The 110,795-nt window shown below is 69.2% G+C and carries 110 protein-coding genes (2 of these 110 cut by a window edge); 70 read left to right on the top strand and 40 right to left on the bottom strand.

Translation table 11 applies throughout. The features are described 5' to 3' along the window. Window positions 1-1,632, top strand: the 3' portion of a protein-coding gene (locus P6166_RS01130) for a TonB-dependent siderophore receptor (protein ID WP_277762696.1). Its footprint begins 555 nt before the window's first position; only the last 1,632 of its 2,187 coding nucleotides appear in the window; its start codon lies off the left edge, out of view; the stop codon is at window positions 1,630-1,632. A gap of 75 nt (window positions 1,633-1,707) precedes the next feature. Here the strand turns inward: P6166_RS01130 and P6166_RS01125 are convergent, their stop codons facing one another. Together P6166_RS01125 and P6166_RS01120 are read right to left on the bottom strand one after the other, a co-directional pair. Further along, window positions 1,708-2,745 (bottom strand): patatin-like phospholipase family protein, encoded by a 1,038-nt coding sequence (locus P6166_RS01125; RefSeq protein WP_277762695.1) that lies wholly within the window; start codon window positions 2,743-2,745, stop codon window positions 1,708-1,710. 79 nt (window positions 2,746-2,824) lie between these two features. Beyond that, window positions 2,825-3,727: an AraC family transcriptional regulator gene (locus tag P6166_RS01120; RefSeq protein WP_277762694.1), complete on the bottom strand. Its 903-nt coding sequence runs from the start codon at window positions 3,725-3,727 to the stop codon at window positions 2,825-2,827. Between the two features lie 168 nt (window positions 3,728-3,895). Between P6166_RS01120 and P6166_RS01115 the strand changes: the two genes are divergently transcribed. From P6166_RS01115 to P6166_RS01100, 4 genes are read left to right on the top strand one after another with little or no spacing between them, the layout of a single operon-like run. After that, window positions 3,896-4,195 carry a hypothetical protein gene (locus P6166_RS01115; RefSeq protein ID WP_277762693.1) on the top strand — a complete coding sequence of 100 codons (300 nt, stop codon included), beginning with the start codon at window positions 3,896-3,898 and terminating at the stop codon, window positions 4,193-4,195. A 44-nt stretch (window positions 4,196-4,239) separates the two neighbouring features. After that, window positions 4,240-5,085 carry a DUF692 domain-containing protein gene (locus tag P6166_RS01110; protein WP_277762692.1) on the top strand — a complete coding sequence of 282 codons (846 nt, stop codon included), beginning with the start codon at window positions 4,240-4,242 and terminating at the stop codon, window positions 5,083-5,085. Next, window positions 5,082-5,870 carry a DNA-binding domain-containing protein gene (locus tag P6166_RS01105; protein ID WP_277762691.1) on the top strand — a complete coding sequence of 263 codons (789 nt, stop codon included), beginning with the start codon at window positions 5,082-5,084 and terminating at the stop codon, window positions 5,868-5,870. Before P6166_RS01110 ends, P6166_RS01105 begins: the two co-directional genes overlap by 4 nt. A gap of 9 nt (window positions 5,871-5,879) precedes the next feature. Continuing rightward, a complete protein-coding gene (locus P6166_RS01100; protein WP_277762690.1) occupies window positions 5,880-6,371 on the top strand; it encodes a DoxX family protein in 492 nt (163 codons plus the stop codon). A 35-nt stretch (window positions 6,372-6,406) separates the two neighbouring features. Here the strand turns inward: P6166_RS01100 and P6166_RS01095 are convergent, their stop codons facing one another. Then, complete coding sequence (locus tag P6166_RS01095) at window positions 6,407-7,411, bottom strand: TIGR00266 family protein (RefSeq protein ID WP_277762689.1); 1,005 nt, start codon at window positions 7,409-7,411, stop codon at window positions 6,407-6,409. Between the two features lie 214 nt (window positions 7,412-7,625). Here P6166_RS01095 and P6166_RS01090 point away from each other — a divergent pair, with 214 nt between their 5' ends. The 3 genes from P6166_RS01090 to P6166_RS01080 all read left to right on the top strand — a co-directional run bounded on the left by P6166_RS01090 (window position 7,626) and on the right by P6166_RS01080 (window position 12,480). Continuing rightward, the gene (locus P6166_RS01090; RefSeq protein ID WP_277762688.1) at window positions 7,626-9,923 is read left to right on the top strand and encodes a TonB-dependent receptor; all 2,298 of its coding nucleotides are present in this window, start codon (window positions 7,626-7,628) and stop codon (window positions 9,921-9,923) included. A gap of 188 nt (window positions 9,924-10,111) precedes the next feature. Then, entirely contained in the window at window positions 10,112-11,875 is a 1,764-nt protein-coding gene (locus tag P6166_RS01085) for a hypothetical protein (protein ID WP_277762687.1), read from the top strand. A gap of 11 nt (window positions 11,876-11,886) precedes the next feature. Next, window positions 11,887-12,480 (top strand): hypothetical protein, encoded by a 594-nt coding sequence (locus P6166_RS01080; protein ID WP_277762686.1) that lies wholly within the window; start codon window positions 11,887-11,889, stop codon window positions 12,478-12,480. 51 nt (window positions 12,481-12,531) lie between these two features. Here P6166_RS01080 and P6166_RS01075 read toward each other — a convergent pair whose 3' ends face one another. The 3 genes from P6166_RS01075 to P6166_RS01065 form a co-directional block, all read right to left on the bottom strand. Beyond that, entirely contained in the window at window positions 12,532-13,653 is a 1,122-nt protein-coding gene (locus P6166_RS01075; protein ID WP_277762685.1) for a glycoside hydrolase family 18 protein, read from the bottom strand. Next, window positions 13,650-14,489: a phosphatase PAP2 family protein gene (locus P6166_RS01070; protein ID WP_277762838.1), complete on the bottom strand. Its 840-nt coding sequence runs from the start codon at window positions 14,487-14,489 to the stop codon at window positions 13,650-13,652. Before P6166_RS01070 ends, P6166_RS01075 begins: the two co-directional genes overlap by 4 nt. Before the next feature lie 72 nt (window positions 14,490-14,561). Continuing rightward, a complete protein-coding gene (locus P6166_RS01065) occupies window positions 14,562-15,389 on the bottom strand; it encodes an ATP-binding cassette domain-containing protein (protein ID WP_277762684.1) in 828 nt (275 codons plus the stop codon). Between the two features lie 132 nt (window positions 15,390-15,521). Between P6166_RS01065 and P6166_RS01060 the strand changes: the two genes are divergently transcribed. Both P6166_RS01060 and P6166_RS01055 read left to right on the top strand, forming a co-directional pair. Next, complete coding sequence (locus P6166_RS01060) at window positions 15,522-16,727, top strand: fatty acid desaturase (RefSeq protein WP_277762683.1); 1,206 nt, start codon at window positions 15,522-15,524, stop codon at window positions 16,725-16,727. Next, window positions 16,724-17,104 (top strand): EF-hand domain-containing protein, encoded by a 381-nt coding sequence (locus tag P6166_RS01055; protein ID WP_277762682.1) that lies wholly within the window; start codon window positions 16,724-16,726, stop codon window positions 17,102-17,104. Before P6166_RS01060 ends, P6166_RS01055 begins: the two co-directional genes overlap by 4 nt. 114 nt (window positions 17,105-17,218) lie before the next feature. Here the strand turns inward: P6166_RS01055 and P6166_RS01050 are convergent, their stop codons facing one another. Continuing rightward, window positions 17,219-20,923, bottom strand: a complete 3,705-nt coding sequence (locus tag P6166_RS01050; RefSeq protein ID WP_277762681.1) for an indolepyruvate ferredoxin oxidoreductase family protein — start codon at window positions 20,921-20,923, stop codon at window positions 17,219-17,221. Window positions 20,924-21,110: 187 nt separating this feature from the next. On the opposite strand from P6166_RS01050, the gene P6166_RS01045 reads away from it, so the two are divergent. Both P6166_RS01045 and P6166_RS01040 read left to right on the top strand, forming a co-directional pair. Then, a complete protein-coding gene (locus tag P6166_RS01045; protein WP_277762837.1) occupies window positions 21,111-21,728 on the top strand; it encodes a tetratricopeptide repeat protein in 618 nt (205 codons plus the stop codon). Between the two features lie 133 nt (window positions 21,729-21,861). Next, window positions 21,862-22,776 (top strand): AEC family transporter, encoded by a 915-nt coding sequence (locus P6166_RS01040; RefSeq protein WP_277762680.1) that lies wholly within the window; start codon window positions 21,862-21,864, stop codon window positions 22,774-22,776. A 4-nt stretch (window positions 22,777-22,780) separates the two neighbouring features. On the opposite strand, the gene P6166_RS01035 is transcribed toward P6166_RS01040, so the two are convergent. After that, complete coding sequence (locus P6166_RS01035; RefSeq protein WP_277762679.1) at window positions 22,781-24,262, bottom strand: AAA family ATPase; 1,482 nt, start codon at window positions 24,260-24,262, stop codon at window positions 22,781-22,783. A gap of 122 nt (window positions 24,263-24,384) precedes the next feature. On the opposite strand from P6166_RS01035, the gene P6166_RS01030 reads away from it, so the two are divergent. From P6166_RS01030 to P6166_RS00990, 9 genes are all read left to right on the top strand, one after another. Continuing rightward, on the top strand, window positions 24,385-25,014 hold the full coding sequence (locus tag P6166_RS01030) for a ParA family protein (protein ID WP_277762678.1): 630 nt from the start codon (window positions 24,385-24,387) through the stop codon (window positions 25,012-25,014). A gap of 22 nt (window positions 25,015-25,036) precedes the next feature. Beyond that, on the top strand, window positions 25,037-25,513 hold the full coding sequence (locus P6166_RS01025) for a histidine phosphatase family protein (protein ID WP_277762677.1): 477 nt from the start codon (window positions 25,037-25,039) through the stop codon (window positions 25,511-25,513). Between the two features lie 95 nt (window positions 25,514-25,608). Further along, entirely contained in the window at window positions 25,609-26,127 is a 519-nt protein-coding gene (locus P6166_RS01020; RefSeq protein WP_277762836.1) for a YceI family protein, read from the top strand. 35 nt (window positions 26,128-26,162) lie between these two features. After that, the gene (locus P6166_RS01015; RefSeq protein ID WP_277762835.1) at window positions 26,163-28,112 is read left to right on the top strand and encodes a phospholipase D family protein; all 1,950 of its coding nucleotides are present in this window, start codon (window positions 26,163-26,165) and stop codon (window positions 28,110-28,112) included. Between the two features lie 19 nt (window positions 28,113-28,131). Further along, window positions 28,132-28,563, top strand: a complete 432-nt coding sequence (locus tag P6166_RS01010) for a hotdog fold thioesterase (RefSeq protein WP_277762676.1) — start codon at window positions 28,132-28,134, stop codon at window positions 28,561-28,563. 123 nt (window positions 28,564-28,686) lie between these two features. Next, window positions 28,687-29,490 carry a lysophospholipid acyltransferase family protein gene (locus P6166_RS01005; protein WP_277762675.1) on the top strand — a complete coding sequence of 268 codons (804 nt, stop codon included), beginning with the start codon at window positions 28,687-28,689 and terminating at the stop codon, window positions 29,488-29,490. A 71-nt stretch (window positions 29,491-29,561) separates the two neighbouring features. Continuing rightward, window positions 29,562-30,548 (top strand): alpha/beta fold hydrolase, encoded by a 987-nt coding sequence (locus P6166_RS01000; protein WP_277762674.1) that lies wholly within the window; start codon window positions 29,562-29,564, stop codon window positions 30,546-30,548. 58 nt (window positions 30,549-30,606) lie between these two features. After that, window positions 30,607-32,679, top strand: coding sequence for a tetratricopeptide repeat protein (locus P6166_RS00995; RefSeq protein ID WP_277762673.1), 2,073 nt, complete (start codon window positions 30,607-30,609; stop codon window positions 32,677-32,679). Window positions 32,680-32,707: 28 nt separating this feature from the next. Further along, the gene (locus P6166_RS00990; protein WP_277762672.1) at window positions 32,708-33,322 is read left to right on the top strand and encodes a YbhB/YbcL family Raf kinase inhibitor-like protein; all 615 of its coding nucleotides are present in this window, start codon (window positions 32,708-32,710) and stop codon (window positions 33,320-33,322) included. Between the two features lie 39 nt (window positions 33,323-33,361). Here the strand turns inward: P6166_RS00990 and P6166_RS00985 are convergent, their stop codons facing one another. Both P6166_RS00985 and P6166_RS00980 read right to left on the bottom strand, forming a co-directional pair. Further along, window positions 33,362-34,216 carry a DUF4377 domain-containing protein gene (locus P6166_RS00985; RefSeq protein WP_277762671.1) on the bottom strand — a complete coding sequence of 285 codons (855 nt, stop codon included), beginning with the start codon at window positions 34,214-34,216 and terminating at the stop codon, window positions 33,362-33,364. Between the two features lie 70 nt (window positions 34,217-34,286). Further along, entirely contained in the window at window positions 34,287-35,078 is a 792-nt protein-coding gene (locus P6166_RS00980) for an undecaprenyl-diphosphate phosphatase (protein WP_277762670.1), read from the bottom strand. A 219-nt stretch (window positions 35,079-35,297) separates the two neighbouring features. Here P6166_RS00980 and glnA point away from each other — a divergent pair, with 219 nt between their 5' ends. From glnA to P6166_RS00940, 8 genes are all read left to right on the top strand, one after another. Then, window positions 35,298-36,707: a type I glutamate--ammonia ligase gene (gene glnA / locus P6166_RS00975; RefSeq protein WP_277762669.1), complete on the top strand. Its 1,410-nt coding sequence runs from the start codon at window positions 35,298-35,300 to the stop codon at window positions 36,705-36,707. A gap of 332 nt (window positions 36,708-37,039) precedes the next feature. Next, window positions 37,040-37,378, top strand: coding sequence for a P-II family nitrogen regulator (locus P6166_RS00970; RefSeq protein ID WP_057644140.1), 339 nt, complete (start codon window positions 37,040-37,042; stop codon window positions 37,376-37,378). Window positions 37,379-37,395: 17 nt separating this feature from the next. Beyond that, a complete protein-coding gene (gene amt / locus P6166_RS00965) occupies window positions 37,396-38,868 on the top strand; it encodes an ammonium transporter (protein ID WP_277762668.1) in 1,473 nt (490 codons plus the stop codon). Between the two features lie 212 nt (window positions 38,869-39,080). After that, the gene (locus P6166_RS00960) at window positions 39,081-39,827 is read left to right on the top strand and encodes an N-acetylmuramoyl-L-alanine amidase (RefSeq protein WP_277762667.1); all 747 of its coding nucleotides are present in this window, start codon (window positions 39,081-39,083) and stop codon (window positions 39,825-39,827) included. A gap of 69 nt (window positions 39,828-39,896) precedes the next feature. Next, complete coding sequence (locus tag P6166_RS00955) at window positions 39,897-40,952, top strand: ATP-binding protein (RefSeq protein WP_277762666.1); 1,056 nt, start codon at window positions 39,897-39,899, stop codon at window positions 40,950-40,952. Continuing rightward, complete coding sequence (ntrC, locus tag P6166_RS00950) at window positions 40,945-42,366, top strand: nitrogen regulation protein NR(I) (protein ID WP_277762665.1); 1,422 nt, start codon at window positions 40,945-40,947, stop codon at window positions 42,364-42,366. Before P6166_RS00955 ends, ntrC begins: the two co-directional genes overlap by 8 nt. Window positions 42,367-42,436: 70 nt before the next feature. Further along, on the top strand, window positions 42,437-43,006 hold the full coding sequence (locus tag P6166_RS00945) for a superoxide dismutase family protein (protein WP_277762664.1): 570 nt from the start codon (window positions 42,437-42,439) through the stop codon (window positions 43,004-43,006). A 56-nt stretch (window positions 43,007-43,062) separates the two neighbouring features. Then, window positions 43,063-43,707 (top strand): superoxide dismutase family protein, encoded by a 645-nt coding sequence (locus P6166_RS00940; protein WP_277762663.1) that lies wholly within the window; start codon window positions 43,063-43,065, stop codon window positions 43,705-43,707. Between the two features lie 271 nt (window positions 43,708-43,978). Here P6166_RS00940 and P6166_RS00935 read toward each other — a convergent pair whose 3' ends face one another. Continuing rightward, window positions 43,979-44,863: a hypothetical protein gene (locus tag P6166_RS00935; RefSeq protein WP_277762662.1), complete on the bottom strand. Its 885-nt coding sequence runs from the start codon at window positions 44,861-44,863 to the stop codon at window positions 43,979-43,981. A gap of 106 nt (window positions 44,864-44,969) precedes the next feature. Here P6166_RS00935 and P6166_RS00930 point away from each other — a divergent pair, with 106 nt between their 5' ends. Beyond that, on the top strand, window positions 44,970-46,250 hold the full coding sequence (locus tag P6166_RS00930; RefSeq protein ID WP_277762661.1) for an acetyl-CoA C-acetyltransferase: 1,281 nt from the start codon (window positions 44,970-44,972) through the stop codon (window positions 46,248-46,250). A gap of 107 nt (window positions 46,251-46,357) precedes the next feature. Here P6166_RS00930 and P6166_RS00925 read toward each other — a convergent pair whose 3' ends face one another. From P6166_RS00925 to P6166_RS00915, 3 genes are all read right to left on the bottom strand, one after another. Continuing rightward, window positions 46,358-47,623, bottom strand: coding sequence for a heme biosynthesis HemY N-terminal domain-containing protein (locus tag P6166_RS00925; protein ID WP_345781844.1), 1,266 nt, complete (start codon window positions 47,621-47,623; stop codon window positions 46,358-46,360). Beyond that, the gene (locus P6166_RS00920; RefSeq protein WP_277762660.1) at window positions 47,620-48,588 is read right to left on the bottom strand and encodes a uroporphyrinogen-III C-methyltransferase; all 969 of its coding nucleotides are present in this window, start codon (window positions 48,586-48,588) and stop codon (window positions 47,620-47,622) included. Before P6166_RS00920 ends, P6166_RS00925 begins: the two co-directional genes overlap by 4 nt. Window positions 48,589-48,690: 102 nt before the next feature. Next, window positions 48,691-49,440, bottom strand: coding sequence for a uroporphyrinogen-III synthase (locus P6166_RS00915; protein ID WP_277762659.1), 750 nt, complete (start codon window positions 49,438-49,440; stop codon window positions 48,691-48,693). Window positions 49,441-49,483: 43 nt separating this feature from the next. Between P6166_RS00915 and P6166_RS00910 the strand changes: the two genes are divergently transcribed. From P6166_RS00910 to P6166_RS00890, 5 genes are all read left to right on the top strand, one after another. Then, window positions 49,484-49,954: a YiiD C-terminal domain-containing protein gene (locus tag P6166_RS00910; protein ID WP_277762658.1), complete on the top strand. Its 471-nt coding sequence runs from the start codon at window positions 49,484-49,486 to the stop codon at window positions 49,952-49,954. Window positions 49,955-49,986: 32 nt separating this feature from the next. Continuing rightward, on the top strand, window positions 49,987-50,412 hold the full coding sequence (locus tag P6166_RS00905; protein WP_277762657.1) for a hypothetical protein: 426 nt from the start codon (window positions 49,987-49,989) through the stop codon (window positions 50,410-50,412). Window positions 50,413-50,490: 78 nt separating this feature from the next. Then, the gene (locus tag P6166_RS00900) at window positions 50,491-50,928 is read left to right on the top strand and encodes a rhodanese-like domain-containing protein (protein ID WP_277762656.1); all 438 of its coding nucleotides are present in this window, start codon (window positions 50,491-50,493) and stop codon (window positions 50,926-50,928) included. A 96-nt stretch (window positions 50,929-51,024) separates the two neighbouring features. Next, window positions 51,025-51,540 (top strand): protein-export chaperone SecB, encoded by a 516-nt coding sequence (gene secB, locus P6166_RS00895; RefSeq protein ID WP_277762655.1) that lies wholly within the window; start codon window positions 51,025-51,027, stop codon window positions 51,538-51,540. A gap of 22 nt (window positions 51,541-51,562) precedes the next feature. Next, on the top strand, window positions 51,563-52,588 hold the full coding sequence (locus P6166_RS00890; protein ID WP_277762654.1) for an NAD(P)H-dependent glycerol-3-phosphate dehydrogenase: 1,026 nt from the start codon (window positions 51,563-51,565) through the stop codon (window positions 52,586-52,588). Window positions 52,589-52,812: 224 nt separating this feature from the next. Here P6166_RS00890 and P6166_RS00885 read toward each other — a convergent pair whose 3' ends face one another. From P6166_RS00885 to P6166_RS00870, 4 genes are all read right to left on the bottom strand, one after another. Continuing rightward, complete coding sequence (locus P6166_RS00885) at window positions 52,813-53,394, bottom strand: Ax21 family protein (protein WP_277762653.1); 582 nt, start codon at window positions 53,392-53,394, stop codon at window positions 52,813-52,815. Between the two features lie 269 nt (window positions 53,395-53,663). After that, window positions 53,664-54,221 (bottom strand): NADPH-dependent FMN reductase, encoded by a 558-nt coding sequence (locus P6166_RS00880; RefSeq protein WP_277762652.1) that lies wholly within the window; start codon window positions 54,219-54,221, stop codon window positions 53,664-53,666. 54 nt (window positions 54,222-54,275) lie between these two features. Next, a complete protein-coding gene (locus P6166_RS00875) occupies window positions 54,276-54,755 on the bottom strand; it encodes a tRNA (cytidine(34)-2'-O)-methyltransferase (protein ID WP_277762651.1) in 480 nt (159 codons plus the stop codon). A 49-nt stretch (window positions 54,756-54,804) separates the two neighbouring features. Further along, the gene (locus P6166_RS00870; protein WP_277762650.1) at window positions 54,805-55,269 is read right to left on the bottom strand and encodes a hypothetical protein; all 465 of its coding nucleotides are present in this window, start codon (window positions 55,267-55,269) and stop codon (window positions 54,805-54,807) included. A 408-nt stretch (window positions 55,270-55,677) separates the two neighbouring features. Between P6166_RS00870 and P6166_RS00865 the strand changes: the two genes are divergently transcribed. The 3 genes from P6166_RS00865 (at window position 55,678) to P6166_RS00855 (ending at window position 58,119) form a co-directional block, all read left to right on the top strand. Next, the gene (locus P6166_RS00865; protein WP_277762649.1) at window positions 55,678-55,998 is read left to right on the top strand and encodes a DUF4156 domain-containing protein; all 321 of its coding nucleotides are present in this window, start codon (window positions 55,678-55,680) and stop codon (window positions 55,996-55,998) included. A gap of 101 nt (window positions 55,999-56,099) precedes the next feature. Next, on the top strand, window positions 56,100-57,116 hold the full coding sequence (locus P6166_RS00860; RefSeq protein WP_130317005.1) for a 3-oxoacyl-ACP synthase III: 1,017 nt from the start codon (window positions 56,100-56,102) through the stop codon (window positions 57,114-57,116). A gap of 103 nt (window positions 57,117-57,219) precedes the next feature. Then, window positions 57,220-58,119: an alpha/beta fold hydrolase gene (locus P6166_RS00855; RefSeq protein ID WP_277762648.1), complete on the top strand. Its 900-nt coding sequence runs from the start codon at window positions 57,220-57,222 to the stop codon at window positions 58,117-58,119. 8 nt (window positions 58,120-58,127) lie between these two features. Here P6166_RS00855 and P6166_RS00850 read toward each other — a convergent pair whose 3' ends face one another. Continuing rightward, window positions 58,128-58,511 carry a YkgJ family cysteine cluster protein gene (locus P6166_RS00850; protein WP_277762647.1) on the bottom strand — a complete coding sequence of 128 codons (384 nt, stop codon included), beginning with the start codon at window positions 58,509-58,511 and terminating at the stop codon, window positions 58,128-58,130. 131 nt (window positions 58,512-58,642) lie between these two features. Between P6166_RS00850 and oleC the strand changes: the two genes are divergently transcribed. The 3 genes from oleC to P6166_RS00835 all read left to right on the top strand — a co-directional run bounded on the left by oleC (window position 58,643) and on the right by P6166_RS00835 (window position 61,524). Next, window positions 58,643-60,295, top strand: coding sequence for an olefin beta-lactone synthetase (gene oleC / locus P6166_RS00845; RefSeq protein WP_277762646.1), 1,653 nt, complete (start codon window positions 58,643-58,645; stop codon window positions 60,293-60,295). Then, window positions 60,292-61,302, top strand: a complete 1,011-nt coding sequence (oleD, locus tag P6166_RS00840) for a 2-alkyl-3-oxoalkanoate reductase (RefSeq protein ID WP_277762645.1) — start codon at window positions 60,292-60,294, stop codon at window positions 61,300-61,302. Before oleC ends, oleD begins: the two co-directional genes overlap by 4 nt. A gap of 63 nt (window positions 61,303-61,365) precedes the next feature. Continuing rightward, on the top strand, window positions 61,366-61,524 hold the full coding sequence (locus P6166_RS00835; RefSeq protein ID WP_130317010.1) for a DUF1328 domain-containing protein: 159 nt from the start codon (window positions 61,366-61,368) through the stop codon (window positions 61,522-61,524). A 57-nt stretch (window positions 61,525-61,581) separates the two neighbouring features. On the opposite strand, the gene ddlA is transcribed toward P6166_RS00835, so the two are convergent. Next, on the bottom strand, window positions 61,582-62,679 hold the full coding sequence (ddlA, locus tag P6166_RS00830; RefSeq protein WP_277762644.1) for a D-alanine--D-alanine ligase: 1,098 nt from the start codon (window positions 62,677-62,679) through the stop codon (window positions 61,582-61,584). A gap of 114 nt (window positions 62,680-62,793) precedes the next feature. On the opposite strand from ddlA, the gene P6166_RS00825 reads away from it, so the two are divergent. The 5 genes from P6166_RS00825 to P6166_RS00805 all read left to right on the top strand — a co-directional run bounded on the left by P6166_RS00825 (window position 62,794) and on the right by P6166_RS00805 (window position 67,325). Continuing rightward, window positions 62,794-63,435: an SCP2 sterol-binding domain-containing protein gene (locus P6166_RS00825; protein WP_277762643.1), complete on the top strand. Its 642-nt coding sequence runs from the start codon at window positions 62,794-62,796 to the stop codon at window positions 63,433-63,435. Then, complete coding sequence (gene ubiB / locus P6166_RS00820) at window positions 63,432-65,084, top strand: ubiquinone biosynthesis regulatory protein kinase UbiB (RefSeq protein ID WP_277762642.1); 1,653 nt, start codon at window positions 63,432-63,434, stop codon at window positions 65,082-65,084. The genes P6166_RS00825 and ubiB overlap by 4 nt, the downstream gene beginning before the upstream one ends. 4 nt (window positions 65,085-65,088) lie before the next feature. Further along, window positions 65,089-65,700, top strand: coding sequence for an O-methyltransferase (locus P6166_RS00815; RefSeq protein ID WP_277762641.1), 612 nt, complete (start codon window positions 65,089-65,091; stop codon window positions 65,698-65,700). A gap of 126 nt (window positions 65,701-65,826) precedes the next feature. Then, complete coding sequence (locus P6166_RS00810; protein ID WP_277762640.1) at window positions 65,827-66,231, top strand: GNAT family N-acetyltransferase; 405 nt, start codon at window positions 65,827-65,829, stop codon at window positions 66,229-66,231. After that, window positions 66,228-67,325, top strand: coding sequence for an MBL fold metallo-hydrolase (locus tag P6166_RS00805; RefSeq protein ID WP_277762639.1), 1,098 nt, complete (start codon window positions 66,228-66,230; stop codon window positions 67,323-67,325). The genes P6166_RS00810 and P6166_RS00805 overlap by 4 nt, the downstream gene beginning before the upstream one ends. Before the next feature lies 1 nt (window position 67,326). On the opposite strand, the gene P6166_RS00800 is transcribed toward P6166_RS00805, so the two are convergent. Further along, window positions 67,327-68,715 (bottom strand): ATP-binding protein, encoded by a 1,389-nt coding sequence (locus tag P6166_RS00800; protein WP_277762638.1) that lies wholly within the window; start codon window positions 68,713-68,715, stop codon window positions 67,327-67,329. Further along, window positions 68,715-69,371: a response regulator transcription factor gene (locus tag P6166_RS00795; RefSeq protein WP_277762637.1), complete on the bottom strand. Its 657-nt coding sequence runs from the start codon at window positions 69,369-69,371 to the stop codon at window positions 68,715-68,717. The genes P6166_RS00800 and P6166_RS00795 overlap by 1 nt, the downstream gene beginning before the upstream one ends. Window positions 69,372-69,506: 135 nt before the next feature. Between P6166_RS00795 and P6166_RS00790 the strand changes: the two genes are divergently transcribed. Further along, on the top strand, window positions 69,507-70,232 hold the full coding sequence (locus P6166_RS00790) for a pseudouridine synthase (RefSeq protein ID WP_277762834.1): 726 nt from the start codon (window positions 69,507-69,509) through the stop codon (window positions 70,230-70,232). A gap of 16 nt (window positions 70,233-70,248) precedes the next feature. On the opposite strand, the gene P6166_RS00785 is transcribed toward P6166_RS00790, so the two are convergent. Then, window positions 70,249-70,770, bottom strand: a complete 522-nt coding sequence (locus P6166_RS00785) for a DUF2059 domain-containing protein (RefSeq protein ID WP_277762833.1) — start codon at window positions 70,768-70,770, stop codon at window positions 70,249-70,251. Between the two features lie 138 nt (window positions 70,771-70,908). On the opposite strand from P6166_RS00785, the gene arfB reads away from it, so the two are divergent. The 4 genes from arfB (at window position 70,909) to dcp (ending at window position 75,233) form a co-directional block, all read left to right on the top strand. Continuing rightward, complete coding sequence (gene arfB, locus P6166_RS00780) at window positions 70,909-71,340, top strand: alternative ribosome rescue aminoacyl-tRNA hydrolase ArfB (RefSeq protein WP_130317019.1); 432 nt, start codon at window positions 70,909-70,911, stop codon at window positions 71,338-71,340. Window positions 71,341-71,385: 45 nt separating this feature from the next. Next, on the top strand, window positions 71,386-71,946 hold the full coding sequence (locus tag P6166_RS00775; protein WP_277762832.1) for a lysophospholipid acyltransferase family protein: 561 nt from the start codon (window positions 71,386-71,388) through the stop codon (window positions 71,944-71,946). 19 nt (window positions 71,947-71,965) lie between these two features. After that, on the top strand, window positions 71,966-72,979 hold the full coding sequence (locus tag P6166_RS00770) for an isoaspartyl peptidase/L-asparaginase (RefSeq protein WP_277762636.1): 1,014 nt from the start codon (window positions 71,966-71,968) through the stop codon (window positions 72,977-72,979). A gap of 100 nt (window positions 72,980-73,079) precedes the next feature. After that, window positions 73,080-75,233 carry a peptidyl-dipeptidase Dcp gene (gene dcp, locus P6166_RS00765; RefSeq protein WP_277762635.1) on the top strand — a complete coding sequence of 718 codons (2,154 nt, stop codon included), beginning with the start codon at window positions 73,080-73,082 and terminating at the stop codon, window positions 75,231-75,233. A 166-nt stretch (window positions 75,234-75,399) separates the two neighbouring features. On the opposite strand, the gene P6166_RS00760 is transcribed toward dcp, so the two are convergent. After that, window positions 75,400-76,203 (bottom strand): hypothetical protein, encoded by an 804-nt coding sequence (locus P6166_RS00760; protein WP_277762634.1) that lies wholly within the window; start codon window positions 76,201-76,203, stop codon window positions 75,400-75,402. Window positions 76,204-76,341: 138 nt separating this feature from the next. Continuing rightward, a complete protein-coding gene (locus tag P6166_RS00755) occupies window positions 76,342-77,310 on the bottom strand; it encodes a LysR family transcriptional regulator (RefSeq protein ID WP_277762633.1) in 969 nt (322 codons plus the stop codon). 109 nt (window positions 77,311-77,419) lie between these two features. Here P6166_RS00755 and aceB point away from each other — a divergent pair, with 109 nt between their 5' ends. The 4 genes from aceB to P6166_RS00735 all read left to right on the top strand — a co-directional run bounded on the left by aceB (window position 77,420) and on the right by P6166_RS00735 (window position 84,201). Then, on the top strand, window positions 77,420-79,051 hold the full coding sequence (aceB, locus tag P6166_RS00750) for a malate synthase A (RefSeq protein WP_277762632.1): 1,632 nt from the start codon (window positions 77,420-77,422) through the stop codon (window positions 79,049-79,051). A 55-nt stretch (window positions 79,052-79,106) separates the two neighbouring features. Next, window positions 79,107-80,399, top strand: coding sequence for an isocitrate lyase (gene aceA / locus P6166_RS00745; protein ID WP_277762631.1), 1,293 nt, complete (start codon window positions 79,107-79,109; stop codon window positions 80,397-80,399). A gap of 227 nt (window positions 80,400-80,626) precedes the next feature. Continuing rightward, the gene (locus P6166_RS00740; RefSeq protein WP_277762630.1) at window positions 80,627-81,664 is read left to right on the top strand and encodes a GGDEF domain-containing protein; all 1,038 of its coding nucleotides are present in this window, start codon (window positions 80,627-80,629) and stop codon (window positions 81,662-81,664) included. 26 nt (window positions 81,665-81,690) lie between these two features. Continuing rightward, on the top strand, window positions 81,691-84,201 hold the full coding sequence (locus P6166_RS00735; RefSeq protein WP_277762629.1) for a putative peptide modification system cyclase: 2,511 nt from the start codon (window positions 81,691-81,693) through the stop codon (window positions 84,199-84,201). A gap of 22 nt (window positions 84,202-84,223) precedes the next feature. Here P6166_RS00735 and P6166_RS00730 read toward each other — a convergent pair whose 3' ends face one another. Next, the gene (locus P6166_RS00730) at window positions 84,224-84,523 is read right to left on the bottom strand and encodes an NHLP-related RiPP peptide (RefSeq protein ID WP_277762628.1); all 300 of its coding nucleotides are present in this window, start codon (window positions 84,521-84,523) and stop codon (window positions 84,224-84,226) included. A 215-nt stretch (window positions 84,524-84,738) separates the two neighbouring features. Between P6166_RS00730 and P6166_RS00725 the strand changes: the two genes are divergently transcribed. Next, window positions 84,739-85,050 carry an NHLP-related RiPP peptide gene (locus P6166_RS00725; RefSeq protein WP_277762627.1) on the top strand — a complete coding sequence of 104 codons (312 nt, stop codon included), beginning with the start codon at window positions 84,739-84,741 and terminating at the stop codon, window positions 85,048-85,050. Window positions 85,051-85,116: 66 nt separating this feature from the next. Further along, on the top strand, window positions 85,117-86,304 hold the full coding sequence (locus tag P6166_RS00720; RefSeq protein ID WP_277762626.1) for a putative peptide maturation dehydrogenase: 1,188 nt from the start codon (window positions 85,117-85,119) through the stop codon (window positions 86,302-86,304). 23 nt (window positions 86,305-86,327) lie between these two features. Here the strand turns inward: P6166_RS00720 and P6166_RS00715 are convergent, their stop codons facing one another. From P6166_RS00715 to P6166_RS00705, 3 genes are all read right to left on the bottom strand, one after another. After that, window positions 86,328-88,307 (bottom strand): acetyl/propionyl/methylcrotonyl-CoA carboxylase subunit alpha, encoded by a 1,980-nt coding sequence (locus tag P6166_RS00715; RefSeq protein ID WP_277762625.1) that lies wholly within the window; start codon window positions 88,305-88,307, stop codon window positions 86,328-86,330. A gap of 18 nt (window positions 88,308-88,325) precedes the next feature. Continuing rightward, window positions 88,326-89,936 (bottom strand): carboxyl transferase domain-containing protein, encoded by a 1,611-nt coding sequence (locus P6166_RS00710; protein WP_277762624.1) that lies wholly within the window; start codon window positions 89,934-89,936, stop codon window positions 88,326-88,328. Between the two features lie 65 nt (window positions 89,937-90,001). After that, window positions 90,002-91,165, bottom strand: coding sequence for an isovaleryl-CoA dehydrogenase (locus tag P6166_RS00705; RefSeq protein ID WP_277762623.1), 1,164 nt, complete (start codon window positions 91,163-91,165; stop codon window positions 90,002-90,004). A gap of 115 nt (window positions 91,166-91,280) precedes the next feature. On the opposite strand from P6166_RS00705, the gene P6166_RS00700 reads away from it, so the two are divergent. Continuing rightward, on the top strand, window positions 91,281-91,895 hold the full coding sequence (locus tag P6166_RS00700) for a TetR/AcrR family transcriptional regulator (protein WP_277762622.1): 615 nt from the start codon (window positions 91,281-91,283) through the stop codon (window positions 91,893-91,895). Between the two features lie 7 nt (window positions 91,896-91,902). Here P6166_RS00700 and P6166_RS00695 read toward each other — a convergent pair whose 3' ends face one another. Genes P6166_RS00695 through P6166_RS00680 form a run of 4 tightly spaced genes read right to left on the bottom strand, consistent with a single transcriptional unit; the run spans window position 91,903 to window position 94,805 of the window. Further along, the gene (locus tag P6166_RS00695; RefSeq protein ID WP_277762621.1) at window positions 91,903-92,241 is read right to left on the bottom strand and encodes a DUF3325 domain-containing protein; all 339 of its coding nucleotides are present in this window, start codon (window positions 92,239-92,241) and stop codon (window positions 91,903-91,905) included. Beyond that, window positions 92,238-93,845, bottom strand: a complete 1,608-nt coding sequence (locus P6166_RS00690; RefSeq protein WP_277762620.1) for a PepSY-associated TM helix domain-containing protein — start codon at window positions 93,843-93,845, stop codon at window positions 92,238-92,240. The genes P6166_RS00695 and P6166_RS00690 overlap by 4 nt, the downstream gene beginning before the upstream one ends. Next, window positions 93,842-94,147, bottom strand: a complete 306-nt coding sequence (locus P6166_RS00685; protein ID WP_277762619.1) for a DUF3649 domain-containing protein — start codon at window positions 94,145-94,147, stop codon at window positions 93,842-93,844. The genes P6166_RS00690 and P6166_RS00685 overlap by 4 nt, the downstream gene beginning before the upstream one ends. A gap of 10 nt (window positions 94,148-94,157) precedes the next feature. After that, window positions 94,158-94,805, bottom strand: a complete 648-nt coding sequence (locus tag P6166_RS00680; RefSeq protein WP_277762618.1) for a DUF4198 domain-containing protein — start codon at window positions 94,803-94,805, stop codon at window positions 94,158-94,160. A 250-nt stretch (window positions 94,806-95,055) separates the two neighbouring features. Between P6166_RS00680 and P6166_RS00675 the strand changes: the two genes are divergently transcribed. Both P6166_RS00675 and P6166_RS00670 read left to right on the top strand, forming a co-directional pair. Further along, entirely contained in the window at window positions 95,056-95,574 is a 519-nt protein-coding gene (locus tag P6166_RS00675; RefSeq protein WP_277762617.1) for a c-type cytochrome, read from the top strand. Window positions 95,575-95,651: 77 nt separating this feature from the next. After that, entirely contained in the window at window positions 95,652-97,397 is a 1,746-nt protein-coding gene (locus P6166_RS00670; protein ID WP_277762616.1) for an ExeM/NucH family extracellular endonuclease, read from the top strand. 1 nt (window position 97,398) lies between these two features. On the opposite strand, the gene P6166_RS00665 is transcribed toward P6166_RS00670, so the two are convergent. Then, window positions 97,399-97,761: a MerC family mercury resistance protein gene (locus P6166_RS00665; RefSeq protein ID WP_277762615.1), complete on the bottom strand. Its 363-nt coding sequence runs from the start codon at window positions 97,759-97,761 to the stop codon at window positions 97,399-97,401. A gap of 96 nt (window positions 97,762-97,857) precedes the next feature. Continuing rightward, window positions 97,858-98,718, bottom strand: a complete 861-nt coding sequence (locus tag P6166_RS00660) for an EamA family transporter (protein ID WP_277762614.1) — start codon at window positions 98,716-98,718, stop codon at window positions 97,858-97,860. A gap of 64 nt (window positions 98,719-98,782) precedes the next feature. Here P6166_RS00660 and P6166_RS00655 point away from each other — a divergent pair, with 64 nt between their 5' ends. The 6 genes from P6166_RS00655 to P6166_RS00630 all read left to right on the top strand — a co-directional run bounded on the left by P6166_RS00655 (window position 98,783) and on the right by P6166_RS00630 (window position 102,735). Continuing rightward, entirely contained in the window at window positions 98,783-99,451 is a 669-nt protein-coding gene (locus P6166_RS00655; RefSeq protein WP_277762613.1) for an alpha/beta hydrolase, read from the top strand. Window positions 99,452-99,467: 16 nt separating this feature from the next. Beyond that, complete coding sequence (gene zapE / locus P6166_RS00650; protein ID WP_277762612.1) at window positions 99,468-100,562, top strand: cell division protein ZapE; 1,095 nt, start codon at window positions 99,468-99,470, stop codon at window positions 100,560-100,562. Between the two features lie 77 nt (window positions 100,563-100,639). Next, complete coding sequence (locus P6166_RS00645) at window positions 100,640-101,101, top strand: MarR family transcriptional regulator (RefSeq protein WP_277762611.1); 462 nt, start codon at window positions 100,640-100,642, stop codon at window positions 101,099-101,101. An 81-nt stretch (window positions 101,102-101,182) separates the two neighbouring features. Next, on the top strand, window positions 101,183-101,611 hold the full coding sequence (locus P6166_RS00640; protein WP_277762610.1) for an organic hydroperoxide resistance protein: 429 nt from the start codon (window positions 101,183-101,185) through the stop codon (window positions 101,609-101,611). Window positions 101,612-101,695: 84 nt separating this feature from the next. Beyond that, on the top strand, window positions 101,696-101,944 hold the full coding sequence (locus tag P6166_RS00635) for a MerR family transcriptional regulator (RefSeq protein ID WP_277762609.1): 249 nt from the start codon (window positions 101,696-101,698) through the stop codon (window positions 101,942-101,944). An 89-nt stretch (window positions 101,945-102,033) separates the two neighbouring features. Beyond that, on the top strand, window positions 102,034-102,735 hold the full coding sequence (locus P6166_RS00630; protein ID WP_277762608.1) for an alpha/beta fold hydrolase: 702 nt from the start codon (window positions 102,034-102,036) through the stop codon (window positions 102,733-102,735). A 6-nt stretch (window positions 102,736-102,741) separates the two neighbouring features. On the opposite strand, the gene P6166_RS00625 is transcribed toward P6166_RS00630, so the two are convergent. Beyond that, window positions 102,742-103,533: a DUF2884 family protein gene (locus tag P6166_RS00625; RefSeq protein WP_277762607.1), complete on the bottom strand. Its 792-nt coding sequence runs from the start codon at window positions 103,531-103,533 to the stop codon at window positions 102,742-102,744. A 165-nt stretch (window positions 103,534-103,698) separates the two neighbouring features. Here P6166_RS00625 and P6166_RS00620 point away from each other — a divergent pair, with 165 nt between their 5' ends. Continuing rightward, a complete protein-coding gene (locus P6166_RS00620; RefSeq protein WP_277762606.1) occupies window positions 103,699-104,097 on the top strand; it encodes a hypothetical protein in 399 nt (132 codons plus the stop codon). A 7-nt stretch (window positions 104,098-104,104) separates the two neighbouring features. Here P6166_RS00620 and P6166_RS00615 read toward each other — a convergent pair whose 3' ends face one another. The 3 genes from P6166_RS00615 to P6166_RS00605 form a co-directional block, all read right to left on the bottom strand. Beyond that, window positions 104,105-104,431 carry a hypothetical protein gene (locus tag P6166_RS00615; protein ID WP_277762605.1) on the bottom strand — a complete coding sequence of 109 codons (327 nt, stop codon included), beginning with the start codon at window positions 104,429-104,431 and terminating at the stop codon, window positions 104,105-104,107. A gap of 93 nt (window positions 104,432-104,524) precedes the next feature. Next, window positions 104,525-105,328 (bottom strand): 2,5-didehydrogluconate reductase DkgB, encoded by an 804-nt coding sequence (dkgB, locus tag P6166_RS00610; protein ID WP_277762604.1) that lies wholly within the window; start codon window positions 105,326-105,328, stop codon window positions 104,525-104,527. A gap of 88 nt (window positions 105,329-105,416) precedes the next feature. Continuing rightward, window positions 105,417-106,631 carry an MFS transporter gene (locus tag P6166_RS00605; protein WP_277762603.1) on the bottom strand — a complete coding sequence of 405 codons (1,215 nt, stop codon included), beginning with the start codon at window positions 106,629-106,631 and terminating at the stop codon, window positions 105,417-105,419. A 107-nt stretch (window positions 106,632-106,738) separates the two neighbouring features. Between P6166_RS00605 and P6166_RS00600 the strand changes: the two genes are divergently transcribed. Then, the gene (locus P6166_RS00600) at window positions 106,739-107,644 is read left to right on the top strand and encodes a LysR family transcriptional regulator (protein ID WP_277762602.1); all 906 of its coding nucleotides are present in this window, start codon (window positions 106,739-106,741) and stop codon (window positions 107,642-107,644) included. A gap of 12 nt (window positions 107,645-107,656) precedes the next feature. On the opposite strand, the gene P6166_RS00595 is transcribed toward P6166_RS00600, so the two are convergent. Further along, on the bottom strand, window positions 107,657-108,619 hold the full coding sequence (locus P6166_RS00595; RefSeq protein WP_277762601.1) for an aldo/keto reductase: 963 nt from the start codon (window positions 108,617-108,619) through the stop codon (window positions 107,657-107,659). 161 nt (window positions 108,620-108,780) lie between these two features. Between P6166_RS00595 and P6166_RS00590 the strand changes: the two genes are divergently transcribed. Both P6166_RS00590 and P6166_RS00585 read left to right on the top strand, forming a co-directional pair. After that, window positions 108,781-109,635 (top strand): methyltransferase, encoded by an 855-nt coding sequence (locus P6166_RS00590; RefSeq protein ID WP_277762600.1) that lies wholly within the window; start codon window positions 108,781-108,783, stop codon window positions 109,633-109,635. Between the two features lie 135 nt (window positions 109,636-109,770). Then, window positions 109,771-110,795: the 5' portion of a catalase family protein gene (locus P6166_RS00585; RefSeq protein ID WP_277762599.1), read on the top strand. 55 nt of this gene lie beyond the right edge of the window; only the first 1,025 of its 1,080 coding nucleotides appear in the window; its start codon is at window positions 109,771-109,773; its stop codon lies beyond the right edge, outside the window.

Here is a 110,795-nt window from a genome sequence, read left to right as displayed (position 1 = left end):
TGGGATTACCGCCGCATGCAGGCGGACGTCAACGCACCGCTGACGGCCGATGGCCGCTTCCGCGCGCGTGCGGTGGCCGCGTATGAGGATCGCGACTACTACTACGACCGCTACCACGAGCAGAAGTCCGCGGCGATGGCGGTGCTGGAAGGCGACCTTACCGATTCCACCACGCTGACCGTCGGCTACCAGATGCAGGACAACAACCCGGTCGGCTCGACCTGGGGCACGGTGCCGTTCTTCTTCAGCGACGGCAGCAACGCGGACCTGCCGCGCTCGACCAACATGGCCCCGAACTGGGCGCGCTGGCAGCGCAATACCCATACTGCCTATGCGCAATTGGAACAGCACTTCGGCGAGCACTGGAACCTGAAGGTCAACTACGCGCGCACCGAAGGCGACGTCACCAGCGTGCGCGTCTACGGTAGCGGCTTCCCGAACCGTGAGACCGGCAGCGGCATCTACCTGCAAACCGGCATCGGCCAGACCCACGATACGCGCGATGCCGTCGATGCCTACCTGAGTGGCAAGTTCACCGCGTTCGGCCGCGAGCATGACGTGGTCGTCGGTGGCAGCTGGCAGGACCTGGAAACCATCACCCCGACCGTTGTGACCACCTGGCCGTCCGATTGGACGACCTGCCCGCTCGGCCGCTGCTACTACATTCCGAACCTGTACGCGTGGGACGGCGACATCTCCGCGCCGACCTTCGCGCGCAACGGTGCCTGGCGCCAGGCGCGCACGACGCAGAGCGGCATCTATGCCTCCACGCGCCTGCGCCTGGCCGATCCGCTGTCGCTGATCGCCGGTGCGCGCCTGAGCAACTGGAGCACGCGCACCCACAACTTCAATACCGCCGGCAACTACACCACCACGACCGGCGCCTACAAGGTGAAGGACGAGGTCACGCCCTATGTCGGCCTGATGTACGACATCGTGCCGGACGTCTCGGTCTACGCCAGCTATACCGAGATCTTCAATCCGCAGAACTACAAGGACAAGAACGACAACCTGCTCGACCCGGTGCAGGGCAGTAACCGCGAGGTGGGCCTGAAGGCCGCCTTCCTCGACGGCCGCATCACCACCAACGCCGCGGTGTTCGAGGCCCGCCAGGACAACTACGCGATGCTCGACACCAGCGTGCCGCAGGGCTCGCTGCCGGACGGCAGCTCGGCGTATGTCGGCGTGGATGGCACCAAGAGCAAGGGTTGGGAAGCGGAGATTGGCGCCGATGTGCTGCCGGGCTGGCGCGTCAACGCCGGTTATACGCGCGCGAAGGTGACGCGCGCCTCCACCGACCTGATCTACGCGAACCTGCCGACCCACACCGTGCAGTTCTCCACCCAGTACACGCTGCCCGGTGCATGGGAGCGTCTGAGCCTGGGCGCGAACGTGATGTGGCAGAGCGAGGTGGAAGGTTTCAACATCCAGAACCCGGTCTACGGCCCGGTGACGGTGAAGCAGGACGCCTATGCGCTGGTGAGCATCAACGCGAACTACCGCATCACCGACCAGTGGACCGCCACGCTCGCCGTGCGCAATGCCTTCGACGAGAAGTACTGGGCGAACCTGGACTACAACAACTACGGCGAGCCGCGCTTCGTGGCCTTCACGCTGCGCTGGAAGTACTGAGCCGGTGCCCGCGTGGCGAGATCGCCGCGCGGGCGTTCCAGGGCTTCGCCGGAGCGGCCTGGCCCTCGACGCCGGTTACCGCGCCGGCGCGGCGCACGCTTCCTCGTTGCCGCGCAGCTTTTCCCAGCGCGAGCGCTTGTCCAGGCATGCCTGGCGCGCCTTCTCCGCGGCCTGCCGGGCTTCGCGCGCGGCCGCACTCGCGGCGGCCGCGCGCTGCTGTTGCAGCTGCGCGACCTTGGCGCGGATCTGCGGCATGGCCGCCATCGCGGCGCGCTCACCCTCGAGGATGGCGGCGTTGCGCTGGTTGAAATCCGCCGCGCCGATATCGTTGACCTTCGGGCGGATCACCACGTCCGCCCGCTTCAGCTCGGCCTCGCCCAGGCGCTGGCCCATGATGGAGATCGACTGGTTGACCGTACCCAGCAAATCGCCGGGGTTCTTGCCGCTGGCCTTGCTGGAAATATCCACCGCCACGACGAACTCGGCGCCCAGCTCGCGCGCCGCGTCGACCGGTACCGGGCTGACCACGCCGCCGTCGACGTAGTGGTACTGGCCGATGGTCACCGGTTCGAACACGCCGGGGATGCTGCTGGACGCGCGCACCGCCTGCCCCGCATTGCCGCGGACGAAGACCGTTCGCTCGCCATCCTCCAGCCGGGTGGCCACCGCGGCGAATGGCTTCTTCAGGCGTTCGATCGGCTTGTTGCCGAGTTGTTGGTTGACGTACTCCTGCAGCTTCTGCCCCTGGACGAGCCCGCCGGAGAACAGGCGCACGTCGCGGATGCTGGTCTGGTCCAGCGCCACGGCCTTCTCCTGCATCTGGAATGCGTCCATGCCGCTGGCGTAAAGCGCGCCGACGACACTGCCGGCGCTGGTGCCCGACACCACCACCGGCTCGAACCCATTGGCTTCCAGCATCTTGATCACGCCGATGTGCGCGAAGCCCTTGGCCGCGCCGCCGCCGAGCGCCACGCCGATGCGCACGGGCGGCATCGGGTGATCGGCAGTGGACGGCGGCACGCTGGCGGGCGGGGCCGAGCGCACGGACTGGCCGCTTCCGCAGCCGGCAAGCAGGGCGAGGAAGGCGAGCGGCAAGAGGCGTCGGGCGGTCATCGAACGGGCGCGGATTCGGGAAAGACGCGCAGCATACCGGTTGCCCGCGAAGGGGCGAGGGGGCCAGGCGGCGGCAGGTTCAGCCGGCGTCGTGCCCGCCGCGCACCTTGCCCGGGCCCACGCCCTCCAGCCGCTTGAAGAATCGCCTGAAGGCCGCCTCGCTGCTGTAGCCGAGCATCTCGGCCACCCGGGCGACCGAGAAACGGCGGTTGCGCAGCAGGCGGCGAGCCTCAGTGGCTCGCCAGTGCGCCAGGTATTGGATCGGCGGCATGCCCACCGTGGCGGTGAACAGCTCGGAGAACGCGGTGCGCGACATGCCAGCCAACTGCGCCATGGTAGCCAGCGTCCATTCCTGGCCCGGCTGGTGGTGTACCTCGGCCAGCACGCGCGACAGACGCGCGTCGGCCAGCGCCGCCAGCAGCCCCTGCGGTTGCGCGGCGCGGCGCACATACTCGCAGATGGCCATGGTGAACAGCGAATCGGCCAGCTTGTTCTGGATCAGGCGCCTGCCCCAGCCCCGGTCGCGGCTGGCGATGGCCAGCATCTCCGCCAGTTCGCGGAAACCGGCGCTGCTGTCGGCGGCGCGGATGACGAACCAGGTGGGCAACGCCTGAAAAATCGGGTTGTGGCTGCCGGTGATGAACTCCAGCTCGCCACAGAGCATCCAGGTATCCGGTGCGCGCGCGGCGTCTTCATCGCGCGGATTCGCCGAGGATTGCAGCTGGTGGCGGATGCCGCCGGGAAACACGATCAGGTCGCCCGCCTCCAGCGGCACCGGCGCGTCCATCGCCTCGCCGGCCACCCAGCACCGTCCTTCGGTGACGAGGTGGAACTGCCCGAAGCGGGTGGAAGGCTCTTCATCGAGCCACGTGCCGCAGTAGTGCACGTCGGCCATGATCTCCACGCGCATGCGATACGCGCCCAGCACCGTTTCGAGGACGGTGTCCGAAGGCGACGCGTGGTTGGACGGCGGCAGTTCCATGCGGCCGATGGTAGGTCAAAAGCATCCACCGGGCATGACGGCCGCCCGCCCGGACGATCGGTCATATCACCCGGACGCACGGCCACAGAAGCCCAGCCTGCGCTCGGGTGCAATGGCGACGCGCCTCCGCCCCGAGGCGCGCCCCTTTATCGATCACCGAGGTTCCAGATGAACGTGCAGAAGACTTTCTCCGGCCTGTCCGTGGCGGTGGCCGCCGCCGCCCTGTTTGCGGCCGCGCCCATGGCCCACGCCGCGCCGGCAGGCACCGCCAAGATCGGCCACTGTGTGGGCGTGAACGCCTGCAAGGGCCAGGGCGCATGCAAGAGCGCGGCGAATGCCTGCAAGGGCCAGAACGCTTGCAAGGGCCAGGGTTTCACCGAGGCGACCGCGCAGAAGTGCCAGGCCGACGGCGGCAAGTTCGAGATGCCCAAGGCCGACGGCAAGGCCGCGGCGAAGCAGGGCAGCTGATTCACTCAGGCCCGGCCCGCACGCGCGGGCCGGGGGAGGATCCCATGACCGCTGCATTGAAAGGCTTCGGCCTGGGCCTGCGTGCCCAGCATTACGACGCGCTGCTGGCCGGCCCGGTCGAGGTGGACTGGCTGGAGATCATCAGCGAGAACTACATGGTGCGCGGCGGCCGGCCGCTGTACATGCTCGATCGCATTGCCGAGCGCTACCCGCTGGTGATGCACGGCGTATCGCTGGATATCGGTGGGCGCGATCCGCTGGATCGCGACTACCTGCGCGCGCTGTCGGCCCTGGCGCGGCGAGTGCGCCCGCATCGCCTGTCCGACCACCTGTGCTGGACGCGGCACGAGGGCGTGCAGATGCACGACCTGCTGCCATTGCCGCAGAACGAGGACACCGTGCGCCACGTCGCCGCGCGCCTCCGCCAGGTGCAGGACGTGCTCGGCCAGCAATTTTTGCTGGAGAACGTGTCCAGCTATTTTCGCCATGTGGACGATACGCTCGACGAAGCGTCCTTCCTGGCGGCCATCGTGGCCGAGTCGGGATGCGGGCTCTTGCTCGACGTGAACAACGTCTACGTCAACGCGCACAATCACGGCTTCGACGCGCACGCGTTCCTTCGCCGCCTGCCGGCCGGTGCGGTGGCGCAGATCCACCTGGCGGGCCATGCCGAGGACGCACTGGGAAGCGGCCTGCTGGTGGATACCCACGATGCGCCGGTATGCGATGCCGTGTGGGCGCTCTATGCCGATGCGCTGCAGCGTTTCGGCGAGGTCCCGTCGATGATCGAGCGCGACGACGACATCCCGCCATTGGAGACGCTGGTGGCCGAGCTGGACATCGCGCGGCGCGTTTCCACTGCGGCCTTGCAAGCGGCGAGGGCGGCATGAACGCCGCCAGCCCCCAGGCGGCGATGCAGGCGTGGCTGCTGCACGCCGCGCCAGGCATGGCCGCGCGCATTGCCGGTGGGAGTGACGTGGACCGCGCGCATCGCCTGCGCATCTACGCCGATGCCTACCGCCTGCGCCTGCTTCAGGTGCTGGCCGAGGACTACCCGGTGCTGCGCAAGGCCGTTGGCGGCGACGCGTTCGACCGGCTGTGTACTGGCTACCTGTCCGCGCACCCTTCCCGCCATCCTTCGGTGCGATGGCTGGGTGCCGGCCTGCCGGACTGGTTGCATGGCGCCGGCCAGCCCGAAGCCCGCGTGGCACTGGCGCGTTTCGAATGGGCGCAAGGCGAGCTGTTCGACGCCGCCGACGCCCTACCCTGCGACGAAGCCGCCCTGCGGACGCTACAGCCAGAGGCATGGCCTTCGCTGCGGCTGGAGCTCATCCCGGCGTTGCGGCTGCACGCCGATATCGGCAACGCGCCGGATCGCGCCGCCGCGGTCGCCGAAGGACACGCACCGGCGCGGTGGCGCCGCCATCGCGTGACCTGGTTGTTGTGGCGGCAGCACTGGGACGTGCATTGGCGCGCGTTGCCCGCCGACGAAGCGCGTGCGCTGGCCTGCGTCAGCGCCGGTGGCCGGTTTGCGGACTGGTGCGGTGAGCTGGCAGGCCCGCAACCGGCCTTGCGCGCCGCCGGCCTGCTGAAGCGCTGGCTGGCCGATGGACTCATCATCGCCGTGCACACCGATCCACCGGCGCCTGCTCTCTTCCCTTCCGATTCCACCTGAGGTTCCTCCATGCGCTCCATTCCTCTCCCGCTTCCCGAACGCGTGCTGGCGCGGCTCCATGCGCTTTCCTGGTTCGGCCCGCTGCTGGTGCGTTGCGTGTTCGGCTATTTCTGGCTGGAGACCGGCTGGGCCAAGCTGCACAACCTGGCATTTTTCAGCAGCCGCTTCGTCGAGTGGGGCATTCCCTGGCCGACCTTCAACGCGGCGCTCAGCGCCGGCACGGAATTCGTAGGCGGCTTGCTGATGATCGTCGGGCTGGGCACGCGCCTGGTGATGGTGCCGATGATCGTCAACATGCTGGTCGCGCTGGCGGTGGTCGTGCTGCCGCAGATCAGCACGCTGGACGAGTTCGTCGAACTGGACGAGGTGCTCTATGTCGCGGTCTTCACCTGGCTGCTGCTGGCCGGTCCGGGTGCCGCCAGCCTCGATGCCTGGATCGCGCGGCGCCGGCTGGCGCGCGCGGTGGAGCGGGAAGTCGCCTATCGGCGGGAACAGGCCTGAAGCGGGAAGCCGGCACGCCGGCTCCCCGCACCGCCTCAGAAGTTGTTGTCGCCGTCGAGGATGCGGCCCAGTCCCCCCAGCACGGAACCTTCGCCGCGCGCCTGCCCCCCGGCCTGCGGCGCGGCCTGCAGCATGCGCCCGGCCAAGCGCGAGAACGGCAGGGACTGCAGCCACACCTTGCCCGGGCCGGTGAGCGTGGCGAGGAACACCCCCTCGCCGCCGAAGAACATGCTCTTCAGCCCTGCCACCCGGCGCACGTCCATGTCGATGCTGCCGTGGTAGGCCACCACGCAGCCGGTATCCACGTCGATGCGCTCGCCAGCGGCCAGCTCGCGTTCCACCACGGTGCCGCCGGCGTGCACGAACACCCAGCCGTCGCCTTCCAGCTTCTGCATGATGAAACCCTCGCCGCCAAACAGGCCGGTGAGGATCTTGCGCTGGAACGCGATGCCCAGCGAAACGCCGCGCGCACCGGCCAGGAAGCTGTCCTTCTGGCAGATCAGCCGGCCGCCGTGGTCGGAGAGCTTCATCGCCAGCACCGTGCCGGGATAGGGCGCAGCGAAGGCGACCTTGGCCTTGCCGCTGCCGGCGTGCGTGTAGACCGTGGTGAACAGGCTTTCGCCGGTGACCACGCGCTTGCCCGCGGCGAACAGCTTGTCCATCAAGCCGCCGCCCTGGCCGCTGTGCGAGCCGTCGCCGAACACCGTGTCCATCTGCACCGCGGCGTCCTTGTACATGAGCGCGCCGGCCTCGGCGACCGCGCTCTCGCCCGGGTCCAGCTCCACTTCGACGAACTGCATGTCGTTGCCGATGATGCGGAAGTCGATGTCATCGGCGCGGCCACTGCCGGGCAGCGGCGGCGGCGGCGGCGCGCCGGCGCCGGAGAGTTCGGCCAGCGTGGCGGCGGGCTTCCAGCCTTCCAGGCCTTCGCGCCACGCCATCGCCTGGGGCGTCGCGCGGGCGAACTGCTGGGCCGCCGCATCGTCCATCGGACCGACCCGGTCCGAACGCCCGGGAATATGGAAATACCATTGCGCCATGGGGAATCCTCCTGATTGATGGGCGAGTCTATGTCGGCCGCCGTGGCGGCGGTCACCTGCCGCTCGTCATGGCCCGGGGAAGCCGAAGGGGCATGTTCAGGTTTGGCGCCCGCCCGCCGGGATGTCACCCTTTGCGATGTCGTGTGCTGTATTGCAACATTCCCGTGCTAGGCGGCCTGTCGCCGCTAGTCCACCACCCGAGAGAGCCTTCGCCATGTCCCTGACCCGTGCCCGCGGCCGATTGCCGGTCGCGCATCCGCTTGTCATCGCCCTTGCCGCCCTGCTGCCCACCACGCAGGCCTTCGCCCAGGAGCCCGCCGCGACGACGGACGGCACGAAGGCGCCCGCCGTGCTGGATACCTTGCAGGTCACCGCGCAGCGCCGCGTGGAAAATGCCAAGGACGTGCCGGTGTCGATCACCACGGTCAGCGGCGAAAAGCTCGACGTGCTCGGTTCGGCCGGCGACGACATCCGTTTCCTGTCCTCGCGCCTGCCCAGCCTCAACATCGAATCCTCCTACGGCCGCGCCTTCCCGCGCTTCTACATCCGTGGCCTGGGCAACACCGATTTCGACCTCAACGCGTCCCAGCCGGTCTCGCTGGTGTACGACGACGTCGTGCAGGAGAGCCCGCTGCTGAAGGGCTTCCCGGTGTTCGACCTGGCCGGCATCGAGCTGCTGCGGGGCCCGCAGGGCACGCTGTTCGGCCGCAACACGCCGGCGGGCGTGGTCAAGTTCGATTCCGCGCGTCCCTCGCAGGATGCCGATGGCTACGTGAAGCTCTCCTACGGCACCTACGATACCTGGAATGTCCAGGGCGCCTATGGCGGACCGTTGACCGAGCGCTGGTCGGCGCGCGTGTCGGCGCTGTACCAGCGGCGCGACGACTGGGTCACCAATACGCACGACGGTCCCAACGACGGCTTCGAAGGCTACGACGAAGCAGCCGGCCGCGTGCAGTTCCTCTACGAGGGCGATGACTTCGAGGCGCTGTTCAACCTGCACAAGCGCAAGCTCAATGGCACCGCGCGCCTGTTCCGCGCCAACATCATCCAGAAGGGCAGCAATGCGTTCGTGCCCGGCTTCGACCGCGACGAGGTCAGCAACGACGGCGTCAACTTCTCCGAACTGGAAACCTGGGGCGGCAGCGCACGCCTGAAGTGGAACCTCGGCCAGGTCACGCTGTACTCGATCACCGGCTACGAAACCGCCGAATCGCTCAATCGCGGCGACATCGATGGCGGCTATGGCGCCAGCTTCCTGGGCCCGGGCAACTACGGTCCGGGGGAGATTCCGTTCGCCTCCGAATCCGCCGACGGCCTGCCCGACCACCGCCAGTGGACGCAGGAGTTCCGCGTCGAGTCCAACGAGTGGGGCCGGTTCGATTGGCAGGCCGGCCTGTTCTACTTCGACGAAGACGTCACCATCGACAGCTTCAACTATGACTCGCTGACGCCGGGCAACCCGTTGGCCGGCCATGCGGTGCAGCAGCAGCGCAACAAGGCGTGGGCGGCGTTCGTCTCCGGCGATTTCGACGTCACCGAGCGCTTCAAGCTGCGCGGCGGCCTGCGCTACACGCAGGACAAGAAGGACTTCAGCGCCAGCGTGCTGGAAGCGGCGCCGTTCGGTGCGCCGGTGGGCGGGCCGTATGTGGTGCACACCGATGTCGATGACGTCAGCTGGGACCTGAGCGGCACCTACGCGCTGACGCCGGACGTGAACCTCTATGGCCGCGTGGCCAAGGGCTTTCGCGCGCCGTCGATCCAGGGCCGGCTGTTGTTCGCGGCGGCCACCGCCCCGAACGGCGGCGTGTCCACCGCCGACTCGGAGAAGGTGATCTCCTATGAGATCGGCATCAAGGCCGACCTGTTCGACAAGCGCGCCCGCCTGGGCTTCGACATCTTCCGCTACGACGTGGACGGCCAGCAGCTGATCGCCGTCGGCGGCGCGTCCAACACCGCCACCCTGCTCAACGCCGACAAGACCATCGGCCAGGGCGCGGAGCTGGACTTCGAGGCCTACCTCACCGACAACCTGCTGGTCACGCTGGGCAGCAGCTACAACGACACCGAGATCAAGGACCCGAACCTGGCGGTGGCGATCTGCGGCGGCGGTTGCACCATTACCGACCCGACCACGGTCATCAACGGCGGCACGTATGCGCTGGTCAACGGCAACCCGCTGCCGCAGGCGCCGAAGTGGATCCACAACGTGACCGCGCGCCTGGGCTTCCCGATGGCCAATGGCAACGAGATCTACGTGTACACCGATTGGGCGTATCGCAGCCCGGTGAACTTCTTCCTGTACGAGTCGCCGGAGTTCCGCAGCCGCAGCTCGCTGGAGGGTGGCCTGCGGGTGGGCTACAACTGGAACTACGGCCTGTACGACGTGGCGGTGTTCGGCCGCAACCTCACCGACCAGACTCGCGTGGTGGGTGCGATCGACTTCAACAACCTGACCGGCTTCCTCAACGAGCCGCGTACCTTCGGCGTGGAATTCACGGCGAAGTTCTGACGCTGGGGAAACAGGCGCGTTGTCTCAAGGGGCCGGCAAACACCGGCCCCTTTCTTGTGCAGCGGCCACGCCGCTGCAGGGTGATGGGCCGACGGGATGACGGCCCGCTACCTCGTTAGATATTTCTAATAGGTCGTCCTTTTCGCCTGGCAGAGAATGCGCGCCTCTTGGAACTTTCCCAGCTCCCCATGCGCAAATTCACGCTCACCCTCGCGATCGCGGCTTCGTTGGCCGCGCCGCTGTCCGGTCACGGCGAAGCACCGAATTCCGTGACGCTGTCCCCTAACGACAACCAGCAAGGCGGCCTGTTGCCCTCCGGCTACCGGGATCTGGTCTTCGGCATGTGGAACGGAAGCTGGACCTCCGAAATCGCGCTGCCGACGTCCCCCGCGCACGGGGACAAGGTCAGGGTCTTCAACGATGCGACCTCCGTGGCGACCCTGGATGCGTCCGCAACCGAACTGCGGATGTCGCGCTTGCGCCTGCTCACCGGGCAGGCCTACGTCTTCCATTACGACGCGAACGCGCGCATCTGGCGGGTAGCCGCGGACATGGCGCGTGTCGATCCGCGCACGCTGTCCGAGGGCGTGCTGGGGCGTTCCAAGCTGCAGCTGGTCGAATTGGCCGATGGCGCCTGGATTCCGGAGCTGCGCCTGCCGCGGGGGCAGGATGGTGACATCGCGGTGATTCGCAGCAGCGCGACCTGGCCGGCCCGCATCGGCGGCGAGGCGCTGTTCGCGTCCACGTTCCGCTTGCAGCCGGGGGACAGCTACACGTTCGAATTCAGCGCGCCCCACGGCAAGTGGTTGCCGCGCTCGGTGCCGGAGCGCATCGTGGCGTTGCAGGCCCAGTTGCCTTCGCCGAGCGCGCCCCGTTCGCGGGTGCGCCTGTCCGACGGTCATTGGCTGGCCGAGCTGACGCTGCCTGCCAGCGCCGGGGACCGTGACCGATACATCGTCGAATCCACCGCGACGTGGGCCTCCACGCTTCGCGTGCAGGGTGGCGAGCCGCTCGGCCCGATGCGGCTGGAAGCCGGCGATCGCTACGAGTTCATGTATGTCGCCGACGAAGCACGCTGGGTGCTGATGGACCAGCCCGAACGGAATCTGTCAGCGCGCGATATTCCGGGCGGCCGCATGTCGCCGCTGACGGCGCCGCGTACCCGCGTGCGCTTCAAGGATGGCCACTGGCTGCCTTCGCTGACGCTGCCGGCCCCGGTCGCCGGCGGCGAGGTCGTGGTGGACGTCGCCTCGACCTGGGCCGTGGCCGTGGAAGACGGCAGCGGGAAATCGCACAAGGTGGAGACGGGCGAGCAGGCGATGTTTGCCGTCGATGCGAACGGCCAGTGGCAGCGCGTCACCACGACAGTGGATGTGCTTTCCGTCTACAGCGCCGGCCTGGCGCAGCGCCTGGGCGAGCCCGCGGTGCGCACCTACCTGGGTGACGCCTTGGCGCAGACCAACCAGGCACTGGAGAACTCCGGTGCGAACTTCCGCTACCGGATGGTGGGGATGCGCCCGATCCAGCCCGACACGAATTGGCGCACGCTGCGCGATGTCCTGCCGGCGTTGGAGGCGCGAAAGGATGTCACCGTGCCGCGCGATGAGCTCAAGGCGGACGTGGTGTATTACCTCGGCACCGAGGAGGGCTGCGGCCTGGCGCAATCCCGCGCGCGCGCCGAGGTGGCGTTCGCGACCGAATCGTACGGGTGCGGCACCAACGTGATGCGGCACGAGCTCGGCCATGTCATCGGGCTGGCCCATAGCGCCACCACCGGCTACGCCCAGGGCTATGAGCTGGCCGGCACGATCATGAACGGCAACGCCATTCCGCTGTACAGCACCACGCGCCGCTTCACCCCGGACCTGGGGATGCGGGCGGGCGTGGCGGACCTCTACGACGCGGTGCGCGCCATGAACGAGCGCTCGGCCGAAGTCGCGGCGTTCCGTTGAGGCCTGCCGATATGAAGCATTCGAAACGGCGATGGGGCATACCGGCCTTGGTGCTGGCCGTGGCGGCGGTGGGCGTGTGGTTCGCCAGCGACAGGGCGGGCGATGGACATGGAGAGCAGCGCGCCGCCACCGTGACCGGAACGGTGGCGGCCAGCCAGACGATGCCTTCGGCTCGATCGCGGGGCGTGGACGCGCGCGGCGATGACGGCCGCAGGCTCATGCGTCCGGTGACGTTGGCCGAGGTGCGGTCGCAGTTCCCGTTCCTCTCCGAAACCCAGTTGCGTGATGGCCGCCAGCTCATCGGCCTGGACACGCCGCGCATCGCGGCGCTCGGGCAAGGCGACGACTTCGCGCTGACCGTGCCCGGCCAGCCCTCGCGGCAAGCGCTGGTGGAATCGGCCGAGGAAGATCAGGGCGTGCGGCGTATCGAGGGCAGGCTGCTCAGCGCCGACGACCTCAGCGCGGAGCGCTTCACGCTGACCCTCTCGCCGGACCACGCCTTCGTGGTGGGGCACGTGTGGATGGGCAATCGCGAATACACCTTGCAGGTCCGAAACGGCGCGGGATGGTGGTCGCGGGCGGACACGGCGGCGCCTTCCTCCTGAGCCGTCACGCCGCGCGAGCGTGCGCCCGCGTCGAGACGGCTCGCCGGGCGCTCAACGTTCCGGCCTCGCATCGCGCCCTTGGACCAATACGTCGAGCAACTGTTCGTCGCGGTCCTGCCGGTACTCCCAGTACATGAAGCCACCCAGGCCCTTGCGCGCCACGTAATCGATCTTTGCCCGCAGCGATTGCGGGTCGTCGTAGCTGATGAGCTGGTGGGTAGCCGCGTTCCAGAGCCAGGGTGCCTGGGCCTGCGCGTCCCAGTGCCGCGTCCAGGCTTTCTGCGTGAGCGGACCTTCCGCGATCTCCCGCCAGGAGATGAAGCCGCCATCACTTTGGAATGTCTGCAGCAGGCCGTCGCGCGCGGCCGCCACATCGCCGAAGCGGCGGCCGTAGAACGCCACGCCGAGGTGGATCTTGTCCGCCGGCACGCCCGCGGCAAGGTACTCGTCCACGGCGGCCTGGGCGTTGCGCGCAGCGGCCGGTGCGCCCGCGGTCGGCGCGAGGCCCGCGTGGTGGCCGGTGGTCGGCGTCAGGCTGCCGTAGAAGTCGTAGGTCATCAGGTTGATCCAGTCCAGCGACCCGGCAATGCGTGCCAACTCCAGGCCTTGCGCGAACTCGCCTTCTGCGGCGGCGATGGTCAGCAGGTAGTGGCGCGAAGTGGCCGCGCCCTCGGCATCGAGCCGTTGCCGCAACGACTCCAGCAGCAGCGTGAAGTGGCGTCGGTCGGACGGATCGTGGCTGATGCCTGGGCCTGGCAGCGTCGGGTACTCCCAATCGATATCCAGGCCGTCGAGATCGTACTGCCGCAGCAGCGCGATGGCGCTGTCGGCGAAAACCTTGCGCGCCTGCGCATCGGCCACCGCCTCCGAGAAATGGCCCGCACCCCAGCCGCCGATGGACAGCACGATGCGCAGTGAAGGTTGGCGGGCGCGCAGCGCGGTGAGTGCGCGCAGAGTGTCAGGTGCGGTGGCGCCGGGCAGGAAGACGCGGTGCGCCGCGTCCACCTGCGCGAAGGCGAAATTGACCACGTCCAGCTTGCCCGGCGATATCGACGGCGCCTGCGGCCCGTCCACCACGTAGCCGACGATCCGGTAGGGCGCTGCCTGCACGGCGGATACGCAGGCCAGCAGCGCCAGGGCAAGCCACCCTCGCGCCGCTGCGCGCACGCTCACAGTGCGCTCTCCGGCCGCGCCTTCAGGCGCTGTGCCTGCGCATCGCAATCCTCGGCGGGCTTCAGGCCGGCCGCGCGCGCCGCCGCCACTTCCTTGCGTGCGGCGTCGAGATCGGCGCGAAACGCCGCGTTGTCATGCAGCCGTGCCACTGCGGCCGCGCCCATGTGGCGCCCTTCCAGGATGTCGCTCTGCCAATGCACGTTGCACACCAGGCGGCTCTCGGCGTAGTTGCGGCCGCGATCCAGCAGGTCGTCGGTGCGCTCGGGGGCCACTTCGACGAGGATCAGCGCCCACGCCCAGCCGATGGCGCTGTGGCCGGAGGGGTACGAGCCGTTGTGGCGCAGGCCGTCTTCGTCTTCGGGCGTGCAGGTCGGCTCGCCGTTGACCATGAACGGGCGCGCGCGCCGATAGTGGTTCTTGGCGGCCTTGGTCGCCGCGCTGGCATCGATGCGGCTGCGTTCGAGCAGCGCATACAGATGGGGCGTGCGCTGCGCATCGACCGGCACGCCCAGCGCGCAGGCGAATTGACGGGCACCGGCCGGAAAGGAAAGTTCCGCATCCTGCGTGGCCTGGGCGAAGCGCGGCGTATCGCGCAGCGACAGCGCCTGCCGGGAGACCGCCTCGTCCAGCGCCATGCCCGGCGAGCCGGCGGCGGGTGGTGGCGGCACGAGCCGCAGGCTGTCCGGCGCATCGGCTTTGTCGAGGTAGCCGGTCGCCTTGCCCGGCGCAGGCGCGGCTTCGTCGCGCGGCGTCCCCGCTACGCTGCAGCCGCCCAGGACGAGCGCGAGCAGGAAAGCCAAGCCAGTGGGGCGCGATGCGGTATTACCCAGGAACATGCCTATCTCTTTCATCGGTACATCGGGCGCCAGAGTCTAATCGCTGGCGCCCGGTCCGGGCGCGTGCCGCGCTCAGCCGCCGACGCGCGCCGAATAGCGTTCGCCATCGTGATCCACCCGCACCGGCCCGTCGAACACCGCTGACAGCGGCTCGTCGCGCAGTAGTACCTGGGGATGGCCATCGGCGAAGATCCGGCCGGCCCGCAGCAGCACGACGCGCTCGATCTCCGGCACGATCTCCTCGATGTGGTGCGTCACCAATACCAGCGTGATGCCCTCGCGCGCGAGGTCGCGCATGGTGTCGACCAGGTGCTGGCGGGCGATCAGGTCCAGACCGGTGGAGGGTTCGTCCAGCAGCAGCGCCTGCGGCCGGTTGACCAAGGCGCGGGCGATCAGCACGCGGCGCGTCTCGCCGGCGGAAAGCTCCGCGTAGGGGCGCTCCAGCAGGGGCAGGGCGCGCGCCAGCGCGAGGGCCTCGCGGGCACGCTCGCGCATGGCGTCGGTCACCTCGCGGTGCGGCGGGATCACGTAGCTGGCGAAGAAGCCGGAGATCACCGCGCTCTCCACGCTCAGCCCGGGCATGTCGGCCAGGTTTCCGCTCAGGTCGCCGGTGACGATGCCCAGCTGCGAGCGCAGGCGGTCCACCTGCCAGCGCGTCTGCCCGAGCACCTTGACCGGCGCGTCGCCACCGGCCCGCGCCAACGGATACAGCTCGCGGGTGATCAGCTTGATGAAAGAGGATTTGCCGCAGCCGTTCGGGCCGAGGATCGCGGTGTGCTGGCCCATCGCGATGGACAGGCTCAACTCGTGGAGTACGCGGACCTGGCCGCGGGTGACGCTGGCGCGGTCCAGCTCGATCAGCGGCGCGTGGGAGGGAATCGCTTGCGGCACGGCGGACATGAATGGGTGATCGAAGGTGAAAGAGTGAGCGACTGAACAACATACGCTTGCGACGGGTGAAGTTTGCCGCCAACGGCCCCATGATGTCTTCCACCCAGTGCACATCGCCGACCATTCGGCCGGAGCTTCCTCATGCTTGCCCAATCGCTCGTGGACTTTCTGACCGGCGGCCTGACCGGCCTGGGCTGGTGGGAGATGTTGGCGGTCCTGCTGGTCTTCACCCAGCTGACGATCTTCTCCGTCACCCTCTACCTGCACCGCAGCCAGGCGCACCGCGGCGTGGATTTCCACCCGGCGCTGGCGCACTTCTTCCGCTTCTGGACCTGGCTCACCACCTCGATGATCACCCGCGAGTGGGTGGCCATCCATCGCAAGCACCACGCCAAGGTCGAAACCGAGGAAGACCCGCACAGCCCGCAGGTGAAGGGCATCGGCAAGGTGTTCTGGCGTGGCGTGGAGCTGTACCGCGAAGCGCGGGCGCAGCGTGCGGACATGGAGCAGTACGGCAAGGGCGCCCCGGAAGACTGGGTCGAGCGCCACGTGTACACGCCGCATGCCAACCTCGGCCCGGTGGTGCTGTTCTTCGTCAACGCCGTGCTGTTCGGCCTGCCGGGCGTGGCGCTGTGGGCCATCCAGATGGCGTGGATCCCGTTCTGGGCGGCGGGCGTGGTCAACGGCCTCGGCCACTGGTGGGGCTACCGCAACTTCGAATCGGCTGACACTTCGACCAACCTCACCCCGTGGGCGTTCTGGATCGGCGGCGAGGAGCTGCACAACAATCACCACGCCTTCCCGAGCTCGGCGCGTTTCTCCATGCGCCGTTGGGAGTTCGACATCGGCTGGCAGGCGATCCGCCTGATGGAGCGCCTGGGCTTGGCCAAGGTGCTGCGCGTGGCGCCGAAGCTGGATATCCGCCCGAATATCAGCGTGCCCGACGCGGACACCCTGCGCGCGCTGCTCTCGCACCGCTTCCAGGCCATGACCGACTACCAGCGCAACGTGTTCAAGCCGGCCCTGCGCGAGGAAGCCGCCGCCGCCGGCGCGCGCATGCGCGAACTGTTACCCAAGCGCCTGCGCCGCGGCCTGGTGGACGACGGCCGCTGGCTCAAGCCCGACGCACGGCAGCAGCTGCACGACTGGGTGGCCGAGCGCCCGCGCATCAGCACCCTGGTGGAGCATCGCGCGCGGCTCTCCGCGTTGCTGGAAGCACGCAGCCACGATGCGGCCGAGCGCCTGCGCCAGTTGCAGGCCTGGTGCCATGACGCCGAAGCCAGCGGCATTGCCGCATTGCAGGCCTATGCGGCCCGCTTGAAGGGCTACGCCCTGCGCGGCGCATGACCGGCCACGGCGATCCGCTCGCACGCCCCGAACGCCGCCTCGTGCGGCGTTCGTCGTGCTGGGTGGTCCTGCTCGCCCTGGCGGCCGGAAGTGCCGCGGCGCAGGTTACCGATAGCGGCGAATACCTCAAGCGCATGGACACCGACGGCGACGGGCGGGTCAGCCTGCCCGAATACCTGGCGTGGATGAGCTATGCGTTCGACCAGCGGGACCGCAACGGCGACGGCGTGTTGACCGCCGACGAGTTGCCGGGCGGCCGCGGCAAGCCGGTTACCCGGGCCGATCACATCGCCACGTTGACCGCGCGCTTCAAGAAGCAGGACGCGAACGGGGACGGCTACCTGAGCGCGAAGGAGTTGCTGGCACCGCCGCGGTAGGTGACGCGTCGCGGCGAAAGCCGCGCCTACATGCGCGCGGCCGCCGGGCCTGCCGGAAGAATCGAGCGCCGGCCAGGCCGTGTCCCCACCGGGGAGGACGCGGCCATCACCGCATCAGGCGGCCTGCACGATATGCAGCGCCTTCGGGTTGCGCCACTGCGCCAGTAGCGCCGCTTCGCGCGCCTTGGCCTCGTGCAGGTGCGCTTCCTTGACGTGCCCGTAGCCGCGGATGTGTTCGGGGATGGCGGCGATCTGCGCGGCCAGGCCGACGTTGTCCGCGTCCAGCTTCTCCAGCAGCGTGTCCACGGTGCGCGCGTAGTCGGCGATCAACTGCCGCTCGCCGCGTCGCTCGGCCGTATAGCCGAAGACGTCGAACGCACCGCCGCGCAGGAACCGCAGCTTGGCCAGCAGCCCGAATGCCTTGAACATCCAGGGCCCGTACTCGCGTTTCACCAGGCGGCCCTCGGCGTCCTTCTTGGCCAGCAGCGGCGGCGCAAGGTGGAAGCGCACCTGGTAGTCGCCTTCGAACTGCTGCTCCAGGCGGCGCTTGAAATCGCCGCTGGTGTACAGCCGCGCGACCTCGTATTCGTCCTTGTAGGCCATCAGCTTGAAGTAGTAGCGCGACACCGCCTCGGACAACGCGGTGGAGCCCGGCGCCCGCGCCTGTTCGGCGGCGCGCACGCGTTCCACCAGAGTGCGGTAGCGCTGCGCGTAAGCGGCGTCCTGGTACTCGGTGAGGAACGCGACGCGGCGCGCGACGAGTTCGTCGAGCGAGCGCGACAGGCGCGCGTCGTCCATCGGCCCGAACGCCAGCGCGTCGTCGTCGCCCGGCGGCAGCCCGCGCACGGCCGGGCCGTTGCCGGTATCGCGCGGCGCGGCGGTGGCGCCGCCCTCGTTGCCTTCCCAGTCCAGCGGCGGCAGCGATTGCAGGTGATGCGGCTTGCGCTCCTCGGCGGTCTGGCGGTTGCGTACCAGGCCGGCGGCCTGCTGCACCGCTTCCGGGTCGATCGCCGCCAGCCGGCCCCAGGCGAACGCCTGCTGGTTCATTTGCACTGCGGCACCGTTGAGTTCGATGGCGCGCATCAGGGCATCGAACGACACCGGCACCAGCCCCTGCTGCCACGCATGGCCCAGCATGAAGAGGTTGGCGGCGATGGCGTCGCCCAGCAGCGCGGTAGCCAGCTGGGTGGCGTCGAGCAGCTGCGGCTCGCGGCCTCCCAGCGCCACGCGCACGCCGGCGATGATCTCCGCTGCCGGGAACTGCAGGTCCGGCCGCATCGTGAAGCTGCCCGGCATCGCCTCGTAGGTGTTGAGCACCACTTCCGAGCGTTCCGGGCGCACCTTCGATAGCGCCCAGTAGTCGTTCACCACCACCATGTCGCAGCCGAGCACCAGGTCCGCTTCACCGGCGGCGATGCGCACGGCGTGGATGTCCTCCGGCGTGCGCGCGATGCGCACGTGGGTGGTCACCGCACCGCCCTTCTGCGCCAGGCCGGTCTGGTCCAGCACGGTGGCGCCCTTGCCTTCCAGGTGGCCAGCCATGCCGAGCAGCGCGCCGATGGTCACCACGCCGGTGCCGCCGACGCCGGTGATCAGGATGTTCCAGGGCTCGGCCAGGTCGGTGCGCAGCACCGGCGCGGGCAGGTGGTCGAGCAGGTGGGTCGCATCGCTGCGGCGGCCCTTGCGCGGCGCCCCGCCATGCACGGTGACGAAGCTCGGGCAGAAACCCGAGACGCACGAATAGTCCTTGTTGCAGTTGGACTGGTCGATCTCGCGCTTGCGCCCGAACTCGGTTTCCTTCGGCAGCACCGAGACGCAGAAGCTCTTCTCGCCGCAGTCGCCGCAACCCTCGCAGACCAGCGAGTTCACCATTACCCGCTTCGGCGGGTCCACCAGCTTGCCGCGCTTGCGGCGGCGGCGCTTCTCGGTCGCGCAGGTCTGGTCGTAGATGAGGACGCTCACGCCCTTCACCGTGCGCAGGCGCTTTTGCACTTCGTCCAGCTCGCTGCGGTCGTGGAACTCGGTGTCGTGGGGGAACAGGTCGCGACGGCGCGACCACTTGGCGATGTCGTCGCTCAGCACCACGATGGTGTGGATGCCCTCGGCATGCATCTGCCGGGCGATGTCCGGCACGGTGAGCGTGCCGTCCACTGGCTGGCCGCCGGTCATGGCGACCGCGTCGTTGTAGAGGATCTTGTAGGTGATGTTGACGCCGGTGGCGACCGATTGCCGGATCGCCAGCGTGCCGCTGTGGAAATACGTGCCGTCGCCCAGGTTCTGGAACACGTGCGGCGTCTCGGTGAACGGCGCCTGCCCGGACCAGGTCACGCCTTCGCCGCCCATGTGGGTGAAGGTGTCGGTGGCGCGGTCCATCCACGTCACCATGTAGTGGCAACCGATGCCGCCCATGGCGCGCGAGCCTTCCGGCACGGCGGTGGAGGTGTTGTGCGGGCAGCCGGAGCAGTAGTGCGGCACGCGTGGGAACTGCGCGCGCGGCAAGGCCATCTCCGCTTCCTTGGCGTCCATCCAGCGCAGGCGCTGCTCGATGGATTCGGTGTTGAAAAAGCGCTGGATGCGCTTGCCGATCACCGCGGCGATGGTCGCCGGGGTCAGCTCGCCGGTGGAGGGCAGGATCCACTCGCCGGCCTCGTCGTACTTGCCCACGATGCTGGGCCGCGCGCCCTGGCTCGCCGGCCAGTTGTAGAACAGCTCCTTCATCTGCCGCTCGATGAAGGCGCGCTTCTCCTCCACCACCACGATGTCTTCCAGGCCCTGCGCGAAGCGGGTGATGCCCACCGGCTCCAGCGGCCAGGTCATGCCGACCTTGTACACGCGGATGCCGATCGCCGCGCACGCGGCCTCGTCCAGGCCGAGGTATTCCAGGGCCTGCAGCACGTCCAGGTAGCTCTTGCCGGTGGTGACGATGCCCAGGCGCGCGTGCGGCGCATCCATCACCGTGCGGTCGATGCCGTTGGCGCGCGCGAAGGCCTGCGCGGCCTTCACCGCATAGCGGTGCAGGCGCATTTCCTGGTCCAGCGGCGGGTCCGGCCAGCGGATGCCCAGGCCGCCGGGCGGCATGTCGAAATCTTCCGGCAGCACGATGCGGCGCGCGAAAGGGTCCACCTGCACCGAGGCGGAGGACTCCACCGTCTCGGCGATGGTCTTGAAGCCGATCCAGCGCCCCGTGTACCGGCTCATCGCCCAGCCGACCAGGCCCAGGTCCAGGATGTCCTGCACGCCGGCGGGGTTGAGGATCGGCATCATCGCGCTGACGAACTCGTCTTCGCTGCCGTGCGGCAGCGTGGAGCTGCGGCAGGCGTGGTCGTCGGCGGCCAGCGCCAGCACGCCGCCGTGGCGCCAGGTGCCGGCGGCGTTGCCGTGCTTGAACACGTCGCCGGTGCGGTCCACGCCCGGGCCCTTGCCGTACCACATGCCGAACACGCCATCGACGGTGGCGCCGGGGAACAGGTGCGTTTGCTGCGTGCCCCACACCATCGTCGCGGCCAGGTCCTCGTTGAGGCCCGGGGTGAATTTCACCTTCGCCGCATCCAGGTGCTTGCGCGCGCGCCACAGCTCCAGGTCGAAACCGCCCAGCGGGCTGCCGCGGTAGCCGCTGATGAACCCCGCCGTGTCCAGGCCAGCGGCTTCGTCGCGCAGGCGCTGCATCAGCGGCAGGCGCACCAGCGCCTGCACGCCGGACAGGTAGATGCGCCCGTCCGTGCGCGTGTACTTGTGCTCCAACGTGTAGTCGCGGTCCAGGGTGCCGATCGCCGGTGTGTTGGCGGAAGACGGCGAGGTAAGTTCGGCGGTGCTGGTCATGGCTGGCCCGGCGGGGTTGGCAGGTCGGCTCCGCGAGGAGGCCGCGCGGTCGGCGATTGTAACAGTGGCTTCTTCTGTGACCCCCCGCACTCGTGTCTTGTGCGCTGGTGCGGTTAGGATGCAGGGTGGGAGGACGGGTGTTTCGGTTTAGGGGGAATTGAACGTGAAGACAACGCATGCATGGCGCATGGCCTTCGGTTTGGCCGTGTGCATGGTCTATGGAAGTGTCTGGGCACAGGCCGTGCCCAAGCCCAAGGAGTTCTATTTCGACGAGGACCGCAGTACCACCCGCCATATGGTGGTGGTGCCCGGCGAAGGCGATGCGGCGGTCGACAAGCTGGCCGCCCTCGTGCAGCGCGACCCACGCGCCGTCGATGCGCGCGTGCAGCTGGGCACGCTGGCCCTGGAGGGCGGACGTCGCGAACTGGGCGACCAGCTCTACAAGGCGGCACTGGCCGCGGTACCTACCAGCAGCCAGCAGTACCGCCAGGCCACCTGGAACTACGGTTGGGCGCTGCTGCGCGCCGGCGATCCGGAGCAGGCGTTGCACCAGTGGATCACGCTCAGCGGCGGCCGGCCGGCCACGCCGAACTGGCTGCCGCCGACGCTGGCCCTGACGCTGTGGAAACTCGACCGCAAGGACGAAGCCGTGGCGTGGTTCGCCGCCGCCGTGCGCACCTGGCCCGACAAGTGGGGCGATGCAGGCAATTTCGCCACCTTGCTGCCCGATTGGCGCGACGACGAACGCGCCGCGCTGGCGGCCGTGCTGGCGGCCTGGCAGGCCAACCCGCCCGCCTGGCCATGAGGCGCGGACCGGGGGCTGCCTCGCGGTCGCCGGTCCATGCGTTGGGCGCGGGCCATGGCGCGCGCTGTCCGTGCAGGTGTTTCGCATGAGCGCCCTCGCCGTGTCCACCGGGCGCTGAGGCCGACGTTCCCCCATGGCCCTGGACGCCTTCGCCCTGATCCTGCTGACCCTCGGCCTGGGCCTGCTGTTCGCGCGCCTGCGCGTGCTGCCGGAGAACAGCGCCGAGGTGCTCAACCGCATCGTGCTCTACCTGTGCCTGCCGGCGGCGGTGCTCACCTACGTGCCCCGCCTGCACCTGGACCGCTCGCTGCTGGCGCTGGTCGCCACGCCGTGGGTGCTGGCCGCCGTCACCGTCGGGTTGGTGACCGTGTGCACGCGCCTGCTGAAACTGCGCCGCGACGAGCACGCCGTGCTGCTGATGTGCGTGGGCCTGAGCAACTCCAGCTTCATTGGCTACCCGATGATCCGCGCGCTGCTGGGCGACCATGCGCTGCCCTACGCGGTGGTGTACGACCAGTTCGGCACCTTCGTGCTGCTGTCGACCTTCGGCCTCTACGTGCTGGCGCGCTACAGCGGCGACACCCCGCCCACCACCGGCCAGATCCTGCTGCGCATCGCGCGCTTTCCGCCGCTGTGGGCACTGCTGGTCGCGTTGACGGTGATGCCCGCCCAGCCACCGGCCTGGATCGGCGCCGCGCTCAAGAGCCTGTCCGATGCGATGCTGCCGCTGGTGATGCTGGCGGTCGGCTTCTCGCTGCAACTGCGCCTGCCGGCCGCCGAACTGCGGCCGCTGGGTGCCGGCCTGCTGCTCAAGCTGCTGGTGCTGCCGTTGCTGGCCTGGCCGCTGTCGCTGGCCTTTGGCCTGCAGGGCGAACGCCTGCAAGCCAACGTGCTGGAAACCGCCATGCCGACGATGATTACCGCCGCCGCGCTGGCGATCTCCCATCGCCTCGCCCCGCGCCTGGCGGCGGCGATGGTCGGCTATAGCATCCTGCTCTCGCTGCTGACGTTGCCCGCCTGGGCGTGGGTGCTCGCACGCGGGGCTTGAAGCGTCAGTCCGCCGGCACCGTGCGCTCGTGGGCCCAATCGCGCAGCGCCTGCACCTGTTCGGCCATCAACACCGAGAGCGGGCGCGTGGCGCGGATTTCCTGCATCAGCAGCGTATCGTCCAGCGGCCGTTGCTCGGCATGCGCGGCATACAGGCCCGAGACGATGGCCTGCTCGATCTCCGCCCCGGAGAATCCGTCGCTGGCGGCGGCGAGCGCGGGCAGCGCGAAGGTGTCCGCGTCCAGCCCACGGCGTCCCAGATGCAGGCGCAGCAGCTCCACGCGGGTGTCGGGCGCGGGCAGATCGACGAAGAAAATCTCGTCGAAGCGGCCCTTGCGCAGCAGCTCGGGCGGAAGTTCATGCACCTGGTTGGCGGTGGCCACGATGAACACCTGGCCCTGGCGTTCGGCCATCCACGTCAGCAGGTAGCCGAGTACGCGCCGCGACACGCCGCCGTCCTCGCCCCCGCTGGCCAGGCCTTTCTCGATCTCGTCGATCCACAGCACGCACGGGGCCAGCTGTTCGGCCGAGGCCAGCGCATCGCGCAGGTTCTTCTCCGTTTCGCCGTGATACTTGTTGTACAGGCTGCCGAAGTCCAGCCGCAGCAGCGGCACGCCGAAGCCGGCGGCAGTGGCCTTGGCCAGCATCGACTTGCCGCAGCCCTGCACGCCGAGCAGCAGCACGCCCTTGGGCGGGTCCAGCCCGGCCGGCGCACTGCCGGAAACGAACATCGCGCGGCGCTGGTTGATCCAGCGCTTCAGGCGGTTGGCGCCGGCCACGTCGGCAAAGCGCGCGTTGTCGTACTCGTAGTGCAGGTGGCCGCTGCGGTTGAGCAGCTCGAACTTGAGCCTGGCCAGCTGCGGGATGTCGTCCTGGTTGAGTACCCCGTCGCCGAAGATCAGCTGGCGGGCGATGCGACGCGCGTCGCGCAGGCCCAGGCCCTTGAGGTTGCGCAGGATCTGCTGGGCCACCTCGTGGTCGACCTCGACCCGTCGCCCGCCGTGTTCGCGCGCGTAGTCGGCCGCTTCCTCGCGCAACATCTTCAGCAGCGCGTGCGCGTCCGGCAGGCGCGGGCTGAAGCGGGTGGCGAGCGGCTCCAGCTCCGGCGGCAGTTCGACCTTGGCGCCGATCATCACCAACACGTGCGGCTGGCAATGCCGGCGTTCGAGGATGTCGCGCAGCAGCCGTTGGTGCGAGGCATAGCCCAGGTAGGGGTGCAGGTCCAGCAACAGGTAGACGCCGCGCTGGTCGGCCTGGCGGATCACCTGCAGCACCGCACTGGCGTCCGGCGGCCCTTCCGGCGGGTCTTCGCGGTCCAGGTCGATGCGGCGCAGGCCCTCGGTGATGGTCCAGCGGTACAGCGCGCGCCAGACCTGCATCAGGCTCTGCCGGAACAGCTCGACGATGCGCTGCTCCTCCTGGGTCTCGATCACGATCAACGGGGTACTGGCGCGGATCAGCGCGGTCAGGTCCTGCAGCTCACTCATGGGCGCTCCTTTGCGGGCGCCAACATAGCAGGGGCGAGGACGGGGGCGGAACGTCGCCCTCGACTATCCCCTCACCGGGCCCCGGTGTACGCTCGGCGCAGGTTCACGGAAGCGAGGCGTGCATGAAGACGTTCCTGGTAGCCGGCTCCAAGGGCGGGGTCGGCAAGACCACGATCGCCACCAACCTGGCGGCCCATGCCGCCTTGAAAGGCCGGCGCACCGTGCTGGCCGATGCCGATCCGCAGCAATCCTCGATGCGCTGGGCCGAACGCCGCGCCGGGCTGGAGAGCGCGGTCCTGCCGATCGACGCCACCCGCCGGCGGCAATGGGACGCGCAGCTGCCCGACGACGCCGACCAGCTGATCATCGATGCCCCGGCCGGCGCCATGGCCGAAGACCTGATGCCCTTCCTGGAGCGCGCCGACGCCGTGGTGGTACCGGTGCTGGCCTCGGCGCTGGACATCGAGGCGGTGGTCGGCTTCCTCAACACGCTGGCCAAGGTGCCGCGCATCCACCAGCGCAAGCTGCCGGTCGGCCTGGTGCTCAACCGCAGCAAGCCATGGACCCAGACGGCCCAGCAGGCGGTGGAGATGATCGGCGGCTGGCCGTACCCGCTGGTGGCCCAGCTGCGCGATACCCAGGCCTACGTCGTGCTGGCCGGCCTGGGCCGCAGCCTGTTCGACTACCGCTCCGCCCAGGTCCGCGAGCACCAGCAGGACTGGGAGCCGCTGCTGAAGTGGCTCAAGGCCTGACCCTCCTCCTGACGGACTGCCCATGCGCGAACTCATCCTGCTGCGCCATGCCCACGCCGAGCCGGCCGATACGGGGCAGGCCGATTTCGACCGCCCGCTCTCGCCCCATGGGCTGGCCGAGGCGGAAGCCGCCGGCCGCTGGCTGCGCGACCAGCGGCTGGTGCCCGACCGGGTGCTGTGCTCGCCGGCGCGGCGCGCCCGCGAAACCCTCGAGGCGGTGCTGGGCCTGACCGGCTACATCGAGCAGCGCCTGGAGGACCGCATCTACGAAGCGACTCCGGGCACCCTGGCCGCGTTGATCGATGACCACCGCGAGTGCGAGCGCTTGCTGCTGGTCGGCCACAACCCCGGGTTGGAGCGGCTGGTGGCCTTGATGCACAGCGGCCAGTCCGGCGATTACCGCGGCATGCCGACCGCGTCGGTCGCGCTGCTGGCGCTGCCGCTGGAGGCGGCCATCGAGCCGGGTATCGCCCGGCTGACCGCCTTCTGGTGGCCCTGACACCGGCACGCGCGGCCTGCCTGGGGCTGGCGCTGCTGTGGGCGCGGCCGGGTGCCGCGCAACCGGCCGCCCCGGCGCCGGCCTCGCCTGTCGCCATCCCGGCCGGCGCGCACCGCCTGGCGCTGGACGTGGCGCGCTCGCGCTGCGGCTTCGAGATCCGCACCCGCTTCGGGCAGAAGATCGAAGGGGTCTTCCCGCGCTTCGACGGTGAAGTACTCAAGCTGGCCGACGGGCGCCACCAGGTGCGCCTGCGCATGGATGCGCGCCAGGTCGAGATTCCCGGCAAGCCGCGCTACACGGCGTGGATGCGCGGGGAAGAATTCTTCGACGTGGAGCGCTTTCCGCTGGTGCAGTTCGATTCGGAGCCCTACGACCCGGGCGTGACCGTGCGCGGCGGGGATATCGTCGGCCGGCTGAGCATCCGCGGCATCGGCCACACCGAGACCCTGACCGTCATGCCGGCCGAATGCCCCCGTGCCGGTTATGATTGCGACGTGATCAGTCGCGGCACCGTCCTGCGGGGACGTTACGGAATGGATAGCTGGCAGGTGGCCCTGGGCGACAGGGTGACCTTCATCCTGCGTGCGCGTCTTCAGGAGGCGCCCGGGCCGTGAATCGTGTCTGGAGGTACCTGCTGCCGCTGGCCTTGATGCTGACGGCAAGCGGTTGTGCGGGCCTGTCGCACAGCCAGCGCGACCGCGCGGCGGCGATCGCCGCGGCCGCGCGCGACACCACGGTGAGCTGCGCGCGCGAGGACCGCTGCGCCCAGCCTTCGCCGCTGCGCGCGTTGGGCGGCCGGGCGATGGCCGAATCCACCGACGTCCAGCCGCGCCACTACGCCACCATCCTGGACCATGGCGAGGAGGCCCTGGTCGCGCGGCTCAACCTGATCCACAGCGCCACGCGCAGCATCGACCTGCAGACCTACATCTTCGACAAGGACGACAGCGCGCGGCTGGTGATGGACGCGCTGCTGGATGCCTCGCGGCGCGGAGTGAAGGTGCGCGTGCTGATCGACCAGCTCTCGGCCATCTCGGACCTGGAGATCCTCGGCGCGCTGTCCGGCGCGCACCAGAACTTCGAGCTGCGCATCTACAACCCCACCTTCGGCAAGGCCAAGCTCAACTACTTCGACTACGCCGGCAGCGTGCTGTGCTGCTTCCGCCGCTTCAACCAGCGCATGCACAACAAGCTGCTGGTGATCGACAGCGTGGTGGGCGTGGTCGGCGGGCGCAACTACCAGGACGACTATTACGACTGGGACGCCGAGTACAACTTCCGCGACCGCGATGTCGTCGTCGCCGGCCCGGAGGCGCGGCGCATGGCCGACAACTTCGAGGCCTTCTGGCGCGCGCAGCGCAGCGTGCCGGCCGAGCGCCTGAACGACGTGGGCCGCACGCTGCTGCGCGGGGGCGTGCCGGCGATGCCGCCGGCGCAGTTCCAGCATCCGGAGCGCATCGAGCGGGTGCGCGAGGAGGCCGCCGACGAGGGCTTCATCGCCGAGCGCTTCGTGGAGACCGCCCTGCCGGTGCGCAAGGTGCTCTACGTGGCCGACCTGCCGCAGAAGCACCGCAAGGAGCATCCGCGCCAGGCGGTGTCCACCGCGCCGGAGCTCGATGGCCTGATCGCCGGCGCGCGGGAGGAAGTGCTGCTGCAGACGCCCTACCTGGTGCTCTCCGACCCGGCGCAGGAAATCTTCCGCGACCTGCGCGCGCGTACGGATGCGCCGCGGGTGGTGGTATCGACCAACAGCCTGGCGGCGACCGACAACCCGATCGTCTACGCGCTCTCCTACAAGTACAAGCGGCGCAACCTGCGCGAGCTGGGCTTCAACATCTACGAGTACAAGCCGTTCCCGCTGGATGCACCGGTGGACTACGAGAACCTGGTGCGGCTGCCGTTTGGCGCGGAAGGCGGCGCGCGCGAGCACCGCGTGGTCGGCGGCAGCGCGGTGGGCAATGCGGTGCGCGGCAGCAGCGGAGCGCCCGGCGGCGCGGAGCGCGATCGCGACCGCGATCGTCGCGCGGGCGGCAGCGAGGTCGACCGCCGCGTGCAGCGCGCCGAGACCCGGCCCTCGTTCCTCAGCACCCGGCCTTCCAGCCGCCCGCTGCCGGTCACGCGCGAGGGCGCGCGCATGGGCCTGCACGCCAAGTCGCTGGTGGTGGATCGGCGGGTCGGGGTGATCGGCACCCACAACTTCGACCCGCGCAGCGAGAACTACAACACCGAAGGGGCTGTGGTGATCGACGATCCGGCCTTCGCCCAGGCGCTGGCGGCCAGCATCGAGCGCGACATGGAGCCGGAGAATTCGTGGGTCGTGGCCCCGCGCGGCAAGCCGCCGGTGCTGTCCGGGTTGAACTACAGCGTGGGCAAGGTGTCCGAGGCCTTGCCCATCCTCGACTTCTGGCCATGGCGCTACGCGACCAACTACGAATTCAAGCCCGGCCCGGACTGCCCCTGGCCGTTGCGCCGGCAGGACCCGAAGTTCCTGCAGTGCTACCAGCCGGTCGGCGACTTCCCCGAGGTCAACGTCGGCCCGAAGTGGCTGCTGGTGCGCATGCTGACCGCCTTCGGCGCCGGGCTGGTGCCCATCCTCTGAGCCGTCCTGGAGACTGACCATGGTGTTCCGCGAACCGGTGTCGATCGACGCCCTCAACGCCCTGAGCCGGGGCAACATGCTCGAACACCTGGATATCGTCTTCACCGGTGCCGGCGAGGACTGGATCAGCGCGACCATGCCGGTCGATGCCCGCACCCGCCAGCCCTATGGCCTGCTCCACGGCGGCGCCTCGGTGGTGCTGGCCGAAACCCTGGGCAGCAGCGCCGGCAACCTGTGCGTGGACCCCGCCCGGCACATGTGCGTGGGTGTGGAGATCAACGCCAACCATATCCGGGCGGTCACCGCCGGCCGGGTGACCGGCACCGCGCGCGCCCTGCACGTGGGGCGCAGCGTGCACGTGTGGGAGATCGGCATCGTCGACGACCAGGGCCGGCGGGTTTGCGCCTCGCGCCTGACCCTGGCCGTGGTACCGCGCCCGGACACGGCCTGAGGCCCGGCGATGGCGGTACCGCCGCTGGAACACGCCTGCCCGGCCATGTGACCTGCGCGCGGCCGCCAGTGCTGCCACAATAGCCCCGTTCCTTCCCCACGCGTTTCCGGTAACGTCCCTGAAATGAGCGAGTCATCCCTGTCCGCTACGCGCGACGCCGGCGGCACGCTGCGTTGGTTCCGGTACCTGTACCGCGTGCCGCTGCTGGTCCTGCACGTGGTGCTCGGGCTGCCGGTGACCATGGCCTGCATCGTGGTGCCGCCGCTGGCGCGCATCCGCGTCGGCGCCGACGACACCCTCGAGCAGGTGATGATCCGCTGGTGGCAGGGCACGCTGATGCGCATCTTCGGCTTCCGCCTGCGCCGCTTCGGCACGCCGCTGCCCGGTCCGACGCTGTTCGTCGCCAACCATGTCTGCTGGATCGACATCTGCATCCTGCACAGCCAGCGCGTGATGGGCTTCGTCGCCAAGCGCGAGATCGCCGGCTGGCCGCTGGTGGGCTGGCTGGCCGCGCGCGGGCAGACCATCTTCCACCAGCGCGGCAGCACCGAATCGCTGGGCGGGGTGCTGCAGCAAATGCTCGCGCGGCTGCGCGAGGGCAAGTCGGTGGGCGTTTTTCCCGAAGGGCGCACGCGCGGCGGGCACGAGGTCGGCCCGTTCCATGCGCGCATCTTCCAGGCCGCGGTCGAGGCGCAGGTGCCGGTGCAGCCGGTGGCCCTGCGCTATGGCGAGCACGGCAACGCGCAGACCATCGTGGCCTTTGGCGCGCGCGAGAGCTTCTTCGCCAATTTCCTGCGCCTGCTCGGCGAGCCCTCGCGGGTGGCCGAGGTACATTTCCTGCAGCCGATTGCCGCCCACGACGTGGAAGGCCGCCGGCGCATCGCCGAAACATCCCGCGCGCGCATCGTCGCGGCCATGGAGTCCTGAGACGACGTGGCCGGCCGGCCCTGCCCGAGCCCCTGTTCTTTCCGGCACCCCCACGCCGTAGGGAGCTGCACATGTTGAGCGTCGACCAGTACCAGCCCCCACGCTGGCTGCGTAATCCCCACGTCCAGTCCGTGCTGGGCTCCAGCGTGCTGCGGCGGCGACGCGGGCAGCAGTTGATGAGCGCCAGCGGCGCGGTCAGCACTTCGCACATCCTCGACGGCGGCGACGGCGTGCGCCTGCAGGGCTGGCTCGACGTGCCGCGCGATATCGCCCCGCGCGCCACCGTGCTGCTGCTGCACGGCTGGGAAGGCAGCGCCGATTCGAGCTACATGCGCATGACCTCCGCGCGCCTGATCGGCATGGGCTACCAGGTGTTCCGGCTCAATTTCCGCGACCACGGCGGCACCCACCACCTCAATGTGGACCTGTTCCATTCCGACCGCATCGACGAGGTGGTCAACGCCGCCGGCGACCTGTGGCAGCGCTTTCCCGCGCCAAGGCTGCTGGCCGCCGGCTACTCGCTGGGCGGCAACCACGTGCTGCGCCTGGCGCTGCGTGCGCCGGGCGCCGGCCTGCCGCTGGAACGCGTGGCCGCCGTGTGCCCGCTGCTGGACCCGGCCACGACGATGGACAGCATCGCCGCCGGCCCGCAGTTCTACGACTGGTACTTCCGCCGCAAATGGCGCGAGTCACTGCTGCGCAAGCGCGCGCTGTTTCCCGAGCAGCACCATTACGACGACGCCACGCTGGCCCTGGACATGCGCGGCCTGATGGCCTGGCTGGCCGAGCGGCACACCCGGCATGGCTCGCTGCAGGCCTATTTCGACAGCTACTCCATCGCCGGCGACCGCCTCGCCCCGCTGCAGGTGCCCTCGGACATCCTGATGGCCGAGGACGACCCGGTGATCCCCTTCGGCGATTTCCAGCATTGGCACCTGCCGGCCAGCGCGCACCTGGAGATCGCGCATTGGGGCGGCCACTGCGGCTTTCTGGAAAACGCCCGCGGCGACGGGTTCGCCGAGCGCTGGGTGGCCGACCGCCTGGGCGCGGACCGCTGAGCCGGGCCCGCGCGCCAGCGCCGCTACAATAGGGGTTTGCCCTCCAGCCGGACGCCCCATGCAAGACCAGATCATCCAAGCCCTGCGCCGCAACGCGGCCGACGACGCCGTGGCCCTGGCCCGCGAGTGGATTGCCGCCGAAGGGGAGAGCGCACGCACGCTGCGCTGGCTGGCGTTGTCGCTGCAGCAGCAGGGGCAGGCCGAGGCGGCGCTGTCCGCGCTGCGCCAGGCCATTGCGCTGGCGCCGGAGGATGCGGACCTGCACCTGCTGCAGGCCGGCTTGCTGCTGGCACTGCGCGAAACCAACGCGGCCGGCGCGGCGCTGAGCCGCACCACCGCGCTGGACCCGAACCAGTTCGAGGCCTACGTGATGCAGGCGCACCTGGCCGTCGCCCGCGCCGACATCGATGAAGCCGATCGCCTCCGCCGCCTGGCCGCGCGCGTCAAGCCCGAGCATCCGCAGGTGCTCACGCTCGATGGCATCGTGGCGCTGCGCCGTGGCGATGCCGATCGCGCGCTGCCGTTGCTCAGCCGCGCCGCCGAGCAGATGCCCGACAACCCGCAGGTGTTGTTCGCGCTGGGTTTCGCTTACCTGGCCAAGGAGCACTACGCCTTCGCCGAACGCGCGTTCGCCCGCGTGATCGAGATGCAGCCGCCGGGGACGCAGCTGCGGGCCTTCATGGCACAGCTGGCTTTCCGCCAGGGCCATGTGGCCGAGGCGATCGAGGCGATCCACGGCGTGATGGCCCTGCCCGGCGGCGATACCCCGGTGATGCGCCGCCTCGCCGGCGAATATCACCTGCGCGCCGGCCAGCCGGCCGAAGCCGTGGCCCACCTGCGCCGCGCGCTGGAAACCGGCGTGCCGGATCGCGCCGTGTTGCAGCCGCTGCTCGTGGCCTGGCAGCAGCTCGGCACCGCCGACGAGGCACGCGACGTGCTCGATGCGCTGCTGACGCAGCAGCCGCGCGCGCATGACGCATGGGCCGCGCGCCTGGCCCTGGCGGCGGCCGAAAGCGACGAGTCGCTGGAAGTGGCCGAGCGCTGGGTCGAGGCGATGCCCGAGTTCGTGCCTGCGCTGGAGGCGCTGATGCGCGTGCACGACCTGCAAGGCCACGCGGACGAGGCAGAGATGGTGGCGCGGCAGATCGTGGCGATCGAACCGGGCCGGCTCAGTGGCGAGCAGCGCATCGTCGAGGCATTGCTGGAGCGCGACCCGTCGGCGGCCATCGCGTGCGTGGAGCAGCTGATCGAAGGCATGCACGAGCGCGACCGCACCGTGATGCGCCCCTGGCTGGCGCAGGTGCAGGATCGTGCGGGCGACCGCGCCGCCGCGCTCGCCACCTGGCTCGCGTTCCATGCCGAACAGGCGCAGTACCGCCTGCCGCTGCCGCCGCACGCGGCCAGCCTGCCCAAGACCTGGCCGGCGCTGGCCGAGGTGCCCGCGGAGGTCGCCTCCCGCCCGTTGTTCCTGTGGGGCGCGCCGGGCTCGCACGTCGAGCGCGTGGCCCAGGTGATGGCCGCGGCCAGCCCGGTGATGCGGCGCGATCGCTACGGCCAGCCCGCGCCGGCCGACGCGCTGCAGAGCTACCGCACCGTGCAGAACCTGGCCCAGGGCAAGGTGGGTGCGGCCGAGGTCGTGAACAGCTTCAAGGCCGCGCTGCCCGCGCGCGGCATCCAGGACGGCAACCTGATCGACTGGTTGCTTTGGTGGGACAACAGCCTGCTGCTGGCGTTGCGGCCCTACCTGCCGGAAGGCCGCCTGGCCATCGTGCTGCGCGACCCGCGCGACATGCTGCTGGATTGGCTGGCGTTCGGCGCCCCGCTGCCGCTGGCCGTGGACTCGGCCGCCGACGCCGCGCGCTGGTTGGCGGACAGCCTCGCGCAGGTGGCCACGCTGCACGAGCAGGATCTGTATCCGCACAAGTTGCTGCGCCTGGACGGAATCGAGAACGACCCGCAGGCCGTGGCGGCGCTGTTGCAGCAGGCCTTCGGCATTGCCTTCCCGGTGCTGCCGTCGCTGGGCGCGCCGCGCATGGCCAGTGGCCGCTGGCGCGATTACCGCGCGCTGCTGGCCGACGAAATCGACCTGCTGACCCCGGTCGCCGTGCGCCTGGGCTATACCGTCGACTGATGCCATTTCCCCCGCTGGAGACTTCCGCATGCGCCTGACCACCACCAGTTTCCCGCCCGGCCAGCCGATTCCCGGCGAGTTCGCCATGGGCGTGCCGACCGGCTTTGGCGGCAACCGAAATCCGCAGCTGGCCTGGGACGAGGTGCCGGCCGGCACGCGCTCGTTCGCCCTGCTGTGCATCGATCCCGACGTGCCGACCGTGCCGGAACTGGTGGGCCGCCAGGACGTGGAGATCCCGCTGGACCAGCCGCGCACGGAGTTCGTGCACTGGGCGATGGTGGACATCGGCGCGGACGTGCGCGAGATCGCCGCGGGCAGCGCCAGCGATGGCGTCACCGCCAAGGGCAAGACCGCGCCCACCGGCCCGGCCGGCGCGCGCCAGGGCTTGAACAGCTACACGCAGTGGTTTGCCGGCGACGCGCAGATGGGCGGCGACTACCTGGGCTACGACGGCCCGTACCCGCCGTTCAACGACCAGCGCGTGCACCGTTATTTCTTCCGCCTGTTCGCGCTGGACGTGGCCCAGCTCGACGTACCGGCGCGCTTCTCGGCCGCCGACGTGCTGCGCGCCGCGCAGGGCCACGTGTTGGCCGAAGCCTCGGTGTGGGGAACCTACACGCTCAACGCGAAGTTGGCGGGGTGAGTCCGCGCGTCGCGGCGCTCGCCGCGACGCGCGCTGTCGTCAACGAACCTGCTCGGTCTCCACCACGAGATCGAGCACGTACACGTGGGCGGACGCATCGGCCGGCGGATTCGGCCGGGTGTAGCGCTTGACCCGCAGCACGTTGCGCACGCCGTCCTGGTGCGTATAGCCCTCGATGTCTTCGTAGAAGGGCTGCCATTCCCCCGGCGTGCCCTGGCGCAGGCCTTGCGCGTCATAACGCACTTCGCGCACCTGCAGGCATTGCTTGTCCTTCACCAGCGGATGCGGGCAGGGCTTGGTCTGCGGCGCGACTTCCAGGAATACCGTTTCGGCCGCGCCATAGCGGCTTTGCGCCGTTTCCTCGCCGGCGAAGCGCAGCGTGGTGCCGTCTCGCCGCGTGAGCAGCAGCGAGGGCGCGGCGGCGTCCAACGACAACGCGAATTCCCCGGCGAGCAATTCGCTGGCCGCCTGCTCCTGGGCATTTTTCGCCGCGTCGGTGCACGCCATCAGGGTCGAGGCCATGCGTCCGAGGGCGAGCTTGTCGCCTGCCAACGTGTAGCTGCCGGACATGCGGTTGCACAGGTGGTCCACCGAGACCCGGCCGTTGGCGAAGTCGAGCTGGAGGGGCGGATCGCCGGCGAACAGCGCCGCCAGCTTCTGGCCGCGGCCATCGGTGGCCTCGGCCAGGCGCCAGTGGAAACGCGCCAGCACGCCGGACAGATCGCCGGCGGCGGGCGTCGTCGCCGGCGACGACTCGGCCGGGGTGGCCGGCGGTACCGGCGCGGTGGCCTCGGGCGCGGGCGGCGAGGGCGCCACCGGTTCGGCCGGGGGCTGGGCCGGGCCGTGGCAGGCGGTCAACGCCAGCACGCACAGCAGCCAGGGAAAGGTCTTCATGGGCCAGGACTCCTGTCGGGACGGGCGATGGAATAACCGGCAGCAGGTTCAGCGGCGATGACGATGGGGCTCAGGCCGCCGGCAGCCAGAGCAGCAAGGCCACGCCGAGCACGATGCGGTAGATCGCGAACGCCGTGAAGCGGTGGGTCTTGATGTAGCCCAGCAACCACTTCACCACCGCGAAACCGGTGACCACCGCCGCGGCGAACGCCACGCCCACGTCCAGCCAGTTCTCGTGGCCGATGCCGCCGTGGCGCACCAGTTCCAGGAAGGCGTAGCCGCTGGCCGCGAACATGGTGGGAATGCCCACCAGGAACACGAATTCGGCCGCGGCAGAGCGCCGGCTCAGGCCCAGCAGCATGGCAATGAAGATCGCGGAGGCCGAGCGCGAGGTGCCGGGGAACACGCCGGCCACCACCTGCGCCAGGCCCACGGCGATGGCGACCTTCCAGGTCACCTCGTCGCGCGGCGGCAGGTGCGAGGCCCAGCTTTCGGCCAGGATCATCCACACGCCGCCGATCACCAGCGCCCACGCCACCGGCACGAGGGTCTCCGGCAGCTCCCAGCCGGCCATGCGCACGGGCAGGCCGACCAGCGCGGTAACCAGGAAGGCCACTGCCAGCTTGGCCACGTAGTCGCGGTTGTCGCGCTCGTGCAGGTGGGTGGCCATGAACCACAGGCGCTTGCGCAGCACCAGGGTGGTGGCGAGGATCGCGCCGGCCTGGATGACGATGTTGAAGAAGTCCGAACGGCGGCCGAGCCAGTGCTCGGCGATCAGCAGGTGGCCGGTGCTGGAGACCGGCAGGAATTCGGTGAGGCCTTCGAGGATGCCCAGCAGCAGGGCGGAAAGCAGGTCGGACATCGGCGCGCAGGGGGTTTGGAAGGGGCGCTCCAGCATAGAGCATTCGCCGTCGTCCCAATTTGGTGCGTTGATGGTCTAATGCACTTAAATGGTGCGATGCCGGCTGACTCAGTAGACCTGCGCGCCTTTGGAATCAATGGCTTGGATGCGCGGCGCACTTGGCACGGCGATTGCTTTCACTTGGCCATCACTGTCACCAAGCCCTCGAGGTTGCATCCGATGTCCCTGCAAAACGTTGAAAAGCTGATCAAGGACAACAAGGTCGAGTTCGTCGACCTGCGTTTCGTCGACATGCGCGGCGTGCAGCAGCATGTCACGTTCCCCGCCAGCATCGTGGAGGCCTCCCTGTTCGAGGAAGGCAAGATGTTCGACGGCAGCTCGATCTCGGGCTGGAAGGGCATCAACGAGTCGGACATGGTCCTGCTGCCGGACCCGGACACCGCCTACCTGGATCCGTTCTACGCCGATCCGACCGTGGTGCTGACCTGCGACATCCTCGACCCGGCCACCATGCAGAGCTATGCGCGCGACCCGCGCGGCATCGCCAAGCGCGCCGAGGCGTACCTGAAGTCCTCCGGCATCGCCGAGCAGGCGTTCTTCGGCCCGGAGCCGGAATTCTTCATCTTCGACTCGGTCCGTTTCGGCAACGACATGGGCAACACCTTCTTCAAGATCGATTCTGAAGAAGCGGCCTGGAACACCGGCGCCAAGATCGAGGGCGGCAACAGCGGTTACCGTCCGGCGGTGAAGGGCGGTTACTTCCCGGTCCCGCCGACCGACACCCTGCACGACCTGCGCGCGGAAATGGTCAAGACGCTGGAGCAGGTCGGCATCGAGACCGAAGTGCACCACCACGAAGTGGCGACCGCCGGCCAGTGCGAGATCGGCACCAAGTTCAGCTCGCTGGTCAAGAAGGCCGACGAGCTGCTGACCATGAAGTACATCATCAAGAACGTGGCCTTCCGCAACGGCAAGACCGCGACCTTCATGCCCAAGCCGATCGTCGGCGACAACGGCTCGGGCATGCACGTGCACCAGTCGCTGGCCAAGGGCGGCACCAACCTGTTCACCGGTGACGGCTACGGCGGCCTGTCGCAGCTGGCGCTGTGGTACATCGGCGGCATCTTCAAGCACGCCAAGGCGATCAACGCGTTCGCCAACTCGGGCACCAACAGCTACAAGCGCCTGGTGCCGGGCTTCGAAGCGCCGGTGATGCTGGCCTACTCGGCGCGCAACCGCTCCGCTTCGTGCCGCATCCCGTGGGTGTCCAACCCGAAGGCGCGCCGCATCGAGATGCGCTTCCCCGACCCGATCCAGTCCGGCTACCTCACCTTCACCGCGCTGATGATGGCCGGCCTGGACGGCATCAAGAACCAGATCGACCCGGGCGCGCCGAGCGACAAGGACCTGTACGACCTGCCGCCGGAAGAAGAGAAGCTGATCCCGCAGGTCTGCTCCTCGCTGGACCAGGCCCTGGAAGCGCTGGACAAGGACCGCGAGTTCCTGAAGGCCGGCGGCGTGATGAGCGACGACTTCATCGACGGCTACATCGCGCTGAAGATGCAGGAAGTCACCAAGTTCCGCGCCGCGACCCATCCGCTCGAGTACCAGCTGTACTACTCGATCTGACGCACCGAGCAACTGGCGACGACGAAGGCTCCCCCTCCCACCTTCGTCGTCGCCGCCCTCTTCCACGGCTGGGGAGCCGTGGGGGCAGGGTGTTCCACCGCCGTATCGCGCTGTACCGGGAGAGAACCGTTTTTCCAGGGGCAAGAGAGACCGGATGCCGGTCGCGGGCCTTCGCCCTCTCCCACGATGGTGGATGTCGTCCGCACGCGGATGGTGTTCGCCGGGGGCCCGCTGCCGCTCCGCGCTGAAGGGATGCCGTCATGGCATCCGGGTGAACGTCGTTGCCGGCCGTCGTCGCGCAGGCCGGTTCCATCCACCATCGGGGTATGCGCATGAAACTGATCACCGCCATCATCCGGCCGTTCAAGCTTGACGAGGTGCGCGAAGCACTCTCGCAGGCGGGCGTGTCGGGCATCACCGTGACCGAAGTCAAAGGCTTCGGTCGCCAGAAGGGCCACACCGAGCTGTACCGCGGCGCCGAGTACGTCGTCGATTTCCTGCCGAAGATCAAGATCGAGACTGTCGTGACCGACGAGCGCCTGGACGCCGTGGTCGAGGCCATCCAGTCCGCCGCCGGCACCGGCAAGATCGGCGACGGCAAGATCTTCGTCACCCCGGTCGAACAGGTGGTGCGCATCCGCACCGGCGAAATCGGCGCGGACGCGCTCTAACCCTTCCGGAGGCCCACATGAAGAACGTGCTCGCAGCCGGGTGGAAGACCCGGTTCTACGCTGTTTCCCTGATGATGCTGCTCAGCGCCTTCGCGGTCACCGCGTTCTCGGCGCATGCGCAGGACACCGCCGCGCCGCCGGCACCCACCACCGAGACCACGCCGGCCCCGACGCCGGAGGTGACGAGCGAACCGCTCGACGCCGCCGCCGCCGCGACCGCACCGGCCACCGAAGCCCCGGCCGCCGCCGAACCGGCGCCGACCGTCGACAAGGGCGACGTGGCCTGGATGCTCACCTCCACTCTGCTCGTGTTGTTGATGGTCGTGCCCGGCCTGGCGCTGTTCTACGGCGGCATGGTGCGCGCCAAGAACGTGCTGTCGGTGCTGATCCAGGTCGCGGTCGTGTTCTCGCTGATCAGCGTGCTGTGGGTCGTATACGGCTACAGCCTGGCGTTCTCGGGCGAAGGCCCGTGGATCGGCAACCTCGACAAGGCACTGCTCAAGGGCGTGGACGTCACCACGCTGGCGGCGACCTTCACCAAGGGCGTGGCGCTGCCGGAGTTCGTGTTCGTGGCGTTCCAGTGCACCTTCGCCGGCATCACCGGCGCGCTGATCGTCGGCGCGTTCGCCGAGCGCGCGCGCTTCGCCGCGGTGCTGCTGTTCTCGGTGCTGTGGTTCACCTTCGCCTACCTGCCGATGGCGCACATGGTGTGGGCGACCGGTGGCTTCCTGTTCGAGAAGGGCGCGCTGGATTTCGCCGGCGGCACCGTGGTGCACATCAATGCCGGTATCGCCGGCCTGGTGGGCGCGTACTTCGTGGGCAAGCGCACCGGCTTCGGCCGCGAGGCGATCAAGCCGCACAACGTCACCCTGACCTTCGTGGGCGCCTCGCTGCTGTGGGTGGGCTGGTTCGGCTTCAACGCCGGCTCCAACCTGGAAGCCAACGCCGGCGCGGCCCTGGCCTTCCTCAACACGCTGCTGGCCACCGCCGCCGCGGTGCTGGGCTGGTCGCTCACCGAGAAGATCATCAAGGGCAAGTCCTCCGCGCTGGGCGTGGCGTCGGGCATGGTGGCCGGCCTGGTCGGCATCACCCCGGCGTGCGGCACCGTCGGCCCGTTCGGCGCGATCGCCATCGGCTTCATCGCCGGCGTGCTGTGCGTGTGGGGCGTCACCGGCCTCAAGCGCCTGCTCAAGGCCGACGACAGCCTGGACGTGTTCGGCGTGCATGGCCTGGGCGGCATCATCGGCGCCATCCTCACCGGCGTGTTCAGCGCCGCCTCGCTGGGCGGCCAGAAGGGCGATGACTACGACATGCTCGGCCAGGTGTGGATCCAGACCGAGGGCGTGCTGATCACCCTGGGCTGGGTCGGCGTGGTGTCGGTGGTGTCCTTCCTGATCGCCAAGCTGGTGTTCGGCCTGCGCGTGAGCGAAGAGTCCGAGCGCGAGGGCCTGGACATCACCTCGCACGGCGAATCGGCCTACGAGTCCTGATCCGCGTGACCGGCCCGCGCCTGGTGCGCGGGCCGGAGGTATCCGCCGGGCCGGCTGGCCCGGCGGCGTTCGAAAACGGATGCGCTCCCGGGGGCAGGGCCATCCCGCATCACACGATGTCGAGGTCGATATGCGCCACCGCCCCTGCACGCCCTTCCCGCCACGCGCACCACATGGCTTGCATTGCCGGACCGCTGCCGTTGCAATGGGGCATGACCCGCGCCCTGCGCTTGCTGCTGATCCCGTGCCTGGCCCTGCTGCTGGCCGCCTGCGCGCACGCACCGCGCAACCCGATGGCGCAATGGGTGGCCTCGCCGAATTTCAACGCGCGCCAGCCGGTGTTGATCGTGATCCACCACACCGAGCAGGACTCGGTGCAGCAGAGCCTGGACACCCTGCGTACGCGCAACAGCGGCGGGCAGGTCAGCGCGCACTACCTGGTGGGCAAGGACGGTTCGCTGTTCCAGCTGGTCTCCGAGGCCGACCGCGCCTGGCACGCCGGCGCCGGGCGCTGGGGCACGATCAGCGACGTCAACTCCGCGTCCATCGGCATCGAGCTGGACAATGACGGGCATTCGCCATTCCCGCCCGAGCAGATCGCCACGCTGCTGCGCTTGCTCGACGACGTGTGCACCCGGTGGCGCATCCCGCGCAGCCAAGTCATCGGCCATGCCGATCTCGCGCCGTCGCGCAAGGTCGATCCCAGCCGCTGGTTCCCGTGGGACCAGCTCGCCGCGGCCGGCTACGGCGAATGGCCCGACCCGGCCGACACCGCCGCGCCACCCGGCTTCGATCCCTGGCTCGGGCTGCAGGCCCTGGGCTATCCGCTGGACAGCCCGGCCGATGCGGCGCGCGCCTTCCACCGGCATTTCCGCGGCCGCGACGACCTGGGCGATGCCCTCGACGCCGAGGACGCCCGCATCCTCCATTCCCTGCTGCGCCAACGCCGCCAGCCCTGAGCGCACCCCTGCGCGCGGCGCGGGTCCCGGTTCACCCCGGCGGCCATGGCTTTGCACTACATTGGTGCAATGCCGATGACCCCCTCCGCGCCGCTGCTGGAAAGCCTGGCCACGCCCGTTGCCTGGGCCGGCCCGGAAGGGCGGGTGCTGGGCGTCAACGCCGCCTTCGCCCGCTGGCTGGGGATCAGCGCCCGCCGCTTCATCGACCAGCCGCTGGCCGCGCTGGAGATCGAGGGCGACGCGCTGGCCCGCTTCATCGACCACGGTGAGCCGGACATGCTGCGCCTGCACCGGGTGGCCATCGGCCTGCCGGGCGAGGCGCCGCATTTCGCCGAGGGCTGGTTGTCGCGCCTGGACGACGGCGGGTGGCTGCTGGAAGCGCACCCGGTCGACGAATTTCCCTCGCCCGACCCGACGCATGCCCTGCCCAGCGCGCTCAGCGCCGCGCTGAAGGGGCTGGCGCACGAGCTGCGCAATCCGCTGGCCGGGCTGAAGGGTGCGGCGCAGCTGCTGGCCCGGCGCGCGGTCAACCGCGACCAGGACGAGCGCGAACTGATCGAGTTGATCGGCGCGGAGATCGAGCGCCTCAACACGCTGCTCGAGCGCCTGTTGTCGCCGGCACCGGCCGGGCCGCACGACCGGCTCAACATCCATGCCGTGCTCGAACGCGTGCTGCGGCTGGCCGAAAGCGAGGCCGGCTGGTCGGTTCGCCTGCAGCGCGACTACGACCCGAGCATTCCGGAAATCCTCGGCGATGCCGACCGCCTCACCCAGGCGGTCTGGAACCTGGTGCGCAACGCGATCCAGGCCGGCGCCAGTACCGTGAGCCTGCGCACGCGCGTGGAGCATGGGCAGCGCATCCGCGACCACGTGCACGCGATGGCGCTGCGCCTGGAGATCGTCGACGACGGCAGCGGCGTGCCGGAGGAACTGGCCGAGCACCTGTTCCTGCCGCTGGTCAGCGGGCGCGCCGACGGCAGTGGGCTGGGGCTGGCGCTGGCGCAGCAGGTCGCGCGCGAGCACCACGGCTCGCTGACCTACCGCTCGCGGCCGGGGCATACGGTTTTCACCTTGTTGTTGCCGCAGCCGGTGCTGGACACCGGCAAGGAGCCTGGGCATGTCTGATCCCGCCTCGCAACGCATCTGGGTGGTCGACGACGACCGATCGGTGCGTTTCGTGCTGTCCACCGCGCTGCGCGATGCCGGCTACCAGGTGGACGGCTTCGACAGCGCCGGCGCCGCGCTGACCGCGCTGCGCGACCGCCCCGCGCCGGACCTGCTGTTCACCGACGTGCGCATGCCCGGCGAAGACGGGCTCGTGCTGCTGGACAAGCTCAAGGCCGCGCACCCGCAACTGCCGGTCATCGTCATGTCGGCCTATACCGACGTGGCCAGCACGGCGGGCGCATTCCGCGGCGGCGCGCATGAATTCCTCTCCAAACCGTTCGACCTGGACGACGCGGTGGCCCTGGCCGCGCGCGCGCTGCCCGACGAAGGCGCCAGCACGCCCACCCCGGCCAGCGTGCCCGGCACCCCGCAGCTGATTGGCGATACGCCGGCGATGCGCGCGCTGTTCCGCGCGATTGGCCGCCTCGCGCAGGCGCCGTTGTCGGTGCTGGTCAACGGCGAAACAGGCACCGGCAAGGAACTGGTGGCGCGCGCGCTGCACCAGGAATCGCCGCGGGCCCGCGCGCCGTTCGTCGCACTGAACACGGCCGCCATTCCGGCCGAACTGCTCGAAAGCGAGTTGTTCGGCCACGAAGCCGGCGCGTTCACCGGTGCGGCCAAGCGCCACATCGGACGATTCGAGCAGGCCAACGGCGGCACGCTGTTCCTGGACGAAATCGGCGACATGCCGCTGCCGCTGCAAACGCGCCTGCTGCGTGTGCTGGCGGAGAACGAGTTCTTCCGGGTGGGCGGGCGCGAGCTGATCCGCGTCGACGTGCGCGTGGTGGCCGCCACCCACCAGGACCTGGAGGCGCTGGTGGAACAGGGCCGCTTCCGCGCCGACCTGCTGCATCGGCTGGACGTGGTGCGCCTGCACCTGCCGCCCCTGCGCGACCGCCGTGCCGACGTGGCGCAACTGGCCGACAACTTCCTTGCCATGGCCGCGCGCAAGCTCGATACCCCGCCCAAGCGGCTGTCGGCCAAGGCGCTCGAAGTGCTGCGCGCCTACGACTGGCCGGGCAACGTGCGCGAACTGGAGAACGTGTGCTGGCGGCTGGCCGCGCTCACGGTCACCGACCTGATCTCCGCCGACGATGTCGAAGCGGCGCTCTCGCGTGGCACGCGCCGCTCCGCGGGCGCGGGTATCGGCGAGGGCGCCGACTGGGATGCGCATCTTTCCGAGTGGGCGCGCCAGCGCCTCGGGGCGGGTGCGGAAGGCCTGCACGCCGAGGCGCGCGAGCGCTTCGACAAGGCGCTGCTGGAGGTCGCGCTGCAGTTCACCCAAGGGCGGCGCGCCGAGGCCGCCGCGCGGCTGGGCGTGGGGCGAAATACCGTGACCCGTAAACTGGGCCCCGGACGCCGGCGCCGCTGAGCGGCGCGGGGACCATTCATGGCCCCTGCACGCCGGCCCCACTAGCGTGCCCCATGTCCGGAGGAAACCCGTGCCCGTGAATTGCCGTGTCCTGTCCGTCCTTGCGCTGCTGGCGCTGACCGCCTGCAGCAGCGCGCCGCCTTCCAAGCCGCCACCGCCGCTGCCCCCGGCGCCGGTGAGCAGCGTGCGCCAGGCCGAAGCGGCACTGGCCTCGGCCTCCGGCAGCCTGGTGAGCGGCCGCATCGTTCTGCTGCCGATGCCGCAGGGCGTGCGCCTGACCGGCACGGTGGGCGGGCTGCGGGCGGGCGGCAGTTTCGGCTTCCACGTGCACGAACGCGGTGACTGCAGCGCGGTCGATGCCAGCAGCGCCGGTGCCCACTTCAATCCCACCGCCAGCGCGCACGGGCGCCACGGCGGCGGCCCGCATCATCTCGGCGACATGGACAACCTCGTCGCCGACGCCGAGGGCGTCGTCCACCTGGACTTCGTGCTCGGCGGCGTCGCGCTGGGTACCGGCGCGGGCAACGACATCCTCGGCAAGGCGCTCATCGTGCATGCCGATCCCGACGATTACCGCAGCCAGCCCAGCGGAAATGCCGGCGCGCGCCTCGCGTGCGGCGTCATCCGCGCCAGCCGTTGACCCTTGCCGGCCACGGCCGGCACCACATTGCCCGATGGGCGAGAGGAGGAAACACCATGCGCATCATCCCGACCGCGTTGTTCATTGCCACCACGCTGGCGCTGGGCGCCTGCAAGCGCGAGGCACCGGCGACGGACGCCACCACCGAAGCACCGGCCGACCACGCCGGCCACGACGCGGCCGCACCGCAGGCGCCCGCGGCACCGACCGCGCCTGAAGCACCGAATGCACCGGCCCCCAGTGCCACCGCCGAGATCAAGCCGACCCAAGGCAACGACGTGAAGGGCAGCGTGACGTTCAAGGTGGTGGACGGCGCGCTGCGCGTCAGCGGCCAGCTCAGCGGCCTGAAGCCGAACAGCGAGCATGGCTTCCATATCCACGAAAAGGGCGATTGCAGCGCGCCGGACGGCAGCAGCGCCGGCGGCCACTTCAATCCCGCGCAGAGCCAGCACGGCAACGTGACCGCCGACCCGCACCATGGCGGCGACATGCCCAACATCACCGCCGATGCGCAGGGCAACGCCACCATCGATGGCCCGGTGTCGAGCAACGTCAACATCGGCAAGGGCGACGATTTCGACATCACCGGGCACGCGGTGATCGTTCACGCCGATGCGGACGACTACAAGACGCAGCCGACCGGCAACGCGGGCGGGCGCCTGGCGTGCGGCGTGATCACCACGGCGCCGGCGGCGAACTGATCGCGCGGTAGTCCGCAGGGCGGTGGAGGTCGCGTCGCGGCTGAAGCCGCTCCTGCAGCGGCGCCGGCGGCAGGCACGGCGGACTGTTGCAGGGCTTCGGCGTGAGCGTCGTGATGCCTCGGGCGCGCGGTGGGCAAGCCCGTAGGGACCGCAGGCGACATGGAAGTCGCCTACGCACCTTCATGGCGGGATTCACGGCGCGTCCCCCCAAGGGTTCGCCGACAACAGTCACGCGTGAGGCACCTGCCGCGCGTGCGGCGTGCCGAAAAGCTCAGGCGTCCAGTGCGGCGCGGGCATCCTGGCCCGGCTCGATGTGTACGTAGAGCACCGGCACGCCGTGCGCTTCCAGCACGGCGGCCATCTGCCGCTGGCGCGCCAGGTATTGCTCGTACACCCGCTTGAGGCGCTCGCAGTCGGCGCGGTCGTGCTGGTAGTACGCGCACCAGCCGGCGGGATCGAACAGCGCCATGCGCGCCTCGCCCTCGACGTAGCGCAGCAGCGGCTCCGGCGCGTCGGCCAGCCATTCGCTGGACTGCGGCGCCAGCAACGCGGTTTCCAGCACCGGCCACAGCGCGGCCAGGCCCTGGTTGTCGTACTGCATCGACATCATGGCGGCGAGGTCGTGCACGGTCAGGTAGCGCGCATGCTCGATCTGCGCACCGAAGGCCTCCTGCGCCAGCAATGCGGTATCGGCCTGGGCCATGCCCTGGGCCAGCAACACCTCTTCCAGTGCGGCGGCGACTTCCTGGACCGTGTCCGCGTCGCCGGCCAACAGGAACGGCAATACGCGCAGGTTGCCGCCCGCCAGCGCCGGATCGGCCTGGAACGGCAGCGGCACCTCGCCCTGCGCGTCGGCGCCGAAGGCGAGCAGGCGCGGGCCTTCGTCGCGGCCCGGCGCACGGGCCCGCAGTTCATCCAGACGGCGATGCAGGGGCCACCCTGGGCGCAACGCCTCGGCCGGATCGAAATGCGCGCCGGCCAGGCTCAACTCCAGTTCGCGTACGCGCGGCACCCATTGCGCCAGATCGCGGCCGACCCGCTCGGCCAGTGCGCCGGCCTGCTCGGAGGACAGCGCTGCGCGTGCCGGCACGGTGCCGCCCGCCAGTTCCAGTGCCAGGACGCCGATGGCGGTCACGCCGTGTTCGGAATTGCTCATGGGATCGCGGTTGGCCCGTCACGGGGCGGCAGCTACACTGCGCACATTATGCCTGCCTGCCTTGTGCAGGCGATGTCCCCAACCCCCTCACAGCCCAGGCCAACCCATGTCCGTCGCCCGTCCCGTCGCCATCCTCGGTGGTGTCCGCATTCCGTTCTGTCGCCAGAACACCGCCTATTCGGATGTCGGCAACCTGGGCATGTCGGTGCGCACGCTCGGTGCGCTGGTCGAGCGTTTCGGCCTGCACGGGCAGCAGCTGGGCGAAGTGGCGATGGGTGCGGTGATCAAGCATTCCAGCGACTGGAACCTGGCGCGCGAAGCGGCGCTGTCCTCGGGCCTGTCGCCGCTGACGCCGGGCATCACGCTGCAGCGCGCCTGCGGCACCTCGCTCGACACCATCGTGCACATCGGCAACAAGATCGCGCTGGGGCAGATCGACTCGGGCATCGGCGGCGGCTCGGACACCACCTCCGATGTGCCGATCGTCTACGGCAAGAAGCTGCGCGCGCGCCTGCTGGCCGCCAACCGCGCCAAGACCACCGGCGACAAGCTCAAAGCGCTCGTCAGCGGTTTCCGCCTGGGCGAGCTCAAGCCGGAGTTTCCCGGCGTGGCCGAGCCGCGCACCGGCAAGAGCATGGGCGACCACTGCGAGGACATGGCCAAGGAGTGGAACATCTCGCGCGACTCGCAGGACGAGTGGGCGGTGTCCTCGCACAAGAAGCTGGCCGCCGCCTATGAGCGCGGTTTCTTCGACGACCTGATCGCCCCGTTCCGTGGCGTGAGCCGCGACAACATCCTGCGCCCGGACACCTCGCTGGAGAAGCTGGCCACGCTGAAGCCGGCGTTCGACAAGATTTCCGGCCGCGGCACGCTGACCGCCGCCAATTCGACCCCGCTCACCGACGGCGCCGCCGCGGTGCTGCTGGCCAGCGACGAGTGGGCGCGCGCGCACGGGCATGAGCCGCTGGCCTACCTGCGCGATGCGCAGGTCGCCGCGGTGGACTTCGTGCACGGCGAAGGCCTGCTGATGGCCCCGACGGTCGCCGTGCCGGAGATGCTCAAGCGCCACGGCCTCACCTTGCAGGACTTCGACATCTACGAGATCCACGAAGCCTTCGCCGCGCAGGTGCTGTGCACGCTGCGCGCCTGGGAGAGCGAGGACTACTGCCGCAACCGCCTGGGCCTGGATGCGCCGATGGGTCGCATCGATCCGGCCAAGATCAACCCGCTGGGCTCCTCGCTGGCGACCGGCCATCCCTTCGCCGCCACCGGTGCGCGCATCGTCGCCACCGTGGCGAAGGAACTGAAGGAACGCGGCGGTGGCCGCGCGCTGGTGTCGATCTGCACCGCCGGCGGCATGGGCGTGGTGGCGATCATCGAGCGCTGAAGCGGGCGCCGTCGGCGCACTGCTTTGTTTGTAGGAGCGGCTTCAGCCGCGACCATGGCGTTTCCGGTCGCGGCTGCAGCCGCTCCTGCAGGGAGATCCCGTGCCGCTCAGCCGCGCAGTCGCGGCACCCCATGTTCGTCGCGATCCTCGGCCACGGCCTGGTCATGGATCTGCGCGCGCAGGTCGCGATGTCCGGCCAATTCGGTGACCGGGCCGCCACGCGGCGCGTGCAGCGCGTTGCGGTAGCACTGCGCGGCCAGCGCCGGTTCGCCCGCCGCCGCGAAACCTTCGCCCAGCGCTTCCCATGCCGGCGCACCGGCGCCCTGCGCGATGGCGCGATGCAGGAATTCCTCCGCCTGCGTCCACTGCTGCTGGTGGCGTGCCAGGCGGGCCAGCGTCAGCAACAGGCCGGGGCTGGCCGGGTGCGTCGCCAACCAACGCTGGGCGCTGGCACGGCGCGAGTCGTACTTCTCCAGCGGCAGTTCGCCGTAGAGCACCACCAGTTCTTCGTCCCAGCGCGCGTCCAGCGCCTGTTCCAGGCTGCGCAGCGCGGCATCGTCCCAGTGCAGCGCGGCGGCGCGGCGCGCATAGGCGCCCACCACCGGCGGCTCGGCGCGCAACGCCTTGGGCAGTGCCTCCCAGCGTTCGGCCAGCAGGTTGGCGTCGCCGGCCTGTTCGAGCGACAGCGCGGCCAGGCGCAGTTCCAGCGCGGCCAGTGCGTCCGGCGCGAGCGCCTGCTGTTGGCGCAATGCGCCCAGCTGGCCGTAAGCCTCGCCGGCGCGGCCGATCAGCGCCAGCGCCTCGGTGCGCAGGAACAGGCCGCGCGGCGGCAGCGGCTGCGCGGCCGGGGCGTCGAGTGCGTTGATCGCATCGACCGGGCGCGCCGCAGCCAGCAGGCGTTCGGCCTGCAGCAGGGCATGGGCAACGGGATCGCGCGTGGCCAGGTCCTGCGCCAGCACCTGGGCGCCGTTCGTGTCGCCGCGCGCATCGGCCACGCGGATGGCCGGCGGCAACGCCACCGGCGCGACCTCCTCGTCCTCGGCCGCCGCGACCAGCGCCTTGCCGGCCTTGTTCCACTGCCCGAGCTCGTATGCGCGCAGGCCTTCGATCAGACGCGCGCGGCCGCGCTGGCGGCGATAGCGGCCCCAGGCGCGGAACGGCAGGCTCAGCAGGATCCACAGCAGCCACAGCGCCAGCAGCAGCACGATCAACGCCAGCACGGCCTGCGGCATCGGTGCGATGTAGTCGTTGCCACCGGCGCGCACCACCACTTCGCCCAGGTCGTAGCGCTGCTGTTGCGAGAGCCATTGCGCGGCGACCACGCCGAGCGCGACGGCGACCAACAGGATGAGCAGACTTCGCAGTGGCTTCATGGGGCTTGCCTTCCTTCACGCATGGCCTGCAGTTGACGCAGGGTGGAGCCCAGTTCGGGCATGTCCGGTCGCAGTGGCGCCTTGCCAAGCTCGGCCAGCGCCCGCCGCTGCGCGCGCAACGCGGGCGAATCGGGCCACAGCCGCACCAGCCAGGTATCCAGCCGCCGCAGCGCCTGGCCCAGGCCCTGTGCATCGCCGCGTTCCAGCGCCGCGCGGGCCAGGCTCGCCTCGATTTGCAGCGCATCCTCGGCGGCACGGCGCTCGGACCCGGCGATCAGCGTTCCGTTCGAAGGCTGGATGCGCACCAGCGGCGACAGCGCGCGCTGCCACCACGGCGATGCGGCATCGCCTTCGTTGTCCACATGGTGCGGCAAGGTATGCAGGCGCGAGATGAAGACGTCGAGCTCGCGCGCGACGCGTTGCCGCGGGCCGGGACCGAGCGCGTCGAGCGCGTTGCGTTCCTGCACCAGCGCCTGGCGCAGGTTGAGGTAGGCCGGATCGTCGATGCCCTGCAGTGCGCCGGCGGCCAGCGCGTAGGCGCGGCGCGCGCCTTCCAGGTCGCCGGCGATCGCCAGGCGTTGTTCGCCCTGGTTGAGCAACAGTTCCACTTCGTCCAGGCGCAAGGCCTGCGCGCCATGGCGTTCGGTGTCGGCCAGCCGCTCGACGGTTTCCTCCAGCAGCGCGCCGCGCTGGCTCAGGCCGAGCATCTCGTCGCGCAGGATGCGGTTGGTCGCCGCGGCATCCTGCAGGCGCTGGTTGGTCGCGCGCTGGTCGCGGCGCAGCGCGTCCAGGTTCTGCTCCAGTGCGGTCCAGCGTTGCGCACGTGCGTCCTCGTTCTGCTGCCGCGCGGCGAGCTGGCTCTGCCATTCGCGCCACGCGAATCCGGCGGCGACCGCAAGCACCACCAGCACGAGCAGGGACAGCCACAGCAGCGGTCGGCGGCGCGGGGGCACGGGGTCGTTCATCGGCACACTTCCTCGAAAGCAGGGGCCGCGCGGGGGACAGGGGCGGCGCGGCACAGCATGGCGTGGCGCGCGCGCGCCGGGCAAGAGCGCGGCGGCCTGGATTCAGTCCGCCGCGAGGGCGGCGGCCAGCAGTTGCGCCGGACGGGGGCCTTCGGCCTGCACGATCCGCTGGAAGCCCCGCGCGGCCGCCTGCGCCGCGAGCCGTTGGCTGGCCGCCACGACCGGCTGCGCCTGCCATCGTGCGAGCAGTTCGGCGGGAAGCTGGTCCAGCACCCGCTCCAGCGCCTCGCCGCTGCTCAAGGCCAGGACCGAGGGACCGGTGAGCGCATGCAGGCGACGCAAGGTGGTGGCGGTGAGCGCCAGCGGGACGCGCTCGTAGACATCGGCGCGCACGACCTCCACGCCCCTGCCCGCGAGCGTACTGGCCAGCAGGCCGCGTCCGCCGGGCGCGGTGACCAGGCCCACGCGCGCGGCCCCGGCGAGCGCGGGCAGCGCCAACAGGCCTTCGCTGTCCATGCGCGCGGGCTGGATGACTTCGGCCACGCCTGCGCGGCGCAGCGCGCCCGCGCTGCCTTCGCCCACCGCCAGCCAACGCGCCGCCGCCGGCGGGCGCAGCGGTGCCAGCCGGCCGGCCGCGCGCACCGCCGCCGGGCTGGTGAACACCACCACCGGGGCCGCCAGCGCCTGGCCGAGCGCGCCGCGCGTGGCGGCGTCCTCGCGCGGTTGCAGCCGCCAGGGCGATACGCCCAGCACCGCCAGCCCGTGGCGCGCGGCGGCATGGCGCAAGGCGCCGTGCTGCCCGGCCGGGCGCAGCGAGATCAGCGTGGTAGGCACGTGTGCGGAAGCAGGCATTGCGGGCATTATGCGAGCCCTTCGCCCGCAGGTGCCGTTTCCGATGCCGTTGCCCGCGCCTTCCGCCGATGACCTGCGCCACTTGCAGGCCTATTTGTCCGCCATGCCGCCCGTCGCGGCGATGGGCATCCGCGTGGAGCGCTACGAGGACGGCGCGCTGTTCCTGCAAGCGCCGCTGGCGGCGAACGTCAACGACAAGGACAACGCGTTCGGCGGCAGCCTGGCCTCGTTGCTCACCCTGGCCGGCTGGGGCTGGGTGAGCCTGCAGCTGCGGTTGGCCGGCCTGGCGGCCGATGTGTACGTCGCCGACAGCCAGCTGCGCTACCTCAAGCCGGTCTACGAGACGCTGCGCGCCGACGCCGCGCCGGCCTTGGTGGAGGAGCGCGACGCTTTCCTCGCCACGCTGCGCCAGCGCGGCAAGGCCCGGCTGGGCATGGCCGGGCAGGTGCGGCTGGCGTCGGGCGAGGTCGCCGCGACGTTCGCCGGGCGTTTCGTGGCCATCGCCAAAGGGTAGGATGGCGCCTCGTGACCAGGGGAAGAAGCAACATGCGACAGGGGATCCGGATCGCGCTGGCGACGGTGCTGATGCTGCTGGCCGTCTCGGCCGTGGCGGCCAGCCGTTCGCAGCGGCGCAGCCTGGAGGACGTGCAGGCCGCCTACGCGGCCGCGGTGCGCTGGAACGATTTCGATACCGCGCAGGAAATCATCGACCCGCAGTACCGCAAGGAACACCCCACCTCGGACCTGGAGCGCGCGCGCTACGAGCAGGTGCAGATCTCCGGCTACCGGGAGCTGCGCGCCGGCAACGGCGCCAACGACAACGAGGTCGTCCGCGATGTCGAGCTGCGGGTGATCAACCGCAATACCCAGGCCGAGCGCACCGTGCGGGTCCACGAGACCTGGCGCTGGGACCCGCAGGCCAAGCAATGGTGGCTGGCCTCGGGCCTGCCGGACCTGTGGCGGGGCGAATAGGACCGCCACGGGGCCGCCCCGTCCCCGTCTCCGGGCTGTGCGACAATCGCCGCCCGCTCATCCAGACCCCCTGAAGCCGTGAATTTCGAAGAACTGCTGGCCTTTGCCGGGCGCAATCCGTTCCTGTCGATCGTTTTCGTCGGCCTGACGATCGCCATCATTTACACCGAGATCGCCCGCCTGTTTCGCGGCTTCGCCGGCATCAAGCCCGCCGAGCTGACCCGCCTGATGAATGGCGACGGGGCCGTGGTGGTGGATCTCTCGCCGGCGGCCGACTTCGAGAAGGGCCACATCGCCGGCAGCCGCAACGCGCAGCCCTCGCAGTTCGGCCCCGAACACAAGCTGGTGGCCGGCGCCAAGCAGAAGCCGGTCGTGCTGGTATGCCGCACGGGCAACGCCTCCACCGCCGCGGCCAAGCAGCTCAAGAAGGCGGGCTTTGAGAAGGTGTACGTGCTCGAAGGCGGCATTCCCGCCTGGCAGCAGGCCGAACTACCCCTGGTGAAGGGCCGCGCCTGACCCCATTGCTGCCTGAGCGCCGCGTGCCGGCGCCCCCCGCGACAGGCATGTGATAATCCCGATTCATCAACGAAATCCGCTCTACTGGAGTAAGAAATGTCCGACGAAACCAACAACGGCGCCGTGGCGCCGGCCGAAGCCGCCGCCGGCCCCGCGTTCACCATCGAAAAGATCTACGTCAAGGACGTTTCTTTCGAGTCGCCCAACGCGCCGGCCGTGTTCAACGAAGCGGTGCAGCCGGAGCTGCAGCTCAACCTCAACCAGCGCGTGCAGCGCCTGAACGAGAATGCGTTCGAGGTGGTGCTGGCGATCACCCTGACCTGCAGCGCCGGCGGCCGTACCGCGTACGTGGCCGAAGTGCAGCAGGCGGGCGTGTTCGGCCTGGTCGGCCTGGAGCCGCAGGCGATCGACGTGCTGCTTGGCACCCAGTGCCCGAACATCCTGTTCCCGTACGTGCGCAGCCTGGTGAGCGAGCTGATCCAGGCCGGCGGCTTCCCGCCGTTCTACCTGCAGCCGATCAACTTCGAGGCGCTGTACGCCGAGACGCTGCGCCAGCGTGCGCAGGGCGGCGAGACCTCGCTGGCTGATTCGGAGCCGGCCGGCAACGCCTGAGCGTTGCACGGCTGATCCTCGGATGAGCGATCAAAAGCAGAAAATCGCCGTCCTCGGCGCCGGCTCCTGGGGCACTGCGCTGGCCGCGCTGGTGTCCCGGCATGGTCATCCGACCGTGCTGTGGGGCCGCGACGCGGCGGTGATCGAGGCGATCGACCGCCGGCACGAAAACCCGCGCTACCTGCCGGGTATCGCGCTGCCCGACGCGCTGCGCGCGACCACCGACCTGGCACAGGCCGTGGCCGACGCGGGGTGGATCCTGGTCGTGGTGCCGTCGCATGCGTTCACCGAGACGGTGCGCACGCTGGCGCCGCTGCTGCCGCAAGGCGCGGGCGTGGCGTGGGCGACGAAGGGCTTCGAGCCGGGTTCGGGCCGTTTCCTGCACGAGGTGGCCGGCGAGATTCTCGGCGATGCGGTGCCGCTGGCGGTGGTGACCGGGCCTTCCTTCGCCAAGGAAGTGACCCTGGGCCTGCCGACGGCAATCACCGTGCACGGCGAGGATGCGGCATTCGCGCAGCAGGTGGCCGAGGCGATGCATGGCCCCACGTTCCGCGCCTACACGGGCGATGACATGGTCGGTGCGGAGCTGGGCGGGGCGATGAAGAACGTGCTGGCCGTGGCCACCGGCGTGGCCGATGGCATGCAGCTGGGCCTCAATGCGCGCGCGGGCCTGATCACGCGCGGGCTCAACGAGATGCTGCGGCTGGCCGCGGTGATCGGTGCGCGGCCGGAGACGCTGATGGGCCTGGCGGGGTTGGGCGATCTGGTGCTCACCTGCACGGGCGATCTTTCGCGCAATCGTCGCCTGGGCCTGGCGCTCGGCCGTGGGCAGAGCCTGCCGGACGCGGTACGGGAGATCGGCCAGGTGGTGGAATCCGTGCAGACGGCCGACGAGGTGATGCGGCAGGCCGAGGCGCATGGCATCGAGCTGCCGATTTCCAACGCGGTGCGCGCGGTGCTGCACGGCGAGCTGACCCCGGAGGCCGGCTTGCGTGGCTTGTTGGCGCGGGAGCAGAAGCCGGAGTACCCGGCGACGTTGTTCCAGTGAGCGTCCTTGCAATCGCGGCATGGATGAGCCCGGCTTCGGCCGGGCTTCTCGTTTTCCCCGCTTGCACGGTCTGGGCTATCGCGTGGCGTCCCGGGGGACAGGCCAATCCACCGCTGCGTCCAATGGGACATCACCCGCCGGATGCCGCGCAAAAAAAGAAGCCCGGCATGGCCGGGCTTCGGGTTGCGACACGGGAGAGAGGCGTGTCGCGCCTTGCGTGATGCTTACCAGCTGAAACGCGGGCCCACCGACCACTGGACGTCGCCATTGTCGGTGTACATCTTGACGTCGCCGCTCACCGCCCAGTTCTTGTTGACGTTGAACTGGCCACCCAGGCGGCCGTAGAACTCGCCATCCGGGTTGAAGTTGTCGCGCTTGGCGTAGTCTTCATAGCCAGCCAGCAGGTAGGCCGAGAAGCGCGGGCCGAACGAGTTGTTGATGCCCACCTCGGTGGCCCAGCCGTTGAAGTCCTTGCGGTAGTGTTCCGGGTCCAGGTTCTGGTAGGACACGCGCGCCAGCAGGTCGGTGCTGTTGCTGATCGCGTAGTTGTAGCCCACGCCGACATTCCACTGGTTCAGGTCCAGATCGCCGGCGCCATCGAACTTCTGCTTGGTGTAGCCGCCGAAGACGTGGAAGTTGGGGTGGAACGCGTAGGAACCCTTGATGCCCCAGCCATCGGCGTCCGGGCCGTCGATGTTGGTCTTGACGTAGTCGCCTTCAACATAGTTGTAGGAGATGTTGTCGGCGGCGGAAGCGGCGAACGGGAGGGCGGCCAGCAGGCCCAGGGCAAGCAACGAAGTCTTCATGGGGTATTACCTGTCTTATTGTTTGGTGGTCGGCGCTGAGGCGGATGCCGTTCGCTGCCGACATGTAAATTCTCTGTTATGCGGCCAAATCGCCACTGAATTTCTGCATGAGTGCAGCATTAATCGCGCGTGCTGTTCAGCGCGCGATCCTTGTTTATTTCGAAGCGAAGGCGCACGCGGGCGCGTTGCAGATCGCGTTGCGATCAAGCAATTCGAAAATTCTTAGGCGAGCGAGAAGCGCGTGCGAGCGCACGCCCTTCGATGCGGCATCAGCGCGGCGCGCTGGCGAAACGTGCGAAGCCCTGCAGGAAATCAGCGAGGCGTTGGCGGGTGACCGCGTCGGCGAGTTGGCCTTGCGCGTCGATCAGCTGCGCGGCGTGCGAAACCATCAGGCGGCCACCGGCCCACTGCCGCGTGCCGAGCGTGCGCAGGATCGGCAACCACGCCGCCTGCGAGAGCTGCGTGCCGAAGCCGCCGGGCGAAGCGCCGATCACCGCGAACGGGCGGTCGCCGAACACGCGCGCGATGTCGCTGGACGGGCGCGAGAGCCAGTCGATGGCGTTCTTGAACACGCCGGGCACGCCGTTGTTGTACTCCGGCGTCACCAGCAATACGCCGTCGCTGGCGAGGATCTTGTCCTTCAGTGCGACCACCGCGGGCGGCAGGCCATCGCGCTGCTCCGCATCGCCGTCGTAGAGCGGGATGCCGTGCAGGGTGGCCGCTTCCAACGCAATGCCTTCGCCCGCGACTTCCACGGCGGCGCGCAGCAGCGCCGTGTTGAACGAACCTGCGCGCAGGCTGCCAGAGACGCCAAGGAGACGGACCATCGGGAAGACTCGTGCCGGGAGCAGTGATTATGCCCGCGGCAGGACACCCCGCCGCTATTGGCCGCCGGCGAATCCCCGCTGGCGCCAGGCTTCGAACACCACCACGGCCACGCTGTTGGAAAGGTTGAGGCTGCGGTTGTCCGGACGCATCGGCAGGCGCAGGCGATGAGGCTCGGGAATCGAGGCGAGTACATCGGACGGCAGGCCGCGGGTCTCGGCCCCGAAGAGGAAGGCATCGCCGGGCGCGAAGGCGGGGGTGTCGTAGCGCACCTGGCCACGCGTGCTGAGGGCGAACAGGCGCTGCGGGGCGATCCGGGCCAGCGCGGTCTCCAGGTCGGGATGGACCTGCAGCGAAGCGTATTCGTGGTAGTCCAGGCCGGCGCGCTTGAGCTGGCGGTCGCTCAGGTCGAAACCGAGCGGTTCGATCAGGTGCAGCCGCGCGCCGGTGTTGGCACAGAGGCGGATCACGTTGCCCGTGTTGGGCGGAATTTCCGGCTGGTACAGCAGTACATCGAAGAAGGGCGGCTCGCTCATCGGCGAATTCTAGCCGCCACCGGCCGGCCAGGCGGCCGACCGGCAGGGCTCAGAACTGCGCCTGGACGCGGACCACTTCACCCAGCAGGGCTTCCAGCTGGCTCGGCGAGGGCTGCAGGTGCGGGACCGGCAGGCTGACGATGACCTGGCCCAGCAGGGCGGCGATCGATTCGCTGGTGCTGTCGGCGCTGGCGACCGGGGTGGCGCTGCGGTCCAGTTCGGCGCGCTGCGCTTCGGAAGGACGCACTTCGACCGACGCCAGGGTCACCACGCGCTGGGCGGCGGCCTGCTCGGCCTGCTGCTCCAGGATCTGGCCGACGGTCGGGCGGACCTGCACGGCGGACAGGGTGGGGATGTCGCTGTTGAGCTCATGCTCGCGCTGGGCGATCTGCTCGGCGGAGGGGCGGACCTGCACGGTGTCCAGGGTGTTGATCGTGGCGGCGTGGGCGCTCATCGAACCGAAAACCGAACCGGCGGCAAGGGCGATGGCGACGCTCAGAGACTTGGTGTTCATGACGGTACCTGTTGTGGTGTGGGTGAGCGGTGGTGTGGTAGTAAGGTAGTACACCTAATCAGGAGGGTCAAGCGGAATTTCAGTTTTCCCGATTTTGTTCAGCGTTTGGTCAGGTTCGATTGAGTCCGTTCTTCCCGCACCTAGACCAAAGCAGACCGCGTGCCAACTTCAGGTAATTGATAAGAAAGGGATTTTTTCGAAGTGGAGTGTCCGCTGTCCGGACACCCGGAGCGCGCCGAGCCTGTCCGGACAGCCCGCCGAGGTGTACGACCTCCTGCGATTCACCGATGCCGCCACGCCCGGACCGCCCCGGAGCTGACCGCCAACCCGCGTCGACACGGGTTTCGCCTTGCCAAATCGACCCGCTGGGGCACAATCCTGTTCACCTTTCTGATTCCACCGGCCCCCATGCGCGTCCTGATCGCCGCTTCCCTGATTTCCCTGACCGCCGCCGCGTGCACCTGGGTGCCGATCGAACCGGCCGGCAAGACGGTGCGGGTGATTCCGCCGGGCGCGGTGCCCGCCAGCTGCCAGCAGAAGGGCGAGGTGGTGGTGTCGGTCAAGAACAAGGTCGGCTTCTACAACCGCAACCCGCTGCGCGTGCAGGAAGAGCTGGAAACGCTGGCCCGCAACGAGGCGCCGAGCGCCGGCGCCAACGCCGTCCAGGCCGAGGGCCAGCCGGCCGATGGCAGCCAGCGCTTCAACGCTTATCTGTGTAGCGGCCGCTGAACCGTTGTCCCGGCGGCCGACCCCGGGCCTTGTAAAGATGCGGTGAAGGCTGGCAGGGGCTAGAATGGCGCCCCCTCGCCTGAAGCCATGGCGCTACTTCGATGCTCTTCAAGAACGTCTCCATCGCGGGACTGGCGCATGTTGATGCGCCGCACACGCTGACGTCCCAGGAAATCAATGCGCGCCTGCAGCCGACCTACGACCGGCTCGGGATCAAGACCGACGTGCTGGGCGACATCGCCGGCATCCACGCCCGCCGTCTGTGGGACGCGGACGTGCAGGCCTCCGACGCCGCCACCGCCGCCGCCCGCAAGGCGATGGCCGATGCCGGCATCACCGCCGACCAGATCGGCCTGCTGGTCAACACCTCCGTCAGCCGTGATTACCTGGAGCCGTCGACCGCGAGCATCGTCTCCGGCAACCTCGGCGTCGGCGACCACTGCATGACCTTCGACGTCGCCAATGCCTGCCTGGCCTTCATCAACGGCATGGACATCGCCGCGCGCATGCTGGAGCGCGGCGAGATCGACTACGCGCTGGTCGTGGACGGCGAAACCGCGAACCTGGTCTACGAAAAGACCCTGGAACGCATGATGTCGCCCAACGTCACCGAGCAGGAGTTCCGCGACGAACTCGCCGCGCTCACGCTGGGTTGCGGGGCCGCCGCCATGGTGATGGCGCGCAAGGAGCTGGTGCCGGACGCCCCGCAGTACCGCGGTGGCGTGACGCGCTCGGCCACCGAGTTCAACAAGCTGTGCCGCGGCAACCTGGACCGCATGGTCACCGACACCCGCATGCTGCTGATCGAAGGTATCAAGCTGGCGCAGAAGACGTTCATCGCCGCCAAGCAGGCGCTGGGCTGGGCGGTGGACGAGCTGGACCAGTTCGTCATCCACCAGGTCAGCCGGCCGCACACCGCCGCGTTCGTGAAGTCCTTCGGCATCGACCCGGCCAAGGTCATGACCATCTTCGGCGAGCACGGCAACATCGGCCCGGCGTCGGTGCCGATCGTGCTGAGCAAGCTCAAGGAGCTGGGCCGGCTGAAGAAGGGCGACCGCATCGCCCTGCTCGGCATCGGCTCGGGCCTGAACTGCTCGATGGCCGAAGTGGTGTGGTAAGCCGCCGCGCGCCGCTGGCCGGCGCGCGACTGCCTGGCGACACCGTACGACGAACGCCCGCGCCGCAAGCCGCGGGCGTTTGATTGTCCGCAAGAGGAATCCGATGACCGTCTCCGTCCCCCTGCCGGGCTATCCGGCGCACCCGCAGCGTTTCGAGGTCCGCCCTGGCCTGTCGATGTCCTACCTGGACGAAGGCCCGCGCGATGGCGAGGTGGTGGTGATGCTGCACGGCAACCCCTCGTGGAGCTACCTGTGGCGCAATCTGGTCGCCGGGCTCGCCGACCGCTACCGCTGCATCGTGCCGGACCACATCGGCATGGGCCTGTCCGACAAACCGGACGACAGCCGCTACGCGTACACGCTGCAGTCGCGCGTGGACGACGTGGCCGCGCTGCTCGACCACCTCGGCATCACCGGCCCGATCACTTTGGCCGTGCACGACTGGGGCGGCATGATCGGCTTCGGCTGGGCGCTCTCGCACGCCGCCCAGGTCAAGCGCCTGGTCATCACCAATACCGCCGCCTTCCCGATGCCGGCGGCCAAGCGCATGCCGTGGCAGATCGCGCTGGGCCGGGACTGGAAGATCGGCGAGTGGATCATCCGCGGCTTCAACGCGTTTTCCGCCGGTGCCTCGTGGATCGGCGTGGAGCACCGCATGCCGGCCGACGTGCGGCGCGCCTACGTGGCGCCCTACGACAACTGGGCCCACCGCATCTCCACCATCCGCTTCATGCAGGACATCCCGCTCTCGCCGGCCGACCGCGCCTGGCCGCTGCTGGAGGCGGCCGGCAAGGCGCTGCCCGGCTTCGCCGACCGCCCCGCGTTCATCGGCTGGGGCCTGAAGGATTTCGTCTTCGACCGCCACTTCCTCGATGGCTTCCGCGCCGCGCTTCCCAACGCCGAAGTCCAAGCCTTCGACGATGCGGGCCACTACGTGCTGGAAGACAAGGCCAAGGTGCTGGTGCCGGCGATCCGCGAGTTCCTCGACCGCCACCCCCTCTGAGCCGCCGATCAATACGCCGGCAGGGGATTGCGCTCGGCGTCGTCCACGCCGATCCAATCCGCCGCGGTGAGCGGCGGCAGGCCATGCGCCGCGCGCGACTCGTCGCACTGCCGGCTGCGTTCGCCGAACTCCAGCGAGGCGGGCACCTGCGCGCATACCGCCGGGCGGCGCGCATGGATGGTGCAGCGGCTGTAACGGCCGATGTCGGCCTCGAGCGCGATGCAGCGCGGCCGGGCCTGCGAGGTGCCGCGCATGACGCGCTCGTGCGCGCGCAGCGCGTCGGTCAGTTCGATCGGCACCCGTCCGCCCAGGCTCGGCTCGGCCTCGCTCCAGTGGAGGCTGACCCGGAAGTGGGCACAGCAGGCACCGCAGGAGAGGCAGGGATGTGCCATGGGCGTGCAGGGTGTGGGAGCGGCGGCGGCATTCTGCCGGAACCCGGGCCGGGCGCAAGTCGCCGGCGTTCAGTGGCCGCGCCCGCGCGGCGGAGACGACACGAGTGCGGGCGGGCGGCGATAATTCCCCGATGACCCCACCGTGCAACATCGCGGCCACGCTGCCGGAACTGGCGCGCACCCGCCCGCAGCAGATCGCCATCCGTTGCCCCGGCCGCCGCGGCGCCGATGGCATGGCGCGCTACGACCTCACCTTGACCTACGCCGAACTGGACGGCCGCAGCGATGCCATCGCCGCCGGCCTGGCCCGCCAAGGCATCGGCCGCGGCACCCGCACGGTGGTGATGGTGCGGCCCTCGCGCGAGTTCTTCCTGCTGATGTTCGCGCTGTTCAAGGCTGGCGCGGTGCCGGTGCTGGTCGACCCCGGCATCGATCGCCGCGCGCTGCGGCAGTGCCTGGACGAGGCGCAGCCGCAGGCTTTCATCGGCATTCCACTGGCGCAACTGGCGCGGCGGGTGCTGGGCTGGGCACGCTCGGCCGAGCACATCGTCACCGTTGGCCGGCGCTGGGCGTGGGGCGGCACCACGCTGGCGAAGGTGGAGCGCGAGGGCGCCGGTGCGGGTGGCCAGCTGGCCGACACCGCGCCGGATGACGTGGCCGCCATTCTGTTCACCAGCGGCTCGACCGGCGTGCCCAAGGGCGTGGTGTATCGCCACCGGCATTTCGTGGGCCAGATCGAGCTGCTGCGCAATGCCTTCGGCATGCTGCCGGGCGGCGTGGACCTGCCGACCTTCCCGCCGTTCGCGCTGTTCGACCCCGCGCTGGGCCTGACCTCGGTGATCCCGGACATGGACCCCACGCGGCCGGCGCAGGCCGACCCGCGCCGCCTGCACGATGCGATCACCCGTTTCGGCATCACCCAGCTGTTCGGCTCGCCCGCCTTGATGCGCGTGCTGGCCGACTACGGCCAGCCGCTGCCCACGGTGACGCGGGTGACCTCGGCCGGTGCGCCGGTGCCGCCGGATGTGGTGGCGAAGATGCGCACGCTGCTGCCGGAGGAGGCGCAGTTCTGGACGCCCTACGGCGCGACCGAATGCCTGCCGGTGGCGGTGATCGAAGGCCGCGAACTGGAGCAGACCCGCGAAGCGACCGAAGCGGGCGCCGGCACCTGCGTGGGCCGCGTGGTCCCGCCCAACGAGGTGCGCATCATCACCATCGACGATGCGGCGATACCGCATTGGGACGGCGTGCGCGAGCTGCCCGCCGGCGTGGTCGGCGAGATCACCGTGGCCGGGCCCACGGCGACCGACAGCTACTACAACCGCGACGCGGCCACCACCATCGCGAAGATCCGCGAGCCGCTGCCGGGGGGCGGCGAGCGCGTCGTGCACCGCATGGGCGATGTCGGCTACTTCGACGCCGAAGGCCGCCTGTGGTTCTGCGGCCGCAAGACCCAGCGCGTGGAGACCGCCACCGGGCCGATGTACACCGAGCAGGTCGAGCCGGTGTTCAACACCGTGCCGGGCATTCGGCGCACCGCGCTGGTCGGGGTGGGTGCGCCCGGCACGCAGCTGCCGGTGCTGTGCTACGAATTGCTGCCCGGCGCCGACGGCCAGGGGATGGCGCAGCGCCTGCGCGAGCGTGCCGAGGCGTTCGCGCATACCCGGGCCCTGACCCGCTTCCTCCTCCACCCGGCCTTCCCGGTGGATATCCGCCACAACGCCAAGATCGGCCGCGAGCAGCTCGCGCGCTGGGCCACCGAACAACTGGAGCGCAACGCATGAAGATCCTGGTCACCGGCGGCGGCGGCTTTCTCGGCCAGGCGTTGTGCCGCGGGCTGGTGGCCCGCGGACACCAGGTGCTGAGCTTCAACCGCGGCCACTACCCGGCGCTGCACGCGCTGGGCGTGGGCCAGATCCAGGGCGACCTGGCCGATGCCCAGGCCGTGCACCACGCCGTCGCCGGCGTGGACGCCGTCTTCCACAACGCGGCCAAGGCCGGCGCGTGGGGCAGCTACGAGAGCTACCACCTCGCCAACGTGGTCGGCACCGAGAACGTGCTGGCCGCCTGCCGCGCCGCCGGCGTGGGCAAGCTGGTCTACACCTCCACGCCCAGCGTGACCCACCGCGCCACGCATCCGGTCGAAGGGCTCGATGCCAGCCAGGTGCCCTATGGCGAAGATTTCCAGGCGCCCTACGCGGCGACCAAGGCCATCGCCGAGCGCGCCGTGCTGGCCGCCAACGACGCCACGCTGGCGACGGTGGCGCTGCGCCCGCGCCTGATCTGGGGCCCGGGCGACAACCAGATCGTCCCGCGCCTGGCCGAACGCGCGCGCGCCGGCCGCCTGCGCCTGGTCGGCACCGGCGAGAACCGCGTGGACACCACTTACATCGACAACGCCGCGCAGGCGCATTTCGATGCGTTCGAGCACCTCGCCGTCGGCGCCGCGTGCGCGGGCAAGGCGTACTTCATCTCCAACGGCGAACCGCTGCCGATGCGCGAGCTGATTAACCGCCTGCTCGATGCCGCCGGCGCGCCGCCAGTCACCCGCTCGATCTCCTTCAAGACCGCCTATCGCATCGGGCGCGCGTGCGAAATCCTGTGGCCGCTGCTGCGGCTGAAGGGCGAACCGCCGATGACGCGCTTCCTCGCCGAGCAGCTGTGCACCGCGCATTGGTACGACATGGGGCCGGCCAAACGCGACTTTGGCTACGTGCCGCGGGTGAGCATTGACGAAGGCATCACAAGGCTGAAGTCCTCATTTGCCGCCCACGCCGCCATCACCGATTGAAGACCGGGGCGCCCCGATGATGTGCACGCGCCGATCCGGCACGTCCACCACTTCGGGAACGCCATGCTGCATTACGCCATTGTCTTTTTCGTCATCGCCATCATCGCTGCCGTGCTGGGTTTCAGCGGCATCGCCGGCGCCGCCACCAACATCGCCTGGATCCTGTTCGTCGTCTTCCTGATCCTGGCCGTGATCTCGCTGTTCCGCCGCGGCCGCGTCTAGTCGAAGCGGTTGCAGGCCGGCCGGCGCATCTTCGGGTGCGCCGGCCGCGCAACGCGGTCAGCCGACCGTGCTGCGCAGTTGGGCATCGGCGCGATGTCGCTCGATCGCCAGTTCCACCAGCCGCGTGACTAAGGCGCGGTAAGACAGGCCACTGGCCCCCCACAGCTTCGGGTACATGCTGATGCGGGTGAAGCCTGGCAGGGTATTGATCTCGTTGATGACCACGCGTCCCTCCGGGGTGAGGAACACGTCCACGCGCGCCAGCCCGGCGCAATCCAACGCTTCGTAAGCCCGCAACGCGATCTGGCGGATGCGCGCCTGCGTGTCCGCGTCGATGGCCGCCGGCACCACCACTTCCGCGCCGGTTTCGCTGATGTACTTGGTGTCGTACGAGTAGAACTCGTCGTGCACCACCACCTCCCCGCACACGCTCGCCTCCGGCGCCTCGTTGCCGAGCACGGCGCATTCGATCTCGCGGCCCACGATGGCCGATTCCACCAGCACCTTGTGGTCGAAGGAGAACGCCAGCGCCAGCGCCTGGGCGAACGCCGCCGCGTCGTGCACCTTGCTCACGCCGACCGACGAGCCCTGGTTGGCCGGCTTCACGAACAACGGCAGGCCCAGCTGCGCACTGATCGCGGCGAAATCCACGCCCGGCAGATCGCGCCGGCGCAGGGTCACGAAGGGCGCCACGTCCAGGCCGGCATCGCGCAGCAGGCGCTTGGCCACGTCCTTGTCCATCGACACCGCCGAGCCGAGCACGCCCGACCCGACGAACGGCAGGTTCGCCATCCGCAGCAGGCCCTGCAGCGAACCGTCCTCGCCCAGGGTGCCGTGCACGATGGGGAACACCACGTCGATCTGCGCCAGCGCCGAGGCCGGCTGCAGCGCCTGCAACTGCTGGGCCTCGCGGCCGGGCACCAGGGCCACGCCCTGGCCGGAGCGGCGCAGGGCGATGCGGGCCGGGTCCTCGGCATCGAGCAGGTAGTCGCCCAGGTCGTTGATGTGCCATTGGCCCTGCTTGTCGATGCCGATCAGGGTGACCTCGAAGCGGTCCGGGTCGAGCGCATCGACGATGTTCCTGGCCGACTGCAACGAGACTTCGTGCTCGGCCGACTTGCCGCCGAAAATGAGGCCTACCCGGATCTTGCCCATGCCACCGCCACCCTTTGCGCGAAAAACCAAGGTGCATAGCATGCGCCATCGCGCGGGCGTGCCGAAGCGCCGCGTGCACGGCGTGGAAGCCGGCACAGCCGCTAGAATGGCCCCATGCCTGCTTTCCCCTTGCCCAACCTCAAACCGCTGGCCGGCCGCGCGCTGGAAGCGGCGCTCAACCGCGCACTGGCGCTGGACCCGGATACCCGCACCGCCGTGCAGGCCCTGGACGGCCAGCGCATCGAGATGACGCTGGAGGCGCCGGCCCTGGCGTTGCAGATCCGCGTCGAGGGTGACCACCTGCGCGTGGGGCCGGTGGACCGCAGCCGCGAGCCGGACCTAGCGGTGCGCAGCACGCTGGGCGGCTTGCTCTCCCAGTTGCCGCTGCTGGCGCAGTCCGCGCGCGGCGCCACGCCGGGCGGGCGCATGCGCGTGTCCGGCGATGCCGAGCTGGCGCGCCGCCTGCAGCAGCTCGCCAGCCGTTTCGATCCGGACTGGCAGCTGCCGTTCGTGCGCGTGTTCGGCGAGGTGATCGGCGTGCAGATCGCGCAGGCCGCGCGCGGCGCGCTGCGCCAGGCCCGCGTGCTGGCCACCGGGCTGGCCCGCGATGCCGCCGAGTACGTCACCGAGGAATCGCGCGACGTGGTGCCGCGTGGCGAACTCGATGCCTTCCATGACGACGTGGACCACTTGCGCGACGACGTGGAGCGCCTCGCTGCCCGCGTGGGCCGCCTGCGCGCCGGGGGTGCCGCATGAAGGCCTTCTTCCGCGCGAGCCGTATCGGCCGGGTGGTGTTGCGCTATCGGCTCGACGACCTGCTCGAAGGCACGCCGGCCGAGCGCTGGCTGCGCCTGGCCAAGCCCTTCGTACCGCGCGCGCCGGCGGCGATCGCCGCCCAATCGCGCGGCGCGCGCCTGCGCCTGGCGCTGCAGGAACTGGGCCCGATCTTCGTCAAGTTCGGGCAGATCCTCTCCACCCGCCGCGACCTGGTGCCGCCGGACGTCGCCGACGAGCTGACCCTGCTGCAGGATCGCGTGCAGCCCTTCGATGGCCAGACCGCGCGCGCCATCGTCGAGCAGGCGCTGGGGCAGCCGGTGGAGGTGGCCTTCGCCAGCTTCGATACCACGCCGCTGGCGTCGGCCTCCATCGCGCAGGTCCATGCGGCCACGCTGCACGATGGGCGGCAGGTGGTGGTGAAGGTATTGCGCCCGACCATCGAGCAGCAGATCGATGCGGACATCGCGCTGCTCAAGTCGCTGGCCGCGCTGGTCGATCGCACGCACCCGCGCGCGGAGAAGATCCGGCCCCGCGAAGTCGTTGCCGAAATCGAGAACACGCTGGCCGCCGAGCTGGACCTGCAACGCGAGGGCGCCAACGCCAGCGTGCTGCGGCGCTTCTGGCTGGGTTCGGACGACCTCTACGTGCCGGAAGTGATCTGGACGCACACCGGCGAACGCGCGCTCACGCTGGAGCGTGTGTACGGCATTCCCTCCGACGACATCGCCGCGCTCGACGCCGCCGGCATCGACCGCAAGATCCTCGCCGCCAAGGGCGTGCGGGTGTTCTATACGCAGGTATTCCGCGACAACTTCTTCCACGCCGACGCGCACGCCGGCAACATCTGGGTGGACAGCCACCCGGAACGCCGCCTCAACCCGCGCTTCATCGCGCTGGACTTCGGCATCATGGGCCAGCTCTCGCAGGAGGATCAGTACTACCTCGCCGAGAACTTCATGGCCATCTTCAACCGCGACTACCGGCGCATCGCCGAGCTGCACGTGGAGGCGGGCTGGATGCCGTCCAACGTGCGCATCGACGAACTGGAAGCGGCGGCGCGCTCGGTCTGCGAGCCTTACTTCACCCGCCCGCTGTCGCAGATCTCGCTGGCCGAGGTGCTGCTCAAGCTGTTCCGCGTCGCCCAGCGCTACCAGCTCACCTTGCAGCCCCAGCTGATCCTGCTGCAGAAGACGTTGCTCAATATCGAGGGCGTGGGCCGCCAGCTCGATCCGCAGCTGGACATCTGGGCAGTGGCGCGACCGGTGCTCGAACGCATCCTGATCGAGCGCTACAGCCCGCGCCGCGCGCTGAAGGAACTGCGCAAGCGCCTGCCCGAGCTGATGACCCATGCGCCGGACATGCCGCGCCTGGTGCATGCCTGGCTGCGCCAGCAGGTCGAAGGCCAGCACCGCATCGACGTGCGCTCGCAGGAGCTGCGCGCGCTGGACCGCAGCGTGCGCCAGCTGCAGCGGCGCGCGGTGATGGCGATCACCGGCGTCGGCCTGCTGGTGTGCGCGGCGCTGCTGCACGGCATGCACGACGAGGCCCGGCAAGGCGCGGCGTGGTGGATCTGGGCCAGTGGCCTGGGCGGCGTGGCCTCGCTGGTCGCGGCGTGGTTCAAGCGCTGAGCCGATGACCGCCAGCCTGCTCGCCCGGTTGAAGGAGGAACTGGCGGCATTCGGCGCGGCCCATGACGCCCAGGCGCCTTCGCACGGCCAGCGCCTGCTCAACATCACCCCGGACACCGGCGAATTCCTCGCCGTGCTGGTGCGGGCCACGCAGGCGCGGCGCATCGTGGAGATCGGCACTTCGAACGGCTATTCCACCCTGTGGCTGGCCGAGGCGGCGCAACCGCAGGGCGGGCATGTCACCACGCTGGAACGCGATCCGGCCAAGCTGGCCATGGCGCGCGAGAACTTCGCGCGCGGCGGCCTGAGCGCGGCGATCACTGCGTGGCAGGGCGATGCCGGCGATTGGCTCGCCGCCGCGCCGGCCGCGTCCATCGACCTGGTGTTCCTGGACGCGCAGCGCGCGGCCTACGTGGACTGGTGGCCCGGGCTCGACCGCCTGTTGCGGCCCGGTGGCCTGCTGGTGGTGGACAACGCGGTATCGCATGCCGAAGAAGTGGCCGGGCTGCGCGCGCGGATCGATGCCACGCCCGGCTATACCGTTTCGCTCGTGCCGGTGGGCAAGGGCGAGTTGCTCGCGGTTAAGCCCGGCGGCGCGGTCTTAAAGGGTTCTTAAAGCGCGCCGCGCACCCTGTCATCCCGGGGCACCGGCGTGCCCGTGGAGACATCAGATGACACCGTTACCTCGTTCCGTGCGCCCTGGCGCCCTCGTTCGCCCGCCTGCGCGCAAGAGGCGGCCCGAATGATCGCGCTCGTCATGCAGGCCCCCAACGCCCGCCGCGCGGCGCCGCGCTGGCAGCTCGAACGGGTCGATGCCGATGCGCTGCCACGCGTATGGGCGCTGTGCCGCGACGCTGCCGAATCCGAGCTGCCGGCGCAGGTCCCGCTGCCCTTGCGCGAGGCGCTGCTCGACGCGCCCTACCGCGCCTGGGCGTGGCTGGCGCGCAGCGCGGAGCGCGATGTCGGCGTGCTGGTGGCCAGCGTCGGCCTCGACCTGCCCGGCGGCGGCTACTGCCTGCGCGTGGACGGCCTCTACGTCAAACCCGCGTGGCGCGGCTGCGGTATCGGCGACGGCCTGCGCGCGCACGCGCGGCGCATCGCCGATGACATGGGCTGCGCGCGCATCCACTGGCCGGGCATGCCATGAAGCGCCGCTGGCTCTGGATTTCCCTCTCCCTCGTTGTTGCCACAGGAATCACTGGCATGTCGGTTTCCGGTTCCGCTGTCGAATATCCGTTGTCACCCCAGTTCAAGGAGGGCCGCTTCCGCAATGCGACCAAGCCGCGCGTGCCGGAAGGCCGCGAGAGCGCCTCGCTATGGTGGAAGTTCCTCACCGGCAAGCAGCCGGGCACCCGCCCTTCGGCGCCGATTCCGGTCAGCCCGATCACCGCCGAGGCGCTCGCCGCCGCCCAGGAGGGCGAGCTGTTCCGGCTCGGCCACTCCACGGTGCTGATGCGCCTGGACGGCGGCTGGTGGATCACCGATCCGGTGTTCTCCGAGCGCGCCTCGCCGGTCAGCTGGGCCGGCCCCAAGCGCTTCCAGCCGGCGATGCTGGCGCTGGAGGATCTGCCGCCGCTCAAGGGCGTGCTGATCTCGCACGACCACTACGACCACCTGGACAAGGCGACGATCATCGCCCTGGCCCGGCGCGCGGAAACGTTCATCACCCCGCTGGGCGTGGGCGACCTGATCCAGCGCTGGGGCGTGCCGGCCGACCGTATCCACCAGCTCGACTGGTGGCAGTCCTACCAGGCCGGGCAGATCACCTTCACGGCCACGCCGGCCCAGCACTTCTCCGGCCGCGGGCTGTTTGATCGCGACCGCCGCCTGTGGGCCTCGTGGGCGATCCGCACGCCGTCGCTCAACCTGTTCTTCAGCGGCGACAGCGGCTACTTCGACGGCTTCGCCGAGATCGGCCGCCGCCTCGGGCCGTTCGACCTGACGCTGGTGGAGTGCGGCGCCTACGACCCGCTGTGGTCCGGCGTGCACATGCTGCCCGAGCAGACCGTGCAGGCACACATCGACCTGCGCGGCCGCTGGCTGGTGCCGATCCACAACAGCACCTTCGACCTGGCCTTCCACGACTGGTACGCGCCGATGGAACAAGTGCTCGCCGCCGCGCGCCAGCGCCAGGTCGCCATCGCGATGCCGCTGCTGGGGCAGGGGATCGACCCGCACCAGCCGCCGCCGCTGCGGACGTGGTGGCGCGGCGCTTCCGGCCGCGAGCTGGCGGCGGAGTGATTCAGGCCGCGGTGCCTTCGTCCTGTAAGGCGAAGCGCACCGCGATGCACAGGCCGCGGCCTTGCAGGCCCGGCCCGGTGTCGATGCGCGCCCCGTAGTGGCGCGCGATGCGCGCGACCAGCGACAACCCCACGCCGCTGCCGCGCTCGCCGTTGCCGGTGCTGCCGCGGAAGAAGCGGTCGAAGATGCGCGCGCGTTCGTGTTCCGGTACGCCGGGTCCGTCGTCACGCACGCGCAGCACCGCCTCGCCGGCGGCACGGTCGGCATGGCAGCAGATCTCGATGCGCCCGCCTTCGCCGCAGTAGCGCACGGCGTTGTCGACCAGGTTGCGCAGCAGGATGCCGAGGTCGTCGATATCGGCGCAGACGCGCGCCTCCTCGATGGTCAACGCCAGCGTCTGCCCACGCCGCATCGCCATCGCCTCGAACTCGCGCGCCACCATTGTGGCGACGTCGGAGAGTTCGACGATCGCCTCGCGGCCCTCGTGGCGCGAAGCTTCCAGCCGCGCCGAATCGAGCAGCTGCTGGGCCAGGCGGGTGATGCGCTCGATGCCGCCGTGCAGGCGCTGCAAGGCTTCGCGCGTCTGCGCCGGGTCGGTGGCGCGCATCGCCAGCTCGGTCTGCGTCTGCAGCGCGGCCAGCGGCGTGCGGATTTCGTGCGCCGCCTCGGCCAGGAACTGGCGCTCGCGCTGCATCGCCACGCCGAGCCGGCCGAGCAACTCGTTGAACGAGCGCACCAGCGGCAGGATTTCGCGGGCGATGCCGGCCGTCGGCAGCGGGGTGAGGTCGAGCGGCTCGCGCGCGGCCATGCCGTCGCGCAGGCGGTTGGTCGAGCGCAGGCTCCAGCTCACCGCCAGCCAGATCGCCAGCGCGAACGCCAGCAGCACGCCGACCGCGGAGACCAGGCTGACCCGGATCCAGTGCGCCAGTTCGGCCTCCACCTGCGATTGCGCCAGGCCCACCTGCACCTGCACGCGGCCTTCCGAGTCGGTCACCGCGTAGACGCGCCAGCGGTCGCCGGCGGTGGTGACATTGCCGAAGCCCGGCCGGAAATCCGGCTTCAACGGGGTGGTCGGCGCCTTGCGCGAGGACACCACGCGCTCGCCGGTGCCCAGGCTCCATACCTGGAAGCGCAGCTTGTCGAACTCGCGCGAGGGGGCGGCCTCGATCGTCGGCGGCAGTTCCAGGTAGCCGGCGCTGCCGACCCCGGCGATGTTGCGCGGCATCGACATCAGCACCTGCTCGGCCACCTGGCGCAGCAGCAGGTCGCCCTGGCGGCTTTGCTGCCGGCTCACCTGCTGGTGCTGGCACGCCAGCCAGATCAGCCAGCCGCCGAGGATCACCGCCATCAGCGTCTTGAGCAGCTTCAGTTTCAGCGAAGGATGGCGCATCAGCCGATCCGGTAGCCGATGCCGTGCACGGTGACGATGAAATCCTCGCCGAGCTTGCGCCGCAACTGGTGCACGTACACCGCGATGGTGTTGCTTTCCAGCGTGCCGCCGCCGCCGTAGACCTGGGTTTCCAGCGTCTCGCGCGACACCGCGCGGCCGCGCCGTTCCAGCAGCGCCACCAGCGTGCGGTACTCATGCGCCCCCAGCCGCACCGGCGTGCCATCGCGCTCGACATTGCGCGAGGCCGGGTCCACCCGCACGCCCTGCCACTCCAGCGCCGGCGTGACCCGGCCCTGGCTGCGCCGCACCACCGCGCGCAGGCGCGCGCACAGTTCATCGCTCTGGAATGGCTTGACGAGATAGTCGTCGGCACCCGCGTCCAGGCCGGTGATGCGGTCGCTGAGCTGGTCGCGCGCGGTGATGATCAGCACCGGCGTGGGGTCGTAGCGCTGGCGCAGGGCACGCAGCACGTCCAGGCCCGAGCCCTGCGGCAGGCCCAGGTCGAGCAGCACCGCCGAGTAGCCGTGCTCGACCAGCGCCAGCCGCGCCTGTCCGGCGTCGCGCGCGCGATCGACCTGCCAGCCGTCGCCGGCCAGCGCGGCGGCGAGCGCATCGCCGAGCATGGCGTCGTCTTCCACGAGCAGCAGCTGGGACAAGGGCCTGGGACCGGGGACGAGGGAAAGCCGGGATGGTAGAGCCAAAGGTTTAAGCGTTTCTTAAGCGGCTGCCATGACGGGCAAAGGGCGCGCCCGGATAATGGGCGGGTGAACGCGATCCCCGATACCGACGCCCTGCCCGGCGCCTTCCCCCCCGAACCGGCGCCCGCCCCGGTGCCGGTCCTGTACCAGGACCCCTATCTCGCCGTGGTCGACAAGCCGGCCGGCCTGATGGTCCACGACAGCAAGCTGGCGCGTGGCGAGGACGACTTCCTCGCCGATCGGCTGCGCGCGCAGTTCGGCCGCCAGGTATTCCTGGTGCACCGGCTGGACCGGGCGACCAGCGGCTGCCTGCTGCTGGCCTTCGACCGCGACAGCGCCAGCGCGCTCGGCAAGGCGCTGATGGCCGGCGAGGTGGAAAAGGACTACCTGGCCATCTGCCGCGGCTGGCCGGCGGAAGAGCGCTTCACCGTGGACCACGCGCTGGACGGCGGGCCGGGCAAGCCACAGAAGAAGGAGGCGGTGACCGAGTTCGAGCGGCTGCTGTGCGGCGAGCTGGAGGTGCCGTCCACCGGCTTTCCCACCTCGCGCTACGCGCTGCTGCGCGCCCGGCCGCTGACCGGGCGCTTCCGGCAGATCCGCCGGCACCTCAAGCACCTGTCGCACCATCTCATCGGCGATACCAGCCATGGCGACGGCCGGCACAACCGCACCTTCCGCATGCTGGGCGTGCATCGCATGCTGTTGCATGCCGAGCGGCTGCGCTTCCCCCACCCGCTGGACGGGCGGCCGATGGAGGTGTTCGCCGCGCCGGAAGGCGAGTTCACCAAGGCGATGGGATGGTTCGGGTGGCGCCTGTAGGCGCGGCCGGCAGGAATCAGGGTTTTACCGGCTTCGCCGCGGGCGCGGGCGAAGGGGCTGGCTCGGCGAGGATCTGGTTCAGGTCCTTCTGCAGGTCCGCCATCATCGGCGTCATCTTCTGCTGGATGGCGTCCATCACGTTGCGCATCAGCAGCGGCGTCTTGTCCAGCAGGCTCTGGCCGGCCGGGCTCTCGTAGAACTCGGCCATCGCGATCACGTCCTCGCGCGAGAACGTGCGCTTGTACAGGTCCACGTACATCGGCCGCATCTGCGACCACGACAGCGCCTGGCTCAGCGTTTGCCGGGTGCGGTCCTGCACCTGCCGCAGCTGCGCCTGCTGGGTGGCGGTGAGCGGGCGATCGGTGGCGATGCGGGCGAACTGCTCGCGCTGCATCTGCTCCAGCTGCGGCAGCATGCTGTCGAGCATGTTCTGCGCGCGCGAGGCGGCGAGCAGCCGGTTGACGTCGGCATCGGTGGGTGGGGCGGCGTGCGCGGTCCAGGCCAGGGCGGCGAGCAAGCACATCAGCACACCGCGCATCGGCAGGCCGCGCCTGCGGACGGACATTGCGATCATCGTCGTGCATCCTGCTGGGGATCGGCGGCCAGCATACCCCGATCGACCCGATTTCATGGAAAAGGCGGCGCAGTGTCGCCGGCCTTGATTACAATCCGGCGCATGCCCGCAGAACCGCTCCAGATCACTCCGCACCTGGCGATCCCGCCCGGCGAGATCGTCGAGCGTTTCGTGCGTGCCAGTGGCGCCGGCGGGCAGAACGTCAACAAGGTTTCCACCGCGGTGGAGCTGCGCTTCGACGTGGCCGGCTCGCCCTCGCTGCCCGAGCCGGTGCGCGAGCGCCTGTTGGCCAAGCGCGATCGGCGCATGACCGGCGAAGGCGTGCTGGTCATCGACGCCCAGCGCTTCCGTACCCAGGACCGCAACCGCGAGGATGCGCGCGCGCGACTGGCCGATTTCATCGCCGGCGGCCTGTCGGCGCCCAAGCGAAGGATCGCGACCAAACCCACCCGCGGTTCGCAGTTGCGCCGCCTCGATACCAAGCGCGAGCGCAGCCAGGTCAAGCGCGGGCGCTCGTCTTCCCATTGGGAGTAACCCTTGAGTCACGCCGATCTGCTGTCCCAGCCTCCGCCGCCTGAAATGCCGCCCGGCGGCCACTCCGCGTTCCTCCGGGGGCTGGCCCGCCGCGTCCTGCGCGGGACGGGATGGAAAGTGGTCGGAACGCTGCCCAACGTGCCCAAGGCGGTGATGATCGTCGCCCCGCACTCCTCGAACTGGGACGGCTTCTGGGGCTTCGCGGCCAAGATCGCGCTCAACTTCGAAGTGCGCGTGCTCGGCAAGGCGCAATTGTTCTGGTGGCCGCTCGGCCCGTTGCTCAAGAAGCTCGGCGCCATCCCGCTGGACCGCAGCTCGCCGCAGGGCACCATCGGCCAGGCGGTGCGGCTGATCCGGCAGTCCGAGCGCATGTGGTACGTGATCACGCCCGAGGGCACGCGCAAGCGGGTGGAGCACTGGAAGAGCGGCTTCTGGAAGATCGCCCGCGATGCCGGCGTGCCGATCATCCCGGCGTATTTCGATTACCCCAGCAAGACCATCGGCGTCGGCGAGCTGTTCTGGCCCACCGAGGACCTGCAGGCCGACATGGCGGCGATCCGCGCCTGGTACCGGCCCTGGCGCGGCAAGACCCGCGACACCCTGTAAGCCGCCTGGAGGAACCGCGATGACCCAGCGCCTGCGTGCCCGCCTGCTGGCCTTGTCTTTGACCGCCTGCGCCATGCCGGCGCTGTCCGCCACGCCCGTGCTGGTGATACATGGCGGCGCCGGCGTGGAAAAAGGCAGCCTGTCGGCCGAGGAGCAGGCGGCCGCGCGCGAGGCGATGGCGCGCGCGCTGCGCGCCGGCCACGACGTGCTGCAACACGGTGGCAGCGCGGTGGACGCGGTCGCCGCGACGATCACGGTGATGGAGGACGCCCCGCAGTTCAACGCCGGGCGGGGCGCGGTGTTCACCCACGATGGCCGCAACGAGCTGGACGCGGCGATCATGGATGGCGCGAGCGGCCAGGCCGGCGCGATTGCCGGCGTGCATCGGGTACGCAATCCGATCCAGCTGGCCCGCGCGGTGATGGAACACTCGCAGCATGTGATGCTGACCGGCGATGGTGCCGAGGTCTTCGCCCGGGACCAGGGCATCCCCCTGGTCGACCCGTCCTACTTCCGCACCGAGAAGCGTTGGCAGCAGCTGCAGAAGGCATTGAAGGAAGAAGCGGCCGGCCAGGCCCATGCGGACCTGGAGACCGCCCGGCATTTCGGCACCGTCGGCGCGCTGGCGCTGGACACGCAGGGCCGCCTGGCTGCCGGCACGTCCACCGGTGGCATGACCAACAAGCGCTATGGCCGGATCGGCGACTCGCCCATCATCGGGGCCGGCACCTATGCCAATGCCCAGTGCGCGGTGTCCGGCACCGGGTGGGGCGAGTACTACCTGCGCGCGGTGGCCGCCTACGACATCTGCGCCCGCATGAAGTACGCCGGGCAGTCCCTGGCCCAGGCCGCCGAGGCGGTGATCGACCAGCAAATCCCGGCGGCGGGCGGCAACGGCGGCGCCATCGCCCTGGACGCCCAGGGCCACATGGCGTTTCCGTTCAATACCCAGGGCATGTACCGCGGCTGGATCGGCGCCGACGGTGTGCCGCATGTGGCGATCTTCACCGACGAGCCGTTCCCGGTTCGCTGAAGCCGCGGCGGCCACCCAATGGCACATGGCGGGCCCGGCCCGAACGCGCTAGGGTGCGCGCACTCGTCGTCCCACCCCGTACTCCCAGGAGTTCCTTTCCATGACGCGCACTGTCGTACTGGCCGCCGCCATCAGCCTGGCGCTGGCCGCCTGTTCCGGTAAAGAGTCCACCCCCGTGTCCGAGACCGCCACGCCCGCCGCCGCCCCCGCGCCCGCCACCACCAACGTGCTGCTGAGCGCGAGCCCGCTGGCGTTCCAGGCGCCGCAGTTCGACAAGATCCAGGACAGCGATTTCGTGCCCGCGTTCGACGAAGGCATGAAGCAGCACCTGGCCGAAGTGCGCAAGATCGCCGACAACACCGAGGCGCCGACCTTCGACAACACCTTTGTTCCGCTGGAGAAGAGCGGCGAGACGCTCAAGCGCGTCGCGCTGACGTTCTTCGGCGTGGTGCAGGCCGATACCAACGACGCGCGCCAGAAGATCCAGGAAGAAGTGGCGCCGAAGCTGGCCGCGCACCAGGACGAGATCAATCTCGACCCGAAGCTGTTCGCGCGCATCAAGACCCTCTACGACGCCCGCGACACGCTGAACTTCGATGCCGAGCAGAAGCGCCTGGTCGAGCGCACCTACGACCAGTTCGTGCGTGCCGGCGCGCAGCTGTCCGATGCCGACAAGGCAACGCTGCGCAAGCTCAATGTGGAGGAGACCACGCTCTCCACGCAGTTCCACACCAAGCTGGTCGCGGCCACCGCCGCCGGCGCCGTGGTGGTGGATGACAAGGCGCGCCTGGATGGCCTGTCCGACAGCGACATCGCTGCCGCCGGCGAAGCCGCCAAGGGCAAGAAGCTCGATGGCAAGTACGTGCTGGCGCTGCAGAACACCACGCAGCAGCCGGTGCTGGCCTCGCTGAAGAACCGCGACCTGCGCGCCGAAGTGCTGAAGGCCTCGGAAACCCGTACCGAGAAGGGCGACGGCAACGACACCCGCCAGACCGTGCAGCGCCTGGCCCAGCTGCGTGCGCAGAAGGCCAAGCTGCTCGGCTTCGACAGCTACGCCGCCTACAGCCTGGGCGACCAGATGGCGCGTACCCCCGACGCGGCGCTCAAGCTGCTGACCGACACCGTGCCCGCGGCAACCGCCAAGGCCCGCGGCGAAGTGGCCGAGATGCAGAAGGTGATCGACGCGCAGAACGGCGGCTTCAAGCTCGCCGCCTCGGACTGGGACTTCTACGCCGAGCAGGTGCGCAAGGCCAAGTACGACCTGGACGAATCGCAGATCAAGCCGTACTTCGAGCTGGACAACGTGCTGCAGAACGGCGTGTTCTTTGCCGCCAACCAGCTGTACGGGCTGACCTTCAAGGAGCGCAAGGACATCCCGGTGTACCACCCGGACGTGCGCGTGTTCGAGGTGTTCGACAAGGACGGCAGCTCGCTGGCCCTGTTCTATACCGACTACTACAAGCGTGACAGCAAGTCCGGCGGCGCCTGGATGGGCAACTTCGTCGACCAGGACGGCCTGAGCGGCACCAAGCCGGTGGTCTACAACGTGGCCAACTTCACCAAGCCTGCCGCCGGCCAGCCGGCGCTGCTGAGCTTCGATGACGTCACCACGATGTTCCATGAGTTCGGCCACGCGCTGCATGGCATGTTCTCCAACAGCAAGTACCCGTCGATCGGCGGTACCAGCACCTCGCGCGACTTCGTGGAGTTCCCGTCGCAGTTCAACGAGCACTGGGCGACCGACCCGAAGGTCTTCGCCAACTACGCCAAGCACTACCAGACCGGCGAGGCGATGCCGCAGGCGCTGGTGGACAAGATCCAGAAGGCCAAGACCTTCAACCAGGGCTACGCGACCACCGAATACCTGGCCGCCGCGCTGCTTGACCTGGCCTGGCACACCCAGCCGGCCGACGCGCCGCTGCAGGACGTGGACAAGTTCGAGGCCGACGCGCTGAAGAAGTTCAAGGTCGACCTGGCCGAAGTGCCGCCGCGTTACCGCACCAGCTACTTCGACCACATCTGGGGCGGCGGCTACTCGGCCGGCTACTACGCCTACTTCTGGTCTGAGGTGCTGGACGACGACGCGTTCGAGTGGTTCAAGGAGAACGGCGGCCTGACCCGTGCCAACGGCGATACCTTCCGCGACAAGATCCTCTCGCGCGGCAACACCGTCGACCTGGCCACCCTATACCGCGATTTCCGCGGCAAGGACCCGAGCGTCGAACCGCTGCTGGAAAACCGCGGGCTGAAGTAAGCCGCGGCTGCGAGCGTGATATCGGGCGGGGTGGCGCAGGCCACCCCGCTTTTTTCATGCCGTGGTCCATGCCGCCCACTCGTAGCCATCGGGGTCGCGGAAGTGGAAGCGGCGGCCGCCGGGGAATGGAGGCCACAGGCGAAGCTTCCCTCTCGCCGCCGGAATATCAATCGACACAGCACTGTTCATAGATTCTCCCGCTGGCTTGAAGCGCGCGGGCGCGCTCTTGCGGGCCAATCTCCAGCGCCAGTTCATCCATCCTCACTTGCGGAACCAAAGCCGGATCTGCGCGCGCGGCGGCCTGCAAATAGGCGTAGCTCATGGGCAGGTCGCGGTTCACCACGGTGCCTCCGCGATAGAGGTCCGCCAGCGCCAGCAGGGCATCGACGCTGCCGCCCTGGGCGGCCTCGTTCAAATACCGCATCGCCTGAGTCTTGTACTGAAGGATTCGCTCCGGGTCGCGCAGCATGTCGGCGGCATCGCCAAGCACGATCTCGGGATCGCTCGCATATAACAGGCGCGCTTGCAGGCTCCCCCGGTGAGCAGCTAGTTCCAGCCATTGATATGCCGCCGCGCCATCGTCGACGTCGAGGCCCTCGCAGTTGGAATCGGGCGCGGCGGCGGGTCGCATCAGCGCTTGCTCGCTGCAGTCACGAATTTTGAGGTAGATGGCATAGGCCGCTTCCGCATCGCCCGCTTTTGCCTTTCCAGCCAGGGACGTGACGACGTGCAAGGCGCTGCCTGGGGGCGACGCGCTGAATGTCTCGACGACGTAGGCCTTGGCGCCGACGCTTCGTACTGTCATGCCCGTCGGCAGGTGGCCCTGGCTCGCCGCCGGGCGCGCGGCAGCGATCTGTTCGGGCGCCCTTGCGGCCGGAATGGATACGGCCGGACCGGTCTGGTTGGTGCAAGCGCTGGCCAGGGAGGCCAGCACCATCATCACGGTCCATCTGGTTGCTGATGTGACCATGGATTCCTCCGCATCGGCAGCCTGAGGATCACGACGTGGTGCCGCATCATCAATGGCCGGACGAGAGAATCCGCAGGTTCGTACGAGAATTCCAATAACGCACCGGCGGCGGCCTGCGCGGGCAGCGCGGTTTGCACATCAACGTTCGGACGGGCCGCTGTCCTCATAGGCGCGCGGCGCGAACAGGTCCGGCTGAATCAGCTCGATGAAAGCCCGCGCCTGCGGCGAGAGGTACTTGCCCTTGCGCACCACCACGCCATAGCTGCGGGTGGGGAACCATTCCTTCAGCGAGCGCGTGGCGAGCTTGTCGTGGTCGGCATCGGTGAGGCAGATCGAGGTGACGATCGAAATGCCCATGCCCATCGCCACATACTGCTTGATGACCTCCCAGCCGCCGACCTCCAGCGCCACCGTGTAGGGCACGCGCGCCTGCTGGAACACCAGGTCGACCAACCGGTAGGTGACCTGCCGGCGAGGCGGCAGGATCAGCGGATAGGGAGAGAGGTCTTCGAGCGTGAGGCGGGGCTTGCTGGCGAGGGGATGGTCGCGCGGGGTGATCAGCCGTTGTTCGAAGCGGTAGACCGGCGCGTAGCTGAGGTCGGCGGGCACGTCGAGCATCGAGCCGACGGCCAGGTCCACGGCATCCTCGCGCAGCAGGTCGGTGCCGTCCGCGCTGATGGCGTTGTGCAGCGTCAGGCGGACCGCCGGATGCCGGGTGCGGAACGCTTCCACGATCTTCGGCAGCAGGTAGAGGATGGTCGAACTGTTCGCGGCCACGTGCAGCTCGCCGGCATCCAGCCCGCGGACCTTGTCGCGGAAGCTGGCTTCCAGGCCGTCCAGGTTCTCCACCAGCGGCTGGGCCATCTCGTACAGCAACTGGCCCTCGCGGCTGGGTGACAGGCGCCGCCCGCTGCGCTCGAACAGCACCACGCCAAGCTCGCGCTCCAGCGCCTGCAATTGCTGGGTCACGGCGGGCTGACTGACGAAGAGCGCATCGGCCGCGCGTGAGACCGATCCCAGCCGCACCGTCTGGCAGAACGCGCGCAGCGGCTTCAGGCGATCGGATTTGTAAGAAAAACGAGGACTTGCAGGGGCTCGGGTCGGCATGGCGTGACAACTATAAGGCAGACTTATTTAAGGCATTGCAAAAACTGCTTTGTCAAATACTACGCTTGCGCGGCACCTTGGAGCCCTGCCCGCACCACAGGAAGCCGCCATGTCCGCCACTACCGCCGCCTTCACGCCCCGCGCGGAACCGACCGCCGACCGCCCGACCCCGGGTATCGCGCTGAGTGCCAACGTGGCCGGCCAATCCGAGCTGCTGCCGCCGCCGGTGCTGGCGTTGCTGGTCTCGCTGCACCGTGCGATCGAGCCCGGCCGCCAGCAGCGCCTGGCTGCCCGCCGCGAGCGCCAGGCCCGCTTCGACCAGGGCGAACTGCCGGACTTCCGCGCCGACACCGCCGCGCTCCGCGATGGCGACTGGAAGGTGGCGCCGATCCCGGCCGCGTTGCAGGACCGCCGCGTGGAGATCACCGGGCCCACCGACCCGAAGATGGTCATCAACGCGCTGAACTCCGGCGCCAAGGTGTTCATGGCCGACTTCGAGGACTCGACCTCGCCCACCTGGCGCAACCTGCTCACCGGCCAGCGCGCGCTGGCGGCGGCGGTGCGTGGCGACCTCACCTTCGACACGCCCGCCAAGCACTACGCGCTGAAGCCGCTGGAGCAGCAGGCCGTGTTGATCGTGCGCCCGCGCGGCTGGCACCTGGACGAGAAGCATGTGTTGATCGACGGCCAACCGATCGCCGGTGGCCTGTTCGACGCGGCACTGTTTGCCTTCCACAACGCACGCACGCTGATCCAGCGCGATCGCGGCCCGTACCTGTACCTGCCCAAGCTGCAGTCGATGGAAGAGGCGGCGCTGTGGGAGACCGCGCTGGCCCACATCGAGGCGATGCTCGGCCTGCCGCAGGGGCAGATCAAGGTCACGGTGCTGATCGAGACGCTGCCGGCCGTGTTCGAGATGGACGAGATCCTGCACGCGTTGCGCGAGCGCATCGTCGGCCTGAACTGCGGGCGCTGGGATTACATCTTCTCGTACCTGAAGACCTTCCGCCGCCACGCCGACCGCATCCTGCCCGAGCGCGGCCAGGTCACCATGACCCAGCCGTTCCTGAAGGCCTATTCGGAACTGCTGATCAAGACCTGCCATCGGCGCGGCGCGCATGCGATGGGCGGCATGGCCGCGCAGATTCCGATCAACCACGACGAAGCCGCCAACGAACAGGCGATGGCCCGCGTGCGCGCCGACAAGCTGCGCGAAGTCACCGCCGGCCATGACGGCACCTGGGTCGCGCACCCGGCGCTAGTGCCGGTGGCGCGCGCGATCTTCGACGAACACATGCCCGGCCCGAACCAGCACGGCGTGCTGCGCCAGGACGTGCAGGCCGACCGCGACGCGCTGATCGCGCCTTCGCCCGGCACGATCACGCGTGCCGGATTCGAGGGCAACGTCGAGGTGTGCGTGCGTTACCTGGCCGCGTGGCTGGACGGCAATGGCTGCGTGCCGATCCATCACCTGATGGAAGACGCCGCCACGGCGGAGATCAGCCGCGCGCAGATCTGGCAGTGGATTCACCACGCCGGACAGCACCTGGACGACGGCACCGCGATCGACATCGCGCTGCTGGAAAGCACGCTGCGAACGCTGCCGGCGCGCCTGGGCGACACCGGCCATCTGCCGGGCGGGGCGCGCATCGAAGAGGCGATCGCGCTGCTGGACACCTTGAGCCGCAGCGACACCCTGGCCGACTTCCTGACCCTGCCCGCCTACCAGCGCATCGACTGAGCGCTTCCCCGACACCTTCCGTTTCCACGTTCCACCCCACCCCTGGAGTACCGCGATGAGCAAGCTGCCGACCGCCGAACAGATCCAGCACGACTGGGACACCAACCCGCGCTGGGAAGGCATCACCCGCCACTACAGCGCCGAGGACGTCGTGCGCCTGCGCGGCACCGTGCGCGTGGAGCACTCGCTGGCGCGGCTCGGCGCCGAGAAGCTGTGGCGCTACCTGCACGAGAAGGACTTCGTCAACGCGCTGGGCGCGCTGACCGGCAACCAGGCCATGCAGCAGGTCAAGGCGGGCCTCAACGCCATCTACCTGTCGGGCTGGCAGGTGGCGGCCGATGCCAACCTGGCCGGGCAGATGTATCCGGACCAGTCGCTGTACCCGGCCGACTCGGTGCCCGCGGTGGTCCGCCGCATCAACAACACGCTGCTGCGCGCCGACCAACTGCACCATGCCGAGGGCAAGGACGACATCGACTTCCTGCAGCCGATCGTGGCCGATGCCGAAGCCGGCTTCGGCGGCGTGCTCAACGCCTTCGAGCTGATGAAGGCCATGATCGAGGCGGGCGCGGCGGGCGTGCATTTCGAGGACCAGCTGGCTTCGGTGAAGAAGTGCGGCCACATGGGCGGCAAGGTGCTGGTGCCCAGCCGCGAGGCGATCGAGAAGCTCAACGCCGCGCGCCTGGCGAGCGACGTGATGGGAGTGCCGACGTTGCTGGTGGCGCGTACCGATGCGGAAGCCGCTGACCTGCTGACCAGCGACATCGATCCGACCGACCAGCCGTTCACCACCGGCGAGCGCACCGTCGAAGGGTTCTACAAGACCCGCAAGGGGCTGGACCAGGCCATCAGCCGCGGCCTGGCCTACGCGCCTTACGCAGACCTGATCTGGTGCGAAACCGGCAAGCCGGACCTGGAGTTCGCCCGCAAGTTCGCCGAGGCGATCCACGCGAAATTCCCGGGCAAGCTGCTGGCCTACAACTGCTCGCCGAGCTTCAACTGGAAAAAGAACCTGGACGACGCGACCATCGCGCAGTTCCAGAAGGAGATTGCCCGCTACGGGTACCGGTTCCAGTTCATCACGCTGGCCGGCTTCCACTCGCTGAACTACTCGATGTTCAACCTGGCCCACGGCTACGCGCGCCGCCAGATGAGCGCCTTCGTGGAATTGCAGGAGGCCGAGTTCGCCGCGGCCGAGAAGGGCTTCACCGCGGTGAAGCACCAGCGCGAGGTCGGCACCGGTTACTTCGACGCCGTCACGCAGGCCATCCAGCAGGGCCAATCCTCGACCACCGCCCTGACGGGTTCGACCGAGGAAGAACAGTTCCATGGCGAAAAGGCCGCCTGACTGCAGCCAGGCGACCATTGAACGGCCTCGGGAGGGGCCGGGGCCCGGGAAACCGGGCCTTCTTTTTTCAGGAACCGCGAGCGAAGGTGCCTAGTGAAGGCCGAAGGGCAAAGCGCACATTAATTCTCACAATCTATGAGACTGCGTGTGACGTTACGATGAACGCTTTCTTAAGGTGCTAATATTCAAGATCGACCGGCGGCGTGCGCCGGCCAAGGGATGCGGGGATGAACTGCGCCAGCGCGGGGCCCGGAGCGGCCGACCTCAACGTACGTGCGACCCAGCCAGATGCCGCGCATGCGGTACTCGAGCCTGCCGAAACCGCGCTGTTCGCACGGTTCGGACGGACACGCACGATTCCCGCAGGCCACCATCTCTTCCGTCGCGGCGACATCGGCACGCAGATGTACATCGTCGTCAGCGGCACCGTGGACCTGGATTTCGGCGAGGACCTCGTCATCAAGCACATGGGCGCGGGCGAGTTTTTCGGCGAGCTGGGCTTGCTGATCGGCGACCACCCGCGCAGCGCCGATGCCACCGCCGCCAGCGATTGCGAGTTGATCGAGCTGGACCATAACGATTTCCAGAAGCTGGTCGACCACGACTCGGCGCTGACCGCGCACTTCCTGCGCCGCTCCATCGTGCGGGTGGTGAACAACGAACAGCTGCTGATCCGCCAGCTGCGCCGCCGCAACCATGACCTGGAAGAGGCGCTGGACAACCTCTACGCCACCTCGCACCAGCTCAACCAGACCGAGGAGCTCATCCGCACGGACGAGCTCACCGGCCTGTACAACCGCCGCGGCCTCACGCTGCACCTGCAGGAATGCCGCCGCGCGGGCCGCCGCCCGGGCAATGGCCTGTTGCTGATCGACTGCGACCGCTTCAAGCGCGTCAACGACGAGCACGGCCATCTCACCGGCGACCGCGTGCTGCAGAACGTCGCGCACATCCTGCGCTCGGTGCTGGTGGGTGACGACCTGGCCTGCCGCCTGGGGGGCGACGAGTTCTGCGTGTTCGTGGCCAGCACCGACGCCGAGGGACTGCGCCCGCTCGCCGAGCGCATCCTGCGCAACGTGCAGGCTCAGCTGACGATCGACGGCGCGCCGCAGATCTGCCCGGTGAGCATCGGCATCACGCCGCTGGAAGCCAATGGCGGCAGCTGGAACGACTGGTACGCGCGCGCCGACAGCGCGCTGTACGAAGCCAAGCGCCTGGGTGGCAACCGCCTGCACGGCTTGGAGTCGGCGACGACGTTGGTCTGAGCGTCAAGCGAACAGGAGATCGCGTGATGGATGTGGTCCCGCAGCCTCTGACCGAATCTCCGCAGCTGCGCACGCTGCTGCTGACCGATCTGTGCGACTCGACCGAGCTGGTGGAGCGCCTGGGCGACGCTGCCGCCGCCGAGCTTTTCCGCGAGCACGACATCCTCGTGCTGCGCCTGCAACAGCAGTGGCGCGGCCGGTTGATCGACCGTTCCGATGGCCTGCTGCTGCTGTTCGAGCGTCCCATCGACGGCTTGGGTTTCGCCCTGGATTACCAGCAGGGCCTGCGCGACCTGGGCCATGCGCGCGGCCTGCGCCTGCTTGCCCGCGCCGGCCTGCACGTGGGTGAAGTGCTGACGTGGCGTAACAGCGCCGAGGCCGTGCAGATCGGTGCCAAGCCGCTGGAAGTGGAAGGCTTGGCCAAGCCGGTCGCCGCGCGTTTGATGGCGCTGGCGCGGCCGGGGCAGACCCTGCTGTCGGCGGTGGCCGAATCGCTGACGCAGCGCGCCGCGCGGGAACTGGGCGAGCGTGGCGAACGCTTGCTGTGGAAATCGCATGGCTACTGGCGTTTCAAGGGCATGCCCACGCGCATGGAGGTGTACGAGGTCGGCGAGATCGGCCTGACCCCGCTGCGCGCGCCCAAGAGCACGCAGAAAGCGTGGCGCGACATCCCGCTGTGGCGGCGCCCGGCGGCGCTGGTGGCCGAGGTGGCGGTGGTGGCGATGATCGCGGTGGGGGGATGGTTGTTTACGCGGCCCGAGCCGGCGATTGCGTTTGCCGAGCGGGACTGGGTGGTTGTGGGGGATATGCGTAATCTGACGGGCGACGTCCTGCTCGATGATTCGCTCGAGCAGGCACTCAGGATCAGCCTGGAGCAATCCAAGTACATCAACGTCATCAGTGACAGGAAATCCCGGCAAGCGCTTCAGATGATGCGCCGTGACCCGGGAACCACGCGTATCGATCGGGAGAACGCCTCGGAAATTGCCCTGCGAACGGGCGCCGCCGTGGTCCTGCTGCCCACAGTGGCCGACGTGGGTGGACGTACGCGGGTAAGCGTGGAGGTCGTGCGGCCCGAAACGCAGGAAACGGTCTTCGTCGCTTCGGCGGAAGGGCGCGGGCATGACGCCACGCTAGGCGCAGTGGATGCCGTGGCAACGGACCTGCGCGAACGCCTCGGCGAAGAAGCCGCGGTCGCCAAGAAGAATTCCGTTCCGCTACCGGAAGTCACCACTTCCAGCCTGGAGGCCTTGCGCGCCTACGCACTGGCTCAGAAACGCTTCAACGTCAGCGACTACAACGGGGCGCTGGGTTTCTACCAGAAGGCCGCGGAGCTGGATCCGCAGTTCGCCTTGGCCGCGCTAGGCCAGGTTCGGTGCTATTTCGCCATGGTCGACACCAAGAACGGTCTCGTCGCGTTGCAGCAGGCGCTGTCGCTGGGTTCCAGGCTGCCGCCGAGAGAGGCGATGTATCTCGATGGCTGGAGCAAGGAGCTGTTGGCGCAGGACAAGGCGCTCGTGGCCTGGGAGCAAATGGCCGCGATCTATCCCGACTATGCGCCCGCGCAGCACAACGCTTCGATCCGCCTCATGGTTGAAAATCGCTTCAAGGAGGCGTTGGCTTACTCCGAGCGCGTGGTCAACGTGCCGAATGACCTGCCCAACGTGGCCTTGGACCAGATGGCTCGCGTGAAGCTGGCCCTGGGGGACTACGAAGGCGCGTTGACCGCATCGCAGCAGGCAAAGGCGGACGGCTATCGTGCAGCGGCGCGCCGGGTGGCCATGGCGGCCGCCGCCAAACGGGACTTCGCACGGGCAGAGCGGGCACTTTCCGACGCCCAGGGCCCTGATCCGCATGCCAGTATCGAACGTGCCTCCATCGCAGCCGACCAGGGCAACTGGCGCGAAGCATTGCGGTACGCCCAGGCGGGGTTGGACGTCACCGATGACGTGCACGGCTTCGACTATCGACGGGCGACGTTCGTCGTGGCGGTGGCCGAAGCCAAGGCGTCGATGAACCCAGGCGACAAGCTTCGCGAAGTGACCAAGCTCGGGCTTGCCGCCTTGCGTTCAGGCGAGACCGCCGATTGGTTGGACGATACGAATCTGCTGCTGTCCGTGGCCATTTTCTCCGCGCGCAACGGCGAGCCGGAGCTGGCGAGTCGTATCCTCGGGGAACTCCGCAGTCTGGGAGTCGTAAGAAAGATGCGCGTCGTGGATGAACTGATGGCCGTCGCGGACGCCTGGGTGGCGCTCTCGAAGAACGACGCGCCAAAGGCACAACGCCTGGTGCAGCCCTACCTCGATGACCTCTCGCGATATCAGAGTCGTGTGGTCGCACTGGAAGCGGCGCGGCGCCTGGGCGACGCAAAGGGCATCCAGCAGCAGGAGACGTGGCTCGATGGCAGGCGAGGACTGGCGTACGCCGAGTTCGAGTGCGGCTATTGCCTGCAGCTCATCAATGTTACGGACAGCAATGCGATACTCGCGCACCGTCGCTCGCAGCCCCGCGTTGTGTCCGGGGTAGCCCTGCCCTGATAGCTTCGGCAGGGCGTTTTGATTACTTCAGGCTGCGTCCGCCGGCCTGGTTCGCGTCCAGCATCGGAACGGACTGACTGGCGCCGCTGGTCAGCATGTCGCGAATATGTCCCTGGGCCGCTGCGATATTCCCTTTCTCGGCAAGCTGGACCTTGGTGCAGCAGTCTTTGACGAATGCTTCGATTTCATCGTTGATCACGACGCCGAGCTGCGCAAGCGCGGCCAGCGTATCCGTCGAGAAAAGCTGGCGAAATGCATCGTCGCTTGAGAGAAGATCGATCAGCTTGTTGGCGATGGATGAATCCAGTTTCAGTGTGGCCATGAAAGGTGTCTGCCTTGGGTGGTCGTTGGATTTTTATCGGCCGTCGAGTCAATTACTTGAGGACATGTATCCCGGAAGAATATAGCGAAGTCATTCTCGATGCTTACGTCCTGCGATCTGCTTTAGGCTAAGCTCAAGGTGGAGTGCCCCGCTATGTTTACGCATGTGGCCTGTAATGAACTGGATGCTGATAGTCACCAAGGAGACGCCGGTCCGTGTCCACGATCCGGTTTGAAGAGAATGTCGCACGCAGCCTGGTTCGTTTACTTGCGACGGATGACGAGTTTCGCCTGGCGTTCTCGGTCGACCCGGTTACTGCGCTTCAACGCCAGGGGCTCAGCCCAGTAGAAGGCTACGAATCAATGCGATTGAATGGTCGGTGCCTGCTGGTGGACAGGTTGGCTTCGAAGGAAGCGATCGAGCAAGCAGGCACTGAGATAGATCGGATGCTGACAAGCGGCATCAGCCAGATTGCGCCCGCACTGGATGCAGGCCGTACCGTAAACGCATCGCTCGAAGCGGTCTGACCAGCGGTCCAGCATCGGGTTACCAAGCCACAGTCACATTTCAATTCCCACGCAATGCAGCCGTCCTTGAATAGCCTGCTTCCCCATCTCCACTTTCGCCGATGCGAAGTGCTGCTCATCGAGCCCAACGAGTCGATCGAGTTCGACTTTGCAACGCTGCTGACGGGCGGCGACGGTTTGCGCCGTACCCTGAAGTGGCTCGCGTTGGCTCCCCATCTTGGCCAGCCTGTGGAAGTAGACGCGGCTCAACGAGAACTTCTGGGTCGAATCAGTCCATCGCGCTGGATTCAACTCCAGGATCTGGAAGCAGACATCCCTGTCGTCGAACAGCTGCTCTCTTTGGGTCTGCTGGTGACCAAGGAGCCCGGCCTGCACGACGCGCACCGCCTGCGTGACGAGCGCATGCGCTCTGCCTACTGGCATCCGCTTGGCGCGGTCTTGCATGCCTTCACTCGCTGGGACGAAGTGGACGCCGTCAAGAACATGAAGGAGTCCGGCACGGAAACCGCACTTGAAATGCGTCAAGTGCTCGGCGCACCGCCGACCGAGGCGCGGCGCATCGCAGCGGAAGATGAGGCGCTTATCCGCCTACCGGAAGTGCCGCACAACGATTTCGACGAACTCATGCATCGTCGCGTCACCTGCCGCAACTTCGACGCCGCCCGCCCGGTACCGCTCGCGACCTTCTCCAAGATCATCGAGCGCGCGCTGGCGGCGCAAAGTCGTGTGGCGGTAACCGATGACATGGTTTTCCTGAAGAAGAACGTGCCTTCCGGCGGCGGCCTGCATCCGATGGAGGCGTACTTGATCGTGCAGAACGTCGAGGGCCTGGCACCGGGCCTGTACCACTACCGGGCCGATGCACACGCGTTGGAATCACTGCCATCGCCGCCCGGCGCGCTAAGCGACTTCGTGATGGAAGCGGTCGCGCAGCAACATTGGTTCCGAGACGCCCACGTGCTGATCGTGCTGGCACCTCGCTTCGACCGCACGTTCTGGAAATACCGGCAGCATGCGAAGGGTTACCGTGTCGTCGCGCTGGAAGCAGGCCATATCTCGCAGACGCTGTACCTGTCGGCTACCGACCTGGGCTTGGGCGCGTTCATCACGGGTGCGATCAACGAACAGCACCTTGAGCGCGCCTTGGGATTGGATCCGACGACCCAGGGCGCACTGGCGATCTGCGGCTTTGGGTGGCGCGACAAAGTAATGGTCACCGCGGAGCTCGATCCCGGCTCGAAGATATGGGCCTGAGCGCCGCGATTACGCGGCAGAACTCAATCCGGCTCGAACTCCACCAACGCGGCCCCTTCGGCCACCAGTTCACCCTCGCGCACGCGATAGGCCTTCAGCGTGCCGTCCGCCGGTGCATTGAGGCTGTGCTCCATCTTCATCGCCTCCAACACCACCAGCGGCTGGCCCCGCTGTACGCGGCTTCCCGGTGACGCCGGCAAGGCGATCACCCGCCCCGGCATCGGCGCGACGAGGCCTCCAGCTTCCGTTGGCGGCTGATCTGCCTCCGCGATCGCGTCGTGAATCTGCCACGGCTGCCCGCCATCAAGGCCAAACAGGTGTAGCCGTCCGCCGTCGTTCCATGCGCGCAGCGGCCACTGCCGTCCGCCCAGCTCCACTCGCAGCCCCGTCGCGGAGGAGGCCACTTGCGCGTGTGCCCGGTGGTCGTCCAACGCGATTTCCCACGCTTGCCCGTGTCGCCGCAGCCCGACGCGCCGGCGCCGGCCGCGGTGTTCCAACTCGCGCCAGATCCATGCACGCTCACCCAGCCGCCACCCGTCCGCCTGCGTCCAAGGGGAATGGGGGTCGCACGTATCCGGAAGTCCTGCCTGGGTGCCTCGCTGGGACGCCAACGCTGCAAGCATCCAGCCTTCATCGCCTGCGTTGTCGGGTGCCCGCAGCGCGGCCTGCTCACGCTCGATGAGGGCGGTGTCCAGCTTCGCGCCAGAAAATGACGGCGTAGCGATCAATCGAGCGAGAAAGTCGACATTGGTCGTGACCCCGGCGATCTCGCAATCCGCCAGCGCCGTGCGCATTCGCCGCAGCGCTGCCTCGCGGTCGACATCCCATACGATCAGCTTGGCGATCATGGGGTCGTAGTACGGCGTGATCGCGTCTCCCTCCTCGACGCCCGCATCCACGCGCACGTATCCGTCGCCGCCCGGCAGCCGCAGATGGCGCAAGGTGCCGGTCGAGGGCAGGAAACCACGATCCGCATCTTCCGCGTACAGCCGCGCTTCGATGGCGTGCCCGTGGATCCGCAGGTCCGCCTGTTGTTTCGGCAGCGGCTCGCCGCTGGCCACGCGCAGCTGCCACTCCACCAGGTCGGTCCCGGTGATGCATTCGGTCACCGGATGCTCCACCTGCAGCCGGGTGTTCATTTCCATGAAATAGAAATCGCCTTGCGGCCCGGCGATGAACTCCACCGTGCCCGCGCCGACATAGCCGACGGCACGCGCCGCTTCCACGGCAGCCAGCCCCATCGCCGCGCGGCGTTCCTCGGTCATGCCCGGCGCCGGCGCTTCCTCCAGCACCTTCTGGTGCCGCCGCTGCACGGAGCAGTCGCGCTCGAACAGATGCACGACATTGCCCTGCGTATCCGCGAAGACCTGGATCTCGATATGCCGGGGGCGCTCCACATACTTTTCGACCAGCACATGCGCGTTGCCGAAGGCGGATTGCGCCTCGCGCTGGCAGCTGGCGAGCGCCGCGATGAAGTCCTCGCTTCGATCCACCCGGCGCATGCCCTTGCCGCCCCCGCCGGCGCTGGCCTTGATCAGCACGGGATAGCCGATGGCATCGGCCTGCGCGCGCAGGAATTCCGGCTCCTGCCGTTCGCCGTGATAGCCCGGCGTCAGCGGCACGCCGGCCGCGTGCATCAGTGCCTTGGCCGCGCTTTTGTCGCCCATCGCGCGGATGGCCGATGCGGGCGGCCCGATGAAGACCACGCCTGCTGCGGTGCATGCCTCGGCAAAGGCGGCGTTCTCGGAGAGAAAGCCGTAGCCAGGATGGATGGCCTGCGCGCCGCAGCGCTGCGCCACCGCGAGCAACACCTCGCCCCGTAGGTAGCTCTCCGCGGCGGGCGCGGGGCCAATGTGGAAAGCTTCATCGGCCAGGCGCACGTGGCGCGCGTCGCGGTCCGCATCCGAGTACACCGCCACGGTGGCGATGCCCAGCCGGCGGCAGGTGGCGATCACGCGGCAGGCGATCTCGCCTCGGTTGGCAATCAGGATCTTGTCGAACATGGGCAGGCTCCTCGCCGCTTACATGCGGAACACGCCGAAGCGGCTGGCTTCGGCAGGGGCGTTGAGCGAGGCCGACAGCGCCAGGCCCAGCACGCGGCGGGTGTCGGCCGGGTCGATCACGCCATCGTCCCAGAGGCGGGAGCTGGCATAGTACGGATGCCCCTGCTGCTCGAACTGCGCGCGGATCGGTGCCTTGAGCGCTTCTTCCTCGTCGGCGGACCACTGGCCGCCCTTGGCCTCGATGCCATCACGGCGCACGGTGGCCAGCACGCTTGCGGCCTGCTCGCCGCCCATCACGCCGATGCGTGCATTGGGCCACATCCACAGGAAGTTAGGCGAATACGCGCGGCCACACATGCCGTAGTTGCCAGCTCCGAACGAACCCCCAATCACCACGGTGAACTTGGGCACCTTGGCACAGGCCACCGCCATCACCAGCTTGGCGCCGTCCTTGGCGATGCCGCCGTGCTCGTACTTGCGGCCGACCATGAAGCCGGTGATGTTCTGCAGGAACACCAGCGGAATATTGCGCTGGCAGCACAGCTCGATGAAGTGCGCGCCCTTGAGCGCGGACTCGGAGAACAGGATGCCGTTATTGGCGATGATGCCGACCGGGTAGCCGTGCAGGTGGGCGAAGCCGGTCACCAGCGTGTTGCCGTAGCGCGGCTTGAATTCATCGAAGCGCGAGCCGTCGACGATGCGGGCGATGACCTCGCGCACGTCGTAAGGCTTGCGGGTGTCGGCGGGAATGACGCCGTAGAGTTCGTCCGGTGCGTACAGCGGTTCCTCGGGCAGCTGGAGCCGCAGGGCCGGCTCGGGCTTGCGCCAGTTGAGCTGGGCCACGATGGCGCGCACCCGGGCCAGCGCCTGCAGGTCGTTGTCGGCGAAGTGGTCCGCCACGCCGGAGATGCGCGTGTGCACATCGGCGCCGCCGAGTTCCTCGGCGCTCACGACTTCGCCGGTCGCCGCCTTCACCAGCGGCGGGCCGCCCAGGAAGATCGTGCCCTGCTCGCGCACGATCACCGTTTCATCGCTCATGGCCGGCACATAAGCGCCACCGGCAGTGCACGAACCCATGACGCAGGCGATCTGCGCGATGCCCTGCGCCGAGAGATTGGCCTGGTTGAAGAAGATCCGGCCGAAGTGGTCGCGATCCGGGAACACCTCGTCCTGCATCGGCAGGAAGGCGCCACCCGAGTCGACCAGGTAGATGCATGGCAAGCGGTTCTGCTGCGCGATTTCCTGCGCGCGCAGGTGCTTCTTTACCGTGATCGGGTAGTAGGTACCGCCCTTGACCGTGGCGTCGTTGGCCACGATTACGCACTCCACGCCGCTGACCCGGCCAATGCCGGCCACGACGCCCGCGCAAGGCACCTCGTCGCCATACATGCCATGGGCCGCGAGGGGTGCGATCTCCAGGAACGGGCTGCCGGGGTCGAGCAAGGCATCGATGCGTTCGCGTACCAGCAGCTTGCCGCGCGCCACGTGTTTCGCGCGCGCCGCCTCGCTGCCGCCGAGCGCGGTGCGGGCGAGCGTCGCGCGCAGGTCGTCCACCTGTGCGCGCAGTGCCGACGCGTTCGCCTGGAATGATTCGCTGCCCGGTTGCAGCTGAGTGTGGATGACCGTCATCTTGCGCCTTGTTATGTAAGTCCGCCTGCCTGCAGGAGTGGCTTGCGCCGCGATGACCGGCGTGCCTATCGCGTCTTCTCGAACAGCTCGCGCCCGATCAGCATCCGCCGGATCTCCGAGGTGCCCGCGCCAATCTCGTACAGCTTCGCATCACGCCACAGCCGGCCGGTTGGATATTCGTTGACGTAGCCGTTGCCGCCGAGAACCTGGATGGCTTGCCCGGTCAGCCAGGTCGCCTTCTCGGCCGCATAGAGGATCGCACCGGCCGCATCCTGCCGCGTGGTGCGGCCCTGGTCGCAGGCGCGGGCCACCGCGTACACGTAGGCGCGGCACGCATTGAGCCCCACGTACATGTCCGCGATCTTGGCCTGGATGAGCTGGAACGTGCCGATCGGCTCGCCGAACTGGCGGCGCTCGTGCACGTATGGCAATACCACGTCCATCGCCGCCGACATCAGGCCCAGCGGCCCGCCGGAGAGCACCACGCGCTCGTAATCCAGGCCGGACATCAGCACCCGCACGCCGCCGCCGACTTCGCCCAGCACGTTCTCCGCCGGCACCTCGCAATCGGCGAACACCAGCTCGCAGGTGTTGGAGCCGCGCATGCCGAGCTTGTCGAGCTTCTGCGCCGTGGAGAACCCTGGCATGCCCTTCTCGATCAGGAAGGCCGTGATGCCGCGCGCGCCGGCTTCCGGGTCGGTCTTGGCGTATACCACCAGCACGTCGGCGTCCGGCCCGTTGGTGATCCACATCTTGTTGCCGTTGAGCACGAAGCGATCGCCCCGCCGTTCGGCGCGTAGCTTCATCGACACGACGTCCGAGCCGGCTCCGGGCTCGCTCATGGCCAGCGCGCCGACATGCTCGCCGCTGCACAGCTTTGGCAGGTACTTTTTCTTCTGCGCGGGCGTACCGTTCTTGCGCAACTGGTTGACGCACAGGTTGGAGTGGGCCCCGTAGGACAGCCCGATGGCGCCGGACGCGCGGGAGATTTCCTCCATGGCCACCACATGGGCGAGATATCCCATGCCGCTGCCGCCATACTCTTCCTCGACGGTAAGGCCGAGCAGCCCCTGCTCGCCCAGCCGGCGCCAGAGCGGGGCCGGATAGGCGTTGTCGTGGTCGACCGATGCCGCGATGGGCGCGATCTCGCGTGCGGCAAAGGCGGCGACGCTTTCGCGCAGGAGGTCGATGTCCTCGCCCAGGTCGAAATTCAGCGACGGCACGTGCATGGTGAAGCTCCTGGCGAGAGGGGAGACACCCACCGGCGGGTAGGTGCGGCGCCAGACTAGCCCGTCCCGACAAAGAAGTGAATCGAAATTCAATTTTTGAGCCAGAACACGCCCGATGGTCTACAAACGCTCCGCCCTCATGGAAGAACGCCTGGCCGGCAACCGCCAGCGCATCCTGCAGGCCGCTCGCCGGCTGGTCGCCGAGGGCGGCTACCGCAACGCGCCGATCACCGCCGTAGCCGCGGCGGCGGGGGTGTCCACCGGTCAGATCTATCGGCACTTCCCTTCCAAAGCCGACCTGTTCGTGGAAGTTCTCAGCGCTGCGGTAGAGAACGAGATCGCCATCCTGCGAGCCATCGCGGCCGAACCTGTCCCGGTCTGCCGCCGCCTGCACCGGGCGGTGGAGACGTTCGTGCGCCGCGCGCTGGCCGGCCCGGGACTGGCTTGGGCCTTCATCGCCGAGCCGGTTGAAGCCGAGGTCGATGCCGAGCGCATCCGTGCCCGCCGTCTGCTGGGCGAGGTGTTCCGCGACCTGCTCGCTCAGGGCATCGCCAGCGGCGAACTGCCGACGCAGGACCTGGACGCTTCCGCCGCTTGCCTGGTCGGTGCCTATACGGAGGCGCTGGTGGGTCCCATCGCGCCCAGCCGTGGCAGTCCGCGCGACGGCGAACGCTTGGTCGAGGCGATCTGTACGTTCTGCCTGCGCGCGGTCGGCGCGCAGGCGGTTTGAGCAGGGCTCAGCCCAGCACGCCCCAGAGCAGCAGGGCGAGCACGGGTGCGCCCCAGGCCAGCGGCTTGATCGCGCGCGGACGATACGGCAGCAGGCCGAACACGAGCAGCACCGCCGAGGCGGTCAGGCTGCCCAGCCAAAGCACCGGGCCGATCGCGCCGCCGCGCACGGTCACGCACAGCGCGAACGACAGGATGAGCAGCACCCAGCCGGCCATGCGCAACTGGCTCCGCTGACGCGGCGAGACCCCGGCCTGTCCCGGCGGCACGTGCGCAGGATGTTCCATGCCGCGCCATAGCGCGACGAACCCCGAGAAAGCGAGCGCGATGGCCAGCCAGACGCTCACGCGCTTTCTTCCACGCGAGGCACGTCCTTCGCCGCCGCCGGTTGCGGCCGCGCCTTGCGTTGCGAGGCCGGCAGCGGCGGCTGCCAGCGCTGCACGCGCCGCGCCGCCACGGCCAGGCAAAGGCCCAGGCCCAGGCAGACCAGGTCCACGCCGGCCAATGACCACAACCCGGCAGGAATCGTCACGCCCAGGTGGATGCCCGTCGTGAGCGCGTTGACCACGGGAGTGCCGACGAACATCGCCGCGCCCACGTAAAGCTGCCACGCCCACATCACGCGCCTGGGCCATACGAACGCGGCCAGCAGCGCGGCGGCCCACGCCCAGAAGAACACGTTCTGTTCCAGCTCGGCGCGACCGTCGATGCCCACGGGCAGCAAGCGGTTGCCCCAGAAATACGCCGCGAAGGCGATCGGCAGGCCGGCCACCGCGCCGATGTTGAGCGAATCCACCAGGCGCAAGCCGAAGCCGATGCGTCCGGCCTTGAGATGCTTGGGCCGCTCTTTCTGCGCCCACAGCACCGCGCCGCTGGCGACCATCAGGCAGCCGAGCAGGCCGCAGCCGAAGAACAGCAGGCGCAGCGCGGGGTCGGCGAAACGCGCCATGTGCAGGCCGTACAGCGTGCCGAAGGTCTGCGTCGCCGCGCCCGGCGGTGCGCTGCGTTCCAGCAGCCGCCCGCTCACCGCGTCGTAGCGCAGGGAAGGTGCGATGCTGGAGAGCGCATCCGGACGGGCGCCGAAATCCACGGTGGCGTGTGCATCGCCCGGGTTGGCGACAGAGACGGTGCCGATGTCCACGCCGGGCCATTCGGTCGCCGCGCGCGCCAGCAATTCCTTCAACGGCAGCATCGTGGCCGGCGTGCCCGCGGCCGGGCCGGCGTCCTGGATGCGGTTGGCCGCTTCGGCGTAGTACTGCATCTCGTTGCCGGGATAGCGCGCACTGATCGCCCACGGCAGGTACATGAAGACCAGTGTCACGATGCCGGTGTAGGTGATCATCGCGTGGTACGGCAGCGCCAGCACCGCGCTGACGTTATGGAAATCCAACCACGAGCGCTGCCCCTTGCCCGGGCGGAAGGTGAAGAAATCCTTGAATATCTTCTTGTGGGTGATCACGCCGGTGATGATCGCCACCAGCATGAACATCGCGCAGAAGCCCACGATGTAGCGCGCCCACACCACCGGGATGTAGTGCAGGTCGAAATGCAGGCGATACAGGAACTCGCCGCCGCGGGTCTCGCGCGCGGCCACGGTTTCGCCGCTGCGCGGATCCACCGTGGCCTGGCCGTAGGGCCGCCGCGCCGGCGCGCCCTCCGGCGCAGGCGGGTTCATCCAGTACATCTCGATGGCCTGGGTGCGCGCATCCGGCAGGGTGATGTTCCAGCTCACGGCGTCAGCCGCGTGGTGGCGCAGGAAGCGCTCGGCGCTGGCCAGCGCGGTCGCACTGTCCACGTGCGTAGTGGGCAACTCCGGGCGCATCCAGCGGCTGATTTCCTGCTTGTAGTAGCTGCTGGTGCCGCCCATGAAGATGAGCAGCAACAGCCAGCCTACCAACAGGCCCGTCCAGGTATGCAGCCAGGCCATCGACTGGCGAAAGCCCTGTTTCATGCCGCCCCCGGTCCAAGCAGGAACGCCCCGCCGAACAACACGGCGGCCGGGATCACGATGCCCGCCCATGCGCGCCACGCGCTGGCGGCGGCGAACGCCCATAGCGCCGCGCAGGCGCACACCAGGATGCCGACCATCAAGCCGGTCAGCACGGCCTGGCTCGGCGTTGGCAGCAGGCGTGCCAACAGCACGGCGCTGGCACTGGCCAGCGCGTAGCCGCCGAAGATCGCCGCGCCGGTGCGCGAAAGCACGCCCAGCCAGGGGCGTTGGTACCAGCGGAGGGGGACGCTGTTGCGAGGCACGGTGGCGCTTTTACTCGACCGCGAAGGTCAGCGTGCTGATGTGGTGCATCGTCGCGACCTGCTGGCCGGCGATCTGCTTCTGCACCGGCTCCTTGTGCGCGGCCACCACGATGTAGCGGCCCTTGGCCAGCGAGGGCAGTACCACGCGGCCCTGCGCATCGCTCTTCAGGGTCGTCTGCGCGCGGGCTTGGTCGATCACCGTAATCTCGGTATTGGCCAGCGGCTTGTTGTTGAACTTCAGCGTGAAGCTGTCGGCGTGCGCCGAGGTGGGCACCAGCTCGAATGCCAGACGAGACGACGGGCTGCTCCGGCCCGCGCGCGCGTAGTAACTCACCGCCTCGTAGCGCTTGTCCTCGCCCTGCCACGGCTCGAAGACCTGGTCGTCGAACAGCCACGCGTCGCCGGCGGCGGCCAGCGGCGCGAGGAGGTGGTCGCCCGCGCGGCTGGCCTGGCCTGCCTTGCCCTGGGTGCCGAACACCTTGAAATGCTTCAGCCGGCCCAGTTCGTCCTCGGTATCCGCGGCGGGGGCTTCGGCCGGCTCGCCGAAGTACACGCGCACCGGGCCGCTCTGGCCGTCGCGCTCGATCCAGATTTCGTGGGCCTGGGCCGACAGGGACAGGCACGACCAGGCCATGCAGGCCAGCAGCAGCTTCTTCATCAGGGGCATTCCGGGAAGCGGGAAGTTGGGAATGATACTCATTTTCTGAACGCGCCGCGACGCACTCGCCGTGCCGCGGTGCCGCAAAAAGTCTGGCGCCGGTTGGCCCGCAAGAGCAAAACGCCCGCGTTTTTTCGTCTCGGCCGCCTCCGAAGGAAGGCCCGCGGCCCGGGGGGCTTCAGTGAATACGGACTGGCCCTATACTCCGGCGCGTAGCGAAGGTCCCCGAACCACAGCCAGGAGTGAGCGCGTGCGGAATTACGATCTCGAGTTCCTGAAGAAGTTTTCCATGGTGATCGGCTTGCTGATGCTGATTACCCTGGGGCTGATCCTGTTTGCCGCCCATCTGCAGCGCGCCATTCCCGACGAGATCTCCCCGACCGCGGCCAAACGCACCGAGCAGCGCATTGCGCCGGCCGGTGCGGTGTATGCGGGCAGTACCGGTGCGGCAGCGCAGGCGGCCGCCCATGCCGCCGCCATGGCCAAGGCCGCCTCGCAGGTGGCCTACGGTGGCACCACCGATGGCAAGGTGATCTTCGACAATCTGTGCACCGCGTGTCACACCAACGGCGTGGGCAACGCGCCGACGCTGGACCATTCGCACTGGGACAAGCGCATCGCGCAGGGCAAGGACACGCTCTACAAGCACGCGATCGAGGGCTTTACCGGCCCCGATGGCGGGATCATGCCGCCGAAGGGCGGCAACCCCGCCCTGACCGAGGAGCAGGTCAAGGCCACCGTCGACTGGATGGTCGGCAATCTGAAATAGGGCCGGTGTATCGTGCACGCCCCCGCGCCGCCTCCCCGGGCGGCGTTTTGTTTGGTCGCACTCCACGGAGTTTCCGCATGTCGCCTTCCCTGGCTTCCCGCTTGCCGCCACTGCGGCGGGCCGTTCTGACCCTGGCGCTGTGCGCCGTGCTGCCGGCGACCGCGGCCGCGCCTCGGACCTTGCCGATCGGCAACGTACAGGGCAGCGAGGCGCGCAGTGCCTACGAAGGGCGGACCGTCATGGTGGAAGGCGTGGTGACCGCGGACTGGCGGGCCACGCTGGGCGGCTTCTTCCTTCAGGACAGCGGCGACGGCAACGACGCCACGTCCGACGCACTTTTCGTGCAACCGGGCGTGGACGCGCGCGTGGCCGCCGGCGATCGCGTGCGCGTGCGAGGACAGGTGGCTGAAACCCCCGCCGGCGCGCAGGCGGCGCTCACCACACTCAAGGCCGAACGCATCGAGGTGCTGAAGCACGGGCAGCCGCTGCCGGTGCGCGAGCTCGCCGCCGCCCCGGCGGATTGGCGCGCGCTCGAAGGCGAGCACGTGCGCATCGTGGCGCCGTTGACGCTCTCCGGCACCGATGGCCTGGAGCGCAACGGCGAACTCGTCGTCGCCTTCGAGGGGCGCCTCTGGCAACCGAGCGAAGTCGCCGCGCCAGGTAGCGCGCGATACGCCGAAGTCGAGCGCGACAACGCGCGCCGCCGCCTGGTGCTCGACGACGGCAGCAGCCAGCGCAATCCCGGCCAGGTCGCCTATCTGCCGGCCGACGCGACGCTGCGTACCGGCACCACGTTCAGTGCAGTGGAAGGCATCGTGGACCGTCGTGACGACGGCAACTGGCGCCTGCAGGTCACCGCGCCGCTCACGCCGCCCGCCGTGCAGCACCCGGCGCCGCCGCAGGTGCCCGGCGCGCTGCGCGTGGCGTCGTTCAACCTGGAGAACTTCTTCAATGGCGACGGCAAGGGCGGCGGCTTCCCGACCTTGCGCGGCGCACGCACCGCGAGCGAATTCCAGGCGCAGCTGGCCAAGCTGGTCGCCACCATTCGCCCACTGCGTGCCGATGTCGCCGCGCTGATGGAGCTGGAGAACGACGGCTATGGTCCGGAGTCGGCCATCGCGACGCTGGTCAACGCGCTCAATGACGGCCAGGGCGCGGCCGGCGACTGGCGCTATGTCGACGCGGGCAAAGGCCCGGGGACGAACCCGATTCGTGTCGGCCTGATCTACCGCGCCTCCAAGGTGAAGCCGCTCGGCAAACCGGTGACGCTGGAAGGTGGCCCGTTCGTCGACCATAGCCGCGTGCCGTTGGCCCAGGCCTTCAGCAGCGTGGCCGGTGGGAAGCCGTTCGTCGTGGTGGCCAATCACTTCAAGTCCAAGGGTTGCAGCGAGGCGACCGGTGCCGACGCCGACCAGCGCGACGGCCAGGCCTGCTGGAACGCGACGCGCGTGGAGACCGCGCGCCGCACCGACGAATGGCTGCGCACCGACCCCACTGGCAGCGGCACCCAGCGCGCCGTGCTGCTGGGGGACTTCAACGCCTATGCGCAGGAAGCGCCGCTGCGCGAGCTGTACGCACGCGGTTGGCAGGATGCGTTTGCCGTAGCCGGCGTGCCGCAGCCTTACAGCTACGTCTACAACGGCCAGACCGGGCGCCTGGACCATGCATTGCTGAGCCCGGCCTTCGTGCCGGCCTTGCGCGGCGCGGTGGAGTGGCACATCAACGCCGACGAGCAGGATTCGCTCGGCTACCGCGAACGCAATGTGGAGGGCCCGTGGCGCAGTTCGGACCACGACCCCCTGCTGCTGGGCTTCGATCCTTGAACTAGTGCGCGTGGCCGCGGCGCAGGTTCCATGCGTGCGTGGCGACGAGCAGAAGGCTGCCCGCCACGGTGATGGGCGTTTCCCATCGCGCGTCGGGCCAGCCGAGCGCGCCGGCGGTCAAGGCGGCCAAGCCGAGGGTGGCCAAGGCCCACATCCTCGGTGGCAGGGCGCGGCGCGCGTGCGTACGGCCCAGCGCAAGCAGGCTGAGCGGCACGGCCAGGAGCACGAACACGCCGTGCACCCACTCGGCCCGGCTCCAGGCCCCCAGCACGGGCAGCAACGATGCCAGCAAGGGGAGGGCCAAGCAGTGCAGCAGGCACAGGCCGGACAGCGCGGCAGCAGACAGGTCAGCCCAGGCAGACATGTGGGGGGCGGCAGGCTTCAAGGGAATACTCCCGACAGGAATGTTATAGAGTAACAAGCCTGTCAAGCCCTTCGTGCCGCGGGGTGAAACGGGGGCTCAGCCCTTCGCGGCGAAAGCGATGATCGCGATGGCCACCACGGCCAACGCCAGGCCGGCGCGGTTCCAGCGGCTGGTCGGTTCGCCGAAAGCGAGGATGCCCACCAGCGCGCCCAACGTGACCACGCCGATGTTCATGGTGGCAAACACCACCGCGGGGCTGTCCGGCAATGCCTGGTGTGCGCGCACATAGAACAGGATGTTGGCGAAGTTCAGCACGCCCAGCAGTAGCCCGGCGGAGAGGCTGCGTCCTTCGAAGCGCATGTCGCCGCGCAGCCGGCGCACGCATTGCACGAGCAGCATCAGCGCGAAGGCGATCAGGAAACACAAGGTCAGCGAGCTCAGTGACGAGACGCCCGACAAGGCGATGCGCTTGAGCAGCACGTCGATCAGCGCGAAGCCGGCCCATACCGCGAGCAACCACGGCCAGCCGCGCGCCTGGGTCGCTTCTGTGCCGGGCCGGTGCAGGATGCCGACGATGGCCAGCAGGCCCAATGCCAGGCCCGCGAGTTTGACGGGGTGGGCGCTTTCGCCGAACCACAGGAACGCCGCAGCCAGCGAGAGCAGCAGCGACAGCCGTTGCGCCACATCGCTGCGCACGATGCCGGCCAGGCGCACCGAGCGCGCCAGCACGAGAAAGATCGAGGGCAAGGCAATAGCCAGCAACAGCAATTCGATCCAGGGCGTCTGCGGCGCGCGCAGCGCGGTGAGCGAAGGATCGAGCAGCCACAGCGCCAGCGCGCCGGCCACGGCGTAGTTCCAGGTGATCGCCTGGGCGACATCGATGCGTTGCCGGGGCGCGAGCTTGAGCAGCACGGATACCAGGACGCTGCAGAGCACGCTGAGCAAGAGAAAGGACATGGGCGGGACGATGCGGTGTGCCGGCATGCGTCGGGCAGCCGGGCGGGGCGGTTATTATGAGGGCATGTCCGAAGTCCTCTTCCCCACCGAATCCGGCACCGTGGTGCTGGACGGCCCCGTCGGCCCGCTCGAAGTGGCGCTCGACCTGCCCGAGGGCGATGTCGCACCGTTACCGGTCGTCGCCATCGTCTGCCATCCGCTCTCCACCGAGGGCGGCAGCATGCACAACAAGGTCGTGACGATGTGCGCGCGCGCGCTGCGCGAACTGGGCGTCACGGTGGTGCGCTTCAATTTCCGCGGCGTGGGCGGGTCCGCCGGTACGTTCGACCATGGCCAGGGCGAGCAGGAAGATCTGCGCGCCGTCGCCGCCTGGGTGCGTGCGCAACGGCCGCAGGCGGCGTTGTGGTTGGCCGGCTTCAGCTTTGGCGCCTTCGTGTCGCTGCGCGTGGCGGGCGAGCTGCAGCCGCACGTGCTGGTGTCGATCGCGCCGCCGGTTGATCGCGGCTGGGATTTCGACGGGGTGCAGCCGCCGGCGCAGTGGCTGGTGATCCAGGGCGATGCCGACGAAATCGTCGACGCGCAGGCGGTGTATCGCTGGCTCGACGGACTGTCCGCGCCGCACGAACTGGTGCGCATGCCGGACACGAGCCACTTTTTCCATCGCAAGCTGATCGACCTGCGCGGGGCGATCCAGCACGGCGTGCGGCGCTGGCTGCCGGGCGCGGGCGCGTGAGGCGGGTGGCGGCGACATGACGGCACCGACCCCGTCGCAGCGCTACGCCGAGGGCGTGGCGCGCGGCGACTGGAACGACGACCCCGCCCAGCACGCGGCATTGGCCGAACTGGATCGCATCCACGAGGCCTTGCTGGACAGCGCGCAGGACGGCTGGCTGGACCGCCTCTCCGCGTTCTGGAAGAAGCCCGAGCCGGTCCGTGGCCTGTACTTCTGGGGCGGCGTGGGTCGCGGCAAGACCTTCCTGGTCGACCTGTTCTACGACGGGCTGCCGATCAAGCAGAAGTACCGCACGCACTTCCACCGCTTCATGCGTGGCGTGCACGAGCGCCTGCGCGAGCATGCCGGCCAGAGCGACCCGCTGGCGAAGATCGCCCAGGAGTGGCGCGAGAACCTGCGCGTGCTGGTGCTGGACGAATTCTTCGTGACCGACATCGGCGATGCGATGCTGCTGGCGCGGCTGCTGGAGCGCCTGTTCGCGGAAGGCGTCACCCTGGTGACGACCTCCAATACCGCACCGGAAAACCTCTACGCCAACGGCTTGCAACGCGAGAGCTTCCTGCCGGCGATCGCGTTGCTGCAGAAGTTCTGCGTCGAGCTCTATGCCGAGGGCACCGAGGATTACCGCATGCGCGCGCTGACCCGCTCGCCGGTGTATCGCGCGCCGCTCGATGCGCAATCCGACGCCTGGTTGGCGCAGCGTTGGAGCGAACTGAGCGGTGGCAATGCCGCGCAGGCCGGCAACATCCAGATCGAAGGCCGCAAGATTCCGGTACGCGGGCGTGGCAAGAGCATCGCGTGGTTCGATTTCGCGGCCTTGTGCGAAGGCCCGCGCGGCACGGCCGATTACATCGAGATCGCGCGCGAATTCAACACCGTGCTGGTGGGCGGCATTCCGCATTTCGATCGGATGAACGAAGACGCCGCGCGCCGCTTCGTCAACCTGATCGACGAGTTGTACGACCGCCACGTCAACCTGGTCTGCACTGCCGTCGATGCGCCGCCCTCGCTCTACAGCGGCCAACGGCTGGCCGGCGCGTTCGAACGCACGGCCTCGCGCCTGATCGAGATGCAAAGCGCCGAGTACCTGTCGACGGGCCATCGGGCCTGACCCTCGAAAATAAACGAGGGCTGTCTATCGTCTGATTTCGCTTGCTATTAAATAGCGCGCTATGTAAATTAGCGGCCATGGACAAGCCGCTCCCCTTCGATGCCGCCGAAAGCCTCAAGCTGGACAACCAGCTGTGCTTCGCCCTGTATTCGACGCAGCTGGCGATGAACAAGCTCTACCGCGGCCTGCTCAAGAAGCTTGAACTCACCTATCCGCAGTACCTGGTGATGCTCGTGCTCTGGGAGCAGGACCAGCGCACCGTCTCGGAGATTGGCGAGCGCCTGTTCCTGGATTCGGCCACGCTCACCCCGCTGCTCAAGCGCCTGGAGGCGGCCGGCCTGGTATCGCGCCGCCGCGACACGGCCGACGAGCGCCAGGTGGTGATCGGCCTGACCGACGCCGGCCGCGCGCTGCGCACCCAGGCCGCCGAGGTTCCGCAGCAGATCGGCTGCGCGGTTGCCTGCAGTCTCGACGAGGCCAAGGCGCTGCACGCCCGCCTCAACCAGTTGAGGGAAAACCTCGCCCGCGCGTCGGGCTGATTTTCCCGAATCATGAAGTAGTACACGATTAAATCGTCCACTATCGGCGGCATCGTCCGCCTTCATCCCAGGAGAAGTCCCATGGCATCGCCCACCACCGTCCTCTACACCGCCCACGCTACCGCCACGGGTGGCCGCGAGGGCCGCGCCGTTTCGTCCGACAACGCGCTGGACGTCAAGCTTTCCACCCCGCGCGAACTCGGCGGTGCGGGCGGCGACGGCACCAACCCGGAACAGTTGTTCGCCGCCGGCTACTCGGCCTGCTTCATCGGCGCGATGAAGGCGGTCTCGGCGCGCGAGAAGATCAAGTTGCCGGCCGAGCCGACCATCGAAGGCAGCGTGGGTATCGGCCAGATCCCGGGCGGCTTCGGCCTCGCGGTGGAGCTGAAGATCTCGGTCCCGGGCATGGCGCGCGAGGAGCTGCAGGCGCTGGTCGACGCCGCCCACCAGGTCTGCCCGTACTCCAATGCGACCCGCGGCAACATCGACGTCACCCTGACGCTGGCCTGATCCGCCGGACCCGTCGGCGCGCCGCGTCCGACGGGTTTCCGACAAACGCGTTTTCACCATGGCATCTCCGGAACCGGAGATGCCATGAAGATTGGTCAGCTGGCCCGTGCCGTGGGATGCCACGCACAGAGCATCCGCCATTACGAATCCCTCGGCCTGCTCCCGCCTTCGCAGCGCACCCCCACGGGACACCGCCGCTATGGCCAGGAGGACCTGGCGCGCCTGCTGCAGGTGCGCCGCGCGCGGCGGCTGGGTTTGTCCTTGCTACAGATCCGCGCGCTGCTGGAATCCGAAACCGCCCATGAGGCGTTGCGGGAACCCGACCAGGATTGAGCATGGACGCTGCGCGCCGGCCCCGTGACAATCGCGGGCATGTCGCATCTTCCTCCCCCGCCTGAAAGCCGTTCCTGGCGGCGCGGTGCATGAGCGCCGCCTCCACCGACCTGCTGCTGCTGCCCGGCCTGCTCAACGATGAGGCGTTGTGGGCCGCGCAGATCTACGCCCTCTCACCGACCGTGCGCTGCCACGTGGGCGACCTCACCACCGGCCAGACGCTGGCGGCCGTGGCCGATGCCGTACTCGACGCTGCGCCCCCGCGCTTCGCCCTGGCCGGGTTCTCGCTCGGCGGCTATGTCGCCCAGCAGATCCTGCGCGTGGCGCCGGAGCGCGTGGAACGCCTGGCCTTGCTCGATACGTCCACGCGCGCCGATACACCCGCCCGCAGCGCGCAACGCCAAGCCCTCGCGCGCGGCGCGGCGGTGCCCGGTACCTTCCATGGTTTTGGCGAGAAGCTGATGCGAAGCTACGTCGCGCCGGCGCACCTGCATGACCACGCGCTGCTGGAATACATTCGCGCGATGACCGCGCGGCTGGGCGCGCAGGTCTTTGCGCGCCAGAGCCTGCTCGCCCGGCCGGATGGCAGTGAGGTGCTGCGTGCCTGGCACGGGCCGGCCCTGGTGTTGTGGGGGGCCGAGGACGCCATCACCCCACCCGCGCTGCACCACGAAATGGCCGCGTTGATGCCGCAGGCCGAACGGGTGGAGGTGCCCGAGTGCGGCCACCTTTCCCCGCTGGAGCAGCCGCAGGCGGTGACCGACGCGCTGCGGCGCTGGCTGGCGGGCTAGCCGCTTCTACTGGGTGGCGGCGGCGACCTGCGCGTCGTGGTCGTCGGCCGTCTTGGGCACCAGCAGCTGGAGCGGCTGGCCTCGGTAGCGCAGGTCAAGTTGCTGCTGCACGCCATGCAGCGCGGTGATCTGGTCGCACAGCGCTTGCGCTCGCGCTTCGAGCCGCTTGCCGCGGGCGTCCATGCGCGCGTCGAGGTCCTTTTCCATCGCCTCGGCGCGCCGGTCGATCTCGCTGGCGCGCCCGGTGAACGCCGCCCACAGCACGCTGCGGGTCAAGGTGCCGGCCATGTCCTCGGCGGCCCGCTCGACGTTGGCCTCGAACTTCTCGTCGAACGCGCGCTGGTCCCAGCGGCCCTTGCCGAGCGACTCGTCCACCTGCGCCAGTGCCTGCCGACGCACGCGCTCCACGTCGCGCGCCTTGGCCTTGTCGCCGCTCATGATCTCCACCACGCCGCCCAGCGCATCGAAGGCGATGTTCACGGCCTCGCGGGCGATATCGGCCACCGCCGGCACCAGCTCGCGCGTCATCGCCTCGATGCGCCGCAGCCGCCGCGCGTCCTCGTCGCTGACGACCTGGGTGCGCTGGTCGATGGCGATCGCGCCGTCGTGGATATGCACCTCGCGCGGCAGCCCGGTCTCGCGGGCCAGCCACACGCCGTCGTCGGCCACGCGCAGGTCGTAAGGGGTGGTGAACTCGCACTGCTGCGAAGACAGACGGGGACGGGCCGGTTCGGCGACGGCGATGCCGGTCATGCACAGGGCGAGCAGGGCGATCCATGGCAGGCGCTGACGCTTCATGTCGGCAGTCTCGGGGTAGGTCAGGCCGCAGCTTCCTCCCGGCCCGGCGCGGGCGCATGTGAGGGAAGTCAGCATGACCGCGTTCACCCCACTGCGCCGAGACGTCACCTGGCGCTCACTTCTCACGGCGCACTATGCTGCAAAGCAGCATGCAGGAACAGGCCGATGTTCGACGCCCGCGTACAACAGGTGGAAGAGGCCCTCGACACCCTCGCCGAGGCCGACAAGGCCGCGCTATGGGACTGGGCTTGCCGCGAGATGCTGCATGAGACGCAGGCCGGGATGCACCAGCTGTCCTGCGTGGCCGGCATCGCCGAGTCGGTTGCCGATGCGTGGCGCGCGCCGGTGGACGTGATCGAACCGTCCAATCCCTACATGGATCGCGCCGCCTTCGCCGACCGCCGCCTGCCGGAAGTGCTCGATGCCCTGGATGGCGCGGGCGACGTGGCTACCCGCGCGCAGTTCTGGCGGCTGCGCTATGCCGCGCTGATCGGTGCCACGCTGCAGGGCATGCTCGCCCTGGCGGGCAAGCATCGGCTGGCGGTGAAATCGCCGGGCGAATGAAGCGCCCTCAGCTGCTGTAGCTCATCCGCTGCCACGCGCGGCGCACCAGCCAGCGGGTTTCGTCCCAGGTCAGCGGCGGCGGGTCCACCTGGCGCTGGTAGGCATCGTGCAGCACCTCGTACAGATGCGCCTCGCGTGCCCGCGGATGGCCAAGGTAGATGTCGTAGCCGAGCTTGAGCAGCGCGGCATAGGCGTCGAAGGCGTGCGGGCCGAGGTGGCCCAGCGCATGGCATTGCCGCCAGTACGCCAGCTCGCCTTCGACGTCGATGAAGGCACAGGCGATGGCGCCCGGTTCGAGCGCCCGCGATGAGGTCTGCAGCGTGGTGCGTTGCATGGGCAGGACTCCGTTGCGAGAACCACCCCCCTTGCAATCCACCCTAGCAGCCCGGTCCGTGGGCCGCCAGTGCTGATGCCCGCGTTTGCGCATTCAGTCCCAGTGCGGCGCGATGCCCTGCGGGTTGGCCAGGCGGTGGCCGCGGTCGAGCGTGGCGATCTGCGCCAGGTCGGCCTCGTCGAGCTGCAGCGTGAGCGCGCCGAGGTTGCTTTCCAGGTTCGCGCGGCGGGTCGAGGAGGGAATCACCGAATAGCCCAGCTTCAATGCCCAGGCCAACGCCACCTGGGCTGGCGTGGCGCCGTGGCGCTGCGCGATGGCCAGCAGCACCGGGTCCTTCAGCACCTCGCCATAGGCCAGCGTCATGTACGAGGTGGCGTGGATGCCCTGGCCGCGCAGGTAATCGGCGAGCTTGCGGTTCTGCAGGTAGGGGCTGATCTCGACCTGGTTGGTGGCGATCGCGCCGGCGCCGAGCACCTCGATGGCCTGGCGGGTGAGGTCGATGGTGAAGTTGGAAATGCCGATCTCGCGGGTCAGGCCCTGCGCCTTGGCCTCGGCCAGCGCGCCGAGATACTCGGCCATCGGCACTTCGTCGTTCGGCGAGGGCCAGTGGATCAGCGTGAGGTCGACGCGGTCGGTGCGCAGTTTGCGCAGGCTCTCGCGCAGGCTCGGCACCAGCGCGTCGCGCTTGAACTGGCTGATCCAGATCTTGGTGGTCAGGTAGAGGTCGTCGCGGGCCACGCCGGACTGCGCGATCGCCTGGCCGATCTCGGCCTCGTTGTCGTAGATCTGCGCGGTATCGATGGCGCGGTAGCCGACATCGAGCGCGTCGCGCACCGAGTCGATGACGGTCTGGCCCTTGAGGCGGAAAGTGCCCAGGCCGAGTGCGGGGACGGTCATGGAGAGCTCCTTGCGGGGAAAGGGAGAGGTTAAGGGCGCACGGGCGCGGGTGGCCCGGGCGCGCGCGGGATGCTTTGTTGCGATGGGCTCAATGGGCGGGGGCGACGATGCCCTCGGTGCGCTCGGCGACACCGTCGCGGCGGTCCAGCCGCCCGCTCAGTACTGTCAGGCCGAGCGCGCCGAGCACCACCAGCGCGCCGATCCACGGCGTATGGCGCAGGCCCAGGTGTTCGACCACCAGCCCGCCCACCGAAGCGCCCAGCGCGATGCCCAGGTTGAACGCCGCGATGTTCAGGCCCGAGGCCACATCGGTGGCGCGGGGCGCGAAGCGCTGCGCCTGCTTGACCACGTAGACCTGCAGCCCGGGCACGTTGCCGAAGGCCAGCGCGCCCCAGGCCATCACCGTCACCAGCACCAGCCAGTGATGCTGCACGGTGAAGGCCAGCACCAGCAGCACGAGGGCGAGCAGGGCGAAGACGATCTTCAACGCCGGCACCGGGCCGCGGCGGTCGGCCAGCCGGCCGCCCCACAGGTTGCCGATCGCCACCGACACGCCGTAGAGCAGCAGCACCGCGCTTACCGCATCGGCCGACCATCCGCTGACCTCCTGCAGGATCGGCGCCAGGAAGGTGAAGGCGAGAAAGGTGCCGCCGTACCCCAGCGCGGTCATCGCGTAGACCAGCAGCAAGCGCGGCTGCGCCAACACGCCCAGCTGCTGGCGGAAGGTCGCCGGCTCGCTGTGGTGGACGTCGCGCGGCACGAACAGCAGGCTGCCGAGCAGGGCCACCACGCCCAGGCCGGCCACCGCCAGGAAGGTCGCGCGCCAACCCAGGTGCTGGCCGATGAACGTGCCCAGCGGCACGCCGGTCACCAGCGCCACGGTCAGGCCGGTGAACATGATCGCGATCGCACTGGCAGCCTTCTCCTTGGGCACCACCGAGGTGGCGATGATCGAGCCGATGGAGAAGAACACGCCGTGCGCCAGGCCGGTGAGCACGCGCGCCACGATCAGCGACCCATAGCCCGGCGCCATCCAGGCCACCAGGTTGCCGAGCGTGAACAACACCATCAGGCCCACCAGCAGGGCCTTGCGCGGCACGCGGCCGGTGAGCGCCGTCAGCACCGGCGCGCCGACCGCCACGCCCAGGGCATAGAGGCTGACCAGCAGGCCGGCCGAGGGCAGGCTGACCCCCAGGTCGGTGGCGATGGTGGGGATGAGGCCGACGATCACGAACTCGGTCGTGCCGATGGCGAACGCGCCCAAGGTGAGCGCCAGCAAGGCGAGGGGAATGCCGCGTGACATGGAAGGCCACTCCGTGGGAGGAAAGGCGGGCAGTCTGCGCGCCCGACTCTTGCGCAAAAAGCCGCTGATGGACGAAATACTCTTTCCCTTCGCGCAATAATCGGCTCATGAAGACGACCCTGGACGAGATGCAGGCCTTCCTGGCGGTGATCGACACCGGCTCGATTACGGCGGCCGCCGAGGCGCTCCAGCAGACGGTGTCGGCGGTGAGCCGTGCGCTGGGGCGGCTGGAGGAAAAGCTCGGTGTCACGTTGCTGACCCGCACCACGCGCCGGTTGCGCCTCACCGAGGAGGGCGAGGCGTTCCTGGCGCAGGCGCGGGCGATCGTATCGGCGGTGGAGGCGGCCGAGGAGCAGATGGCCGCGCGGCGCGAACGCCCGGCGGGGCGGTTGCGCGTGGACGCAGCCACCTCGTTCCTGCTGCACGTGATCGTGCCGCGCGTGCCCGGCTATCGGGCGCTCTATCCCGACGTGCAGCTGGAGCTCAACGGCAACGAGCGCAACATCGACCTGGTGGAGCGGCGCACCGACCTGGCCTTCCGCATCGGTCCGCTCGGCGATTCCTCACTGCACGCGCGGCCGGTGGGCCGCAGCCGCCTGCGCGTACTGGCCAGCCCGGACTATCTCGCCCGGCACGGCACGCCGGGGAACGTGGACGCGCTGCTGCGCGAGCACACGCTGATCGGCTTCCGCCAACCGGAGTCGCTGAAGCGTTGGCCGCTGGCCGACGCGGGCGGCGAGCCAGTCACCGTCGAGCCGCATGTCGCCGCCGCCAGTGGCGAGACGCTGCTGCATCTGGCGCGCGCTGGCACCGGCATCACCTGCCTGTCGGATTTCATGACCGCCAGCGATCGCGCGAGCGGCCAGCTGGTGCAGGTGCTGGCCGAGCAGACGCTGGACATGCGCCAGCCGATCAACGCCGTGTACTACCGCAACACGGCGGTGTCGGCGCGCATCACCTCGTTCCTGGATTACCTGGCGCAGTCGCTCGGGGAGACGCCTTTCGAGGCGTGAGCGGCGCGGGGCTCAGCCCGCGTCCTCCGCGCTCGCCTTGTCCAGCTGCGCCAGTTCCTCGGCCGACAACGACAACCGCGCCGCCGCCAGCAGATCCTTGAGCTGCTCCACGGAGGTCGCGCTGGCGATCGGTGCGGCGATGCCCGGCTGGGCGATGAGCCAGGCCAGCGATACCTGCGTGGGCGTGGCCGAATGCTTGGCGGCGATGTCGTCCAGCGTGGCGAGAATGCGCAGGCCGCGCGCGTTGAGGTACTGCTTCACCACCGCTTGCCCGCGCGCGCTGCTCTTGTCCGCGTCCGCCGCGGTGCGGTACTTGCCGGTCAGGAAGCCGCTGGCCAGCGAGTAATAGCTGATCACGCCCAACCCATGCTCGGCCACGACCGGCGCCAGCTCGCGTTCGTAGCCGGCGCGGTCGTAGAGGTTATATTCCGGCTGCAGCGTCTCGTAACGCGGCAGGTGGTACTGCTGCGACACGCCCAGCGCGTCGCGCAGGCGCGCGGCGCTGTAGTTCGACGCGCCGATCGCGCGCACCTTGCCCTGCTCGATCAACCGGCCGAACGCCGCCAGCGTGGCTTCCAGCGGCGTGGACTCGTCGTCCTCGTGCGCCTGGTACAGGTCGATCACATCCGTCTGCAGACGACGCAGCGAATCTTCCACGGCCGCGGCGATGTTCTCCGGCGACAGGCCCGGGCGCTCCTTCCACTTGGCGACCTTGGTGGCGATCAACACCTTGTCGCGCTTGCTGCTGTGCTTGAGCCAGCGGCCGATGATGGTTTCCGATTCGCCGCCGTGGTTGCCCGGCACCCAGGCCGAGTACGCATCGGCGGTATCGATCAGGTTGAAGCCGGCTTCGACGAAGGCATCGAGCAGCGCGAACGAGGCGCGCTCGTCGGCGCTCCAGCCGAACACGTTGCCGCCGAATGCGATCGGCTGGGCCTGCAGGCCGGAGCGGCCGAGGGGACGTGGGGAGATCATGGCAATGGCTCCGCGGGATCTGGCGCCACAGCATAGACGCCCCCGCCCAGCCGGGGTGTGACATGCGCATGCATGCAGTGTTTCGGAAACGCAAAGCGGTGCGGCGGCGTGTCGCGGGCGCGTGCTAGGCTCGGCGCACTTTGCCCTGGGAGGTCAATCGCATGTCTGCTCATAAGTACATGGCCGTCGGTACGCTCGCGCTGTCGCTCGCCTTCGCGCTGCCCGCCGCGCAGGCCTTCAAGCCGGCCGACACCGCCACCCTGCCCGCGCCGGATGCCGGCCTGCAGGCCGCGATCAACGGCAGTTGGCGCGACGCGGCCAACGTCAAGCGGGATGTCTATCGCCATCCCGGCCAGACCTTGGCCTTCTTCGGCATCCGCCCCGACCAGACGGTGATCGAGATCACCCCCGGCAGCGGCTGGTACTCGGAAATCCTGGCGCCGTACCTGCAGGCCAAGGGGCACTACATCGCCGCGGTCGTGGACCCGATGAAGGTCGCCGAAGGCCGTGGCCGTGATTACCAGCAGCGCCAGCGCGATGGCTTGCAGAAGAAGTTCGATGCCGACCCGGCGCATTACGCCAAGGCCAGCATCGTCGGCTACGACCCGACCGCCCCCGTGCTCGGCCCGGCCAACTCGGCCGACCTGGTGGTGACGTTCCGCAACGTGCACAACTGGCGCAGCGCCGGCCAGGCCGAGAACATGTTCAAGGCGTTCCACGCGGTGCTCAAGCCGGGCGGGGTGCTGGGCGTCGTGGAGCATCGCGCCAAGGCCGACGTGCCGGCCGATGACAAGAGCGGCTACGTGGGCCAGCAGCAGGTGATCGCGATGGCCGAAGCGGCGGGCTTCAAGCTCGCCGCCAAGAGCGACCTCAACGCCAATCCGCGCGACACCAAGGATTACCCGGGTGGCGTGTGGACCCTGCCGCCGACCAACCAGCACGATGCCGCCGACGATGCGAAGTACCAGGCCATCGGCGAAAGCGACCGCATGACGCTGCGCTTCGTGAAGGAGTAATCGGCGGCCGACGACGCCGTCCCGGCTCGCCGGGGCGGCCTGCCCGGCAGGGGCTGCACGCCGCGCTGATGCGGCGTGCACGTCATCCTGATGGGCGATGCCCGAGGGTGGGCGCACCCCTCGCGAGTTCGCCCGATGAACGCCTACGCCCCGCCCATTCCGTACCGCCCCGACCTGGAACAGCTGGAGCCGGAAGAGGCCGCGCAGATCGCCGAGCTCGAATCGGTCTTCGTGCGGATGGCGCACACCGTGGCCGAACGCGAGGGCCGCGCGCATCGCGCGGTGCACGCCAAGGGCCACGCGTTGCTCGAAGCCGAGCTCCAGGTCGAGGATGGCCTGCCGCCGGAACTCGCGCAGGGCCTGTTCGCCCGGTCCGGCCAATACCAGGCCATCGTGCGCTTTTCCTCGCCGCCGGCCGAACAGCTGCCCGACAGCGTGTCCACGCCGCGCGCGATCGCGATCAAGGTACTGGGCGTGGAGGGTCCTCGTGCGATGGGCGCCGAAGAGGCGCACACGCAGGACTTCCTCATGGTGAACGGCCCGGCCTTCACCAGCCCGGGCGTGAAGGGTTTCCTGCGCTCGGCCAAGCTGCTCGCGGCGACCACCGAGCGCATGCCGCTCACCAAGCAGGTCATCTCGGCCACGTTGCGCGGGATGGAGCGCGCAGTGGAAGCGGCGGGCGGCGAGAGCGCCAAGCTCAAGGGACTCGGCGGGCAGCCGCAGGTGCATCCGCTGGGCGAAACCTACTTCACCCAAGTGCCGTTCCTGTACGGCCCGTACATCGCCAAGTTCTCGCTGGCGCCGATTTCCCCAAGCCTGCTGGCCCTGCACGATCGCACGCTCGATGGCGATGCCGATGCCCAGCGCGAGGCGATCGCCGCCGTCTTCGATGGCCTGGCCGAACCTGTCGAGTGGGCGCTGCGCGCTCAGCTATGCCGCGATACGACGCGCATGCCCATCGAGGATGCGTCCGTCGAATGGCCGGAGGCCGAGAGCCCGCACATCACCGTTGCGCGCCTGCGCGTGCGCCCGCAGCCAGCCTGGCGGGACGATGCGTCCCTGCGCGAGGACGCGCTGGCGTTCGCGCCGTGGCATGCGCTGGCGGCGCATCGTCCGTTGGGTGCGATCAACCGCGCCCGCCGCGTGGTGATGGCCGCCTC

Source organism: Stenotrophomonas sp. HITSZ_GD, assembly GCF_029543105.1.
Taxonomy (GTDB): Bacteria; Pseudomonadota; Gammaproteobacteria; order Xanthomonadales; family Xanthomonadaceae; genus Stenotrophomonas_A.
The sequence above is the reverse complement of the archived record's forward strand: the minus strand, read 5'-3'. Positions and strand labels throughout refer to the sequence as shown.

Coding starts and splice junctions, on each gene's coding strand:
- P6166_RS01000 (WP_277762674.1), top strand. CDS start 29,562: ATGTTGAGCGTCGACCAGTACCAGCCCCCACGCTGGCTGCGTAATCCC.
- P6166_RS01035 (WP_277762679.1), bottom strand. CDS start 24,262: ATGAGTGAGCTGCAGGACCTGACCGCGCTGATCCGCGCCAGTACCCCG.
- P6166_RS00885 (WP_277762653.1), bottom strand. CDS start 53,394: ATGAAGACTTCGTTGCTTGCCCTGGGCCTGCTGGCCGCCCTCCCGTTC.
- P6166_RS00595 (WP_277762601.1), bottom strand. CDS start 108,619: ATGATCTCCCCACGTCCCCTCGGCCGCTCCGGCCTGCAGGCCCAGCCG.
- P6166_RS00935 (WP_277762662.1), bottom strand. CDS start 44,863: ATGAGCAATTCCGAACACGGCGTGACCGCCATCGGCGTCCTGGCACTG.
- P6166_RS01090 (WP_277762688.1), top strand. CDS start 7,626: ATGTCCCTGACCCGTGCCCGCGGCCGATTGCCGGTCGCGCATCCGCTT.
- P6166_RS00730 (WP_277762628.1), bottom strand. CDS start 84,523: ATGGCCACACTGAAACTGGATTCATCCATCGCCAACAAGCTGATCGAT.
- P6166_RS00735 (WP_277762629.1), top strand. CDS start 81,691: ATGGATGTGGTCCCGCAGCCTCTGACCGAATCTCCGCAGCTGCGCACG.
- P6166_RS00620 (WP_277762606.1), top strand. CDS start 103,699: ATGTTCGACGCCCGCGTACAACAGGTGGAAGAGGCCCTCGACACCCTC.
- P6166_RS00835 (WP_130317010.1), top strand. CDS start 61,366: ATGCTGCATTACGCCATTGTCTTTTTCGTCATCGCCATCATCGCTGCC.
- P6166_RS00740 (WP_277762630.1), top strand. CDS start 80,627: ATGAACTGCGCCAGCGCGGGGCCCGGAGCGGCCGACCTCAACGTACGT.
- oleC (WP_277762646.1), top strand. CDS start 58,643: ATGACCCCACCGTGCAACATCGCGGCCACGCTGCCGGAACTGGCGCGC.
- P6166_RS00785 (WP_277762833.1), bottom strand. CDS start 70,770: ATGCGCGGTGTGCTGATGTGCTTGCTCGCCGCCCTGGCCTGGACCGCG.
- P6166_RS00705 (WP_277762623.1), bottom strand. CDS start 91,165: ATGCACGTGCCGTCGCTGAATTTCGACCTGGGCGAGGACATCGACCTC.
- glnA (WP_277762669.1), top strand. CDS start 35,298: ATGTCCCTGCAAAACGTTGAAAAGCTGATCAAGGACAACAAGGTCGAG.
- P6166_RS00665 (WP_277762615.1), bottom strand. CDS start 97,761: ATGTCTGCCTGGGCTGACCTGTCTGCTGCCGCGCTGTCCGGCCTGTGC.
- P6166_RS01005 (WP_277762675.1), top strand. CDS start 28,687: ATGAGCGAGTCATCCCTGTCCGCTACGCGCGACGCCGGCGGCACGCTG.
- P6166_RS00760 (WP_277762634.1), bottom strand. CDS start 76,203: ATGGTCACATCAGCAACCAGATGGACCGTGATGATGGTGCTGGCCTCC.
- P6166_RS01060 (WP_277762683.1), top strand. CDS start 15,522: ATGCTTGCCCAATCGCTCGTGGACTTTCTGACCGGCGGCCTGACCGGC.
- P6166_RS00670 (WP_277762616.1), top strand. CDS start 95,652: ATGTCGCCTTCCCTGGCTTCCCGCTTGCCGCCACTGCGGCGGGCCGTT.
- P6166_RS00680 (WP_277762618.1), bottom strand. CDS start 94,805: ATGAAGAAGCTGCTGCTGGCCTGCATGGCCTGGTCGTGCCTGTCCCTG.
- P6166_RS00660 (WP_277762614.1), bottom strand. CDS start 98,718: ATGTCCTTTCTCTTGCTCAGCGTGCTCTGCAGCGTCCTGGTATCCGTG.
- P6166_RS00995 (WP_277762673.1), top strand. CDS start 30,607: ATGCAAGACCAGATCATCCAAGCCCTGCGCCGCAACGCGGCCGACGAC.
- P6166_RS00940 (WP_277762663.1), top strand. CDS start 43,063: ATGCGCATCATCCCGACCGCGTTGTTCATTGCCACCACGCTGGCGCTG.
- P6166_RS01085 (WP_277762687.1), top strand. CDS start 10,112: ATGCGCAAATTCACGCTCACCCTCGCGATCGCGGCTTCGTTGGCCGCG.
- P6166_RS01045 (WP_277762837.1), top strand. CDS start 21,111: ATGGCCTTCGGTTTGGCCGTGTGCATGGTCTATGGAAGTGTCTGGGCA.
- P6166_RS00810 (WP_277762640.1), top strand. CDS start 65,827: ATGATCGCGCTCGTCATGCAGGCCCCCAACGCCCGCCGCGCGGCGCCG.
- aceB (WP_277762632.1), top strand. CDS start 77,420: ATGTCCGCCACTACCGCCGCCTTCACGCCCCGCGCGGAACCGACCGCC.
- P6166_RS01025 (WP_277762677.1), top strand. CDS start 25,037: ATGCGCGAACTCATCCTGCTGCGCCATGCCCACGCCGAGCCGGCCGAT.
- P6166_RS00920 (WP_277762660.1), bottom strand. CDS start 48,588: ATGAACGACCCCGTGCCCCCGCGCCGCCGACCGCTGCTGTGGCTGTCC.
- P6166_RS01080 (WP_277762686.1), top strand. CDS start 11,887: ATGAAGCATTCGAAACGGCGATGGGGCATACCGGCCTTGGTGCTGGCC.
- P6166_RS00980 (WP_277762670.1), bottom strand. CDS start 35,078: ATGTCCGACCTGCTTTCCGCCCTGCTGCTGGGCATCCTCGAAGGCCTC.
- P6166_RS00605 (WP_277762603.1), bottom strand. CDS start 106,631: ATGTCACGCGGCATTCCCCTCGCCTTGCTGGCGCTCACCTTGGGCGCG.
- P6166_RS00755 (WP_277762633.1), bottom strand. CDS start 77,310: ATGCCGACCCGAGCCCCTGCAAGTCCTCGTTTTTCTTACAAATCCGAT.
- P6166_RS01030 (WP_277762678.1), top strand. CDS start 24,385: ATGAAGACGTTCCTGGTAGCCGGCTCCAAGGGCGGGGTCGGCAAGACC.
- P6166_RS00985 (WP_277762671.1), bottom strand. CDS start 34,216: ATGAAGACCTTTCCCTGGCTGCTGTGCGTGCTGGCGTTGACCGCCTGC.
- P6166_RS00715 (WP_277762625.1), bottom strand. CDS start 88,307: ATGTTCGACAAGATCCTGATTGCCAACCGAGGCGAGATCGCCTGCCGC.
- P6166_RS00775 (WP_277762832.1), top strand. CDS start 71,386: ATGCCGCCCGGCGGCCACTCCGCGTTCCTCCGGGGGCTGGCCCGCCGC.
- P6166_RS00875 (WP_277762651.1), bottom strand. CDS start 54,755: ATGAGCGAGCCGCCCTTCTTCGATGTACTGCTGTACCAGCCGGAAATT.
- ubiB (WP_277762642.1), top strand. CDS start 63,432: ATGAAGGCCTTCTTCCGCGCGAGCCGTATCGGCCGGGTGGTGTTGCGC.
- P6166_RS00645 (WP_277762611.1), top strand. CDS start 100,640: ATGGACAAGCCGCTCCCCTTCGATGCCGCCGAAAGCCTCAAGCTGGAC.
- oleD (WP_277762645.1), top strand. CDS start 60,292: ATGAAGATCCTGGTCACCGGCGGCGGCGGCTTTCTCGGCCAGGCGTTG.
- P6166_RS00905 (WP_277762657.1), top strand. CDS start 49,987: ATGCGACAGGGGATCCGGATCGCGCTGGCGACGGTGCTGATGCTGCTG.
- P6166_RS01115 (WP_277762693.1), top strand. CDS start 3,896: ATGAACGTGCAGAAGACTTTCTCCGGCCTGTCCGTGGCGGTGGCCGCC.
- P6166_RS00970 (WP_057644140.1), top strand. CDS start 37,040: ATGAAACTGATCACCGCCATCATCCGGCCGTTCAAGCTTGACGAGGTG.
- P6166_RS01095 (WP_277762689.1), bottom strand. CDS start 7,411: ATGGCGCAATGGTATTTCCATATTCCCGGGCGTTCGGACCGGGTCGGT.
- P6166_RS00930 (WP_277762661.1), top strand. CDS start 44,970: ATGTCCGTCGCCCGTCCCGTCGCCATCCTCGGTGGTGTCCGCATTCCG.
- ddlA (WP_277762644.1), bottom strand. CDS start 62,679: ATGGGCAAGATCCGGGTAGGCCTCATTTTCGGCGGCAAGTCGGCCGAG.
- P6166_RS00925 (WP_345781844.1), bottom strand. CDS start 47,623: ATGAAGCCACTGCGAAGTCTGCTCATCCTGTTGGTCGCCGTCGCGCTC.
- P6166_RS01050 (WP_277762681.1), bottom strand. CDS start 20,923: ATGACCAGCACCGCCGAACTTACCTCGCCGTCTTCCGCCAACACACCG.
- secB (WP_277762655.1), top strand. CDS start 51,025: ATGTCCGACGAAACCAACAACGGCGCCGTGGCGCCGGCCGAAGCCGCC.
- P6166_RS00865 (WP_277762649.1), top strand. CDS start 55,678: ATGCGCGTCCTGATCGCCGCTTCCCTGATTTCCCTGACCGCCGCCGCG.
- P6166_RS01015 (WP_277762835.1), top strand. CDS start 26,163: ATGCTGACGGCAAGCGGTTGTGCGGGCCTGTCGCACAGCCAGCGCGAC.
- dkgB (WP_277762604.1), bottom strand. CDS start 105,328: ATGACCGTCCCCGCACTCGGCCTGGGCACTTTCCGCCTCAAGGGCCAG.
- P6166_RS00850 (WP_277762647.1), bottom strand. CDS start 58,511: ATGGCACATCCCTGCCTCTCCTGCGGTGCCTGCTGTGCCCACTTCCGG.
- P6166_RS01125 (WP_277762695.1), bottom strand. CDS start 2,745: ATGACCGCCCGACGCCTCTTGCCGCTCGCCTTCCTCGCCCTGCTTGCC.
- P6166_RS00625 (WP_277762607.1), bottom strand. CDS start 103,533: ATGAAGCGTCAGCGCCTGCCATGGATCGCCCTGCTCGCCCTGTGCATG.
- P6166_RS01120 (WP_277762694.1), bottom strand. CDS start 3,727: ATGGAACTGCCGCCGTCCAACCACGCGTCGCCTTCGGACACCGTCCTC.
- P6166_RS01100 (WP_277762690.1), top strand. CDS start 5,880: ATGCGCTCCATTCCTCTCCCGCTTCCCGAACGCGTGCTGGCGCGGCTC.
- P6166_RS00590 (WP_277762600.1), top strand. CDS start 108,781: ATGTCTGCTCATAAGTACATGGCCGTCGGTACGCTCGCGCTGTCGCTC.
- P6166_RS00690 (WP_277762620.1), bottom strand. CDS start 93,845: ATGAAACAGGGCTTTCGCCAGTCGATGGCCTGGCTGCATACCTGGACG.
- P6166_RS01065 (WP_277762684.1), bottom strand. CDS start 15,389: ATGTCCGCCGTGCCGCAAGCGATTCCCTCCCACGCGCCGCTGATCGAG.
- P6166_RS00855 (WP_277762648.1), top strand. CDS start 57,220: ATGACCGTCTCCGTCCCCCTGCCGGGCTATCCGGCGCACCCGCAGCGT.
- P6166_RS01070 (WP_277762838.1), bottom strand. CDS start 14,489: ATGTTCCTGGGTAATACCGCATCGCGCCCCACTGGCTTGGCTTTCCTG.
- P6166_RS00770 (WP_277762636.1), top strand. CDS start 71,966: ATGACCCAGCGCCTGCGTGCCCGCCTGCTGGCCTTGTCTTTGACCGCC.
- P6166_RS00600 (WP_277762602.1), top strand. CDS start 106,739: ATGAAGACGACCCTGGACGAGATGCAGGCCTTCCTGGCGGTGATCGAC.
- arfB (WP_130317019.1), top strand. CDS start 70,909: ATGCCCGCAGAACCGCTCCAGATCACTCCGCACCTGGCGATCCCGCCC.
- zapE (WP_277762612.1), top strand. CDS start 99,468: ATGACGGCACCGACCCCGTCGCAGCGCTACGCCGAGGGCGTGGCGCGC.
- aceA (WP_277762631.1), top strand. CDS start 79,107: ATGAGCAAGCTGCCGACCGCCGAACAGATCCAGCACGACTGGGACACC.
- P6166_RS00815 (WP_277762641.1), top strand. CDS start 65,089: ATGACCGCCAGCCTGCTCGCCCGGTTGAAGGAGGAACTGGCGGCATTC.
- P6166_RS00640 (WP_277762610.1), top strand. CDS start 101,183: ATGGCATCGCCCACCACCGTCCTCTACACCGCCCACGCTACCGCCACG.
- P6166_RS00655 (WP_277762613.1), top strand. CDS start 98,783: ATGTCCGAAGTCCTCTTCCCCACCGAATCCGGCACCGTGGTGCTGGAC.
- P6166_RS00800 (WP_277762638.1), bottom strand. CDS start 68,715: ATGCGCCATCCTTCGCTGAAACTGAAGCTGCTCAAGACGCTGATGGCG.
- P6166_RS00880 (WP_277762652.1), bottom strand. CDS start 54,221: ATGGTCCGTCTCCTTGGCGTCTCTGGCAGCCTGCGCGCAGGTTCGTTC.
- P6166_RS00955 (WP_277762666.1), top strand. CDS start 39,897: ATGCCGATGACCCCCTCCGCGCCGCTGCTGGAAAGCCTGGCCACGCCC.
- P6166_RS00990 (WP_277762672.1), top strand. CDS start 32,708: ATGCGCCTGACCACCACCAGTTTCCCGCCCGGCCAGCCGATTCCCGGC.
- ntrC (WP_277762665.1), top strand. CDS start 40,945: ATGTCTGATCCCGCCTCGCAACGCATCTGGGTGGTCGACGACGACCGA.
- P6166_RS00805 (WP_277762639.1), top strand. CDS start 66,228: ATGAAGCGCCGCTGGCTCTGGATTTCCCTCTCCCTCGTTGTTGCCACA.
- amt (WP_277762668.1), top strand. CDS start 37,396: ATGAAGAACGTGCTCGCAGCCGGGTGGAAGACCCGGTTCTACGCTGTT.
- P6166_RS00630 (WP_277762608.1), top strand. CDS start 102,034: ATGAGCGCCGCCTCCACCGACCTGCTGCTGCTGCCCGGCCTGCTCAAC.
- P6166_RS00825 (WP_277762643.1), top strand. CDS start 62,794: ATGCCTGCTTTCCCCTTGCCCAACCTCAAACCGCTGGCCGGCCGCGCG.
- P6166_RS01040 (WP_277762680.1), top strand. CDS start 21,862: ATGGCCCTGGACGCCTTCGCCCTGATCCTGCTGACCCTCGGCCTGGGC.
- P6166_RS00890 (WP_277762654.1), top strand. CDS start 51,563: ATGAGCGATCAAAAGCAGAAAATCGCCGTCCTCGGCGCCGGCTCCTGG.
- P6166_RS00860 (WP_130317005.1), top strand. CDS start 56,100: ATGCTCTTCAAGAACGTCTCCATCGCGGGACTGGCGCATGTTGATGCG.
- P6166_RS00615 (WP_277762605.1), bottom strand. CDS start 104,431: ATGCAACGCACCACGCTGCAGACCTCATCGCGGGCGCTCGAACCGGGC.
- P6166_RS00910 (WP_277762658.1), top strand. CDS start 49,484: ATGCCGTTGCCCGCGCCTTCCGCCGATGACCTGCGCCACTTGCAGGCC.
- P6166_RS00870 (WP_277762650.1), bottom strand. CDS start 55,269: ATGAACACCAAGTCTCTGAGCGTCGCCATCGCCCTTGCCGCCGGTTCG.
- P6166_RS01110 (WP_277762692.1), top strand. CDS start 4,240: ATGACCGCTGCATTGAAAGGCTTCGGCCTGGGCCTGCGTGCCCAGCAT.
- P6166_RS01010 (WP_277762676.1), top strand. CDS start 28,132: ATGGTGTTCCGCGAACCGGTGTCGATCGACGCCCTCAACGCCCTGAGC.
- P6166_RS00700 (WP_277762622.1), top strand. CDS start 91,281: ATGGTCTACAAACGCTCCGCCCTCATGGAAGAACGCCTGGCCGGCAAC.
- P6166_RS00960 (WP_277762667.1), top strand. CDS start 39,081: ATGACCCGCGCCCTGCGCTTGCTGCTGATCCCGTGCCTGGCCCTGCTG.
- P6166_RS00710 (WP_277762624.1), bottom strand. CDS start 89,936: ATGACGGTCATCCACACTCAGCTGCAACCGGGCAGCGAATCATTCCAG.
- P6166_RS00915 (WP_277762659.1), bottom strand. CDS start 49,440: ATGCCTGCTTCCGCACACGTGCCTACCACGCTGATCTCGCTGCGCCCG.
- P6166_RS01055 (WP_277762682.1), top strand. CDS start 16,724: ATGACCGGCCACGGCGATCCGCTCGCACGCCCCGAACGCCGCCTCGTG.
- P6166_RS01105 (WP_277762691.1), top strand. CDS start 5,082: ATGAACGCCGCCAGCCCCCAGGCGGCGATGCAGGCGTGGCTGCTGCAC.
- P6166_RS00635 (WP_277762609.1), top strand. CDS start 101,696: ATGAAGATTGGTCAGCTGGCCCGTGCCGTGGGATGCCACGCACAGAGC.
- dcp (WP_277762635.1), top strand. CDS start 73,080: ATGACGCGCACTGTCGTACTGGCCGCCGCCATCAGCCTGGCGCTGGCC.